Here is a 115,343-nt window from a genome sequence, read left to right on the forward strand (position 1 = left end):
CATCAGTGGCTAGGCAAGTTTTAATGAATTCCATCACCTCATCGGTTACCACATACCTCTGACGACCACTTATTCCTTGCCGTTCCCATGGGACCAGTGATCCCTCACAGTATTTCTTAACCGTATTGCGAGATATCCCAAGCAATTTTGCTATATCCCTCTGTGACTTGCCTTCATGCTCATGTAGATAGCGTATCTTTTTATAAACATCCACTTCTATTGACACCCTTTCACCCCTGTACGTCAGCTTCTTACTGATCTAAACTATACAGGTTTTTTATAAGAAGTGGCTCACTTTTTTCCTGGCGTTACTCTTATTTTTGGCTCACTTTTATTTTAGCGTTTATAGTGTGAGTGAACAAAGATTGTTTATTTGTGGAAGTAGGCATTTAAATGTTAATTAAACATGGGGAAGGTGATAGATAGTAATATTAGAAGAAATTATTGAAACCCAATACAAGCAGAAAATTTGATGTTTATAACCGTAAAGGAAAGATAAAGCACATGCAACTCTTCACTAAATAGATATTTAACGCATAGTTGAGTGCAAGTGTCCAAGATTAATATAATAGATAATTGCGAATAACCCTGGATAATCCAATTTGTTTAGTCATCATCACAATTTTATAATTTATAAATAGTTCTGAATCATATTATTGATACATATTAAACGCTTTGTATTAGCTCCTGTAGCCACAGTTTTCTTGGATTTGAGTATTTCTCTAGGCATCTATTTCTAAAGCCTTACAGAGGTCCCTAGAGGCTAGTTTTTCAGTCACATATATCGCGGACTCTGACAAAAGGTCAAATGGATAAGGATAGTCCCAAACAAGATGTTTAATTTACTTTAGTGAGTTATCAATTGAGTATATATAAATGCCCAATGTGAATACCATAATTTAAAAAATCACAGACAGCCTGAAAATCACTGATACGGATGAATTGCGTTTATAAATCCGTATCGAGTTTTTCAGGCTGTTATTAGTATTACCCCCCTGCGGTATTTTATACTTTACTTTACATAATATCTATTATCGGACCCAATTTCAAATCATATTCTATTAACTTCTCCTCTTCAAAACCTTGAATTGAAAAATTTAATCAGGAACACCTTCTTTATGGTTTTATTACACTAAGAATAATATTGAGTTCTCTGATGAGTGGTAACTATGTTTAATGGTTTAATGCAGTAATGCCTGGTAAGGACATGTCACTACCGCCTGGTACGGTTTACCAGACCTAGATACCTGTCCTTCTGAGGATTTCTGCATAGCCGGTTCCAGACCCCTTAGCGAGCCACGAAAACCCCTGTCAGCATAGTAGGATTCTGCTCCATTGTGGTATACGTTTACATTAATCATTATTGTTTTTTTAATTACAAAAGATTAACTAATGAGCGGACACAATTTTCAATCCTGTAATTCCTATTATTATAAATCAAATAAAATTTAACCTTATTGGGTCTATAGGTTCTTTGAACAATATTATTCCCAGAAATACAATAAGATTATTGCAACCACTACATTATTTAAGATTCTTATAGGTCCGAGTTTTCTGTTGAATATAGTAAGAAATTACTTCGTCACAAGTGCTGTTCACACGCTGAGACTGGGCTTATTTATGAAAGGTTTAATATAATGTGAACAAACGGAATCCAGAAGCAAGGGCATTTATTGTGTACATAACCCGCATAAGCTGTATGAAAATTACTTATTTAGCAAATAAATAAAATGCTTATGAAATCTGGAGGTATAGAAAGTATGGATAAAATCATAACATTACTATTCTACCCCGTATTCCTAGTCATAACATTTTGCTTAACGTTGATCTTTATTCCTAAAACTAAATATAAAGAATATTTAATCTATGGAATTCTTATCGGTGGATTAGGTGATATAATAGCTGTTGGTTTATTTCAAAATATTCTAGGTGTTATGTGGTTTAAGAACCTAAGCATCTTTTATGTTTTAAAAATGATGGCCCTATCCCCACTATGTTGGACGGTTACTATTATGATTTTTCTATATTTTTTACCCGCCAAAAAGTACTTCAGGTATCCCTATATCTTAACTTGGGCCAGTATAAGCCTTGGTTACGGATATATCGTACATAATGTTGGACTATACGATTTCGTTAACTGGTTCTACCCCATACCGGCTTATCTTATATTTCTTTGCTGGTGGGGATTTGCTACATGGTTGTTTAGAAGAACTAGTCCTTTGGCCAAAGAAGAGTAATATAAAGCAGTTTATTCAACAACTGACTCTCAAAATTAACTTCCGTTATCCCAATACTGTGAAAAGCATATTGCTTTCACCATCTTGCGCTACGACGAGCTGTTCCCGTAATATAAATAATCCACAGTCCAAGCTACGTGACAAATTGGAATTTGCTTTGATAATTCTTCCCTCAAATTACTTAAAGCATTTTGATAATTCATACGGCGTGATCTATATCTTCTGTGTGCTTGTATTCACTATCTGTTCTAACCTTTACTATTGGTTCAACGCATTTCCATAAACTTGAATATTTGTCCATCTATACTGATTATTTCATCAATGGGAATCGCTGTGCCATCGGTCATAACGACAACCCGTTCATATTCGTCTATCTTTTTAGCCGTACTGATAGCAGTAACATAGGAGCCACCATTCTTCTTCGCATCCGGCTGAAAGTAGGTAATTGCGATTTCGGGATACTCTTTAATTCGATCTGCTATGATTTGCAGCCTATCACTCAAAGCGTCTTTCATATATTCGTCCAATTTTACTCTCTCGTCAGTCAGTCTTGCGGTTTCTTTGATGGCGGCATCATAGCCGGTCAGTGCGGCGAAAGGGGAAAACTGAGCTGCCCGGTCAATAGCAGTCATATGAGGGCGTGTCGTAGAGACATGGTGAGGTAGATTAATGATGTCGTCATATGTCCTCGTCATGCCTTGTGCCCTCCAATCTGCCTGTTCCGGTCTACAGTGGTAGCGCCTTCCTCCAGATTCATACCCTTTAGAATGGCGTTCTTGCCGTATTTCTTTTTTATTTCAAGCATTGCTTGCTGCATCTTTTTTTCTCGTGCAAGCTCAGCTTCTTCATCTTCTTTTTTTGCCTGCGCAGCCGCGTAATCCGTAAAGAGATCAAGTTGTTCAAAGTTGCTCGTCTTTTGAACAGTTGCCTCATCAATAACATGATTCGCTGTGATGTTGACTCTTCTGATCAGAAGATTTTTGTCAACAATGCGTTCAAACAGATCTGTGACGGCATCCATGATTAGCTTTGTAGAGGAGGTCTGTCTGCCAAGATTTACTGAACCATGCGCGGATTTCGGAACTGCGCGTCCGTAGTGGTCAATGGTGATTGCGCCGTGATATGATTTCTTTATCTCTGGATTTGTTAGATTATCGATATCATATCCGACCGTCAAAACAAGCTGGTCGGTCACAAGCCTTTTATCTACCAGATCAAGTACCAGCAGATCAGTCATTTCCCGTACGATCAGCTTCGCTTTGTCAAAAGTATAGGCATAGTGCAGTACCTGCCCCGATCCAATACTGTTTGTACTTGGCTTATACGCTTTAATATCGGCAATTGTGCATGGCTCCCACCCCCACGCATGGTCGATCAGAAGCTCAGCGTTGATGCCGAACAGCTTATACAGTAAATCCTCGTTGTAGTAATCGGTAGGTTTACCGAGAGAGCATCTTGCAATATCCCCCATTGTAAAGAGGCCTTTTCCCTCCAACTTGTTGGCATATCCTTTTCCAACGCGCCAAAAGTCTGTTAGAGGCCGATGCGACCACAGGGAGCGACGGTAGCTGATTTCGTCCAGCTCGGCAATCCGCATACCGTTGTTATCAGCAGGTATGTGCTTTGCCTGAATATCCATAGCGATCTTGCTAAGATACAGGTTTGTGCCAATTCCCGCCGTTGCTGTAATGCCAGTTGTTTTGAGTACATCCAGAATCATTTTCGCGGCAAGCTTACGGGCTGAAAGATTGTAAGTGTTCAGATAATCGGTGGCGTCAAGGAATACCTCGTCAATGGAGTAAACATGAATATCTTCGGGCGCAATGTACTTCAAATAGATATTGTAAATCTGCGTGCTGTACTCTATATAATACGCCATCCTCGGTGGAGCAACAATGTAGTCCAACGAGAGACCCGGTGAGGATTTCAATTCAGTATCGTTGCAGGAAACGCCGGAAAAGGCTCGTCCTGGTGCTTTGCACAGCCGTGCTGCATTTGCTTCCTTGACCTTCTGTACGACTTCAAACAGCCTCGCCCTACCGGGAATGCCGTATCCTTTGAGGGAGGGAGAGACGGCGAGGCAGATGGTTTTTTTTGTGCGGCTTGCGTCAGCGACAACAAGGTTGGTGGTCAGCGGATCAAGCCCTCGTTCCACACATTCGACCGAAGCGTAGAAGGATTTCAAATCAATTGCGATATAGGTTCTGTTCTTCATGCTTATTCTCCGGTTGCCTACTTAAATACAAATTATCTGCTCGACAAATTTCTGTTTATCTGTGCGTTATATAATTATAAGAAATTCACTTTAATTGTTCATATACCTATTATTAACCTTATGATTCTCTTATTATAAAAAGGGATTTTCCGCATCGGCCACTTCTTGCAAAATCACAATCGGATCTGATATCAGGCCAAATTGCTCGTCATCCGGGTAAGTTACAGCTATTGTCGGTTTATTACCTGCATATGCAATCACACTAGCCATTGTATCCCATTTTGTACATAAAAAGAAATGTGCATATTCCCCTTGTTCAACTATCTTCAAATATGCCCCCATGTTTCCTTTTATTATCGTTGTATCTCTTATCCCTGTTTCATATTCATATTTTTCAAACGCATCCTTCATATGAATAGGTACAATACCATGCCATGTTCTTGATATCATCTTATTTTCATCGCCTTCTTTGTGTTAATTAATGTTCTCATTAATTAGCCTAATTATAACACACGCGGGCCTCTTCCAACTTCTGGTTATGAGCACTTGTTGTCTTCTGCAAATTAAGTCAATACTATTTGCAAGGAGATGATTAGCAAATGCAATCCACTAAAACTTGTCCACTAGTTGAACAGTACCTAGGGTATCTTGTCGTTATAAAAGGCAGATCAGAAAACACGGTTAAGGAATATCGAACCGATTTACTTATGTTTTTCAGCTTTGTAATGGCATCCCGAAAGCGGATGACAACCAAAGCTATTCAAAATGTTGTTAAAAAATATATTATTGCATCTGGCCTTGATCCTAAATCCATATCGACTCATAAGCTCCGGCATACAGCCGCAACACTTATGTACAAATATGGACGGGTTGACATACGATCACTTCAACAGATTCTTGGGCCTGAGAGCGTAGCTACTACTGAGATATATACCCATATTGATGAGCATCAATTGCAGTCTGCTGTAAATTCCAACCCTCTTGCAATGATGTTTAATTAAGTGTATTTCCCTCAACTGAGACTATAAGATTATTTCAGTTTTCTTGCTGATGCCGCCCTAAAACTTAGAGATTGGGCGGCATATACTTACGGGTTTAAGAATTAGCGGAAGCCTTGGTACCTAGGGTTTGCAAGAGCTGGGCCCTTTTTGTATCTACCAACCAATGTTATGGGGTATAATTGAGCAGAACACTGTGACGATATGTTACCACTAACCTCGAACATAAGGAGATAAGATGTCAAATATCATTGAGATAAGCGATTTTTCATCGTCCAATTTGGATGTCTTTGCTCGCCTGACGGAAACGCAGTTGCGCAACCGGTTGGAGCCGGAGATGGGCATCTTTATTGCGGAGAGTACCAAGGTAATTGGCCTTGCCCTCGACGCTGGATGCGAGCCTATTTCACTTTTGATGGAGCGCAAATACATTGCAGGGCAGGCGCACGGTATAATCACCCGCTGCGGAGATGTCCCCGTCTATACTGCCGATAGCAGCCTGCTAGCAGGGCTGACTGGCTTTCAGCTGACCCGCGGTGTGCTGTGTGCCATGCGGCGTCCTCATCTACCCAGCGTTGAGGAGGCGTGTGCCGGTGCAAGTCGAGTGGCTGTGCTTGAAGGTATTGCGGACTCTACCAACGTCGGTGCCATTTTTCGCTCGGCTGCGGCGCTAGGCATCGATACCGTGTTGCTTACCCCCTCATGCTGTGACCCACTGTGTCGGCGTGCGGTGAGGGTGAGCATGGGTACCATCTTCCAAGTGCCATGGGCCCGTATTGGCAGCGAGCCCTCGCAGTGGCCGCAGCAGGGCATGAAGAGTCTGCGCAAGCTGGGCTTTAAGACCGTTGCCATGGCTTTAAATGATAACGCTGTCAGCATAGACGATCCGCAGCTCATGGCAGAGGAAAAGCTTGCTATCGTATTGGGTTCAGAAGGTAATGGACTGGCGCCCTGCACGATTGCTGACTGCGATTACACCGCGTGCATCCCCATGTCCCATAACGTGGACTCTCTGAACGTTGCTGCAGCCAGCGCCGTGGCCTTTTGGCAACTCAGGGTCCGGTAAGCTTTTTATTCACATAATACGTCGTAAAATAAGAATAATGCGAAGTACGTTTAGTGATTCCCAGTTAAATTTAAACTTCCTCCTGTTCAACGTCACATAAAAATGGCACATACTTCTCAATAGGTGTTTTGAAATTACTCATATTTTCGACTTTACTAAAAAACTCCTCTATCGTATTGCAGTCATATGACCATGAATTTATTTTTAAATCTTGTAATTCCTTACTAGGTTTATAATATATAGTTAATCTTAATTGTTCCATATGGTCATATTCACCGTCTATTTGGAAAACAAACTGTCGAACAAATTCAAAATGAAATAAGTCTTCGCCTGTAAAGTTATATACTCCACACTGGAATAATAATGCATCATCAGCACAATCCACTTTAATATTAATAAATTCTTTGAAATTCTTCCAGGCTAATTTAGGGTTAGGTTTATTAAAATCAAAGTCCGATTCGTTTAACATTTTGATTAATACTTTATTGGCTTCGTTTGCCTGTATCATTTTTATCCTCCATTTACCTCGTTATTGATTCGCAATTTCCCACAAATTCCATCCAACGCTTAGTGATGGGGCGGCATTTTATGTTTATGGGTATAAGAATAATGCTAATTGCCTTTTGAGCAAAGATTTTTCTTACATTCCCTACTAGCTATTAACCATAAGCCTATCTATTCTTTTTAGTTTCTCAATTTCTGATTCATTCTCAGTAACAACATCACAGATACGCTCATGAGCTGTATTGATGAGCCACTCCTTATTCCCTTTCAAAAAACACAAATCATCTGGTAGGTTTGGCGCATGCCAATCGAATAGTGAATTAGTAATCTCTACAACTATCTCTTTACTCCTCTCTGAAGTATGAAAATAATATACGATTGCAGTTGGAATAGAAATTGTCCCAGGCCATTCGTTCTGTTCCTTACAACAAATCAAATCTGGCTCAAGTTTCTTTACTAACTTGTGAAATGATTGACTATATGACAGCTGACTATGTTTAATGAAAAGAAAGGTGTCACAAACATTAAAAGCAAATTGGATAAGTCTTCTGTAATTCTCACCTTCTGAACCTTCTTTATGAAATACTGATACCTTTTTTGCACTGGCGTTATTATCAACGCCTCAAGTTCCTTGTTGTTCATTTAATTCATCCTGCATCTATATTCTTTACATTGGTATTGGTATTATCCTACAACGCTGTCCAATACTTAATTAGGGGTGGGAAGGCTATACTTATGGGTATAAGAATAACTGGAAGTTCAATGAAGATGGTCAAATATGTCCTTATTGCGAGAACATAAAGAATGCTCTCGCAATAAGGACATATTTTTTATGGTATTTATGGCAGGGATTTCAAGAAAATTGTTGAAATCTTGTTAAGAGTAATTGAACTCATTTCTTATAACTTGACGCAGTTGTAGGAAAGTACGAATTAATCGAGAAACTATAATATTTAATGGAGGGATAGAATTGGAAAAGAGAATTAGTCTTTTATTTGGTATTCTTGGGGGATTATTTTTAGTGTTTTTGAGGCTTCCACATGTTAACTTATATATTGTACTAGGAGGCTTTCAAGGATTTGTTACGAGTTTCATAACAATTGTTTTTTCTCTAATTGGACTAATATTTGTTGTGTATTTTAGTGTTTTATTAATTATTGATACATTAAAGACAATACATAAAAGATAGGTCGTAACTTTCGTATGATGCGGCGTCGTATTGGCAGTAATGCCAACTTCCAGTTATCCTACTAACTATATCAAACCAAAGCTTATCTCAATTTGACAAAATAACTGCAAAAAAGCAGAAACATAAGAAAATACGCCACTTCGCTTATACAAATGTTAAGTTATACTAAAAATTCGAGTGATCAAATAAACTATAAGTTACGCTTTAAATATAACGGCACACAATATCTCATTCTAAAATAATCTGCGACTACATAATTTCTTAAATATTGATAATAATAACTGATAATTGGTAAAAATCAAACCATTTAAGTTTGTAAGTATGGTGGAAAATGCCACTGAATATATAGGAATCAACACTAAGGAGGTTCTAAGCTAGTTGCCTATTTACTATATGCATCTCATGAAATTAGCACTATTTTTTTTCGTACTTGTAGTATTTGTTCCAAGAACAGAAATTCGTCGTCTAGCTGTATATGGAATTATATTTGGTAGCACATACGATGTAATAGGACTCACGATTGGTCATCTAACAAACGCTTTTAGGTGGATTAACTTTGCTCCCTTTGGCTATAATTATCTGCCAATTGACTCACCAGTATCTTGGTGTTTGTTCTACATGATATACTTCTATCTTTTACCAAAGCATAAGCCCTTTATATATTTTTTTCCTGTGTCAGGAATAGTTATGAGCATGATATATTCAAGAGTATTAGTCAACTTAGGGATGTTTATTGAGCCTGTTTTCTTACTTAGATTGGCTAATTTCACTGTATGGTTCTCTTTTGCGACCTGGGGTTACTTAAAATTAAACGAATATGTTGAAGCAAAGCATAAAATTGTACATTCTAATCCTCGATAACAACATAGTCGCCCGGCTCCAATAATACTTTGCTAAGTAAATGTCCATTTAATAACTAGTGTTTTTCATGGGTACCTTTATAAAGTTCTAGAAACCGATTTGTTTGTTCGATTCTCTGTTCATCTAACACAATCTTTTTCTTCATAAATTTTAACACACTCACCAAAAAGTAAATTGCAAAGATAAATGTACTAAAATAAATAATCGGGATCAGTACCATTATTAATCTAAAGTCAAAGACAATAGGATTTCCTTCCATTTCAAAACTCCTCCCTCTTAAATCAGTTCTCTTTGAGCAGATACATTCTTTGCAGTGGCTCCTCCTAACTCTTGACCTACCTTAGCGGAAATAGTAATTTTATCTTAGCCGAAACCCTAGCGGACATTGGATTTTAGGAGGTTGAGCCTCATGGTTGTACGGAAAGAAGATATTCATAACCTAGTTGAGCGCCTTCCTGAAGATGATCAAAAAACTGTTTTTGATTTCATGCAATATCTTTTGTTTTCGTAATTTCACTTTGTGAAAAATTTAATATAATCCCCTCCATCTACTGTCTAAACAGCCCTAAATACTTATTGGAAATTCTTATTCGTACCGGCTTCAAAATACCTAAATACGATAATTAACAGCTCGCAAATAATTTTCCAGATAATCATCGTGACAATAAAAGATACTAAACCTCCGAGTATTCCTAAGGGAATATTATTCACTTCTTGTCCTGTCAACCAGATCTGTCCATTTTGATTAACTTGAATTGATTTAGAATATGTGTTTGTTTCGTATATATTTTTACCAAGCATGTATGATTGAGCAATCAAAGGTATAAATCCTACATAGAACAAAATTGAAATAGCTTTATAAGATACCATTTCTCCCAACTTAAAGAAGCTCATTTAATCTCCTCCGACTTTTGATATCTGACTAGTTGGACGATGAACGGGGCTCCTCAAACGTCCCGACGAACTTGTATCGTACCCAACGGTTTGCCTTTATACGGTTGTCAACAAATAGCAAATCATTGTACGCGACTTACAGGCTGCACTTTTTTATCGTGCAGCCTGATATAATAACAAATTATCTAACCTACGTTCAGTTCCTCAGACTTTTGTTCTATATGATGTTCCGGCTGTCTGGTCAGCTGTTTCACTAATTTTTCAAGGTCAATGCCCGATACATTTTTCAACATCTCTGGTGCAGTTGCCATAAGTGAAGTAACGTAATTGCTTACCCTTGCTGCTCCTTCCCCGTGGCCAGTATCAACGATCGTCAATTTATCTATGGATTTCAATGGTTCGGCAATCCTTCCGGCCAGTTCAGGCAGCATCTTAACGATGATGTCCAGTACAGCCGCCTGACCGAATTTTTCAAAGGCTTCGGCTAGTTTCTCTTTTGCCTCCGCTTCAGCTAAACCTTTGAGCCTTACCACCTCTGCTTCGGCAGTTCCTTTAGCCTTTTCGGCCTCCGCAATTGCCAGACCGTCTAGGCGTTTTTGTTCGGCATTCGCCTTGGCTTCAGCCTCAATCTTATATTTGAGGGCATCTGCTTCTTTCATTCTCTTGGCTTTATCAGCCTCGGCAGCTTGTTCTACTGCATACCTGTCAGCATCTGCTTTTTTCTTCACTTCAGCGTCATATTGTTTCTCACGGCGCAGTATTTCCTTTTCTTCTATTTCAATCTCTTTTTCTTTCTTGACGAGAGCAACCTTCATCTGTTCCTCGGTAACTTGTTGCTGTGAACGTGCTTCTTGAATATGATAGGCTTGGTCAGCCTCAGCTATAGCTGTATCCTGATCTTTCTTATATGAGGCCACTTTTAGTTCCTTTTCTTTGGTTGCTTCAGCGATGCTTGTATCTCTGAGCAACTCTGCTTTCTGACCTTCTTCGGAGGCTTTTGCCTTCTGGATCCGGGTATCACGAACAGCCTCCGCCTCCGCAACATCAGCGTCTCTTTTTACGGCAGCAATCCTCGGTTTACCTAAGGCTTCAAGATAACCGTTTTTATCTCGGATATCCTTGATCGTAAATGATACGATTTGCAAGCCCATTTTTCGCAGGTCTTTGGCAGCAGATCCCTGAACCTCCTGAGCAAATTTATCTCTATTGCGGTAAACTTCCTCAACTGTCATCATCCCCAAAATTGCCCGCAGGTGTCCCTCTAGGACTTCCTGGGCTTCCTGCCTCAAGGCTTCGGTAGGTTTGCTCAGAAATTGTTCTGCTGCTGTAGCCACATCTTCCACTGAACCGCCAATTTTAATGATCGCTACCCCATCAGCCATAACCGGTACACCTTGTTCCGTATATACCTCCGGCGTGGTTACGTCAAGCTTATGTGACAGCAGAGATACAAACTCAGCTTGCTGGAAAATAGGTAGGATAAAGGCTCCTCCCCCACGAATAATTTTGATCTTGCGGCCCGATTCGTCAGTATGAACATTTTTATTGCCCAGGTAGGAACCGGTAACGATCATGGCCTTATCCGGTCCTACTGTCTTGTACCTTGCCCAGAAAGCCATACCGAGGACAATAATCACTCCCAGCACGATCATGGGGATAACAAGTATATCAAGTCCAAATTCACCCAAAATTACATCTCCTCCTTATCTTCATAACGGAAAACAAAAAGAACGCCGTCCTTTATTTCCCCAACCACTACCCTCGTCCCGGCTGGTATTTCCAATCGGTCAAGATTGGCGGCAATTTGGTTGGTGTTGCCGGCTCCAACTTTAAGGACTACTTCTCCGTACCCTCCAACCGGAATTGGGACAATAACCTCACCGATTTTGCCGACGAGATCTTTCATCGAAAAACCTGTTGAATTTTCACTGTTTTTCATGGGCTTTACATAAGAAAAATAAACTAAAATTGAAACTGCAATAGCAATCATCAGGGAAACACTTGCGGTCAGAAAGGGGTCCAGAAGTGTGTACTGACTCAGCATAATCCCGGAGCCTCCGAAGATGGTGATTGCCCCGACCAGAACCATCGGCTGCAGAAAGTCAAGGTGATCCATAGAAAGTGAGTCGAAAATACCACCAAATATGTCGCCTAAAAGATCCCCAAATACGATGGTTACCATTGCAAAGAGTACTCCGCCAATTAAACATATCCAATAATACTCAAGCACAACTATCTCCCCTCCAAGTGGAATTACTTTGTGCCATCCGGCTCTTGTTCTTTTATTATCATAAGATTGTCCTTCAACTTTGCCAATTCCATCTCAATGTCATTTCCGATATCTAATAATTCCGACTCTTGGTCAAGGCTTTTTTCCTTCAAGTCTCCAGCTACATAGGCTTCTGCTTCCATACGGAGGACTTTATCCTCCATTCTGTCAAAATTCCGACGGGCGCTGTCCTTGCCCAACCCGCTAATAACTCCGTAGATCTCTTTTTGTGCTTTGGCAGACTGAACCCTTGCTACCAGAGTATCTCGTTTAACTCGTAATTTTTCGTACTCATTTTTCATATCTTTTAACTCAGACCTGAGCTGTTCAGCCATAGAATTGCAGTTTTCGTACTCAAGACGGTAGTCCCCAGCCTTAGCCTTATTTACCTTTTTGTCTTCAAGAGCTTTACGGGCCAAGTCTTCACGGTCCTTTTTCAGGGCCTCAATAGCCTGGACCTCACGTTTCTCTACCCTAGCCAAGGCATCATCCAATTGGGCTTTGAACTTCCAGGCCACAGCCAACTGTCTCGCCACAGCGCCCTCAGCATCTGCGATATCCTCCTCCATATCACGCAGATATTGGTCCAGCATTTTTTCCGGGTCCTCCGCCTTATCCAGCAGAGAGTTAAGATTTGCTCTGATGTTGTCACTTACCCTCTTAAATAAACCCATAAAACTTCTCTCCTTTCCGTATAGACTTAGAAATTCTGCTATATACCTCTCCTTCTTATTAGTTAGTTCCTAACCCATCAAACTACTTCGGTTATTCATATCCAAAGGGCATTCTGGAATCATTGCTAAATAAAGGTCATTTAGGCAATAAACTTAGACCAAAGATCACAAGTAAGGATAATCCAATAAATATCAACTCATCCCTATACTTATCAAAACTACTTCTGTTAAACATAATATTCGCCTCCTGTTTTTTGAGAATAATAGAACAGCTTAAAGGGGCACTGCATCTCATTTCCTAAATATTAGGAATGGATATTGAACTATATTCAGTTTCCAAGTGAAAAAGGAGATTACGACCCTATTTATATAGAGGGTTTGAGTTAGTCAAAAGGTTACAGAATTTCCTAACTTTATAAAATATTTTTTTTTGATATTACGAAATCATTTAATCAATTCCGACTCTCACCTCTTCAATTGGGTTTTCCTTATTCTAAGAGGTTCAGCTTTAGCTGAAGAGTCCACTGGGTATTGCCATTTAATTTAGTAGTTCTTCTAAAAAATTACGAGTTCACATGGCAAAGAGTTTAAATATACAGAAAAGGTGGCTCACAGCCTTAAATTGCTGGAGCCACCTCTCTATGCTTCTCGATTGTGGTATTATTATTTTAATTGTTTTCGTAATTCAATTTATCTTTAATACATATATAAACAACTGAAGCCAGTTTTCCCTAATAGAAAACTGGCTTCAGTTGCTTATATATCCCTCGAGAATTATGGGCTGATAAAAAGAGTTTTTCCGTTGAAAAGCCATAATCCTATAAATTGAACTCACTATTTAATGGCGCTACTAAAAAGTATACCTACAAAGGAAGTGAACTTGATTTCACTTTATATTTACTATGCTTATTATGGCGCTTAGCAGTTTCTGGAGCTTCGGTGTTTAATAAAACATCATCTATCTCTATCTCTGCGTAATCCCCCTCAGGAACATTAATACACTGGCAACAATTATCACATTGCTTCGTTGGATCAAGATCACAAAGATCGCACTCCCCACATTCAGTGCAAACACGATCTTCCAATAAACAGGGCTCTCCTAGGCTATTCAATTTCCAAACCTCCAATTAATCCATTATTAATTAATGATGCTAATAAGACTAAAATATTCCCGGACTCAAGATAAGCGATCTTGGGTCATCTGCCAGACCTTGCAGGGCAGCTTTTGAGCGCTGTTCAGCCCAAGCTTCATCAAGTAATTTGATAGTATCTCTATAACGCTCCTGGCTCCCTAACAGGACAAGTAACAAATCCCCGTCGGGTCTTGAGACATAAGAAACAAGACATTGTCCGGCTGCAGTCGTTGTCCCTGTTTTCAGACCTTGGTCTCCCGGATATATCTCGAGAAGACGATTAGTATTCTGCACGTAAGACTCACGAGATACCCCTTGTGCGTCTTTCCATTGAACATGAGCACTTGTTTGTTTAACGTATTCTTTGAGTGTATCATTATTAACAAATTCTCTTGAGATTTTACTAAGGTCATTGGCGCTAGTATATTGGTTGGGATCCGGCAATCCATGAGGGTTGGTAAAGTGTGTGTTTTGACATCCCAGACTAGCTGCATATTCGTTCATTTGCTGAGCAAAAGCTGGAATTGAACCACCTACTTTGACTGCTAAAGCTGCTGCCGCATCATTTGAACTGTTGACATATAAGGCAGTTAAAAGATCATGAACTGATATTTCATCACCCGGCCTCAGCCCAAGTCGTGAACCTTCAACATTCACTTCTGTACCGACTTTCACCATATCCGTCCCTTTTAAGTTCTTGACTGCAACAAGACCCGTAATAAGTTTTAAGGTACTTGCCGGGGCCCGTTGTACATCAGCATTATGCGCTTTTAAAATCTTATTGGTATTGGGATCAATAAGAACATAGCTTTCATCATCGGTTGATAGTTCAGCTGATGATGAACCTGCCATCATTGAATCAGAAGGTTGGGTCTGATCAATTGTTGATGTCATTAGAGAATTAGCGAGGGAATTGGCCCCAGCAGGACTAAAATAACGAAATCCAAAAATCGACATCACAATGAATGTGATAAGCAACATCATTTTCATCACTTTTCTGGACTTTCTTTTAGACTTTGATTTTGAAATACGATACTCCGGATGTTTCAATAAATTAACCCCTCTTTTGAAAAGACATGTCTCTTAATTTACTAAATTCCAATGTACTCTAAGCTTTTAAAACTTTTATACAAACAACGCTATTATAACTAATTTAAAGCATCGAGGCAAGCCAACTAGAGTATTGTTGTGAAATGAGACACCTAAGACTTCTCCTCTCTCTCCCACATATGCCACACTGCCAAAAAGGGATAGGGATTAGTCCATTCTCCATTCGGCAGTTCTATACCGAAATGAAGGTGGTCAGGTGTTGTTAAAGCATCTCCGGTATGTCCCATCCCTCCTATGAACTCCCCCGCCTCGATTCGTTCCCCCTTCACAAGTTTCGGAGAAATATACTGGAGATGAGCGTAATAATAATAATTTCCATCATCTCCGCGTACACCGACACGTTCGCCGCCTAGCCGATTCCACCCTAATTGTTCGATTTTCCCCCCACAACTACTGATGATAGACGTCCCTTCTTTTCCAAAGAGATCGGTTCCTTCATGTCTGCGTGCCCCACCTTCTCGATCTGCCCCATAACTATCTTCATACCAAGTGGTTCCTGCCACGGGAAAAGTATATTTATTAGGATGATAATATGAATATTCCCTTAGAATCTCACGATGTCTGCCAATTGCTTTTATCGTATCGGCGGGGAGCATACCCCAATTCAGGTCTGACATAGTGATATTATCCTGAAGTTGGTCAATAAGCATTTGAGCCTCATTTTTAGGGATTGTCGAATGGATTGCTAATAGATCCTCATAAGCGATATGCGGGGATTTCTGATTTTCTTGAACGCATTGTTTCACTAGCGAAGGAGATATGGTATTTAAATATGGATATACGTCTGGAGGAATGTTGGTTGGACTATGAAGTAACTGCCAAATGATTACTGCTAAAACAACTAAAAGACTTATCTGGGCCAATCCACTTATAAGTTTCAAGGGAATTCTCATAGATTTTATACCTGCTCTCTTTAAAAATTTCCAAACATAACGAACATTTGTTTGCACTTTGTTAGAATGAATGGTACAATATTCCTGAAAAGATGGGGGTGTTTTTTTTATGTACCCGGATTTATCTGCACGACAAACGAATATTTTGGAATTTATTAAACAGGAAATACGAAAAAAGGGATATCCGCCTGCCGTTAGGGAAATCGGCGAAGCTGTTGGGTTGTTATCAAGTTCTACTGTGCATGGCCACCTTCAGACCTTGGAGGACAAAGGCTACATCCGACGGGATCCCACCAAACCAAGAGCGATCGAAATTTTAGACAGTTCCAGTGAAGCTCTAGAAATGAAGAAAGTTGTCCAGGTCCCAATTGTCGGCCATGTAACTGCCGGCCAGCCTATTTTAGCTGTTGAAAACATCGAAGGAACCTTTCCCCTTTCTGCTGATTTTGTACGCCATGACAACATTTTCATGCTTCGCGTGCAAGGAGAAAGCATGATAGGAGCAGGAATATTAGATGGAGATTACATTATCGTTCGTCAACAAAGTGATGCCCGAAATGGCGAAATTGTTGTCGCCCTCATTGGAGATGAGGCGACGGTTAAACGGTTTTTTAAAGAAAGAACGCTTATTCGACTTCAACCTGAAAATCCATCAATGGAACCGATCTACTCTCAGGATGTTTCAATCTTAGGTAAGGTCGTCGGGGTTTTCCGTACTCTCTAATGATGTGAAGTCTCTTATTACAAAGATATGCACTATGAGAATGAGTTAACATTGATACTGTTAATTTAAACGAAAAATCTACACATAAGAATCTAGTTAGTCCGATCTTTTTGGGCATCCTTGTATGCAACGATTCCTGAACTTGACTTACATTAGATGACACGATAATTTCAGCTTAACTTGAGCATACATTAGAGGAGGTCTTTTCATGGCTATTAGTAATGAGGATTTATATAAGCTGGTTAGTAAACTTCCTGAAGAAACCAAGCAATCAGCCTATGATTTCTTAGAGTTCTTGACCGCAGGTTATACTCGGCCCGATTGGGACGAAATTGAAAATCGACAATCCTGGTGATGTCCGCAGAGGGCGAGAAGGAATCTTCCAGAAAGTAAATAACACTAAGTTAAGCTTCCTAACTAATATAAAAAGACCGGCTTTCAAATGAAAACCGGTCTTTTTGCTTGCATATCTTAACGAATATTTTATCTTGAGAGTATTTGATAGCAGATTAGGTTCGTGAGATTTTGCAGTTTTGTCTGTCCTGAAAACGCTCCAACCCTAAGGCGATCAAACGGTCAATCAATTCAGAATAAGGAATCCCTGTTGCTTCCCAAAGCTTAGGGTACATTGATATTTCCGTAAATCCAGGTAAGGTATTTATCTCATTAAGAAATATTTCATTTTGAGGAGTCACAAAAAAGTCAACTCGACCTAAGCCATTTGCTTCGACAGCACGGAAAGCTTCAATAGCCATACTCTGCAAGCTTTTAATGACTAAATCCTCCAGATTCGCCGGAATCAAAAGACTGGACCCAATATTAGAATACTTGGCTTCATAAGTATAGAACTCATGTGCAGGCAAGACTTCACCAGGAAGAGATGCTATTGGTGCGTCATTTCCTAAAACTGAGACTTCAATTTCCTGCCCAATGATCGTCTCTTCTACAACAATTTTTCGATCAAAGATGGCTGCTGTTTTTAAGGCATCCATCAACTCTTCGCGGTGATGAGCTTTCGAGATACCCACACTGGACCCTAGATTGGCAGGTTTCACAAAGCATGGATAGCCTATCTTCTCTTCAATCTTATTAAGACATAGTTCAGGTCCGTCAAGGAATTCTGATCTAAGGAGAGTAACATAGCGTGCCAAGGGCAGGTTTTTTTCCAGAAAGACTGCTTTCATCCGATCTTTGTCCATACCAAGGGAGGACCCTAATACCCCAGATCCTACATAAGGGACATTGGCCATCTCAAGTAATCCCTGGAGAGTTCCATCCTCGCCGTAGGGTCCATGAAGAACCGGAAAAATAAGATCAAATTTCCCCTGGTTTGGAAGTGGCCTGCCATCAATGGTCATAAAATGGGGATTGGTAGGATCAATGACCAAAGTCACTTGGATCCCCTCATTTATCTCAGGAAACCCATTCTTAATAATTTCTTCCGGTAAAACTCCCCAAAACCATTGCCCCTGTTTATTGATGCCAATTGTTTCTACACTGTAACGGTTTCTGTCTATCGCTTTGTAAATCGACTGAGCTGAGTTCAATGAAACCTCATGTTCACCTGAGCGACCGCCAAACAGAAGAACCACATTTTGTTTGTGATCATCCACAATGCCCCACCCTCTCTAATAAGTAATTAATAGTTAATTAAGTATGTGCTCACCAACCTATCTAGACCCCGATATTAAACAGGGAAAATCGGTTTAAGAAGCAACTATTAAAGTATATGCTTGAAAAAGAAAAAAGCTCCCGCCTAACGGGCAAGAGCTCCTATTTCATCTAAAGGCCAATAACGGAAAAGAGTTCTTCCTGTAATATTTTCAACAGGCAGGAATCCCCATTCTCTTGAATCAGCACTGTTGTTACGATTATCCCCCATAACAAATACAGAATCGTTGGGAACAACGATCGGACCAAAATCGTTGTTGGGTTTTTCTAAGAGATAAGGTTCGTTTAGACGTTGATCATTTAAGTAAGTGGTCTTGTTGCGTATTTCTACTTTATCCCCTGCTAAGCCAACAACTCTTTTAATATAGTCATCAGTGGCATGAGCACTCGGTGGCGGATGAAAAACTATAATATCTCCATGATTAATATGATCAAATCGTTTGAAGAAAAACTTGTCTACAATGACCCGGTCTTCCAGTTGAATCGTTGGGAGCATTGAACCTGTTGGGATTTTTCGTGCTTCAATCACATAGGTGCGCAATACCCAGGAAAGCGCGAAAGCAATGAGTACTATTTCTACCAGTTCTATAAAAAAACGAAAGGAACTTTTCGGCTTCTCCGAACTTTCCATAGTGCACCTCTTTCTACTCTACATATTATCATAGATTTTTCGATGTTTAAATGGAAGATTTATTAGCTCAGAAGTCCTTGTTGCCATAAATTCAGGGCTGCTAAGATGTTGCCCATCTGTATATAGGTGCAGGATATTCCCCCTTGTTGATAGACAACATAGGGCTCTCGCAGAGGTCCGTCTGCGGAGAATTCACTGGTTGAACCCTGAATAAAGGTTCCTCCAGCCATAATGATTTCATCTTCATAACCAGGCATTCCCGAAGGAATAGGCAATACATGAGAATCAATCGGCGACCCTTTCTGTAAGCCCTGACAAAAAGCGATCATCTTTTCCCGAGATCCAAGTTTGACGGCTTGAATAAGGTCCGTTCTCACCGTTTCTGGTTGAGGATGCACTTCAAATCCTAAAGCCCGCCAAAATGCCGCAGAAAAAACGGCACCTTTTATGGATTCAGAAACGGTTAAGGGGCTAAAGAACAATCCTTGAAAAAATAAGCGTTGCCATTCCAAGGTTGCCCCCATGTGCCCTCCCACTCCCGGAGCCGTCAAGCGTTGAGCGCTTAGTTCAACTAAATCTGAGCGTCCGGCCACATATCCACCAGTAGGGGCCAAACTCCCGCCCAGATTTTTAATCAGTGATCCTGCCATTAAATCCACCCCGATATCACCGGGTTCTTGAGTCTCTACTAATTCTCCATAGCAGTTATCTACAAAAATGATCAGCTGGGGAAAGTGTTTTCTGGCAAAGTCTACGAGTTCTTTCAACTGAGCTATCATCAGAGCATCTCTCCAAGTATATCCTCGTGAACGCTGAACCAAAAGCATTCGAGTCTTCGTTGTGATCTTCTCGCTAATTAGGGCATATTGTAATTTGCCATGGGAATCCAAGGGAACAGTATCATGAAATACCCCGAAATCCCTAAGACTCCCTTGTCCTTCTCCTCTAAGCCCAATTACTTCTTCTAATGTATCATAAGGGGTTCCGCTAACGGAAAGAACATGATCCCCAGGACGCAGCACACCAAATAAGGCCGAAGCAATGGCATGGGTTCCCGAAACAAACTGGCCTCGGACAAGTGCTGCTTCCGTACCTAAAATACGCGCAACTACACGATCAAGCACTTCTCGTCCCGAATCACCCAAGCCGTACCCCGTCGTTCCTTGTAAATGATAAGTTGCCACTCGTTCCTCTTGAAAAGCGTTTAAAACTTTTTCGTGATTCTTTTGGGCTATTTCTTGTAATGCAGGTAATTGACCAAAGAGTGCTTTTTCTGCCTCATCTACCGCATTGCTAATAATCTTTGGCCATTTAGGATTCGAATACAAACAACTTCCTCCTAATATTTGGTTGACGCCCACGAAGACACTGTCTTCGCACGTATTAGCATTCTTGCAGACACTGTCTTCCCACGGGTTAGCATAGCGGAGAAGCCTGCGAAGGCGGCCTTCTCAGTTGCCTTAGCTCAATAATGAGCTAAGGACCTTCCATACCGGCTTTAGAGAATCCCTGCGTATAAGGGATATCTTGATTGGATAAGGAAGATATTCAGCTAACTGATCCAGATCATCTTCAACCGTAACTTGGTCAACCTTATTTAACAAAGTAATCATAGGCTTATCCGCGCATTCCAGCTGATTTAGCACCTCTCGAACAGTTTCAGCGTGCTGAACCGCTTGCGGATGGCTTGCATCGACAACATGAATCAAAACATCTGCTTGCTTAACTTCTTCCAATGTCGCAATAAAGGCTCGTAGAAGTTGAGTCGGTAATTTCCGAATAAATCCAACCGTATCGCTCAAGAGAATTTCTAAAGAAGAGTCTATTTTAATACTGCGTACAATCGGGTCTAAGGTAGCAAATAGTTTGTTCTCTCCAACCGGTAAGTCTGACCGGCTGCCTGCTTGTTCCATGGCCATTTTCATGAACGTGGTTTTTCCGGTATTAGTGTACCCTACTAAAGCAACTATGGGCATACCGCTTTTTGTTCTTTGGCGACGTTGAACATCTCGGTGCTGCAACACTAGTTTTAATTCTTTGTCCAACTGGTTTATGCGATCTCGCATTCTTCTGCGATCTAACTCTAATTTAGTTTCACCAGGGCCCCGCGATCCTACTCCCGCACCTAAACGCGATAGAGCTTGTCCCTGTCCAGTCAAAAATGGCAAAAGATGTTTAAGTTGAGCCAATTCGACTTGAAGTTTACCCTCTCGAGATTGAGCTCTCTGAGCAAAGATGTCTAAAATCAATCCCGTTCGGTCTAACACTTTTAGCCCAGTCTCCATCTCCAAGGTTCGCGATTGTGTTGGAGACAGTTCATCATCACAGATCAAAACATTGGCTTCAGTTTCCTGTAAACGATGAATTAGTTCTTCAAGTTTACCACTTCCAAAATAACTGCGTGATTGACCGTAACGCCGCAGCTGGACCATTTGGCCTACCACATCTACTCCTGCAGTACGGGCTAGTTCTCGCAGTTCTTTCAAATCTTCATTGGTTTCTTGTTCACTGTCTTCCAGAGCGATTAAGAACGCAAGTTCTTTAACTTTTTGTGACGTTTCTATCTTAGTACTGCTTCCTGATCCAATCTTTGAAAGGTCATCAAGAGCATCATTATAGTCAAACTTATGCCAGTTTTGGGGAGTTAGGTTAACAATATAAGGGTCGTTCTCCTCTGTCCTAAAGGCGATTTGAATTCCAGTAAATTTCCCCTCAAGAACTCCGACGGAAGCCATGCTTTCAAGTCTAAGCGATTCCAAGGCACTATGATCTAAGGGACTCAGCTTAAAGTTCCCATTAGGATGTGTATGTATGCACCGCAGATGTTTTCCGATTGACCTGCCTTTAATAGGCGGGAGCGTTACTGTAGCATGACGACCTACCGCCGCGGCCAATAGGATACCGGCGCGTGAGAGATAGATGGCTATTTCTCGATTCCAAAGTTGAGTTAGGCGTATGAGCTCTTTAAGAATTTCAGGATGGATTAGTTCAGAACGTTCAGTCTTAATGTCCGCAAGTTTCTTAAGTTCTTGTAACTGACTTGCCCGAATACCTGACAAGTCTCCCGAAATATCCATATCCATCTTCATATTCACAGACTACCTCGTATTCTTAGTGTTAAAGTGCTTTTAAATTAGCACTCAATTGATCGCGTAGTTTTTTAGAAAACTTAACTATCCCCAAGGATGGCCGAATTTCCCTGATAAAAAACATCCTATAACTTTAGAAGATCTCAGAGATTTTCTAAGTTAATATCGACGGGTAAAATCTGGATGAGTTCTTCTCGGCTGGAACTTGGCTTTTGAAACAAGCGAACAGCCTGTTTTCGCACGGTTTTTTCTACGAGGTTTCGTACAAGCCGAGCATTTCCAGCATAGCGGTGAGAACTTAACAAGATTTGAAGATGGAAACGGAGGGTATCTTCAGCATCTGTTGTTAACTCATATTGCCGTGTTTTAAACATCAGTTTTCCGATAGCTAACAATTCATCGATAGTATAGTCCGGAAAATCAATATGTATGGGGAAGCGTGATCTGAGTCCTGGATTAGTTTGTAAAAACCAGTCCATTTCTTGACTATAGCCGGCTAAGATTAACACAAGATTATCTTTATTGTCCTCCATCGCCTTAACCAAAGCATCAATAGCTTCTTTTCCAAAGTCTTTTTCTCCCCCACGGGCTAAGGAATAAGCTTCATCTATAAATAGGACACCACCTAAGGCTTTCTTAAGTTGCTCTCGAGTCTTTTGAGCGGTATGTCCAATATATTCACCAACCAGATCCGCACGTTCACACTCGATTATATGTCCTTTTTGCAGAACTCCCATTTCTTTAAACAGTCGCCCGATCAAACGTGCCACTGTCGTCTTGCCCGTTCCGGGATTCCCTTTGAAGATCATATGGAGTACAAGGGGTTCAGCAATAAGTCTTTCATGAGTTCTTCGTTTTTGAATTTCTACAAAGGCTTGTAAATCTCGTATGAGACGTTTTACGATAATTAAGCCAATGTAGGACTCTAACTCATTCAGAATTTCGGCGACTTTATCTTTATCTTTATCCTTGTCTTTATCCCGGTCCTTTTCAATGGAAGAAGGATTACTTTTACGCACTCGTCCAATCCCCGCCATATCTGCTACGGGTGTATGTATTTGTTCGGTCTTGGGGGGCAAGGGAGTGTGAATAACCGGCGGCATTTGGTTGTCCGGACCAAACATTATTCTAATTGTCATAAGTACAGGCACCTCCCATCCTTACTACTATACGCAAGTAAAGATGAAAGGTGTCCAGTTAAACCTATTGTTATTATTTCCCTGTCAAGCTCTTTGCATAACGTACACGAGCCGTGTGATCTAAAAATTTCTTGCGAAGTCGGACGCTATTAGGGGTGATTTCAACCAACTCATCGTCGTTAATAAACTCTAAGGATTGCTCCAAGGATAATTCTCTGGGTTTATCAAGACGCAAAGCTTCGTCGGCTGAACTGGTACGCATATTTGTGAGTTGCTTTTTCTTACAGACATTTACTTCAATGTCTTGCTCACGTTTATTTTCCCCAACAATCATGCCTGCATATACATGCAGACCCGGGTCAACAAATAATGTGCCTCGTTCTTGAGCTGAATAAAGGCCGTAAGCGTTTGTTTCGCCCTCTTCAAAGGCAATCAGTGCTCCGCGATTACGTCCTGGAATATCCCCCTTATAGGGTTCATAACCCAGGAACATATGGCTCATCATTCCTTCTCCGCGTGTTTGAGATAAAAACTCTCCCCGGAAGCCAATCAGGCCTCGAGCCGGAATCTTAAATTCGACACGCATTTGGGTTTCCGAGAGGTTCGACATATTCGCCATTTCAGCCTTACGCTTCCCTAGGAGTTCCATAATAGCGCCTAAAGAACTTTCATGGAGGTCACAAATTAAAAACTCCATAGGTTCGCATTTGACGCCGTCAATCATCTTATAAATTACTTCAGGTTTTGACACTTGAAGTTCGTACCCTTCGCGACGCATGTTTTCAATCAAGATTGAGAGGTGAAGTTCTCCCCTGCCGGAAACCTGAAAACTATCGGCAGAGTCCGTCTCTTCAACTCGTAAGCTGACATTGGTCTCTACCTCTTTCCAGAGACGCTCACGTATCTTTCGTGAGGTTACAAAAGTTCCTTCTCGTCCAGCAAAAGGGCTGTTATTAACCATGAAATTCATGGACAAAGTAGGTTCGTCCACTTCAATAGTCGGTAATGCTTCCGGACTCAATGCACAGGCAACAGTTTCCCCAATATTGGCACTGGTCAAGCCGGTAAGGGCTACGATTTCTCCGGCCGAGGCCTCAGGAACGACTTCACGCTTTAAGCCGTCATAAATCATAACTTTACCAATTTTTGTACGTTCAAAACTTTCATCTCTTTTGATTAAGGTTACATTTTCATTTTGATGAATTGTCCCGCGAACGATGCGGCCAACAACAATTTTCCCTACATAATCGTCATAGTCCAGGGTGGTAACCAGCATTTGGAAGGGCGCTTCAAGATCTACAACCGGTGCAGGAATGTTCTCTAAGATGACATTAAACAGAGGGACTAAAGAGTCTGCCAAAGCATCATGTTCAAGTCCGGCTATTCCTGTCCGGGCGGAGGCATAGACGACTGGGAAATCTAATTGCTCATCATCTGCTCCCAGCTCAATAAAGAGATCTAAGACTTCGTCCACCACTTCGGCAGGTCGAGCATCAGGGCGGTCTATTTTATTAATAACTACAATCGGAACAAGCTTAAGTTCTAAAGCCTTTCGTAAAACAAAGCGTGTTTGAGGCATCGGCCCTTCAAAGGAATCAACAATGAGGAGTACCCCATTCACCATCTGTAATACCCGTTCAACTTCTCCACCGAAGTCCGCATGTCCCGGCGTGTCAATAATATTGATCTTTGTTCCTTGCCAGTGTACCGCAGTGTTTTTGGATAAAATAGTAATTCCACGTTCACGTTCTAAATCATTGGAATCCATAACGCGCTCAATTACTTGTTGATTTGCTCGGAAGGTTCCACTTTGTCTTAACATAGCATCAACAAGCGTGGTTTTCCCATGATCTACGTGAGCGATAATTGCAATGTTTCTTAAATTTCGAGTTTCCATAGTTGGGCTGAATTCCTTTCTTTCACTAAATAAAAACATATCACTTTAAGATATCATAGTTGAGTACTGAATTCAAGCATAAAGAACTAAGTTCGGCAAAAAACCGAACTTAGTCCTTCATGCTTTCAGGATTGTCCGTATTTAATAAGTATTACCTATTGATTCATTAAATTCCTTTAGCCGAACTTGATTCTCCTGCACTTGCTGCAGCTAAGTTAATCGGACGGATAGGCATTACGGTTGAAATAGCATGTTTATAAACCATTTGTTGTCTGCCTTCAAACTCGATGACAACGGTAAAGTTATCGAACCCTTTGATAAGTCCTTTAAGTTGAAACCCGTTAACCAAATAAATGGTCACAGGAAGGTTTTCCTTGCGTACCTGATTTAAAAAGGTATCTTGTAAATTGATGGGCGATTTATTCATTTATTTTCCTCCATCACCTTATTTTTCTACTTCTAATCTATTTTACACGAGATTGACAAGCTCTGCAAGCTTGAACCACGGACTCCAGTATTACGTTAAAATCAATTTCAAGATCATACCAACTGATTCTGGGATCTCGACGAAACCAAGTTAGCTGTCGTTTAGCAAAATGACGTGTGTCTCTCTGGAGTAAACGGAGCATTTCTGGTTGTGTCACAAGTCCTTTTAAGAACCAAATCGCGTGTCGATAACCAATACTTTGCAAAGGCTTTAAGGTTAGTGAATAACCTTCCCTCATAAGACCGAGAGTTTCTTCTATTAAACCTTGTGACAGCATTTCGACGCACCGTTGGTTAATACGTTCATAGATGAGATTGCGCGGTGCAGTTAATCCAATATATACAATAGATGGATCTAGGGTTTGATATTGATCATCTTTAAATTGACGTTGACTCGATATAGTTTTACCGGTTAATTCAAAGACTTCAAGTGCTCGAGTAATTCGCAAGACATCGTTAGGGTGAAGTTGCTCAGCTGTTTCAGGATCCCGTTTCTTTAGCTCTTCATGCAATAATAAGTTTCCATGTAATTCTGCAAACTCATTCCATTTGCAGCGAATTTCTTCACTGCCCTGTTGAGAAAAGTCATAGGGGTCCAGCAAGGAACGTATATAAAGCCCAGTTCCACCAACAACTATCGGAACATGTCCACGGCTCCTAATCTCGTCAATTAAAGAAGTGGCCATAACTTTAAACTGTGCCGCGGTAAAGGACTCTGCAGGATCAAGAAAATCAATAAGGTGATGTGGTACGAGTTCAAGTTCTGCCCTGGAAGGTTTAGCTGATCCAATGTCAAGTTTTTGATAAACTTGGACAGAATCCCCAGAAATAATTTCCCCACCGATCTTCTGGGCGAGTGCTAGACCAAGTGCTGACTTACCTATGCCAGTCGGGCCAATGATAATTACAAGTGGATACACCTAACCATCTCCATCAAATTATAATTACACCATAATCAACTGGGCTGTATTTTCCACCAAGGAGTATTTCAAATCCAAGACGTTGGAACTCTGAACTGTTTTTTCGTTCTTTTAAAACAACTCTGCGTCGCGCAATGCGGCATGCTTCTAAAATCGACTTATGTTCCAGCGGGCTATGGTTTGACCAGCTGTGTAAGGGTTGAATTGAGTCAGACTTTTTACAAGTATTGCGAAACATTGGATCAAAATAGACGACATCGACAGAGTTATCTGGAATACAACTTAAATAATCCCTGTGTTCCCCCCAGTATACTTTGATTCTTTGAGACGCTTGTGTTAAAGCGTACCATGTGTCTTGTTTATCCTTAGATATAGAGCCAGGGATGATCTTTGAGAAATGGCGCAGTCCATCTTGTACTATGGCGGCTAAAATCGGGGACTTTTCTATCGCTTGGACCTTCCCGCTTTTTCCGACAGCCCATGCCCCAATGAGGGTATCGGTTCCTAAACCCAGGGTAGCATCAATTAATGAGTCTCCGTCTTTTAACTGAGTTGCATCAAGATAACGGTCATATCCACCACGCAGAAGGTTCATCAGTCTAATGACAGCCATACTTGGATGAAAGGCTATTCGCTCCGACCCATTAAGCAAGAAAACTCCTCGTCTGGTAATCGTAAGCTCTGGCTGGTCCCCTTTTTCGCTCCGTGCTAAAGTCCAGTTGCACCCGGGTTGTCGAAGAAACCATTCCAGTCTTTCTTGAAGTTGGGAGTCAAGATGAGTTGTTCTTATAAGGATGGGGCTTTCACTAAGCATAGAGCCTCCAGTTTTTTTGCGTATTTAGTAGTATACCCTTAACACCAGACAGGCAAACTCCAGATAGTCTATCCGACAGGTAATCGCTGAAGATGACAAAGAATGCTAAACTTTAGACGGGTTAAAAACCTCGCCTGCCAAGCAGAGTGTTTTAGGTGCGATAAAAACGTTTTTCTAATTCCGAACGAGTCATTGTAACCATTGTAGGCCGTCCGTGTGGACAGGTATACGGATTTTCTGTGCGGCTGAGGCTTGCCATCAGTTGTTCCATTTCAGGCAAGCTAAGGGAGTCTTTCGCTTTAATCGATTCCTTACAGGCTAACATATAAATCCATTCTTCTAATATTTTATCAAACGTCGGCGGTGAATTTTTAAGTAGAACCTCTTCAATGAATTGTCGAAGCAAATCATCGGCTTGAAACGAACCTGTTTGAACGGGTACGCCACGCAGTAAATAAGTTCGAGAGCCAAATTGCTCTATAATGAATCCCATTTCATTTAAAATCCATAAGTTTTCTATAAGCACCTGCTCTTCTTGAAGAGAAAACTCCATGGGAAGGGGTATTAAAAGGGTCTGGCTGGCTTGTTCAGCTTGTCTGAACTCTCTCAGCAGTCGTTCATAGTTTACCCGCTCATGAGCCGCATGTTGATCGATCATTATAAGCACCTTACCATCTGTAGCCAGGATATAGGTGTTAAACAGTTGCGTCAACGGCCACATATGACTCAGAGATTCCGTAGATTCTGCATCAATCTGAGCGGTGGAACTTTCTTGAATGTCTAAATAATCCTTTACTGTCTCCGGTTCCCTTTGATATAAATTTATTTGATCATCCTTGTGTATTTCAGAGCTGGCCGGCATTTTTAAATCAGGCACAACAGTATCTGGAGATTTGTGAAGTATCTCGGTTTGATTAGTAAATTTGATTTTCGACTGTTCGTACGCATGAGGTTTATAGGACAGTTTAGAGTGAGTATCTGGCAAGCTTGGCGCTTCTGACTCACAAATGTCGATCTTTTTATAGGAGCTTGGTGACAGGGTTAAGGATTTAGAATTTTGAACCTCAGCTAAAGTTAAGGGAACCTGGGATTTAGGGGGGATTGAGGATTTAATTTGAATTGAAGGTAAAGGTTTACTCTTGATCAACCCCCGATAAACCGTTTCACGGATAAATTGGGTTAAGGCTTGCTCCTCCTTAAACCGCACATCCATTTTTGTAGGATGAACATTCACATCATAATCAGAAGGAGAAACAGTTAAATGCAATACCACGACAGGATGAAGCTTTACGGGTATGAGGGTATGATACCCTTCAGCCAGAGCACGACTTAAAATTGGCGAGCGAACTATCCGTCCATTGATCATAAAAAATTGCGCTTGTTTAGAAGACCGAACCAGGTTTGGGGGGCTGATAAAACCTGCCAGATGCCATTTTTCTTGTTGTTCGTTAATGGGAATGAGTTGGCGGGCAATATCATATCCCAGAACCGTACCTATGGCTTCCCGCAAATCTCCACGTCCTGTGGTTTGTAATACGACCTGTTGAGGGTGGGTCAAAGAAAAGGCGATATCTGGGTGGGCAAGGGCAATTCGTCCGATGGTATCACTTATTAGGCCAAATTCAGTTGGAGTGGATTTTAGGAATTTTAAGCGAGCGGGTGTGTTATAAAAAAGATCGCGTACGGTCACAGAAGTTCCTACAGGACATCCGATTTCTTTAAGCTCTGCTTCTTCCCCACCATGAAGGGTGAGACTTAATCCGGCAGCCTCATCGACTGGTCGGGAGGAAATTTCCAAGTGGGAAACAGAAGCAATACTCGGGAGTGCTTCCCCTCTAAAACCGAGAGTTTGCAAATGATTTAAGTCTTCGATCTGAGAAATTTTACTTGTCGCATGACGTATCACCGCCAAAGGCAAATCTGTAATTCCGATTCCGCTGCCATCATCCCGCACCCTAATTAAAGGTACTCCGTTTCCTTCGATAGTAATATCAATGTGTTTTGCACCTGAATCTATGGAATTTTCGACTAACTCCTTAACCACAGAGGCTGGACGTTCGACAACTTCACCGGCAGAGATTTGGTTTGCAGAATGAGCATCAAGAATATGAATAACCGGTGTCAAAACTCCATCAGTCCTTCTTTCCTATTCCAAAGGTATTGTTTATCATGCAATTGATTTTGTAACATTCCATTTGCAAAACCTTCATTTGGTTTTTGAAGATGATCCCATAGGTCGTAACCTGCTTGCTCACAAATTGGGCAGGCTTCGAAGGGAATTCGCACCAATATTGACGTTTCTGTATATCGTCTGCTTTCTATATAGACAGTTCCGGCGCAATTACTGCACTCTCGTACGTAATCATGTCGTGTTTCTTGGAAACCTTCTGTATCATAATAAACCGAATGGGGAATGGATATCCAATTCCCCTTAGGAAAATAGGGCTTGTTTTGAATTGTGAAACTTTGCTTGACTGTTTGCTGTTGCTTTTGAAGATCTTGAATATAAGGTTTCAAGGCAGCTAAAGTTAATGTAGTACGTTTCAGCTTCTGAGGTTCACGAACATGATGGTAGTCTTCTCCGGCAAGGGCAAGTAAGATGGCTAAGTTGACATATGGGAGTGCCCCTTCAATGGAATATCCCCCTTCGAGAACTGCTAAATCCGGTTGAAGGAGTTCAGTAATCCGTCCGTATCCCCTCGCAGTTAGATTCATTGAAGCCAGCGGATCGGTAAAATGGTTGTCTTGCCCAGCTGAATTAATAATGATTTCTGGAGCAAATGCCTGCAAGCGCGGCAACACCCAGTTTTCCAAAATGTAATGGTAGCCTTCGTCACCGGTGCCGGGCGGAAGTGGTATATTCAAAGTTTGATCCCAGGCATTAGGACCCCCTTTTTCATTAACGAACCCGCTTCCCGGATAGAGTGTGCGCCCATCTTGGTGGAGGGAAATAAAGAGAACATTAGGGTCATGGTAAAAGATATCTTGAGTTCCATCTCCGTGATGAACATCCGTATCCACAATAGCAATTCTTTTTTTACCAAAACGAGCTCTTAAATAGTTGACAAGAATAGCTTCATTATTTAGCGAACAAAAGCCGCGATTTCCCCATACCGTCGCTCCTGAATGATGACCCGGGGGGCGAGCCATAACAAAACCGTTGTCGATCTCGCCCTTCACTTGCGCTTCTCCCAGCAGAAGTGAACTTCCGGCGGAAATAAGATGGGGATCTAAGCTTTCAATGTGAGCTCCCGGACTAGGAAATAACGCCTGTGTTCTAAGCACATCTTTCATAGTGGCGACACGGGGAGAAAACTGCTTAATCTGTGGCAGGTCAAGAACTCCCTCTTCAAAAAGTTGCTCTTGAGTATAAAGGAGACGCTCCTCACGTTCCGGATGGGAGTCACCCAACGACCAATCAAAGGCAGGGAAAAATAAAATTCCTGTTCTTTTCATTCCTTTACCCTCCCAATCACTCCTGGCCGTAAATGGACGGCCCCACGGATAATTTGACCTACGGTTTGATAATTTTGAACAATAGGAAAGAAATCGAAGGGTTCCTTCTCCATATCTTGAATTTCAATTCCATAGTTTGCAGCTTGCTGTTGAACAAGAGTCTCCAGAAAACCCTCCACTTCGCGGTGAGGCCTAAGCGATCCTGTCCATTTCCCTTGTTCCCCGGTCTCTTCAACTCGATACTGTTTCATATAAGTGTCAAGATGAAGAGTACAATCAAAGGCAGGTCTGGCCAGAGCGGCTCCAAGGGCATTAGAGACTTCCGAGAAAGCTCCCAGTTGAACCGTTGTTTTTAGTCGTTTCCCCAAAGCCGTTGTGATTCCCCTGGCACCCCCGCCACTGACTATGGTATTAAACTCCTTGTTTTCATGAGGATGAAGGACCTCCCAAACTTTGTAGGCCGGCTCCTCTTTCCACTCTCGCTTAAGTGAATCGACTGCTTCCGCAATTCGGTCAACTACCCTGTCGATAATCTCAGCAGCCAGATCATGGAGGAGCTGTGGATTTCTCTGTTCAGGTGGCAATAGGGAGGCCAGCCCTTCTTCCGCCAGCTGTTCATCCCCATAATCAATAAGCTTAAGATAACGCATGGCATCCGTGGGAGTTGGTCTGTCACCACCCAGACAGCAGGCAGGACCAAGTCGATATTCTTCTATGACAAAGCCCTGATCTTTAGTACGGACAACAGAGTCCCCCCCCACTGGAATAGAGCGAACTGCAAGGGAACGTACAAGGGTTGAAAAACCACCTATTTGAGCTCCTTTTGAACTAATTAAGGGGGCTCCGGAAAGAGTAAGACCAATATCTGTCGTTGTACCTCCAATATCAACAATAATCGAAGAAGCATTCGGGCTGGTTTGGGTCAGCGCAGAAAGAACACTGGCCGCCGGTCCGGAATAAATGGAATCAATCGGCCGTATCTTGGCTAGCGGTAAACTTCCACCATCAGCTTTTAAGATGTAAATAGGAGCTTGAATGTTCCGAGCGCTTACGGCAGTTTGCAGTTGTTGAGCAAATTGGTGATATAAATCGGAAACGCCCAGATTAAGGTAAGTTGTTAGACTGCGACGATAAAAATTAGCCTGTCCCCACTCATGCCCTAGGGCCAAGGTTAATGAGGGATTGTGCTCTTTCAGGTAAGCAGCCAGTTGTTCCTCATGAAGACGGTTTCGGTGGGAGAACTTTCCTACAATAGCCGCGTGAGATATATTATCTCTTTGCAATTGGAGTTTATCCCATTCTTTCTCATCGGGGGCCTCAATTTCTCTGCCCCTAAAATCCATTTCTCCACTGAGTTCTGTGTAGCTTACTGGCCAAGGAAGGGCATCGATTTTCATCCCATTTCCCGAGAACAAAAGTAATTTAACCGGGGGAATTCGGTTTTGCAGAACCGCATTTGTTACCAGTGTGGTACTTACCGTGATTTGGTTAATCTCCTGTTCATCTGAGATCTTTAAGGTATCAAAAGCATTCATGAGGGTTTCTACTAAGTTATCAGACTGGGTGGGCACTTTAGCTGTCTGTTGGATTCGGCCATGGTGAAAATACACGGCATCAGTATAAGTACCTCCCACATCAATACCTACTCGATTAAACATAAGTTACCCCCTTAATCGATGTTCGTGGTTCGAAATTCGTTGTTCGATCTATAAGCACGAAAACTAATTTCGAACTACGACTGAAACTGAACTTGAAATATGGACTAGGTCCACTAACATGAAATCTCAACCCTGATTTCCTATTTAGGAATTCAAACTTCGATCTTCGAACCACGAACTACGAGTATCCTACATGGTTTCTGCAGATTGTATACGCTCACGTATGTCAAAGAGATATTGAAGAGCTTGGCGTGCAGTCATATCTTCCAAGGGAAGCTTCTCAATTTCTTGCAAGAGTGGATGTGTTTTGGGAACATCAAAAAGGGTAAATTGAGTGATAACCTTGGCCGGGGCATCTTCAGTATGAACGGGTTCGGAGGACTCTAATTCTAAAAGTAAGGATTTGGCACGCTGAATTAACTCTTGCGGAAGACCAGCCAGACGAGCTACTTGAATACCATAACTGCGGTCTGCACGGCCAGGCAATATTTTGTGTAAAAATATGATATCTTCCCCACGTTCCTTCACACCTACATGAAGGTTAAAAAGACCGGAAAAATCATCTTGAAGTTGAGTTAATTCATGATAATGAGTTGCAAAAAGGGTTTTAGGGTTAAACTCGGGATGTTGCACCAGGTGTTCAGTCACCGCCCATGCAATACTAAGCCCATCATATGTAGCAGTCCCTCGTCCGATTTCATCTAAAATGATCAAGCTGTTACGAGTGGCATATTTCAGAATGTGGGCTACTTCTTGCATCTCAACCATAAAGGTGCTTTGACCGGCTGTTAAATCATCGGATGCCCCAACCCGTGTGAAAATACGGTCAACCAGTGTAATACTGGCCTTTTTTGCGGGTACAAAAGAGCCAATATGAGCCATTAGAACAATTAACGCGACTTGACGCATGTAGGTGGATTTTCCAGCCATATTTGGACCTGTGATGAGAGCTAAATGCTGACTTCCGGACAAATGGGTATCGTTAGGAACAAAGCCACCCTGTTCAATCATTTCTTCGACAACCGGGTGTCGGCCTTCAGTAATAAGAATCTGTCCATCAGTTTTGATTTGGGGACGAACATAATGATTGCGAACTGCCACTTCTGCCAAACTAACGAAAACATCAATTTCCGCGAGTACTTGAGCCACCTGAATGATTTTTTTAGTATTGGCTCTGACCTCTTCTCGAAGAGCTAATAGAAGTTCATATTCAAGATCCTTCAGCTTTTCTTCAGCACCTATGATTTTCAGTTCATATTCTTTGAGTTCGGGCGTAATAAACCTTTCAGCATTGGACAGAGTCTGCTTGCGTTGATAGTCACTAGGAACAAGATGAGCATTAGCATGTGTAATTTCTATATAATAACCAAAGACTTTATTATACCCTATCTTTAATGAACGAATTCCCGTACGTTCTCGTTCGGCATTTTCTAACTGGGCTAACCATTCTTTACCACCCGTCGCAATCTTACGTAATTCGTCTACTTCTTTAGAATACCCTGTTTTAATAATATTCCCTTCTCGCAGGGAGAGTGGAGGATTTGGATTAATGGCATTCTGCAATTTAGTAACGAATAGATCAAGTCCTTTAAGATAAGGAACCTTGATTTTGAGAGTTTCAAAAGAACTTGACGTAAGAATCATGCAAATATCCGGAAGCAAAGCTAAAGTCTGGGTCAACGACAATAAGTCCTTTGCATTAGCAGTTCCATAGGACACTTTTCCCATTAAACGTTCGAGATCATACACTTCGGAAAGAAGTTTTTGTAAATCATTGCGAAAAAATGAGTCTGCTATTAATTCTTCAACTGATTTAAGTCGTTCTTCTATTTCAACTTGCTTAAGCAAGGGCTTGTCTATCCAATGCTTTAAGAGTCTTCCACCGAAGGCTGTTTTGGTTAGGTCCAGAACAGAAAGCAGTGTTCCTTTCTTACTGCCCCCTCGAAGGGATTCTGTGAGTTCCAAGTTGCGACGCGTCCATTGATCAAGAAACATCCAACGCTCGGAACGATATGTTTTGATTTCAACAATATGGGTAGGATCAACCCCTGGCATGGTCTCCAGTAAGTAGTTCCATAAACCGGCGGCAGCTTTGGCAGCTATGGGGAATTCCTGAAACAATGACTCTTGTCGTTGAAAATGATCGCGCATAGCCTGACCGCCAAAAGTCTTTTGTTCGCGGACGGTACAATAATAGCCTATCCAGAGTTTAGGCCTTTTCAGCAGTTCAGGTGGCAGAAGGAGTTCAGCAGGGTTAATCCTAGAAACTTCAGTAAGAAGTACATCTAGGTCAGCAGTTTGGAAAATAGCAAACTCACCTGTGGATAAATCCAGGAAGGCTAACCCCCATTGTTCATGGTAATATACACTGGCTAAATAATGATTTGAACGTTCGGAGACAGACTCTGTCAGAGTGCCGGGGGAGACAATACGAATAATATCACGTTTGACAATTCCTTTAGAATCTTTAGCGTCTTCAACTTGTTCGCAAATCGCAACTTTATTGCCGGCCTTAACTAGTTTTGATAAATAATTATCTAAAGCATGATAAGGGACCCCACACATGGGGATACGTTTCCCTTCTCCTGCATCTCTTCCGGTTAAGGCGATTTGTAAAATCGGTGCCGCGACTTCAGCGTCTTCCCCGAACATTTCATAAAAATCACCTAATCGAAAAAATAGAATTGCATCCGGCGCTTTATCTTTAATAATTCGGTATTGTTGCATCATTGGGGTAGTCATATTTGTCTTCTCCCCTTTTAGATTCAATTCTAAGCAGGCCCTGGTTTCCGGCCAGTATCAAAAAAGGGAAGAGCTTAGCATTAGCCCTTCCCTTTCCCAAGTATCGGTGGTTTAGCAGGGATTAGTTCCCGCAACCACAGCCTCCGCTTCCACAGCCTCCTGGATTACACCCGCCGGAATCACAGCTGTCATCTCCACAGGAACAACCGTCTGATGTCCCAGCAATAGCACCAGCTAGAATAGCATTAACACTATCTAACATTTCCGTGAATTTGTCTTGCGCTTGCATATAAGCAGCAATGGAAACATTTGCTTCTACTTTAGCTTCAATTTCATCCACTGCATTTTTATCAGCTTCAGAAGGCTCTTCACCACTTTGTTGTACTTCCATAAACCGCTCTTGAGCTTTCTGTAATTCTGCAATTAATTGTTGTGCTGAAGGGTCAGCAGCCATTGCATCTTCCATAGTGTGTAATTCAGAAAGCTCGGAACTTCGAGCAATGGCATCCGCCAAGAGTCGGGCATTTTCAATAATTTCATTTGTCATAGTGTATCAACACCTCCGAATATTACATTCTACATAGAACAGCATGATTCCTGCTTATAAATTGCATGCTTAAACAAATTCTACCCTTCTATTCCTCAATGTTCCCCACCAGGGTCCAAGTTCCTGCTTCAGTGATCCGAATATTAACCAAAGATCCGACAAATTCCGAGGGTCCCTTAAAAACAACAAGTTCATTTCCGCGGGTTCGCCCGACTAAGCGCTCTGGATTTGTTCTGCTGGGACCTTCAACAAGAATCTCGTAGGTTTTCCCGATCATCTCTTCACGCCATGCTAAACTTTTGACGTTCTGAACACTCATTAGTCTCTGCAAACGTCGCTTTTTAACATCTAGAGATATTTGATCCTCCATTTCGGCTGCAAGGGTGCCCGAACGTTTTGAATACATAAAGGTGAAGGCATGGCTATAATGAATCATGTTCATTATTTCTAAGGTTTGCTCAAAATCTATTTCGGATTCGCCTGGAAAACCAACAATTATATCTGTGGTCAAGCTTGCCTTGGGCAAAATTTCATGAATCTTATTAACTCGACTAAGGTAGTATTCCCTGGTGTATTTCCGATTCATGCGCTCTAAAATGAAATTACTGCCAGACTGTATGGGAAGATGAAAGTGTTCGCAAAGTTTATTCCCACCAGCCACAGTTTCAATCAGTTTATCCGATAAATCCTTAGGGTGTGAAGTAATAAAACGGATTCGCAAAAGGTTTGGTATTTGATCTACATCATGAAGTAAATCCGCAAAGTCATAGACCGGAGAAAATTCCTTGCCATAGGAATTAACATTCTGACCAAGTAACGTTACTTCTCGGCATCCACTGGAGACAAGGTCTGTGATCTCTTGAATAATCTCCTCTGGTTTACGGCTTCTTTCCCTGCCACGAACGTGAGGAACAATGCAATATGAACAAAAATTATTGCACCCATACATGATATTTACATTTGCTTGCAACTTGCCTTTCTCTGCTTGCGGGGTGGATTCCAACGGCATTTTTGGTTCTTGCCATACTTCCGCAACTTTCGCTCCCTGCTCAGCTTGATGCAGGAGAGCCGAGAAATCATGTAAATTATGGGTTCCCGCCCAAATATCAATATGGGGGGCTCGTTTCTGCAGTCGCTCTAGGGCCCCGGGTTGCTGAACCATACAGCCACTTATGGCTATCTTTAAGTTAGGATTTTTTTCCTTTAGCTTTTTTAGCTCCCCTATTTTTCCGAGTATTTTATTTTCAGCACTTTCTCTTACACAACAGGTATTTATAATCACTAAATCTGCATTGAGAAGATCATCAGAACTCGTATACCCTTCTTGTCTAGTGATCTGGGTCAATGTTTCAGCATCTCGTTCAGACATCTGACAGCCGTAGGCCAGTGTAACAACTTTTTTTCCTTTATCCTTATCCAAAGAATTTTTCAACTCCAAATCAACCTTTAATTCCTAATATCATTATAATAGTTTATTAAGACAAGAACAATTATTTATTAATTATGACAGCAAAAGTATTATGCACTTTCTCTATAGATTTTATAATTATATGACGTACAAAAAGTTATAGTTTATCAATTCCGAGACACCCACTTCAAGTGGGTGTTCCTTATTCTACTTTGGTGGGGGTAGACTCCCCCACCGAAGTCTTGATGTTCAGCTTTAGCTGAGGGAGTTCACTATGATTTTCTCTTCTTGAGCGCCTTACTTGCCTGCGCCAATAGCGAGTCTTATTCCTTTTATTATTTAAGGAAACGATTAAGAAAAACACGCCGGACAGAAGTATCGTTCCAACAATCCAAGTGGAAAAAGGGGAACCTAAGGTTTTCTTACCAGGGTCTGGTTGAACCGATCTTGAGGCTACTAGAGGAAAGGTATCTAAGTGAGTATCCCCATCAAGAATTTCTACTTGCGCAACTGCTTGTCCCTCTTCAACAGAGGTTAATTGGCTGTCAGATAAGGGAGATACCCGGAGATTAAGCATCTCCTGCTGTTCGTTTACTTTTTGGGTCATATAGATCGGTCGGTCAATAATTAGATCTACAGGCTGATCATTAACTGAAATTGAAGAAATAGCAGTTCCCGCAGGTTTAAACGTCTTTGTGTCAAACTGAGTAAAGCCATATTCAAACATCTTTTGCATATCAGTGTAGATCTCACTTCCCGGCGACTTTAAAATCACACCAATAAGATGTCGTCCGTCTTTTGTAGCAGAGGCAACAAGACAATTCTTAGCTGCTTCAGTATAACCTAGCTTGATTCCATCAATGGCAGCGTCTCGCCATAAGAGTTTATTTTGGTTTACCATTAAGACTGGAACATCCGGCTTTGATCTTGAGATAGGTTGTGTTTTCGTGCGAACAAACTCTGCAAAGATAGGATTTTGATAAGCGGCACGGGCAATAAGTGCCAAATCATGAGGGGTTGTAAGATGTCCGGTTTCAGTTAAACCCGTTGGATTAACAAAATGAGTCTGAGATGCTCCTATTTCAATGGCACGTTGATTCATCATTTCGACAAAGTGGGGCAAGTCCTTACCCACATGCTCTGCAAGAGCAACTGCTGCATCATTGGCTGAATTTAACAAGGTCGCGTAGAGAAGGTCTTTAAAAGCCAGTTTTTCCTCAGGCTCAAGGTATATTTGTGTACCATAAACCAGTTTATTGTTTAACATGGTATCGCTGGCAGTCACAATATCGTCAAAATTTCCGTTTTCAACTGCTAAAAGTCCGGTCATAATTTTAGTAGTGCTGGCCGGAGCCAACTGCTCATCTGGATTTTCCATAAAAATAGCTTGTCCAGACATTACATCAATCAAGTAGGCCCCTTCTCCGCGTACATCCGGCGGCAGAGAATTTTCGGCATAAGCAATGGGCGTAAAACTCAACATAATAGAAAACGAAAGTATTAAAGCACTAATAAATTTCACCGATGTCTGCCTCCTATAAAAAACAAAAATAATAGATTGGAATTGCATAGCCTACCTAATAACCAAACTTATAGAAGACTTGGTTGAAACCAAATCTTCTAGCAATGAAAAATATCGCGGAGAAAAAAGGGACACTCCCCTAAGTAATTATATTATTTCAGACAAGAATAGAAAAGAGCCAGCGTTCCGGGTCCAGTATGGCTGCCAACAACACAGCCGATTTCACTAATCCAGATATCTTTAACTTTAATGCGTTGGTGAATTTCCTCAATTAAAATTTGAGCTTCATCAAAACAAGCTGAATGTGATATTCCTATCACTTGCTCTTCAGAATTAACAATTTCTTGTTCCATTACATCAACTAATTTGCGTATAGCCGCACGTCGAGTACGAACTTTCGCAAAGGGCTCAATCTTTCCTTCTGGGGTAATATGCAAAACAGGTTTAACATCAAGTAATCCACCTATAAATCCTGCTGGTTTACTAACCCTTCCCCCTTTAACGAGATATTCAAGAGTATCTAAGGTAAAAACGTAGCGTATGTGTTTGCGATATTCGAGAATAGTATTTTCTGCCTCTTCCCATGACGCCCCAGATTTCAAGATGTTCTGAGTGAAAAGAGCCAACAACCCATAACCAAATGAAGCTCCTAAGCTATCAATTACGTGTATTCGTTCGGGAGCTGAGGTCATCTCACGCATCATTCGAGCTGTCGCAACTGTTGAACTTAAACCTGAAGAAAGATGAATTGCTGCCACATCGTGACCTTCAGACAAGATCTTTTCATATGCTTCCAATAGAGTATTGGGATTTGGCTGAGATGTCTTAGGCAATTCCTTAAAAGTTTCAAATTTGGCGTAAAAGTCTTTTGTTTGTAGGTCTACTCCTTCTAAGAAGGTCTTACCGTCAATATTTACGGGCATAGGAACCGTAATAATGCCTGCATCATTTGCTTTGTCTAAAGGGATATCAGCCGCACTGTCAACAAGTACTTTGAAGGACATGCTACACCTCCTACAAAACGATACATGTTAGTTTAACATAATATTATTCTGGATGAACTAGGATTATCCTGCTATTATCGAACAAAAAAATAATGCCCATCATTCCGATGAGCAAGATTTCATAATTATTAAAATTCTAAACACATGTTAAGAACGAAATTCACCTTTGTTCAAGATGCTAACTGTTGAATGATTGCATGTTGTCCAAGGATTGCCATTAGTTTTGAAAGTTCTTGCTTCTTTACTACCCGATAATTCACTTCTTCTCCTTCAATCCACGTAACAAGAAACATACAATCCCTCCTCTTCTCATCTTGTATTATGTATACATAATACCATGAGTTAAGTAGAAATACAATCATATATCATAGTACCATTATAAAGTTTTCTTATCTTGGAGTAGGAATAGAGGCTTCTTGTTTTTCAAATACAGGTTGTAAACTTTGCCATATTTCGTATTTACGGACATCTGCCAGATGACCTTCTTTGTTAAGAAAAACGTGAACGGTTTTTCCTTCTGTTAATAGCCTCTCATCACAATATATGAGATAAGTAAAGGTTATACTTCGGGAAGTCATAGTTTCAATTTTCGTAACTACAGTAAGTTCATCATCATAATGAGCGGGTTTACGATAACGGCAATTTGCCTCTACCACAGCCAGACTTAAACCTTGTTTCTCAAACTCTGTATACGGGAGGTTTAACACTCTGAATAATTCTGATCTTCCGACTTCAAACCAAATTAGATAATTAGAATGATAGACAACTCCCATTTGATCTGTTTCAGCATAACGAACACGCAGATTAGTTTTTGAAGATAATCCCATTTAATGACCCTCTTTCAAATAGTCTTAGTTTGAATAAGTAAATAGTTTAGCTACCATAGTAAAGAATTTGTAGATATTCTTACTGCTATGTTATAATGTGCAAAAAATCTTCTCTGCCAGCGATTAAAAAGGAGGATCTATCCTTGAGTACTTCACCCTTGCAAATATTTATCGAACGTATTAATGAGCTGTCTAAAAAACAGCGGTCTGTTGGTTTAGAAGAATGGGAACGGGCCGAACAAGAAGCATTGCGCCAAGAGTATTTATCATTTATTCGGGAACAAGTTAAAGATACCCTGAGCAAAGTTCAAGCTGAAGAGGACCCCCCTATTCAGTAACCACCATGGAGCAAGTATCGCCTTGCTCTTATTTTTATGTAATTCGACAATAAAGTATTTGATACCTTTAAGTAAATATTAATTCTCAGGATCTTCAAAATGTATTTGTTTTAACCAATAGGCAAATAATAAGTAGGATAGATAATCTATTTTAAGGAGGAGGATCATCTTTGCCGGAACGAATTATTAAGTACGGAGGAGTAAAATTTCGAAATCTTGTTCCCCCTGTGAAAATAAACCGTTTTGTTAATCGTTTACCCCGCAATAAAAGAGAATCACTCTTCGAGATTGCCAGTGAGTTACAGAATGAGGGGCTGATTAGAGTATTTAATGACAGGTCACAGAGTACAATTGATAAAGATACTATTGATAATCAAATGACGAATACAGGTAATTTTGATCACGATATCCCAGGGCTTAAAAGGAAGGTAAAGGATTCACTAACCCAGCCTAAGTAAAGCTATGAAATTAATTAATCGCCATGCGTGGCGCATCCGAATAAACGCGAATAGTCCATGGACTATTCGCGTTTATTCTTATTTTATCCCTTATTTAACACGAAACAAACTATACAATTTAGTTATAGGATGCTCACTGAACCCTCATACATCATGCCTGTTAAGGCATCGACTGTCAAAGTCTGCCCGTCTTCAACCTTGGAAAAGGCATCTGCAGCACCAACAATCGTCGGAATCCCATACTGTAATCCTGTGATAGCAGCGTGTGAAGTCAAACCGCCCTCTTCAACAACTAATGCTCCCGCACGCGAAATTAAGGGTACAAAACTTGCATCTGTTGACAATGCAATTAAAACTTCCCCATCGTTAAAAACTTCTTTCTCCGGGAATTGAACTTTGCGTGCTAATCCTGAATAGGATCTGCGTCCAATTCCAATCCCCTTAGACAAGATATTGCCCATTACTTGCACTTTTATCATATTTGTAGAGCCTACCTTGCCAATAGGGACACCGGCGGTAATAACAACGACATCGCCAGCGTGAATATAGTTTTGATTTAAAGATGTATTGACCGTGACTGACAACATTTCGTCTGTTCCAGAGCTTTCGGGAACTAGAATGGGTTGTACCCCCCATTGCAAAGATAGCTTTCTTGCGGTACTGGCAAATGGGGTTGCAGCAATAATCATGGCAATTGGTCGATACTTTGAAATCATACATGCCGTCAACCCAGAATGAGTAGGCGTCAGAATCGCAGTCGCCTGCAGGTCTTTTGCTATGGTGTAGCTGGCAAAACTGATCGCTTCGGCAACGTTAAGCTGAGTATAACGCGAGGATACATTATTTAGACAGGTCTTTTCAGTACGCTTTGCCAGCTTATCCATCATTTGTACTGCTTCAATAGGATATAGGCCCGCAGCAGTTTCACCCGATAACATAATAGCATCCGTTCCATCCAAAATTGCATTAGCAACATCACTTGCTTCTGCTCTTGTAGGCCTTGGTTGGCGTATCATGGAGTCTAACATTTGAGTGGCGACAATAACAGGTTTACCAAGTAAATTACACTTACGAATCATTTCCTTCTGTCTAATAGGGACTTCTTCCACCGGAATTTCAACTCCAAGATCTCCTCGGGCAACCATGAGGCCATCAGCTACTTCAAGAATGTCATCTAAGTTATTGATTCCTTCCTGGCTCTCGATCTTAGCAATAATATGGACATCTGCTCCCATTTCTTCAACAACCCTGCGGACGTCCAGAATGTTTAGTGCTTTACGTGTAAAAGAAGCCGCAATAAAGTCAATCCCTTGGGCGATGCCAAAACGAATATCTTCAATATCTCTTTCTGTGACAGCAGGCAGGTCTATGTGTGCATTTGGTGTATTAACTCCTTTTTGAGATTTAAGAATTCCGCCATTTCTAATGATAGTTCGAATAATTTCCTTGTCCACGGAGGTAACTTCTAAGTCAAGCTGGCCATCATCTATCAGAATATGGCTGCCGGGCTGAATTTTCCGCCATAGATCAGTATAGGTGATTCCAACCCTTTGCTGATTTCCAAGGCTAAGGTCTGTGTCTAAAATAAACTCTGATCCATTAATCAAAGTAATTCCTTCTTCAGGAACCTTTCCGGTACGTACTTCCGGCCCTTTAGTGTCCAGCAGTATCCCCAAATGTTTTCCGAATTTAGCCGCTTCCTTCCGTAGAGTCACAATTCTGCGGCTGTGTTCTTCGTGGGTTCCATGGGAAAAATTCAGTCGAGCAACATCCATCCCAGCTGCTAGAAGTGCTTGAACCTTTTCTTCAGACTCACTTGCCGGACCAATGGTACAGACAATTTTTGTCCTTCTCATACAACAACCTCCTTCTAGCTTACAAACCTTTTGTTACAATAAGCTTCACGAAATCTAAAATCCGATTTGAATAGCCCCATTCATTGTCATACCAAGCTAAAACTTTAGCCATTCGATCTCCCATCATCATGGTTGATAATCCATCTACAATAGAGCTGGCTGGGTTGCCATTGTAATCGTGAGAAACTAAAGGCAATTCGTTATATTCGAGGTAGCCTTTCATCTTCCCATTAGCAGCTTGCCGTAAGGCAGCGTTTATTTCATCTCTGGTTGTTGGTTTACTTAAATTAACGACAAAATCAACCAAAGAAACATTCGGAGTTGGCACTCGTACAGCAAGTCCATTTAATTTACCATTTAATTCAGGTATCACAAGGGTAACAGCTTTAGCTGCACCAGTGGTAGTTGGGATCATCGATTGATAGGCAGCTCTGGATCTGCGCCAGTCTTTATGCTCTAAGTCTAAAATTCGTTGGTCATTAGTAACAGAATGGGTGGTCGTCATCATCCCTTGTTCAATTCCAAAGGTATCCAACAGAACTTTAGCTACTGGAGCAAGACAATTGGTTGTACAAGAAGCATTAGAAACCACATGATGTTCTGCGGGATTATACAGATTTTCGTTAACCCCCATTACGATGGTAATATCTTCGTTTTTTGCCGGTGCAGAGATGACGACTTTTTTAGCCCCAGCAGTAAGATGCTGAGCAGCATCATCACGTTTTGTGAATCGTCCCGTTGATTCAATGACAATATCAACTCCAAGTTTACTCCAAGGCAAGTCTAAAGGATTTTTTTCGGCGAAGATGTCAATTCGTTTTCCATCAACGAGCATTGTGTGTCCATCTATATCTACTGAATTGGGAAGGACACCATGAACTGAATCATACTTAAATAAATGGGCTAATAAATCCGGACTTCCTAAATCGTTAATGGCAACGATTTCAAATGGAAGAGTTTGATTTAGCGATGCTCGAAGTGTAAGCCTACCAATACGCCCAAACCCATTTATTGCTACTTTAATACTCATATGTTTAACCTCCTCATAATAATCAAAGATATAATATGTTCATGGTAAAAATAGTTACTCTCTTTTAACTCTATTCTGTGGACACTAATAAATCCCTGCTCCCCATTTGTATTCCTTCACAGAATTTTCCACATCGCCTTTCATTATCAGAGTTTCTATAAGAGTTTCATCAATATTGATAGTTAGTTTACCATCTATACTTCCCTAAAAAGAAAAAAACTTGCAAAGCCAAGGGCTGCAAGTTTAAATTAATAACTTAACTTTACAGAAGAGCTATAATATAGATTTAGGTTGGCTTTTTACAACTGCAATTGCTTCATCTTCAACGTAAGATAGGATTTTTTCAAGTACTGACATCAGTTTATTCTCAACCCCCGAGAAGTTCATAGCCGGCACATAGTAGGTTTCCAGTAAGTCATGAGTGGCCTTCGCTTTCTCAGAATTCTTAAGTGCTCTTGTTATATGTTGGTTAACTCGAATCTGACAACCCCGAATTTCATCGCCACAGTTTTTAATGAGCTCAGTATTATTAAGGCTTTGCTCGAAATTCAAGGGGATAACTTTGCCCTTAAAATTAGGAGTGTAAGCGTAGGGCTCACAATCAATGACCAAAGCAGTTTTAAGATCCGGAAGAATAATAAGGTCCAGTTGCTCGGGGTCAAGAGTATTATGGTAATATTCGATACTTAATCCATAGATTGCAGCCCGCTCCGCGATTCTGGAGAGGAAGGTTGACTTACCTGTTCCAGGTTGCCCTTGTAATATGTAGAGCGTCTCAGTTTTATTTAGCAAAGTATCTATAAACTGGGTTTTTCCTTGTGGAGTATGACCCCAGGCAAATAAATGTCGCTCTGTACCATGATTACTTGATGAAGCTTTAAAAATTTCTTTTTGTATCTTTAAGGTCAGTTGATTGATCTGACTCCAATCCTGGTATGTTGATATATAGTACTTCCATTCAGCTAAGGCAATTTTTGCTTCCTTTAAAGCGAAATAAGCTCTTTGAAAATAGCTTGTGACTTTCAAATTACAGTCTATGATATTTTCTCTTGATTTCTTAATTATATCTTCCTTCCAGTATTCACCGAGATTAATTATTTCATCTACAGCACCTGGATTCTTCGGATCCACAATATGGGGCGCTGTTCCGTCCAGTAAGCCAATCTTAAGTTCAGGAATGACTAGCCCATCAATAGATCCGTTGTCTGACGAACAACAATGGTACTCAATATCATACCCCCGGTCTAACATGGATTGACCAATCTTTTTCATAAATGATGATTTACCTACGCCGGGTCCCCCTTTAAGGACAAAGATGTGGTTAGCGTTTTGTTCAATCATATAATGGTAAAATGAATAGAAACCTTGTGATGTTACTGCTCCAGGAAATACCTTCTTAATATGTGCATTCGACATATAGTATACTCCTCCTTTATTGCATCTGCATAACATTCCTATTCAGATAGGCAAGTTCATGTTCCGGATTTTAAAAATATCTAATCTTTTGAAAAGATCCGAATACAAAAAGACCGACTAATTAGTCGGTCTTTTTATATTGGACATTCTTACACTTTTAAAATAAACACTCAAATCTAATGAGTAAATTATAATGCTTTTTCTAAAATCTCAGCTACATCTAATGCCTTTAATTCTTCCCCAACTTCACGAGCAGCTATGCCGTCAGCGAACATGGTGAGACAGAATGGGCACGCAGTTCCGACATAGTCTGGTTTTACAGCAATGGCCTCATCGGTGCGCATTTCATTGATCCGTTGTCCTTCATGCTCTTCCAGCCACATTCGGCCTCCACCAGCACCGCAACAGAAACTCTTCTCGCCGGTGTGTGCCATTTCCTTGATATCCAGACCAACTGCTTTAAGCAATTCACGAGGTTGTTCGTAAATCTGATTGTAACGGCCCAGGTAACATGAATCGTGATAGGTGACGGTCTTTTTGTCCGCGTTAGACAGCTTGAGTTTTCCGGACTTAACTAGATCTAATAGGAATACGGTATGATGAATAACTTCAAAGTTACCGCCTAATTGTGGATATTCGTTCTTTAAGAAGTTATAGCAGTGAGGGCATTGAGTAATGATTTTTTTAACTCCGTAATTGTTCATAACTTCAATGTTCTCAGTGGCTAAAGAATAGAATAAATACTCGTTTCCTAATTTACGAGCTGAGTCACCACAGCATTTTTCTTCATTTCCCAAGATGGCAAAATGAACACCTGCAGCTTGGAGCAACTTAACAAGAGAAGCGGAAACTTTTTGATTGCGTGCATCAAATGCGCCTGAACATCCGGGCCAATATAAATACTCTGCCGTAGGATCTTCTTCGAAAGTTTTAACCCCAAGACCTGTAATAAAATCAGCACGTGTTGTCCAGCCAATACCCCATGGGTTTCCGTTATTCTCCATGTTTTTGAAAGCTAATTGTGCTTCAGCAGGGAATCTTGTCTCCATAAGGACGAGATTACGACGCATATCAATCGTTTTATCAACATGTTCTACGAACACAGGACATTGTTGCTCGCAAGAACGACATGTGGTACAAGCCCAAAGGTCATCTTCAGGTATCACTTCACCAATGAGTGCCCGACCAGTCCATTCTTCCGTCTCTTCAGACTCGCTTGCTGCGGCAGCTTCTTGGCCGGCAGCTTGAGCTAAGACTTTATTTTGAGCTTGAACAGCAGCACCCGTTTCTTCCATAAGAACTCGCATATCTTGGATAATGCGTTTCGGGTTAAGGTGTTTACCGCTCAAGTATGCGGGACAGTTATCTTGGCAACGTCCGCAACGTAAACAAACATCTGTATTAAACAATGCCTTCCAGGAAAACTCACGCAATTGGCTTTTGCCAAAGGTTTCCAGGCTTTCATCTTCAAAGTCAATCGGCTCAGGAATACCAATCGGGCCACGGTTGCGGAAGAACTGATTGAGTGGACCCAACAGTACATGGAAAAGCTTAGAGTATGGGAAATAAGCAATGAATGCCATCGCTAAGGCGAGATGTAACCACCAGAGGAAAACGTGTAAGGACAAAAGTTGAGCTTCATTAAGCATAGCTTTTAGCGGGATAGACATCCATTGTCCGACAAAAGCATACCCAGCCCAAGGATCCGGTACTACAGCGATGCGTGCCCCTTGGATGACAAAGCCTGTTAATAAAATGGTGAATAATAAGACAAGTGTTATTGCATCGTCAGGTTTATTATCTAAACGATCCGGCCTTTGGATATACCGACGGTATGCTGCAACAACGATTCCTATCAGAGCTGCAAGTCCAAACAAGTTTGCTGTTACTTTAATGAAAAGGTAAAGCCAACCGTGGAAAATGTTTAGGGCGAAATCTGCTTGAAGAGTGATAATGGCTGTTGCAAAAGCTAAAAACAAAAATCCATAGAAAATTCCAGCATGCATCAGACCCGGATAAGCATCTTTAAGAATTCGTTTGTGGGCAAAGGTGTAAACTATTACGTCTTTGATTCCTGGCCAAACGTCTTTCCATCGATTATCAGGTTGTCCTAATTTCCAAAGCTTAACTCGTTTATACACTCCATAAACGAAGATAGCAAGTGCAATGATAAAGAATAAATAAAGCCAATGATGTCCTTCAACGTTCCAATACACTTGACGTGTTGCCATTCTTTCCTCTCCTTACCCTATTTAAGGAAGCGCCTTGAGAGGCGCTTCGCTAAATGTTATTCCTTATTCATTAACTAATTTCTTAAACTCTTCAGTTAGTAAGGGAACGACTTCAAATAGGTCGCCAACAATACCGTAATCCGCAACATTAAAGATGTTAGCTTCAGGGTCTTTGTTAATGGCTACAATGAATTTTGAGGATCCCATACCAGCCAAGTGCTGGATTGCTCCGGAAATTCCGCAAGCGATATAAAGAGTCGGGGCAACAGTTTTACCTGTTTGTCCAACTTGGAATTTGTGTTCTTTCCAACCAGAGTCTACTGCAGCGCGTGAAGCTCCGACAGCTGCACCGACTACATCAGCCAAATCTTCTAGAATGTTATAATTCTCAGGACCTTTCATGCCGCGTCCACCAGAAACAATGATGTTTGCCTCAGTAAGCTCTGGACGCTTAGAAGCAGCAATTGCTACTTCCTTAAGAATAGCCACTAAGTCAGCAGCATCGATCTCTGCTGCTTCTTTAACTACCTCAGCTTGACGAGCAGCATCTGGAGCTGCTACTGGGAAGGTATTAGGACGAATCGTAGCCATAATCGGACGAACATTTGAGGTGAGATGAGCAAATGCTTTACCTGCATAAATGGGGCGTTTGAAGGTTAAGAAGCTATTAGAATCCGCTTCCATACCTGTGCAGTCTGAAGCCAAGCCAACTCCAAGACGTTGGGCCAAACGTGGAGCCAAATCTTTACCGACGGCAGTATTTCCAATTAAAACAGCCTGAGGCTCTTCTTTTCGGATGAGCTTATTGAGCACGGAGGTATAAGCTCCTGTGGTATATTCAGCCAACTTTGCATCATCAATCAGTATTACTTTGTCTGCTCCGCTAGCGGCAACAGTCGCAGCAAGTTCGTCAATACCTTGTCCGAGCACAACTGCTACTACTGGCTCCCCTGTTGCATCAGCAATTTTACGAGCTTGGCTGAGAAGTTCTAATGAAACTTTACGAATTTGCAAGTTGCGTTGTTCGACAATAATCATAATCCCTTTAGCCATGTTAATTCCTCCCTTTACAGAACCTTAGCTTCTTCACGCAAGAGTTTTGCTAATTCATTTGCAGCTTGTGCCGCATCACCGGCAAGTTTTCGTCCACCTTGGCGAGGAGTAGGTAAACTGTATTCATTAATAATCATCTTTGGCGACAAATCTCCAGCGCTTAATCCAAGATCAGCAAGGGTTAAAGTTTGTAACGGTTTCTTTTTAGCCTTCATAATGCCTGCAACAGATGGATAGCGAGGTTCGTTCAACCCTTTTTGGGCAGTTATTACAGCTGGGAAACTAACTTCAATCGTCTCAGTTCCGCCATCAATTTCACGAGTTGCAGTTGCTTGTGTTCCAGCAACTTCGAGCTTAAGAACGCTACTGACCGAAGGAATACTTAATGCCTCTGCTAAACGAACTGCGATTTGGCTTGCACCATCATCAATAGCAATACGTCCAACTAAAATGACATCATATGGAACTTGAGCAATCGCTTTTGCCAAGATCTGAGCTCGACCATACTCATCAGTATTGTCTACTTCAGGATCGTTAACCAATATACCTTTATCTATTCCCATCGCCAATGCAGTGCGGATGGCTTCTTGTGCACGAGGACCTCCCATACTTACGACGGTCACTTCGCCACCAAACTTTTCCTTAAGCCTAATTCCTTCTTCAATGGCAAACTCATCGTAAGGGTTGATAATTAAATTAACCCCATTGGCATCGATTTTACCGTTACCATCTAATACGATTTTAGCCTCAGTATCAAATGTTTGTTTGATGAAAACGACAATATTCACACTGTTTCCCCCTTACTGCAACAAAATTAATACTTTCAGAATATGACTCTTGATAACAATGCATTAAAACTCACTGATACCTGTGATAGACGAGGTGACGAGCCTCACTCAAGATTACTTCGTCTCTGACTGATAAAGTCCTCCTCCATTAGACAACAACAATGAAATCTTTCATAACACCCCCCATAAATGCGTGAGAAGGAATTTATTTTCCAACACAAGTATTGTAGACTCTGACTAGACACAGGCTAAGCAGAGTTACCAGCAAAATCCCTGGATATAACTCACGAATATGATTTGTTTCACATATGCAATTAATAGATTAACAACAATACAACCATGACTTGAAGTTTATAGTAACAAAATGCACAATCTATAATGCTACCTTCTTCTCACAAAATAAGACTAGCATTGTGTGCTCAATAAGTCAATATGACCATAATTAAGAAATCTTATAGCGAATTTATTCATAAAATGAATTTTCAAATAAACTCACTCTAAGTCCTTATTATATACCACATTTTAACAAGTGTTGTCAGGATTGGTGATAACAAATATATTTGTCTTTTCAGATTATTCGACCAATACACGCCAAATCCTTCTTTGTCGACAACTATATTTTAAATAGATACATTATCAAATGTTATCGAAGCGGTTAATGGTTTATATCTATAAGGAGGAGTAAGTTTTTATGCTTACTCCTCCTCTTGTAAAGTTTTAAGTGGTTTTATGGGGTAACGTTTTTTGAATATTACGTTCTTTATGTGTGTCAAACTCCTGATAATGAGGATCTCTAACTGTGACTGATGCTTTTGCACGTGATACTTTTTTATGAGCTCCCATTACAATCCACCCTTTCCACTTATCAAGCGAAACTTGAAACTAGTTTTCCCGAATCAAACAATGCTATTCTAATCCGAATATGTAAATAATGTAAGATGGTTCAAATTCTTTTATTACAGACTTCAAGGAAGCTTCTCAAAAACTCTCTGCTGTCATGCTATAATAGTAAAAACAAATTCTAAAATAATGATTATGCGTAAGGAACTCTCAATTATGGCGGAGGGATAAAATGATCAATGAACAACAACTGGGAGACTTATTAGCCAATAAACTTTTTTCCGGTAAAATGACCCCTGACTTTATTCATTTTTGCCTTACCCATGGGCGAATTCGTCGTTATGCTTCCAAACAATATCTTTATTTCTCAGGGGATGAAGGAAACACTGTCTATTTCCTCATATCAGGCAGAATTCGGCTCTACCTAATGGGTGAGTACACTGAGAAAATAATTCGTGTCCTTAATCCTCCAGTTTTTTTTCCGGAGATAATACTTGACGGAAAACCCTATCCCCATGCTGCACTTTGCATAGAGGAGACAGAAGTATTAGCTATAGACCGGCAAACATTTATGCGATTTATGGAAAAAAATCCATCCTTACTCTGGATTTTTTACTGTGAACTTGCTCTGGATTTACGTCGTTCCTACAGACAAATTAGAAATCTGTCCCTGGGAGATGCGCGTTTACGCTTAGGTGCCAAACTTTTTGCTCTGGCTCATGTGCATGGTCAGCAAGCTAAGAATGGTGTAATAATTACTATTCCTCTTTCTGCGACAGAACTTGCGGGGATGTGCAGCCTTGCTCGAGAATCTGTTAGCCGTATTCTAGCAGAGTTGAAAGAAGCCACAATTATTGAGATTAAGAAAAAGAATATAACGGTTTTGGATATGGAAAATTTACGAATATGGATTCACGAGCGAGCTGCCCGATCTCGCTCTCTAGACTAAATCCGTTCTATTTTCAAGAAAATGGGTTAACCTCTCTTGAGCCAGTCCATTTTTAATATAATTTTGGATTGTTTCGAGGACCCAGGCAATTACTTCCTCATTAGTTGAGACTTGTCCGGCGAAGGATGCAAATCGAGGGTGTCGCCCTACTCTCCCGCCAATACGCAAATTCCAACCACTCTCACCTTTAGTTAATGTCCCTGAAGGGCAAAGGCTTTGACAATTCCCACAGGAAAGGCACCGATTATTATCTATGACGATTCCATTTTGTTCTAAGGTTATAGCACCTTCTAAGCAAGAACGAACACACGCGTTACATTCAGTACAGGGTGCCTCAGTAATTTGAGGAGTTACATATCCAGAAATTCCGAAGTCTTTTATATCAGGTTGAGAACAACCATTGGGACAACCTGCAATGCAAATTTTTGGAATATGGTGATGAAGTACTTGCCCAAATTTCCTTTCAAGTGTTTCCTGAATGTTTAACTCAGCTAGGTTCGTTCTCAAAGCTTCGAAAAGAGTATTCCAATTGCGAGCTAATTTCGGACAATTCGGACGACAGTGTTCTAGCTGAAATCCAGACTGTTTCATTTTTATTCCTCCCGAAATAATCTAAGGCTTGCCTTTATCTTTCTGAGGTAGTTTAGCAAATATACAATCATTTTGGTGTGGTTTTAATCACACAGTATTTTTTTGGTAAATATAAGAAAGATATCACTGTGGTAACCCGAAGATTTACCCTAGTGATATCTTTCTTATATTCTAACGTCATATATTAAATCGTTTTCAGTTAGTGTTAACTTTATTCGTTTAAATCCATTCTCTTCCCATTACAAATATAGACGATCTCTTCAGCGATATTTGTACAGTAATCTCCAAGTCGCTCTAAAAAACGACTGGCAAAGAGAAGGTAATTAGCTTGTGTCACCTTGTTAGGGTCTTCCATCATAATGGTCCTTAGTTCACCAAAAACTCCAGAGTAGATTTTATCAATTTCATCATCCATTAACGCCATTTCTGCTGCGGCACCACAATCTTCGTTGATATAGGCCTTCAATCCAATGTTAATCATCTCTTGCACCAAAGCACTCATGCGAGGGATGTCAACCAAGGGCTTTATCAATTCATCCTGACCTATTCTTATAGTTACCTTTGCAAGATCAACAGACAGATCACCCATTCGTTCAAGGTATATAGAAATTTTAAACCCAGCCACAAGCTTGCGTAAATCACGAGCAAAGGGTTGCTGTGTAGCTATAAGAAGAATACATTTTTCTTCAATTATTGCTTGCAAATCATTAAGGTCCAAATCCTTTACTACAATTGAGTTTGCTAATTCTAGATTTTGATTAATCAAAGAACTGACCGCAAGAGCTATTTGTTGGTTAACCAAGTTTCCCATTTCTAGAATATTGGCGCGCAATTCCTCTAATTCATGATCGAATTTCTGACGAGTCGGCATTTAGTATTCCTCCTCTCTTATTAAGTTCTTTATATTATACAACTGCTTCTAATTTAATTGGAACCCCTTACCCAAACCGCCCGGAAATATAATCTTCCGTTTTTTTCTTAGCTGGCCGGGTAAATAGGACACTCGTTACATCTTCTTCAATTAAATCACCGCTCAAGAAAAATGCAGTTCGATCTGAAACACGAGAGGCTTGATGCATATTATGTGTAACAATGATAATTGTATATTTGTCTTTTAACTCAGAAATAAGCTCTTCAATCTTCATGGTAGAGATGGGATCAAGCGCCGACGTCGGTTCATCCATTAACAAAATTTCAGGACCCACAGCCAATAGGCGTGCAATACAAAGCCGTTGTTGCTGACCGCCAGACAGACCCAGTGCAGATTCATGCAAGCGATCTTTAACTTCATTCCATAAGGCTGCATCCTTTAAACTTGTCTCAACTATTTCACTCAATTTTTTCTTGTCAGTTTCCCCATGAATACGCGGACCATAAGCAACATTTTCAAAAACTGACTTAGGAAAGGGATTAGGATTTTGAAAGACCATTCCTACCTTTTTTCTTAGTAAGACAACATCTGTACCGGTAGCATAAATATCCTGCCCATCAATCTTTACTTGACCCGTAATCTTCACACTGGGGATTAGATCCTGCATCCGATTGAGCGTGCGCAAAAAAGTGGATTTGCCACAGCCGGAGGGACCTATTAGAGCTGTCACACTTCTTTCCTTCATTGCTATGCCTATGTTATTTAAGGCCTGCTGATCGCCGTAAAAAAGGTCGAGTTTATTGACCACGATCTTATCCATATCAACTTCTCCTTATATCCATGTATAAAATGCTACATCTTGTTTTTTCCTAGCTGGCGGCGTTGTAACCAACGACTAGGCAGTGTCAAGCAAATATTAAAAACTATGACCATAATAATGAGCAGTGCGGCTGTCCCATCAGCAATTTGGTCAGCATTCGTTCCCGGCAATGGATTTGACTTAACGGCAAATAAGTGCACAGCTAATGTCTCTCCGGCTGCAAGAGGATTAACATCAAATGGTATTCGAGACACATTCATACCCGCTGTGAAGATCAATATTGCTGTTTCACCTAACGCCCTGCCGGCGACTAGGGTTATTCCTGTAATAAGTCCAGGCAGAGCAGTCGGCAGAATTACCTTACGTAAAGTCTGCCACATAGTAGCCCCTAAGGCTAAACTGGCTTCTCTGTAACTCCTGGGTACCGCGCGTAAAGATTCTTCAGTGACGCGCACTAAGATGGGTAAATTTAGTAGGGCCAGAGTTGCAGACCCTCCTAAGATGGTGAATCCTAAACCAAACATGTTTACAAATACGATCATGCCGAAAAGACCAAAGACTATAGATGGAACACTCGCTAAACTCTCTGTACTCAAACGAATCAGGTCTGTAAATTTGTTTTTCGGAGCATATTCAGCCATGTATATTCCGGCACCTAGCCCAACAGGCAGCGAGAGAACTAAGGAAAGAAACAAAATATAGAATGAATTAAACAGCTGACCCCTCACCCCATCTGGGCCATTAAAGAACTCACTCGTCAGATGAGGCAGACCTCGTCCTAAAATGAGAGTTAAAAAAGCAATCAGTATAGCTACAATAGATAATGCTCCTATCCAGAGCATAATAGTGGCAAAACGATCGGCTTGATGAGCTTTCAACGAGCTGCCCCCTTTCGTGAGGCTGTTCTGACAAGAATAATCATAATAAGGGCAATGACCAACAGAATAAATGCCATCATAAATAAACCATTATTCCACGTTGAACCGAAGGGGGTATTGCCCATTTCCATAACAATATTACTAGTTAACGTTGAGGTAGGACTGCCTAAAGAATCAGGGAATCGTGGAGAATTTCCAATAACCATTTGAACCGCCATCGTTTCTCCGATGGCCCGGGCCATCGCTAAAATAATCGCTGTTAATATTCCCGGGGATGCTGCTGGCACAAGAACTCTGCGTATAGTTTGCCAACGTGTTGCCCCTAAGGCTAACGAAGCTTCTTTATAAGTTCTCGGTAAAGAGCGTAAAGCATCTTCGGAAAGACTTATCACCGTTGGCAGAATCATGATAGCTAATACAATCCCAGCAGCCAACATACCGTAGCCGGTTGGGGAGTTGGTGAGTCTTCCAGTCAAACCTACGATGACGGTAATACCAACGTATCCATACACTACAGACGGAATCCCGGCAAACAGATCTGTGGCGGGACGCATGAAGGCGCGCACCCAAGGCGGAGCAATTTCAGCTAAAAATACAGCTCCAGCCAGCCCCAATGGACCTCCAAGCAGTATTGCAATTAATGTCGTTCCAATCGATCCAGCAATAAATGTCAGTGCTCCAAACTTTCCAGAGTCTGGACTCCATTTGCTGCTAGTGAAGAATTCAATGATGCTGACCTCACGAAATGTTGATAGGCCCTGCATACCTACAAACCAAATAATGCATAAGATGATTAATGACACCAAAACTGCACTGCTAATAAATAAATAACGTGATAAACGGTCATTATAATATACCCAGGACTTACGTTGAGGCAACCTGTTACACCTCCAATTTTTCATTTCTAGAAATTTAAACCTCGCTAATATTTGATCATATGTAATCAATTTAATTAGCTTATAATAAGTTTAACTTATGCGTGTAAATTATAAATTAAGAGAATGTAAAGTTCAGGTTAACATTTTTAAGATGAGCATACAGAATTGGGAGCAAGAGATATCTTGCTCCCAATTCATAGCGATGTTATTTCATCGAGTTGTATCTTATTTTTTCATCTTACTAACGGGGATAAATCCTGTCTTCTCAACATTCTTATCTTGGAATTCAGCACTCATAACATAGTCTAAGAAGGCTTTTACAGTTCCAGTAGGCTCTCCTTTTGTGTACATATGTTCATAGGAGTAGATAGGATACTGTCCACTAATTACAGTCTCTGGGCTATACGCAACTCCATCAAACTTTAGCGCCTTGACAGTGTCTTTCAAGTAAGCTGCATCAATATAGCCAATAGCTCCCGCAGTTTGGGCGACACCAGTGAGTAGATTACCTGTTGAATCTTGAGCCGCGGCAGCGTCAGTCATCTTTTTACCGTCCATTACAATCTTCTCAACATTTAAGCGGGTTCCAGAAGATGCAGCCCGGCCAATAATGGATATTTTGAGGTCTTGACCGCCAACATCTTTCCAGTTAGTTATTTTTCCGGTAAATATATCTGCTGCTTGAGCTTTAGTTAAGTTATCAACTTTGACATCTTTATTAACAATTAGTAAGAAAGGAGCTACGCATACTTGGTGATCAACTAATCCTGCACTTTTTAGTTCTTCTGGGCTGACGACGTCAGAGTTACCAATCTCAATAGAGCCGCTGGCAACATTATTTAGGCCTGTCATAGAACCACCACCGCTCAGGTTCACTTGCACACCAGAATTTTTAGCCATGAACTCATCGGCAGCTAATTTGACAAGGGGTTGCAATGCAGTTGATCCTGCAGCAGAAATAGTTTTCTTGTCAATGGATGTGGCGCTTGGCGCAGGTGTTGTAGTTGTTGGAGCTGCAGTTTGACCACATCCGACCAGTGCCAGTAAAGCGATTAAAGCGGTACTTACGAGAGCAATTCGCGATTTAGATTTAAACAATTTTGTTTCCTCCTTAAATTTTCTTAAGTACAGATTGATTATACTGGACGATTGTAAAGTATTAATGAAATCAATGTAAAGTTTGAGTTAAATTTCAGTTCTTAGGTCGATGTGTAAAAGTATAACCGACTCCTCGTACGGAATCGAGAACCGGGCCTAAGGGCTTCAATTTATTTCGCAAATGACTAATATGAACATCAAGTGCTCTGGTGCCTGTGCTGGAAAGATTGCCCCAGACCTTTTGGATCAGATATTCTCGACTGAATACTTGGTAAGGATTTGTTACGAATAGAACTAGCAATTCAAATTCCTTCACTGTTAAGTTTAGGGGTTGTTCTGCTAAGAAAACACTGTAGCTTTCTTTGGTTATCTTCAACTCTCCCCATTTCAGCGGACTGTCATTGGTATTAGTTATACGATGAACTTCTCTGAGTCTAGCCTTTATTCTCGCAGACAATTCTCTAGGATTAAAAGGCTTAGATAAATAGTCATCGGCGCCTAGCTCAAGTCCGATTATTTTGTCTGTCACGTCGTCGCTGGCGCTTAGAATTATTATCGGAATAGTATTGGTATCCTTCTGTGAGCGCAATCTTTTAGTTACATCAAATCCATTAAGCAGTGGTAACGTTAAATCAATGATAATAAGATCAGGTTTATCCTTCCTGGCAAGTTCTAACCCTTGTTCCCCATCCGATGCTTTAATAACTAAAAAGCCATCTTTTTCCAAGCTAGTCCGCAGGATTTCTTGTATCTGGTGTTCGTCCTCAATAACTAGAATACTCGCCATAATAAAACTCCCCTCAATAAGGCCCCCCCTTTACTTTTATGAATTACGTTTTTTAAGCACCTTCATTTTAATTTACTAATGTAAAGTCTTAATGAACTGAAAGTAAATTTACTGTTAAATTTTAGTATCCTTGTACAATCAAACTTTTTTCAACAAATTATCAGGTCCTTTTTAGCTTCTAATAATATTTCAAAGATAGCCTCTGCAGTTCTTTCGGCAGACTGCCCTTTTAAAGATGAAGCTGCTTTTTCTCGCATTTCAGCAATTTCCTTAGGATTTGTTAAATAACCTTTTAAAAGACGATATAGATCTTGTTCAGTATTTGCTACGTTTCCAGCGCCTAAACGAAGAAGAAAATCAGCATTTGCTTCCTCCTGACCTGGAATAGCTTTGTAGATTACAAGCGGCAAGTGTTTGGTTAGAGCCTCGGAAACTGTTAACCCTCCGGCTTTTGTAATGATCAAAGTTGAAATCGACATGAGTTCTTCTATATTATGAACGTACCCTAGCCGTATCATGGGATTAGGGGACTGTTCAATCACCTCTCCTAACGAATCATATAGCTTGTCATTTTTCCCACAAACAATAATCGACTGAACAGGAACGAGAGAATTTGCTAGTCTATGGCAAATTCTTTTTGTACTTTTAAGACTCTCATACGCTCCTCCCATGACTAAAAAAATGGGAACATGGGGATTTAATCCCAGCTCAGAAATAATGTACTCTCGATCCATTTGCGATTCAAATTTCGGGCTGACCGGGATCCCCGTTACAAGTATAGACCTCTCTCTGATTCCCAAGGAAACTAAACTCTCCTTTACCTCCTCACAAGCCACCATATATCGATCAACACCCGGATGGACCCAGTGACTGTGAACAGTATAATCGGTAATCACTGTGATTACCGGAACCTGAAGGATTTGTTCCAGTCTCAACTGGGCCAGAATCGAAGACACAGTTGGATAGGTACAAACAATCAGATCTGGAGCAAAGGCCTGAATGTAGTTAACAAAATCCTTTCGTCCCAATTGCTTAAGAAATCGTTGAATCATCGAATCAGGATGAAACTTAGCAGTCTTATCATAAAATTTCCCCCAGAGTTTAGGGGTATGTTTAATCATTTCCATGTAAACGTTTTTAGCCATGGTGTTAAACCGCTTACTAAGAAAATCGCCAAAATCTAAATGGATTATCTTTGCTGAAGGTGCCTTGATCTGAATACCTTCAATCACAGCTTCAGCTGCTCGAAAATGTCCGTTTCCAAATCCTGCAGAAAATACGAGAACCCTTATCTGCCTCAATTCTATTCCTCCCTCCTAACAGCCTTTTTACTGCAATAATTATAGGAAGTCACAAAAAGCTCGAATAAATCTAATTTGCTGGAATGTTAAGTGTAAATTCTTTGACTAACAAAATCCAAAAAACCTGCAGAAGTGGCAATTGTCAAAGGAATTAAAGTTTCCGACGCTTTTATATAGCTCTCTTCAGAGCATCCTTCCTTTATTGATACCAGAGAGTATAAAGGTCCGGAAACATGAGCATTATGATCAATCCATTGAGCTGGATGTTGAAACGGTAGATACGTACCCTTTATAACAGGAAATTTATCCCAGTTTTCGGTGGCCCATGTTTCAAATTCTTTATGACCGTCGAACAAAATCCCCAACGAATGATGAGGTACACACATATCTTGTATTAGGTGTAACGCTGCTCCCAAGAAAAACATCCCTTTATCAAGGTTCTTGGGAAAAAGGCTAAAAGCCTTGTTGAAATAGTATTGGCACTCAGCGGTTGCGCCCGGCCAGCCGATGATTCCCTGCTTGTCAGGATGGCTGTAAAAATGATTAACGTTTTTCCAACCGCGATCAGCCCAGTATAAGCCCTTGGTGAGCGCGGAGTGATAAGTATTGAATAATGTGGCTGCATCCTCTTTCCCATCCTGCTTCAATACAATATAGGCCTGTTTTAGACAATGAACATGGGTTACACCTGGAGTGTCAAGAAAATATTGCAAGGGACCTGCCGAAGCAAGAAGTATCTTCGTCATCTTACTGAGTGTTTGACCAATAATCCTTTCATACATAATCAAGTCACACCTCTCCTTTGTTCTTATAGATAATTTTAAGGCATAACTGTAAAGAATGTATTATTTCTATGTTAAATAAAGACTAATTTCTGTTAAGTTTAAGTTATTTTAAATTATTTCTTACTAGAATTACTTATTATAGATAAATACAAGAAGATTAAGCTCCTGTAACTGAAATAAAGTAAATAATTTCGCCTACAGAAGGCAAATTTAACAATAAATTAATATTCAATTCATCAAAACTTTACACTAAGACATTATTATTTAATAAGGATCTTTAATGGGAAGAGTCGACTAGAGGCGATGTTTGATCTGAAAAGGAGTTTTCAAATGTTTAAGTCGCTAGATATAAGCCAACGAAAATTATACCGTCTACTAAGGGATGACAAAACAGTCTGGGTTTTATATCTTGACATTGTTAAATTTCAGGAGGTGGAATTTCGGTACGGCTACAAAATTTGCAGACAAATCCTAGAAGAAATTGAAAATGAAATAAGTTATACGATTAAGCAGCAACGTAATCTCTACCTGTTTTCTCATTTTGAAAGCAGAGGTGGGGACGACTTCGTTGTTTATTTCGTACCCGGAAAAAAAATACATTGGAATATAACGGAAGCCATCGAAAAATGGGTTATTCCTCTGGAAGAAAGGTTTAACCACAGAATAAGGAAACTGGTTAGCGAGAAAATCAATCTTCGTTCGGGAATCGCCCAGTGTATCAACGAAGCCGGCCGAAGCCCGGATTATTTACTGTATGCGGCTGTGAAAGAGGCTTTCCTTCTAAATAAATCGGAACCTGATCCAAATTTTTTTGCTCGTCGCCAAGAGATTACCTATTTAATTGAAGAACCCGAAAAATACTTGAAGGCCGCTTTTCAACCAATCATTGAAGCTCGAAGCGGAGAAGTGTTTGGGTTTGAAGCATTGGCTCGTATTCCAAGTTCTACTTGTTTTAACAATATTGCTGATCTCTTCCCATTTGCCGAAAAGATTGGGCAGCTCTATCCAATCGAAACACTTTGCCGGCGTCAAGCCATTACTTCCTACCCTTCAATATCCCATAATAAAGAAAGACTTTTCCTTAACATTAACCCTCTTGTCCTAATTGACCCTGAGTTTGCCTCTGGTCATACCAGAAAACTCCTCAGTGAACAAGGGTTAACTCCTTCAGATGTTGTACTGGAAATTACCGAACGAAGTGCTATAGAAGATTTTTCCACATTCCGAGATGCCTTAGATCATTATCGTAAGCAGGGGTACTTAATCGCTTTAGATGATGTTGGGGCTGGCTACTCTTCCCTGCAGTCCGTTGCTGAATTGCATCCTGATTTTCTTAAAGTTGACCGATCTTTAATAAAAGGAGTTAATGCTGATCCTATCAAATGGGCCTTACTAGAAACGTTTGTTACCTTTTCTAAGCGTATAGGATGCCGCATCATTGCCGAAGGGGTTGAAACTGCAGAAGAAATGCGCACGGTAGTCCAATTGGGGGTGGATTACATACAGGGATTCTTTATTGCCAGACCCTCCTTTGAACGAAAGTGCATTAATCCGGCAGTTAAAGAGCTTTTAGATGTCAAACACCGGCTCAAATCTGCAGAACAAAACTCGATTCTTTCTATGGTAGAACCCTTACCCCTCTTCAATACTCATACTCTGGTTAATGCTGTAGAAACTTATTTCCGTGATCATCCACATCAATGGTTAGTAGGCATAACTGAGGACTCCCGTTTAGTCGGTGTAATGCAACGAGACAGACTATTTTCAGCCCTAGGTACTCGTTATGGTGTCACACTTTATTCTGAACGCACTATTCCAATTCTAATGGACACAAATCCACTCATAGTTGAAGACACCACTCCTTTGGAAGTGGTGTCTAGTTTAGCTATGCAACGTTCTGGTTCTCAGCTCTATGATGGTATTATTATCGCAAATCAACGCAAGCCCATCGGGTTGGTCTCAGTGGCAAATTTAATTAAAACCATGGCTGAGAGACAGATCCAAATTGCCCGAGGTGCTAACCCACTAACCGGGTTGCCTGGCAACCTCCTCATTGACCAAGAAATTCGACAGCATTTAGAACGCAGATCGACCTTTGGTCTAATATATGTTGATCTTAACAAATTCAAATATTATAACGACTTATTCGGTTTCCAACAAGGAGATGTAGCTATTAAGATGTTAAGCGAGGTTTTACTGAATGCATCCAACAATTCTGCTCAGGAAACTTTTGTTGGTCACATTGGCGGCGACGATTTTATAATCATCTCCTCATCTTTAGAACTGGAAAAATTAGCAGTTAATATACTCTTCCAATTCGAACAATCATGTAAGCAGTTAACCGGAACAGAAAGCTTAAGCGTTGCTCTGGCAGGCCTCATCATAAACACCGCAGAGCAGAATTGGACACCTTTGCTCGTTTCCGAGCGGGCTGCCCAGATCAAGAAAGAAGTTAAGGCAATTGGAGGCAACTCTTATTTAGTTAGATAGGGGGAGTAAATGTAATGAAGTGGTTCAATAACTGGAAAACATTTTATAAAATCAATGCTTTAGTCCTTGTCATGGTAGTATTCATGCTTGGTTTAAGTTTTATGGGGTATTACTATTATCGACAAGCCAAAGTGGCTATGAACGATATCTATTCAAATTCCCTGATTTCAGTGAAATTGATCAATGAGGCTAATGCTAATGTCCGAATGATCCGCAGTGTCAACGCAGAACTCCTTTTGGCCCCTCTTGACTCTTCTCAGAAACAAAACTTGCTTATTCAGACAACTGTATTGCAAGGCTTGATCAATGAGTCCCTGGACAACTATACTTCCCATGCCATTGAGCCCTTTGAAGTTGCAAAACTGACAAAAGTAAGAGAAGAACTGCAAAAATACAGTAATGAATGGCAGCAGGTAGTTCTTCTTATAGATAGCAATGACAAGGACGCAGCCTACGCCTATTTTTCTGTTAACGTTACCAAAATTCTAGAGGAAATAAACACCCTGCTTCCCGAACTTGTAGATTTCAGCGCCCAGAAAGCCCAAAGTACCATCGCCCGCGAAAATCTTAATTTTATCCGTGCCGAGAAAGTTTTATTTACCTTCCCTCTTGCCGCCGCAGTACTGGCTGTAACCATCGGGGCCCTGGTAGCTCGTGCCATTTCCAAACCTTTGCAAATAATGCTGGCAAATGTTCGTGAGCTGGCTGCAGGAAATCTAACAGTAACCCGGATCAATACTGAATCCAAGGACGAAGCCGGACAATTAGCACAGGCTTTTAATCAGATGACAATAAATCTGTCAACTTTGGTAAGAAGAGTTTCGAAGTCCTCCGAACAAGTAACCTCCTCTGCCAACCAGCTCTTGACTATTACAGAACAGGGGTCGAAGGCCTCCGGCCAAATCTCCCTGTCCGTCTCAGAGGTGGCATGTGGCACGGAAAGACAAGCTGGCGCAGTCAGCGAGACTGTGGCAGCTCTAGAACAAATAAACGCTAACATTCAAATAGTAGCAGAGGCAGGTCAGCGCGTCACAGCTCTGACAACAAAAACGGCTATTGCTACGAAAGATGGGCAAATGGCTCTCACCCAGGCCGTTAAACAAATGGACAACGTCAGTGAAGGAACTCAAGTTGTTAAAAATGCTATTACTTTACTGGCTGATAGCTCTGAACAAATAGCAAACATTGCTCACTTAATAACCAGTATCACCGAACAAACCAACCTTCTAGCCTTAAACGCCGCCATTGAAGCTGCCCGGGCTGGTGAACACGGACGCGGTTTTTCCGTAGTAGCTGAAGAGGTTCGAAAGTTGGCTGAAAAGGCTAAAGCAGCAACTGGACAAATCTCAGATTTGGTTGTTGTTAACCGGGAAAACATCTCCCATGCTACTGTTGCAATGAATGCTGAAGAGATTTACGTCAATGATGGTATTGAAGCGGTAAATAAAGTAGGTTACGGCCTCAATGATATCTTGAAAATGGTTGATGAAGTGTCTGAACAAATTGGCGGAGTCTCCTCTTCCATACAGCAAATGGCGGCAGGAAGTCAACAGATCGTTTCAGGGGTTCAAGATATCGGCGCAGTTAGTCAGAGTACAGCTGGACAGGCGGCAAATGTATCTTCAGCAATTGACGAATTCACTGCTTCTATCGATGAGATAAACCTTTCTTGTCATAGTCTGTCAAACTTTGCTCAGGACTTACAAAATGGGGTTAGCAAATTTAGGATTTAAAGCGTGTTTTACAATCGTCTCAGCCTGCAATAAAGATGGCTCCCGCATCAAGCAGGAGCCATCTTTTCACAAAACTAATTAGGCATATTGGTAGTGATAACCTTCCTTAATCAACATTTTTTTAACTTTAGTCAACTCCGTTGGGTCAAAGAAATGTACCTCTTTACCGTTGCGACTAGTCCAAATCTGCGGAGATAAATGCCCTTCCTTAATAAGCTTTTTAAATTTAAAACTTGAAACCTCCAGATAGTATGTAGCTTCTTTGGAATTTAATAAGGAATATTTATATTGCTGGGTCATTGATCTAGCCTCCTTTTTAATACAGACAGGCGTTAAAACCTCAAGAAATAAATCTTATAGGAGCCGACGCAAAGTATTAATAGGATTCCGTCGCAAAAACGTTAGGATGAGATTTCTTCGATACTTTTGTTAGGGTATTGATAATACAAGGCTTGCTGTTAATTAACCTATTTTATAGGTACCTCCTCTTTTCTATATATATTAACACTATTAAATATATACTTTCATTGTAAAGTTTTGCTTAACGAACTTTTAGGTTTAGGTTAAAAATATAAACTCGCGATAGAATTTTAGCAACAAAGTTAAAATTCTATCGCGAGTCAGACCCATGTCCATATGATATTATCGCTCAATAGTCTGATCAAAACTCATAGCTGACCTGATAGTGTTTTTTGAATTACGCTGATACCGCTGCCAGAGGAACACAATTATCAATACCGAAATACCCACCGTATCTGTTATCAATCCCGGCTTAATCAATCCAAGGGCTGCTGCAAACAAGAATAGTCTTTGGATAACATTCGTTGTTCTTAGCATATATCCCTGTACCGCACAGGCTAGCGTAATAATCCCAATACTTGCCGTTACAGCCGCCAACAGAATCTCACCCAGACTTCCCTGGGCAATTAAGGCGGGGGAATAAATCCATATAAAGGGGATTAGAAATCCAGCGGATGCCAGACGAGCTGCTGCCCACCCCGTTCGACTTGGACTGGCTCCGGCAATCCCGGCTCCTGTAAAGGCAGCCAAGGCTACAGGGGGGGTAACATTTGAGATGTTGCCAAAGTAGAATACGAACAGGTGAGCAGCCAACGGAGCGATCCCCAATTTCAGGAGAGCCGGGGCAGCTATAGTCGCTCCCACAATGTAAACCGCAGTGGTCGGCATTCCCATGCCCAGGATGATGGCGGTAATCATCGTCAAGACTAAGGTTGCAAACAAGTTCCCGTGAGCAAAGGCAATCATATTGTCTCCCAGGGTTATGCCCAGGCTCGTCAGTGAGGATACTCCGACGATAAACCCGACGACCGCTGTGGCTATTGCTACACCCACACTCCCTTTTGCCCCCATTTCCAAGGCCATTAGAAGTCCTCGCCAACTCATTCGTGTCGTTTTCCGCAAGAAGCTGGCCCCAATGGCTGTCAAAATCCCGTAAAAGGCTGCAAAGGTTGGGGTTACCCCTTTCATCAGCAGGTAAACAATCGCTATCAGGGGCAATATGAGATGACCCCGCTCTTTCATGACCACTCCCATAATGGGTAATTTGTCACGGGACACGCCCACTAATCCCGTCTTAACGGCTTCTAGATGCACCATGGTAAAGACCGCTAAGTAATAGAGAAACGCCGGTATTAACGCTGCCAGCATTATGTCCTTATAAGGGATATTTAAGAATTCTGCCATGATAAACGCCGCTGCTCCCATGACTGGAGGCATTAACTGACCGCCGGTGGAAGCGACGGCTTCCACCGCCCCCGCAAAGTGAGGCTTATAGCCAATGTTTTTCATCAAGGGGATGGTAAAGGCACCGGTTGTCGCTACGTTAGCCACCGCGCTGCCACTGATGGTTCCCATAATTCCACTTGCAAATACGGCAACCTTGGCTGGCCCGCCCGGTGAGGTTCCCGCCATGGCCATTGACGCATCATTAATCAATTTGGCCATGCCCGTTTCCCCAAGGAAAGCACCAAATAATACAAAGAGAAAAATAAACGTGGCTGAAACACCGAGTGCGACACCGAAGATCCCTTCTGAACCCAGATACATATGGGCAATAATCCGATTCAGGCTGAAACCACTGTGCCCAAAGGTCCCCGGGATGTATTCTCCGAAGTAGGCATAGAGGAGAAACAGTACGCCAAGGATCGGCAACTCTTTGCCAAGGGCCCGGCGTCCCGCCTCTAAGACTACCACGATGCCTAACGCACCCATGATGTAATCCCGGGTTATCGGCAGACCTCCACGCATGGCTAATGACTCATTGGCGAAGACCATGTAGAGACCCGTTACCATACTAAGCGCGACCATTGCCCAGTCCATAATGCCCGGTTTGTTGCGCATCCCTTTCCTGTGGGCAGGATACAGCAGAAAGATCAGCACCATGACAAAGGTTAGGTGAACAGAGCGCAACTTAATGGCCTCCAGCGCCCCAAAACCCGCTACCCACAAATGAAATAGAGAAAATGAAACAGCGATTGCTGAGACTAATAACGCAAGCTTTGTCCGGGGCATAAACTTCCGGAATTGAGATTCCTTATCGTACTTTTCCAAGAATTCTTGGACGACTTCCTCTGAGGCAATTCCATCCGCTGATAATCTCTCAACTTGGTTATCGTCACTTGTTCCTTGCCGGTCCTTCATGTCTGGTTCACCACCTCCTTACTTCATGACCCCAACTTCTTTGAAGTATTTAATGGAACCAGGATGCAAGGGCAGAGGACCCATCCCTTTATTGGAATCTTCTTTCTTAATGTTCTTAGTGATGGAGTGGGCATTCAACAGATCCGGCAGGTTTTCATAAATCCCTTTCGTAAGGTCATAGATTAATTCTTCGCTCAGATCAGCTCGAGTCAGTAATAAATTAGCTAAAGCCACCGTGTGTACCTCTTCATCCTGTCCCTTGTAGGTTCCCTTGGGAATGACCACCTCATAGTAGAAGGGATATTGGGTGACAATCTCTTTTATCATCTCCGGTTCAAGGGAAATCAGCTTAATGTCAATCGAGTTAGAGACATCCATAATCGCCGCTAAGGGCATGGCACCGGAGAAGTTAGCCGCATCGACTTGCTTATTTTTTAACAATTCGCTCGCCTCAGTAAATCCAACGTAATCTGCTTTCACATTGCTCTTATCAGTCTCCCAAAAATTGAGCCCATAGGCCCCCAAGACTTCTTTAGAGTTGGTTACCGTTCCGCTTCCCGTTGCCCCTGGAGCAAATCTCTTGCCTTCGAGATCCTTGAGCGAGTTGATTCCGGAATCCTTACGTACGACAATTTGAGTCACATTAGGATATAAGAAGGTCATACCGCGCAGATCCTTGTTGGCCCGTCCCTTGAATGTATCCTGACCTTCATAAGCGTACACAGCCACATTGGCCATGGTAAAAGCTACTTCGGCTTCCTTTTGTTGCAAGAAATTCATATTAGCAGCGCTTGCCTCAGTTGACTGAGCTGAAGCTTTAACGCCCGGAACCTTGTCCGACCAAATTTTAGCCATGGCATTTCCTATTGGGTAATAAGCACCCGAAGTCGTCCCCGTAGCAATGTTCACTTTTTGAATCTTCTCGGTCGTCTGACCATCGCCGGTGGAACTGGTGCTTCCACACCCCGTCAGAGCCAGAGTTATAATAATAACCATTATTAACGCCAATTTTTTGTGCATTTTAGATTCGCCCTCCTCCTATAATTTTTCCCTCTTAAACTTTGGATAAGTAAACCTAGCTTTTATCAACCCCTTTATTGTTATTTATTTTCTGATTACACCGAAATACGGTATTATTCATTGACACAATTGCAATGTGCGTTCCGATTATTGGTACCATGTTCCTAAGTAAAATTATAACATAATATCCTTTTCAAGGTCTACCTATTTAACATAACTTTCAAAATATTCATTATATTGAAGACGAACCTCGCCCTCACCTTTATGTTGTTGAAGGTTTGTTCAAGATTTATGCAGCGTCAAGAAATTCACATCGATATAGTGAAACCTTTTCATAAAACTTTTCTATAAAATCGAAAATCCTACCATCTAGGTAGGAAGATCTAAATCTAAATCTTATTTTTATTTCTGTTTATTTATCAAACTCCTCACCCTTTACTCCATGGTGAGGATAACCCAGTTTCACAGAGATCTCACGGGCCGCTTTCTTTACCAGTAACGAGATTTGCTCTGCCCTTTCCTCTAAAAACCCAAAAGATCTTCCTGAAACAGAAATACTTGCAAAAACGTTTCCATTATCATCATAAATGGGGGCAGCCACCCCATATGCTCCAAAATCTACGTCTCCTGCCGTCACAGCAACACCTTCCTGGCGAATGCGGATGAGTTCTTCCTTTAGTACATTCGCATCAATTCTGCCCTTATCACTTACCCTAATTAGATTCTCGTTTTGAAGATATGTATCAATAAACTCCTGCGTTTGGAAAGCTAACAATACCTTTTTCGATGCACCGCAATGCAGAGGAAGACCGATTCCGAAAGCAGCACGAATCGCAATTGAGTATGGCCCTTCAACAATTTCTATTCCCAAACCCATTTTGCCTTGTTTCTTTGTTAAGAGTACAGATTCCCCTGTGAGTTTGCCCATCTCCTGCATTATCGGCAGTGCAATTTTACGCAAGCCCAGCTGATTAGTTGCCACTTTTCCTAATTCAATCACCTTCATACCAAGACGGTATTTTTCAGTATAGACATCCTTTTCTACAAATCCATTACGGTGCAACGTAACCAATATCCTATGTATTACACTCTTAGAGAGTTCTAATTTCTTGCTAAGCTCCGTGACTCCCCATATGTCGTCTTCGTTGGTAAAACAATTTAGGATTGCCAAAGCCCTTTCGACGGTTTGTACACCCTCACTTTGCATTGCACCACCTCCTCTCTTTACCTGCATACTGAAAACATCATACTTATGTTTGTTATAATATTGTATATCTCCTAACATTTAAATGCAATTCATATAGATTATTTTATAGGGGCCGTAACGAAACTTGAGATTTTTTCAAGCTGATGGTGCGTTATCCCAAAAAAAAGGACTGTACACCTTTGAAGTGTAAAGTGGACCCTAATATATAAGGGGATGAAATAAACCGGAAAACAAGTTTCGTTACATCCCCTTGCTTAAGTCAGGATTTGAAGTTCTCTTTTTTACATTTTATAATTATAAATCTCACAGAAGGTTTATCTTTCATATTCTTAGCTGACTCATCAATTTCTGAAAACTCTATTAATCCATATTCTTCAAATTCACGTTTTACTGAATCAGCATCATAAAAGAATATTTTCACTCCCTTCATTGTCTCGAATCGATCTTTACTCAGTTGTTTACCCTTTCCAAACATTGGAGCTTTCTTTGAAACAGCTGTAAAAATCATATATCCGTTTGGTTTTAGTTGACTATAGCAATCATTAATAAATTTTTTTCTTTCACGATTGTTCAATAAATGAATAAGTGCATAGCAATATATACCGTCATAAAGTTTGTCATCAAAAGGCATGTCCGTTACTGAACCATGATAGATTCTAATATTAACTCCGTTTTGTCTTGCCAAATCAATTGCTGTTTTTGAAATCTCGATACCTGTTACATTAATTCCGTTCTCATAAAAAATCTTAGCATTTCTCCCATATCCAATACCCGGGATCAATATGTCCTTAACTTTCTCCTCAAGGAAAAAGTCCTTTGTCAAGATTGTGGAGTCTGAGGGTTCAAACCCCCACATCATTTGTTTTTCTATAAAACTCGATTCCCAGAATTCTGTCATATCTCTATCTCCTTTAGAGTTTTCGGGCTAAGTAGCTCGTTACGGTTTTTACATCTGTATTGTTCACTGAATCGTTTATTTCTTGATCCAACTTCGGATCATTAGCGAACGACCCATCTGCTTTTTGAAAATAGACGGTAGCTACAGAAGCATTCCCTTGTCCAGCATCATCATCAACAATAATGATTATATCTTTTAGCCCGTCTTTACTCACATCTTCAAAAGAAACAGCTTTAACATCTACCCTATAGGGGAGAGTTGCATAAAAATCATAAAGGATATCCCCGTCTTTATTGGTTAAATAAAATACTACAGGTATATGGTTACCTCCTGTCAATTTTCCTGATACGAATTTAACATTGCCCCACGATTTTAAATCTACCATGAAAGATTGATTCTCAATAGGACTAAAGCCCTTTAAATCTTTAAGATTATACGGTGCGAACTGGAAAGTTCCCACCGGCGGTTGCGCTGCAGTATCCTCTGATTTATCCGTAAGGTTAATGGTTGCTTCCATCTTATCGTTTGGTTTAAAGACCAATTTGATACTTCCCTTATTTTCTCTCGAATCAGTGAACTCGAATTCAGCCGTATCCTTATTAATAATTCCGTTTAAATTGGCTACATCATTAGGATAAGATGGAGCAGGACCGACCACAGTAAGTTCTCCCGTAATTTTTCCATTTTTAATTTTAGAAATAGAAAAAGACACTCCGTTTTCGAAGCTATTATTAGTATCTTTTTCCTTAATCCATGTCTTTCTAACGTATTGATTATAGTCAATTGCATCACTTGTATGAGTTGTTATTGAAGAATTTGGAGTTGCAACTGAGGGCAATTCTTCCCTGAGTTGTTCTGTTGTATTAGTTGGAGCCGTTTTCCCGCATCCCGCTAAAAGCAGAGAAACTGTGATAGTTGCTATAAGTATTTTTCTATTCATTTTTACCTCCGTTTTTAACGCAGTTTTCAGTCATTATTTAGTGGTTCCCTCGAACACATATCTGCAATTGATGTATTAACTTTAAATAACAACGAAATCATAACACAGCTTATAATAAACATTCAATCATCCAGCCTATACAACACTATTTACAGCAGGGATGGGGCAAGTTTAATGTGCTATGATTTAGATTAGAACAATAATAAAAAAACTAAAACCTCTGACTTTTTAAGTTTCAGAGGTTATTTAAAGAATCTCTTTTCGCAATTGAACTTGTCTTAATAAATACCCAAGTAATGATGGACCACCAAACTAAAAAAGTGAAATATGCCATAACTGGGTAAAACCAAGGTTTAAAATCAAATAATCCAACATTATGAACTAAATAACCATACATAACGCTGAATGCAGCAAACCCAAGGACATAAAAGTATTGAAACATTTTTTGTGGGGGTAAAAGTCGAAGAAAAATCATAACTGTAAGAATCCAACTAGGTGGAGAAAGTATGTTTTGCCCCAATACGTTGAATATACCAGCATTTTCAAACCAAATAATATGAAGTAGATTTTGAAATAAACCTACTACAACTACATCACCTAATCCTCCAAGAAGCATTGCATATATAAAATATTCCTTAAAATCTTTCTTAGGGATGGTTATAAGTACGACAATAAACATTAGAAATATGAACGACGGATAAAAAAGTATAGATACCATAAACTCTCCTTTTCCTTCAAGTTTCTTAATCAATTCCGAGACTCCCTCTTCTTCAAGTGGGTGTTCCATATTCTCACTCAAATTTCTTATGGTTATAGCTTTAACAAAAGTTCAGAATGTATTCACAAGTATTAACTCAACTCTCATCATCGGACCTGAATCAATTATCGCGGGGGGCTATTCAATAAGTTTTATAGTACCAAAGTGACGTTCTCTCGTTCTGTGCTTCAATTAAGAATGCTGCATAGTAGTTAACCCGAAATGCCTTAATAGTAGCCAAGTTAGATGTTATGTGATCTGATCTACTTAATTAGATTCTACAGGCCTTCCTTTCACCTGTTGGGGGGATAGAAAGGAAGGCCTCAAACTGTCCAAATAGCAAAAAATAAGCATCTCGAAAACTCGAAATGCTTACTAAACATAACATTTTTGGTGCGCCACCCAGGATTCGAACCAGGGACCTGCCGATTAAGAGTCGGATGCTCTACCAGCTGAGCTAGTGGCGCACAAGCAACAATTAAGAGTATACTTTTAAAATGTTTAATTGTCAATAACTTTATGATTATGATTTATTAATACATTCTGATTATGTTTTATTACTATCATGCAATCTGCTAATTTCTAGTTTATTGATTCTATATGTCGGCTGCTAAGTTAAGAATAGCTTGAGCATATACTTTGGTTGTTAAAAGGAGATTGTTGATAGGAATGTATTCGTCTGGACAATGAATCACTTCCGGTTCACCTGGAAAAGTGGGGCCAAAGGCAACTCCTTGGGGCAGAGCTTTAGCATAAGTTCCTCCGCCAATGGCAAAAGCAAAGGGCTCGAGGCCGGTTACATCAGAATAGGCTTTCAACAAAGACTGAACTAAATGGCTCTCTTTTGGGACGTGATGTGCCTCTTGATGATTTAATATCTTGATTTTAAATTGCTCATTTAAAGCAATCTTTTCAATTTGCAGAAAAACATCGTCACGTTGGTACGTAACAGGATATCGGATATCAATTACTAAGCGAGTATTATCTGAAGTCAATTCTAAAATACCAAGGTTGAGGGAAAGTTTACCCGAAGGTTCATCACTTAAGGCCACTCCAAAACCTTCTCCATAAAAGCCTGTGCCAGGATTGGTTAAAATGAAATCTAAAATTTGTTGTTCCTCGGAGCTCAGTGGTAACGTTCTCAGGAATCTTAAGGCGTAGAGAACTGCATTTTTACCATTTTGGGGGAGGCTTCCATGGGCACCTACTCCTTTAAACATAAGCCTGATCTCTTGTTCCGATTTCTGGCTCACCAGAGTACCGCTAACCCCTTCCGGGAAAGAGAAGTTGTTTAATTGCTCAGCCAGATCATCGTAAGAGATCCCCTTTAAAGAAACATCACAGCGATCGGGAACAACGTTAGCTCGTTCTCCGCCGCGGACGCTTACTAGATGCGGAAAAGAGGTTGCGTGTGATTTAGCTAATTCCAGATGGAGAATTCCTTTCTCAGCATGAATTACAGGGAATTCAGCATCCGGTGCAAATCCAATTTGAGGAGTTTCTTCTTTTTTTAGATAATAATCCATATCTTCCCAACCAGATTCCTCATCAGTGCCTAAAATTAGCCGAACTCTCATCTTTAAAGGTATGTTGGCGTCTTTAATGGCTTTCATGGCGAAGAGCGCTGCTAAAGTTGGCCCTTTATCATCTAAAGCTCCTCTGCCCAGAATCTTGCCCTCAACAATAGTTGCACAATATGGAGGCACAGACCATCCATCCCCTTCTGGAACAACATCAATGTGTCCCAGAATACCTAATAGTTCACCCGTGCCCATTTCAATATGTCCTGCATAACCATCAACATTTTTGACCGTAAAACCAAACCTTTTTCCAAGTGCCAAAGTCCATTCTAAAGCATCTTTAATCCCTGGACCGAAAGGTGCACCCTCTGAAGCATGTTCAATATCTTTGACACTCTTAATTTGGATACAGGCCTGTACTGCGGATATTATGTCCTCTTTCATTAAGTCAATCTGTTGGTCAAGACGCATATTCTAATCATTCCTTCATTAATTTTATGTTCGCTGAGTCATCCTAGCATACCCGGATTAAGAAATGAAGTTGCATGAAATCTCAGCAAATCATCTCAAATTCTGAATTAAGGTGTTAATGGAGAAAACTTAACTTCTACGGTTGTACCTCTGGTTACAATTTTTCCCGCTTGGGGTGATTGTTGATTCACCAATCCGCTGCCTGTGAAGTCAAAGTGTAATTCTGACTTTGCCAGCGTTTCTCCCGCCTGTCGCATAGTCATTCCTGTTAAGTCTGGAATAACTATTTCCCCTCCAACGGGTGTGCGCTCAGGGATAACCGGTTGAGGCAATGGTCTGATGGCAGTGTCACTAGGGGAAATGACAACTGTGCTCTGCGTATCGTTGGATACAGGAAGTCCATAATATTGCAATGCACCTTCTATTATCGCTTTAGCCCTCGGTCCCGCTAATGTCCCACCCTGATGTCCATCTTCGGTTTTGGGCGTATCGATTATTACAAGTACTGCAATTTTAGGATCTTCTGCCGGTGCGTAAGCTGCAAATGAGGCGATGAAGTCTGTTGTCGAATATCCCCCTGTTTTGGGGTCTACTTTTTGAGCAGTCCCCGTTTTTCCCGCAACCCTTATACCAGGAATACTAGCTGTATTTCCTGTTCCATTAGAAACCACTTGTTCAAGAATATTTGTCATTTGGTTTGCCGTGGATTGTGAAACAACCTGCCGTACAGAAGTGGGTTGTTTCTGTTCAACGATTTGACCATCAAAGGTCGAAATCTTATCCACTATATAGGGTCGATAGAGTGTTCCTCCATTGGCGATTGCGGAAATTGCCGTTAATAATTGGATTGGAGTAACAGAATTGGCTTGGCCAAACGACATAGTTGCAATATCAAGTTCTCGAATTTTTTCATCAGGAAGGAGTAATCCACTTTCCTCCCCAGAAATGTCGATTCCAGTTTTAGACCCAAAACCAAAAGCCTTCAAATATGTGTCAAAGATCGCTTTACCCATCTTCAATCCAACCTGTGCTAGTACGACGTTAGAAGACAATTTCATTCCTTCGGTAAAAGTAGGAAAGCCATGAGGCTTTTGATCAGAATCCCAGTTTGTAATATAAAGAGGTGATATCCGTAAGAAGCCAGGATCTTCAAACGTATCGTCCGGTTGAATTATTCCTTCTTCAAGTGCCGCTGCACCAGTGATAATTTTGAAGGTCGAACCTGGTTCATAGGACATACTGATAGCTAAATTTCGCCGAACTTCGGGTGTAGCATTATTATAGTCTGTAGGATCAAACGAGGGACGGGATCCCATGCCCAAAACACGTCCTGTCATCGGATCCATAGCCAGAATCGTGACACTATTAGCGTTGGTAGCTTTCATTGCCTGATCTAATTGTTGCTCAATATAATATTGAATTGTGGCATCTAAGGTTAAGGTTATCGAGTTTCCAGGCCTTGAGGGGTCTCCTTGGTTGAGAGCATCCAATATAGAACGTGCTTTTGTGTCTTGCTCTTCGGATTGGAACCCTGGCTTACCAAATAACTCCTTATCATAATAGTATTCAACGCCTTCTACACCATGACCGTCTTGCTTCACGATTCCCAGTGCAGAGGCCGCAAACATTCCCATTGGATATACCCGTTTCTCTTCTTCACTGTAGCCTACTCCTGGAATTTTCAAAGCCTTAATTTCATCTGCTTTTTGTATATCCACTTGATGGGCCAGGCTTATCCAAGCCAGATCTTTATTGAGCTTATCCAGTATAGCTTGCGGATCAATTTCTAAGATACTTCCCAGTTCTGTTGCTACATCCTCTTTGCTTCGTTCAAATTTCTTGTTCTCAATCTGTTTACTCAACATTCTGGGGTCAGCATAGACTTCTTTGACAGGGATACTTTGAGCTAAGACGTTGCCTTGGGCATCAAAGATTGCGCCTCGATCAGGTCTAAGGCTTTGATCAATCGTTCGCCTTTCAATACCTTTTGCCTTGAGGTTTGAAGCCTGAACAACTTGAAGAACGACTAGTCTTCCACACACAAGAAGAATTATCACAAGCAATATTAATTGTATCCAACGATCGCGTGAAAAATAGTTGGTTTTTATTCTGTCTTTTTTCAAAGTGTCCCTCCTCTCTTCTTACATTATAACATTTAAGTGAGTACTTCCTAGTTCATAATAGCAATTTTAAGTTTTTATATCTTTTCTATGAGAAGAAAGTTAATTAGAAAGGTTATCTTCAAATTCTGGATATGTAAGAAGGGATGAAGGTACTTAGGTAAGCTTAGGGCTGAAAAAGAACTTACGCTTTCCTAACTAACGATGACTCTTTGAAAAGCCACCTTGCTAAGAAACCGCAAGCTCTTGATTCTATTTTGTCCCTTGAAGGCTCAAAAATACACTACAGAATAGAGGTATTTTTATGAAAATATGGAACAACTTAGACCTTTTTTAAGTATTTAATCTTGATTGATTGGACAAGAGAACAGTGGTTATTATACCCATAAGCAGACCTCCAAGATGAGCGAAATTATCAATTCCCGGCTGAGTAAGTCCAAACCCAAAATTGATAAGTATGACAATAACCAGATTCATACCGAAGCCGGATTTCCAAAGCAATGGCCGTTTTAAGCTATAGTACAAGAGTGATCCTAAAAGTCCAAAAATAGCACCTGAAGCTCCCGCGGATAAGGCTGAGGAAAAGAAAAAACTGGCGATTGATCCCCCAAGCCCACTCATAATATAGATCACAAAAAAACGTCCATGTCCAAACCTTTCCTCACTAAATGGACCTAACGACCATAATGCATAAAGGTTAAAGACGAGGTGTAAATAACCTATATGAATAAAAGTGCTTGTAAGTAAACGCCATATTTCACCTGCTCGAATCAGGGTGTTTACCTTCGCTCCAAAAGCAATAAGGACTCGCTGTTCTGTCGATCCTCCTGCTAAGGTCATTAATATAAAGACGATAAGGTTTATCCCTAAAAAAATGTACGTTAAAAATGGAATGAACTTTTTTTCTGCCCTCTTGTTTATCCCCACGTCATTTCCGTTGGCTAGTTGTTTTAACCATTTAGGTATCACTGGATCATTTGTTGGAGGAAAGGGGAACAGGTTACCTTGTTGAGTATCCCAGTACCAAAGCTGTATCCCAGGAAAATGGTTATTCTTCAAATCAGAAGAATCAATTCCATTAGGGCAAAAAACAATTACATCCCATTGCGAAAGATTGCCGTAGCTTTGTATCAAGGGTCTAAAGTCTTGGGGAAGATTGCTTATATTCCCAAATAAAAGCCCGCGTTCCATTGACTCGTGCGTCGCAGACATCCAGTTACCTTCTAAAGTAACGAGCTTCCATCCAGATTGTTGAAGGGTATTAAATATTTGTTCAAACATATCTTACCTCTATTCAAATATCTCCTAATACTGCTCGCAACAAACTCGGTATGCCGTAATCGTTTTTTCCAGATCCATATCCGACATTGAGCAAAGCCATCTCCGGAAAAGTTGATTGCTCAGCTAAAGCACGAATAAGAGCAGCTCCCGTCGGGGTGATAAGTTCGCCGGTGATTCCTGAATCACGGAATTTAAATCCCTTCAACAGCATTAGTGATGCAGGTGCAGGTAAAGGTAAAGTTCCATGGGCACATTTCACAAAACCATGTGACCAAGGCAGCGTCGAAACCTTGATGGAATCAATATCAAGCTGATCTAATGCGATACACGTTCCAACAATATCAACTAGGGAATCAACTGCGCCAACTTCATGAAAATGAACCTCATCAATCGTTGTTCCATGAATATTAGCCTCTGCCTCGGCTAAAACATTAAAGACCTTAAGGGCATTTTTTCTGGCCCGTTCTGATAAATCCCCACTAATAATCATCTTTTGAATATCCGGGAGACGGCGGTTATGGTTATGATCGTGGCCATGTTTAAGTTCGTGATCGTGTTCATGTCCATGTTCATGTTCATGCTCATGCTCATGTTTATGGTGATCGTGATCTTCGTGATTGTCATACTCTGAGTTTTGTCCAGGAATTACGACATTGATGTCTGTAGCTTTAATCCCATGGACTTGTCGTTCCCGTACATCAAGCACAAATTCGGTCAATCCCATCGAGTGAAGCTGATTTACAATAATTTCAGGATCTGCTCCTAAGGCAATCAAGGACCCCAGAGCCATATCGCCGCTTATGCCAGCAAATGTATCCCAGTATAAAATTTTCAAAGTCAATGCTCCTTCCTACTGATGTCTCGTTATGCGGCGCACTATTGCAGAGGCTAAAGAGGCTGCCCCAAAACCGTTGTCAATATTCACGACCCCAATTCCTGAGGCACAGCTGTTTAACATACTGAGTAAGGCTGCTAGGCCTTGAAAATGAGCACCATACCCTACGCTGGTCGGCACTGCGATAACCGGTTGATCTACCAGCCCGCCAACAACGCTTGCTAATGCCCCCTCCATTCCAGCAACAACAATTATCACTTCAGCTCGATCCATAAGTTCTCTCTGTCCCAGAAGTCGATGTATCCCAGCCACCCCGACGTCAAAAAGTGTATCAACGTCATGGCCCATATAACGAGCAGTCAGCCAAGCTTCTTGGGCTACCGCCAGATCCGCAGTTCCGGCAGTCATGATTAGGATTTTGCCAGGAATTGTGGGTTCTGACAAGGGACGCAAGAGGAGACAACGAGCTAGTCGATCATAGATAGCGTCTGGAAAATGAGCTAAGATCAGTTCTGCAGTTTGGGGGTCAAGTCTGGTACCCAAAACATTTTGGTCTTTTTCGCCTAAGTGTTTAAGTATCGAAATTATATGATCGGGTTGTTTCCCTTGACAAAAAATCACTTCTGCTTGTCCAGTTCTGAGGGCACGATGATGATCTAAGCGTGCAAAGTCTAAGTTTTCATAGGGAAGATCTTTTAATTGGTGAAACGCTTTATCTGGGGAACAAGAACCTTGATGAACAGATTCAAGAAGGGCTCTTATAGTCTCTTCATTCATTAATAAGCCTCCTGTTAAATGGGATTGAGACTTCCCGAACGGAGTCCCATTAAGTCTAAGGTAACAAATCGAAAACCCAATTCTAACAAAGGGGCTGTGATTTCAGCATGTTCCTGGATACATCTCGAAAAACTGTTAATCGGAATCTCAATGCGGGCAATTTCTCCGTGAGCACGCACCCGACATTCTAAGTATCCCTTTTGCTGAAGTATGGCTTCAGCTCGTGCAATACGCTTCAGTAATTCGGCATCAATTGCATCTCCATAAGGGACCCTGGAGGCTAAACAAGCCATCGAGGGTTTGTTCCAAGTTGGTAAATTACGAAGTTTTGATAAAATTCGTATTTCAGCTTTAGTAAGACCTGTTTCCAGAAGCGGACTAATAATACCTAACTCTTCAAGAGCTACCCGCCCCGGACGATAATCTTGGGCATCTGATGCATTTGTTCCGTCAATAACTGCAGCATTATCCTTGCTTTTGCTCAATTCAAGAAATGTCTCGAAGAGTTTCTTCTTACAAAAATAACAACGATTTGGCGGATTATTTCGGAACTCCTGAAGGCCCAAAACATCAAAGTCAATCACTTGTACCGGAAAATTATATTTTGTGACTAAAGCGAGGGCCTCCTGTTCTTCTTGAGTCGAAATCATCAGCCCGCGCGCAAAAACCGCTTGGCAATTTTGACCTAAGGATTCTTGAGCGACAGCTAAAAGATAGGTTGAATCTACTCCGCCAGAAAAGGCAACCAGGACCTTATTTAAGGATTTTAATCGTTTAATAAGTTGAACTTCTTTCTCGCAGGCCACTTCTTGCAGATTGATATCCATTGAGGATTGATCCCTTCCTTCGTCTATATTCTACCCATTGTAGAAATGCCTGTCAAAGATCTTTATACAAATAAAAGAGCAAAGATGGGTGTCAGCCCTCCCTGCTCAGTATTAAAGTTTACTATTTAGTAAGAGTACTTATCTTTCGTTCTTACAATAAGATAAGTACCTTACGCGAAAACTTAACTCTTACGGCTATTCCAGATTACCCATTTTTCCAGGAAACTCCGAATCCACCTCTAGGGTACTTCCAGTCAATATTCCCAAAGGGACACCCGATAAGGCAGGTGCCACACTCAAGGCATCCTTCATAACCAACTGCAATACGTTTTTCTTCTTCGTCCCAATCATAAACATGAGCCGGGCAAAAACGAGTACAAGGTTTATCTTGACACTGCTGCAAGCATACATTGGGGTTAGCTATCTTAATGTGGCTTAATTTATCAGTGTTAAAACGAACCAAATATAGTTTATCATCTAATTTCATAAGAGCGCCCTCCATGCTCCATAAATATCTTTAATCAAACCGCCTTTCGAACGGTTTTCGAAGGCCATCTTGATGATTTCCTTTTGACGTTGTTTTTTAGGCGTCCCATCAGCTGTTAAATACATCTTAGCAGCTTTAGATAATAACTTTGGATATACTTTTAAAAGATGTGGATTTTCCTCAAAGAATTTGCCCATATGGCGATAATGGTGAAGGTCTTTTAGAACAAAGGAATCTCGCAGGCGGGTTTCGTAAACAGTCATGGCATGGTCACTGACATCTCCAGCCTTGATGGCCTGAGCAGCAACTTCTCCTGCTATTTTACCCGAAATCATGGCAAGATTTGAACCTTCTCTATTCAACGAGTTCATAAGCATTGCCGTATCTCCAACGACAAGGACCCCTTGTCGATGCAGTTTAGGTACTTGAGTATATCCGCCTTCAGGTATTAGGTGAGACAAGTATTCCTTAGTTTCACCGCCCTGAAGAAGTCGTTTTACATAAGGTTTTGATTTTAAATTCTCGAGAAGATCATTAGGTGTCCAATTATTGCGAATTAAAGGTTGAAGAATTGCACCAACGCCGATTGAAATCGATTCTTTATTGGTATAGATAAACCCTACACCCATCATCCCTGCGGTGGAATCCCCATATAATTCAATGGTCGCCCCTTGCCCTTCCTCAAGACAGAAACGATCTTCTATCTTTTCCTTAGGTAAGGCGATGACTTCTTTTACGGTAACTGCAACTGATTCTGGCTTTAAGGGTTTAGCTAATCCTGCTTTAACAGCTATGAAGTTGTTTACCCCTTCCGCAAGGATTACAACCTTGGCTCCTAAGTCACCTTCAGCTCGTCCTGTACGAACTCCGACAACCTGGTCTCCCTTATATAGCAGATTTTCCACCAGCGTTTCAGTAATAATCATAACACCAGCTTTTTCAGCTTGCTCCGCAAGCCAACGGTCGAACTTCACTCGGAAAATCGAATGTGCATTATACGGCTCTTTACCCCAAGCAGGATCTCGGTAACCTGCCATGATAGACTCATCGCCACTCAACATAGCGATACGTTGTTCAATGATTGGACGTTCTAAGGGTGCTTCTTTCCAAAACTCTGGTACAACCATATCAGTAGCTTTTGTATAAAGTATGCCACCCATTACGTTCTTAGTTCCTGGATAGTCTCCACGCTCGATGACGACAGTTTTCATGCCAGCTCGTGCAGCACTGAGCGCGGCAGACAGGCCAGCAGGACCACCGCCGATGACGATTACATCAAAGTTTTCCATGTTTGCCCCTCCTTAATTTGCCACGCCATGCTGAAGGCGTTTCTTAAACTCTGCAGTCATTGCAGGAACTATTTGAAAAAGGTCTCCAACAATGCCGAAATTAGCAACTTTTAATATTGAAGCTTCCGGGTCATTGTTAATCGCAATAATGAAGTCAGATGTTTCCATACCCACCAAATGTTGTATGGCTCCTGAAATTCCGATGGCGATATAAACTTTAGGCCGAACTGTTACCCCGGATTGCCCCACTTGTTGATCGTGAGTCAGCCAACCAGCTTCCACTGCTCCGCGCGTACCAGCTATAGTTCCTCCTAGGACATCCGCTAATTCTTCAGCAATTGCCAAGTTCTTCTTTGCCGCAAGACCTAAGCCAACCGCCACAATTATTTCTGCCTTATCCAAGAAGGCGCTCTTAGCATCGCTCCCGATAAACTCGAGAATTTTAGTGTGGAAATCACTTTCGTCAAAGGTAAATTCCTCTCGAATCAATTCACCTTCTCGACCATCTATGCGTTCTGGCATTGCCATAACTCTTGGGCGTACCGTTGACATTTGTGGACGACTAGTGCGACAAAGAATGGTCGCCATAATATTTCCACCAAAGGCAGGGCGGGTTTGTTGTAAGAGCTTTGTCTCTGGATCAATGCCAAGCACCGTACAATCAGCAGTTAATCCAGTTTGTAATTTGGTAGCGATAGCTGGAAAAACATCTCTTCCCATAGAAGTTGCGCCCATTAAAATAATTTCCGGTTGATATTTTCTAACCAAACTGGTAATTGCTTCGGCATAAGGTTCAGTTCGGTAATCTTTAAGAATAGGGTGATCAACCACATAGACTTTCTCAGCCCCATAAGCAAAAGCTTCCGGAATAACACTGTCGATCTCATTGCCAGTGATCACTCCGCTGAGTCCGCACCCTATAGCATCGGCTAGTTTTCGCCCTTCGCCCAGTAATTCCCAAGAGACAGGAGCTACTTTCCCATTAGTGTATTCAATAATAACCCAAACCCCACTCCATACATCTCCGCCGGCAACCGGCGTAACTTGAGCAGGAATTGTCTTTTTATCATTATCTTGAGCATAGTCTTTAACCGCTTCGGGCAGAGGATCTTTTAAGTTGAATTTAGAACCAGCCTCTGGATCAAGCTCTTCTTTAGGCTTTGAAGGTTGATTGGGTATGGCAAGTGCATTCGTAGGGCATACAAGGACACATTTACCGTGGTCTTCACATTTTTTCGGATCCACCACTGCTATCCCATCGATCAGGTCCATAGCTTCCACTGGGCATTCTACGACACAAGCTCCGCACCCAATACATTTTGTCTTGTCAACTGCGACAGTCATTAGTGCTTTCCTCCCTTCGCTAGGGGATTAACCATGATAACATTCGACTGAAATAGTTTTTGTACTACAGTTGCGGCTATCGAGGCTGGATCCTTTGAAGCATCTATTATTTCCCCGCCACTGCGACCAGGTGGTGCAAAAATTCTGGAGACACTGGTAGGTGACCCTTTAAGGCCCATTTGTTTGACATCAAACGGAAGGGTCTTGGCATCCCACGTTTCCGGTTCATAGGCGGCGGCTTTCATCATATTCGGAAGGGATGCGTAACGCAAATCGTTAAGTTCTTTCTCTACGGTAAGTAATGCAGGCAACTGAGCTTGAACAACTTGACGTCCGCTTTCAGTCTTGCGTTCAACGGTTATAGAAGTTTCAGTAAGCTCTCTAACCTTTATGGCATATGTCAATTGAGGGAATCCCAGGCGTTGAGCAATCCCAGGACCCGTTTGGGCGGTATCTCCATCAATGGCTTCTTTTCCTGCGAATACGAGATCGATAGGTTCCGTTTCATGCAACTTTTGTAGGGCCATCGAAAGAATATAAGCTGTAGCTAAGGAATCTGAACCACCAAAAGCACGATCACTCAGGAGGATTGCTCGATCAGCACCATAAGACATAGCTTTCTTCAATGCTTCTTTGGCTTGCGGAGGCCCCATACATACAATGGTAACCTTCCCCCCGACTTTTTCTTTAAGGCGAATTGCTTCTTCCAAACCATGTGCATCATAGGGATTAATAATTGATGGCACGCCCTCTCGCATGAGGGTATTAGTCACTGGGTCGATACGTACTTCAGATGTATCTGGAACTTGCTTAAGGCAGACCACGAAGTTCACAATAAATCCCTCCTTTATATTAATCTCAAGATTAAAAAACCTGCCTGAAAAAGTTATTGTTTTTATACTAGTATAAAAACAACCTTATTTCAAGATTTAAACATTGTATTTTGATAATTTTAATAGGAATTCTCATAATTAGTATTATTTATGTCTACTCGGAATCTGCTAAATACTTTTCAACCTCAACCCCAGCCAAAGCACCATCTCCAACTGCAGTAGCTACTTGACGCAGCGGTGTGTTGCGAATGTCTCCTGCAGCATATACTCCTTTGATATTGGTTTGTAAAAGAGCATCAGTCAGAATATAACCACGGTCATCTGTTTCAATTTCCTCATCAATAAATTGGGCATTTGGATCTGTCCCAACATAAATAAACACTCCATCTGCTGGGATATTTCGTGTTTCATTACTGAGTACATTGCGGACACGTACCCCTTCAACGTGGTTTGAACCGAGTATTTCCTCGACGACAGCATTAAGTTCAAAACGAATTTTCGGATTATCTTTAGCGCGATTTAAGACGATCTGAGAAGCACGGAAACCTGCTCTTCTGTGTACTATCGTCACTTCTTCTGCAAATTTAGTAAGGTATGCCCCTTCTTCGATGGCAGCATCTCCTCCACCAACAACCACAACCTTCTTACCTTTAAAGAAAGCACCATCACAGGTTGCACAGTAGGAAACTCCGCTTCCTCGGAAATTGTCTTCCCCAGGGACACCTAATAACCTAGGCTTGGAACCTGCAGTGATAATAATAGAACGCGCTTCAAGAACTTGACCGGTTGTATGTATCTTCTTTACAGGTTCCTTTAGCTCTAATTTCTGAACTTCCTCAAAGATAAACTCAACACCAAACGCCAAAGCTTGCTTATGAAACAGATTCATAAGTTCATACCCATTAATTCCGTCTGGAAATCCAGGATAATTCTCGATGTTTTCCGTTGATGCGGCTTGACCGCCAGGCATTGCTAATTCTACTACCGCTGTTTTAAGTCCTCCCCGTGCGGTATATATTCCAGCTGTTAGACCTGCAGGACCAGCACCCACAATAATGACGTCATACATGACTTTCAACTCCTCTTTACTATTTACCTACATACCCCTTAAGGGTATTAAATACGTAGATAGTATATCATAGTTTATCCAGAATTAAAAAAGAATTTGACCCGAATGAAACATGTTAATGAAGGGATTTTAATTAATTGGGAAGAATATATTAATACGGGTTTAGTATTACACAACTGTTGCAGTTATATTTAAGAAAGATCGGAAGTTTCGAAGGAGGAATTTGTTCTGAAACGTTTTATTAAAATCCTAATTGGCTTCATAATATTAGTCTCATTCTTAACCGCCTCAAGTGGGTTATACGAAGATTGGTTGTGGTTTACTAACCTTGGTTATTCTCAACTCTTCTGGACTCCATTTTTAAGCAAAGTGCTCTTTCAGGCAGTAAATGGAACCATTCTCTTCCTCTTTATTGCCGGAACCTTGCTATCTATTCGACATGCCATTGTGACCTTTGTTAATGAACGTTTACGCCTCCGGTTGCGTTTGGTACAAGATATGAACCGTCCTGTTTTCAACCTGAGTCAACGTAAAGTTACTGTATGGTTACTTGTGATTTCGGCAATCGTTAGTTTTGGCATAAGTTTCGTAGCTGGGTTTACAGGATGGTTAGATGTCTTATCTTTTACCCATGCCACACAATTTAATCAGGTCGATCCGATTTTTGGTAAGGATTTAGCTTTTTACTTTTTTAAACTTCCCTTTTTAAGGACAATATTTGATGCATTTTTCGGTCCCCTCTTTTTACTCACCTTGTTTACCATTATTTTTTATATCGTTACAGGAGTCATTCGTTTCCACTCAAGAAAGCTTTGGCAAAGTGGTGCTGTCTCAATGGGACCCAGCTGCCGGAAGCACTTAGCATTTTTAATCGGAATTCTCTTTGCTTTAAAAGCTTACGGTTATTACTTAGATATTTTCAAGTTGCTCTATTCTACACACGGACACGTGGTAGGTGCCGGATTTACTGATTTAAATTTCACACTTCCAGCCCTTAAAATTCTAATTTTTATAAGTATTTTAGGATCTATCCTTGCTTTCATCTCACTGACTTTTAAAGATTCCCGGCTATTGACAGTCCCAATTGTAGGAAGTTTTGTCTTTGGAATCCTAATCTACAGTGTCTTGCCCGCTCTTATCCAATCGTTTGTTGTTCTTCCAAATGAGCTGAGTAAGGAGCAACCGTATATTAATCATGAGATAGAGTTAACCCGCTTTGGATACAGCTTGGACAATATTAAAGAAATTGATTATCCGGGTAATACACAAGTTACAGCAGAAACCTTAAAAACAGAACTAGGAACACTTAACAATATCCGACTTAATGATGCTCGTCCTATGTTACAGACCTATAATCAAAAACAGGGTATTCGACTGTATTATAAATTTAATGACATTGATATCGACCGTTATACGATTAATGGAGAGTCTCGCCAAGTAATGATAGGACCTCGAGAAATCTCTACTCCTGATCTAACTTCTAATGCAAAAACATTTGTAAACATGCGCTTAAAGTACACCCACGGTTTCGGAGCATCTGCTTCCTTTGCCAATGCAGTCACTTCTGAAGGACTTCCTTCTTATGCAATTAAAGATGTCCCACCTGTAAGTGAATTCCCTGAATTTAAGATGACCGAGCCAAGGATCTATTTTGGCGAATTGACTAACGACTGGGTCGTCGCCAATACCACGGCCAAAGAATTTGATTATCCTCTGGGAAACTCTAATGCAGAAAATTCTTATAATGGCAAAACCGGGATCCCGTTAACTCCACTCAATAAATTTATGCTTTCTCTTCGCCATGGAACCCCGCGCTTCTACCTTGCCAATGAAGTAACTTCAGCCAGTAAAATGCTCGTATACCGCAATATAAGTGAGCGGGTTGAAAAGCTAGCTCCGTTTTTAACTTATGATATGGACCCATATGTGATTATTAATGCTGGTCGCATGAAATGGATTATTGATGCCTATACAACGTCTGATTCCCTGCCCTATTCCAATATGTATCCTAATCAAGATTTTAACTATATTCGGAACTCAGTAAAAGTAATTATTGATGCCTATGACGGCACCGTTGATTTTTATGCAGCTGATTCCAGCGATCCTATTCTGAAAACCTATATGAAGATATTCCCAGGCGTATTTAAAGACCTAGACAGTATGCCACCTAACATTAAAAACCATCTGCGATACCCAGAATCCCTTTTTAGTGTTCAAAGCAATATGCTTAAAAACTTTCATATGACTAATTCATCTGTCTTTTACAATAAGGAAGATTCTTGGGATGTTGCAAAAGAACTTTTCGACGAAACAACCCCACAAAGTGTAGATCCCTACTACACGATCATGAAGATTCCAGGAGAAGCTAAACCTGAGTTCGTGCTCATGCTTCCGTTTACACCAGCTTCTAGTGCCACGAATACACGCAACAATATGGTTGCCTGGATGGCTGCTCGAATGGATGGAGAGCATTATGGCGAATTATTACTATATAAGTTGCCAAAAAATATTGAAATTGATGGTCCATTACAGATTGAATCTCGAATCGATCAAGACCCTAAGATTTCTGAACAGCTTTCTCTGTGGGATCAAAAAGGTTCAAGCGTAATTCGAGGAAATCTTTTGGCTCTTCCAATCGGCGGCAACTTCCTCTATGTTGAACCGATTTATCTGCAATCAGATAAAGGCGGCAGTATTCCTGAGATGAAAAGAGTCGTACTCGCTTATCAAAACCAGTTAGTAATGACAGAAACTTTAGGAAAAGCCTTAATAGAACTTTTTGGTGAGGGCGCACCTCAACCAACAACACTTGGACAAAGTGGCACACTCCCAGTCCCTTCTGAGCAAGACGAAACAGAGGTTGATCTTAATTCTCTGGACATGACGTCTGTCATTGAACAAATGAATCAAATCCGTGCGCTACTCGACAATCTTGAAACTCAACTTAAAGGATTGCCAACTTCCTCTGGGGAAACTTTACCCGCTGACGAAACTCCCGCCTCAAGTGATACTCCCTCCTCTGACGATACTCCTTCCTCTATCAAACCTCCCAATGACAGTTTTCGCTAAAACCAAATAAGACTTCATGCTAAGAAAAAAAGAACACCCTAAAGTGTTCTTTTTTCTTGCCTAACTTCGCTTAAGCTAATTATTATCCAAATATATATTTGACTAGTCTTTAAGGGGTTTTAACTCTACAATCGTTGATGTTCCTGATTTTTTCAGTTGAATGAGCTCAGCACCATCATCAGAGATATAATTCTCGTCTCCAAGCAATGGGATCTCTTCAAGTTTTCCGGCAGTGATTACATTGGCTGTTTGTTGACTATATATAACTATCTGCCCTTCGGAGCCGATAAGCGTACTCACGTTATTAAAAGGAATTGAACCTTCCCATTCTGTTTGGAAAGAAGGATTATCCTTGATTTCGGAGCGATCCTCAGTTGATTTAATTTTAACCAAAACATTATTTTGGACTTCGCCGATATACACCTTGCCATCTAGAACTCCTATGACCCTGTCATTAGCATTTTTAGAAATGGTATGACGATTCCCAACTCCTAAAGAGATGACTTGCTTGGTCCCTCCAACTTTGCTGGTAATGAAAAGTGTGCCATATCGATCAGAGGCTGCCATGCTATCAATAGTCTCTCCCGTTTTATTTAGTGTCCGTACGTTTTTCATGACGTCAATTTCCATGAGTCGTTCTGTAGATCCGTTTTTAATTGTGAGGTATATAAGATTGGTAGAAGTTGAGACGACAAATTCATCGATTTTCCCGCCAGCTGGGAATTCATTAATTGTTTGATTAAAGCGGTCATCTGGAGCAGTGTCTTCATCACTATTTGGCAGTTCAAGTGTGTACAGTTCTGTAATTTGTGGATTACCATACTTCGGTACAGTTTTAGTTTGGACTTTTGGCTTGACTTCTTCTTCCACTTGCTTATCAGGTTTTTGATTAGGATCTTCGGGATTAAGTGGTACTGTTGATTTGGGAGGCGTCGTTACAGGCGGTACAACAGGGTCAACAGGTACAGTTACATAAGTTACCGGATTGGGATTTTTTTTACCATAAAAATAGACTAGGGTATCACGATCCGGAAGCCATTGATAGTTGAGAACTCCCATTGTGTTATCATTCCCAGGGGCTTTCTTTTCGAAGACCATTTTTTCTTTTTTAAGGTTAAAGATTTTGAGTGTGCCATTTTCTGTATAAGCTAAATAATCTTTTGCATAAGAAACTTGAACATTTTCAAAATCAGTACCGGGGATCGTTGCCTCAAGTCGCTCTGTTATTGGACCAGCTTCAGCAACAGGGCCCAGAACTTTAGCAACTTTGTTTTCTAAAAAAGAATAAGCTCCAAATTGTAGGAAGAGTGAAACTAAAACCCAAGCAAATATCGTGCGCAGTTTCTTTTTCATGCGTTATTTTCTCCTTTTATAACAGTGCTTAATAGTTCTTACTTAGTAACTACAAAAGCAGTAGGAATATATCGTTCGCCAAAAATATTCCAAAGTTTATTCATAACCTTACCATTATAGACGAGCTCTGATGATGATCCTCCATCTAAGTTGACAGCATTGACAGCATTATAATCTTCAAAGACGTTCATGAGGTCACGCAGGGTTGCCCCTATACTCCAAGTAGGTTGGCGTCCGTCAATAACAACAAATATCACCGTTCCGTCAGCCATTTGCCCGATTCCTGTCCGAGGGGCAATACCCCAACCGCCATCACCCGTAATTGCCGGTTTACCATCGACAATTAAATTAGGTTCGAAGGTAACCACTTCACGCATGTTTTTTTCTTCCAGTTGCTTTGCATTCATTTTACCGAGGACAAGTTTTCCTTTGTCATTAAATCCAACAATGTTAACCGCTTTGTCCCCCACATTGTTATGAATCAACTTCCCGTCATGCATTGTTAAACCGTCCGGAAAAGCTCCATTTCCTTTACCATTAGGGTCATAAAACCCTCCAGCATTAATTCCAGCAATGGCCCCCATATCCTTGACAAAATCTGTTACTCTTTCTCCTGTTACACCAATTTCTTTAGTAACGGCTAATTTTACTCGTGTCGGGTCTTTAATTAACATTACTTTTCCTTTAAAGCTTTGCCCTTTGATATCTTCAATTGTAATACCCGAAGTCTTATCAGTCATGACTTCTGTGCTTACTAAATCATTCCCTCTGCCAGATCCTTGATGGTTATTAGAATTCATAATACGGCTAATCTCTTCTTGAGAAAGAAAAGCCTCTACTACCTGTGGATGTCGAGATGTTGCCACTGCGCCAACTGCTACAATTTTGAGAGATTCAAAGGGGCCCCAAAACAATATAAATGGAACTAGTATTGCAGCAAAAATAATATTAAAGACTAGATACCCAAAAATTTTTTTTATCCTAATCCTACCCTTTTTTTTCATTTAAGCTCTTTCTCCTTTTAAAGTATTACTTGCTAAAAAACTCACTAATCGCCTAGTAAACAGACCTATCCACACTTATACCCCGGCCATACTGCCATTGGATGGCAAAATAAATTGACAGTACAAAAAAACAAGCCGCAGTTTTCAGGATGTGCGGCTGCGACTATTTAGAATGTCTTTTTCTTAACTCTATTGATAGTTTCCACAGAGAGTAGACAACAATAGCCGTCAAAAGAAAGATACTGATCTGAACTGATTCCCATTTAGAAATTCCAAGCTTTAAATCAATTATCTGAATAGCTAAGTTGGCTAGCATTCCAACAATAATGGTAACCCACATTTGAATAACAACATCGTGTTGCTTACGTCGAGTAATAAAATAAATATAAAGACCGATGGCAATAAAAAAAATGCTTCTTAGAAAACCAAGAACTATTATCATTATGTGTTTATCCTTTAATTAAATTTCATTTATAACGTACTTAGTATAACAAAAGATGTATATTGTATCAAGGATTGTCTGCAAAGTAACACTGAAAACCAGTTAATAATGTCATATAATGGAAAATATTATATAAAATTAATAAAATGAGCCGTCATAAAAACGGCTCAAATCTTACGTCTAAGGGTTAATTTCAATTCGGTATGTGAGATCGGCTGCTTTATCAATCATATTAGCGACACTGCAATATTTTTCCATAGAGAGTTGCACGGCACGATCAAGCTTATCTTTGGGTAGAGACTCCCCCCAGAATTTATAGACAACTTCGATATCTTTAAAGACCCGAGGATGATCACTGGCACGTTCCCCCTCTACGGTCGTTTCAAAACGATGGACTTTTACCTTCATCTTGTCAAGAATCGTAACAATATCCATTCCACTGCATCCGGCAATTGTCATCAACAAGAGTTCCATAGGACTGGTTCCATGTCCCGTTCCTCCAGCTGTTACACTGGCATCCATATTAGTCAAGACTTTAGAACTTCCTTCACCTTGGAAATGCAGACCCTTTATGTGTTTAACTGATACTTTCATTGACGCAACTCCTTTCAGTAAAACATTAAAGCTTTTGGCGATCCAAATTTTGATCAGTGTTATTTTGCGACAGCGTCTAGTTGCTTTTCTTCCTTACTATACTCCGAATTCTGTAAAATAACCGATTGTGCAGGCAAAGGTGTTTCTAACCTGAGAGGGAATATAAGGATCATCAATGATAACCCACCTATAGCAAGCGAAAGATATTGCAACGATAAAATGGAAAAGATAACTGATGCCAGTTTAGCAGAGGTACCAATCGCATAGCTGAACGGCTGAATAAGTTTCAAATTAGCATTCTGTCGTTGATCAAAGGATGCCTCAGAACCAGTACCGTTAAAATTGTGAATCCACACTGGTTTCCCTTCCAAATCAACGGAATTAACCAGTTCTTTTCCCATCTTATAAAAGGGATCCAATGACGAAAGATAAATAAAACCTTTGGTCGTATATATCTTAAATAATTCAACGGTTGAACTAGTCATCCCTGCTTTTTTAGATGTTCTTTCAATTCTTAAAATATCATCCTTACCAATATTCACCGGACCATTATCTGTTATAACTGAATATAAGCCACGATCGATTAATTCGATATTTGTCACTTTAACATTTAAAAACCTAACCCCGACCAACGTCATTAGAATAACAAACAGACTAATAAATATGATAACTCCCGATATACGTTCACGATCTATCTGTCCTCGTTTAAAAAGCACTATTACACGTCCTTTACTTTTGCTGTACGTATGTACTAGTTTTCAATTGCTCGATTATAGTTTACCCACAAAACTCATTGTACTATAAATAATTTAGTGAAACAAATTAATTTATTCTAAATAACCGTTAAGGAAAGGCATTTTGCCTCCCCTTAGACGATGATTATACTATTATCTTGGTTTTTAGACATTCTCTTTTACTACTTTAATCTGAGCCGAAGTGCTTTCCGAATCTAGTCAATAATTTCAGAAGATCATTGGGTGTAAAGGTAAGCGGCGTATTACCATTAGTCAATGTATTCGCTTTTACCAGAGGCTTTGCACCTGTTGTTTCCGGTGGAACGACGGCTCTTACAAATATGGTAGCTAACAATCCAATGATCAGAAGCGGAAGCGCGCCCCGAACGCCGGGAAAGGTCAGTATTGGAATTGTTAAGAGAACATAGGGTGTGTATAACTTATCCGAATAATTTGCCAGCACATATATGGCAAGGATAAGGGGTGCCTCTGGGCTTTCGGGAGTCAGAAAGCCCCGTTCTCCTACTTCGTCGATAAGCCCTCCGTCCAAATTAACAAGTCTATTTCTTCCATCAGCAGTTGTGTTTAAGCCTGGAGAGGAACCCGATCCGTTGGCCATCCACTTCAAGAATTCTTGAAGCTCAGAAATGGGTATTTGTACGGTTCGTTCATTTTTTAAGTCAAGGATAGGTATACTTTTAACGTTGAAAAAGCGATGTGCAATAAATATGATAAATTCCGCTCCAATAATAACTGCGGACGATGCGCAAACCTTCCCAGCTAAGAGAGGTTGTGTAATAAAAAGTGAGGAGCTCCCTGCCACTGAACTGATGGGAGCAAAAAGTTCGATCCCTAAACTGATTGGATCCCCACAACGGCTTTCTGGCTGACTACCGTACATTACTACCCCCCCTCAATTCAATATATGGAAAGGAAAGGCTTCATGTACCTTTTAGATAACTTCTGGAAAAGCTGAATATTGCCCTAGATAATCGCAGTACGGTCTTTACGGCGAGAAGCTAAATAATCCAGAACGCGCTCAGTTGAAGTATTAAGAATTTGTTCTTCAGAAATTCCAACTTCCCTCACTAAAGCTAGAGCTTGACCAAATTCTCCTACTCGATCCATAAAGTGTGCATCACTTCCTAAAATGACAGGCCCTTTGTATTGAACCACATATCGGGCAAAGCGACGACAGTTTCCCCATGCATCCTTCTTTTCACATGACAGTGAACTGTTATTGATTTCGACAGGGATGTTTAATTGCGCAGACATATAAGCGATTCGTTCAAGATCCAGCTCAAATTCCGGTCGCCCAGGATGAACCATTATATCCGTAAAAGGATTTTTCATAGCTTTAATGTAGGCCTCAGTATTTTGTTCAGACGTCCCTCCAGGGTAACAAATAACATGTAATCCGACCAGAATAAGTTTCATTCGAGCCAGATATTTAATGGGAACATCTAATTCACCGTCATGATTTGTTATATTTGCCTCAACGCCAGGTAGGATTTTGACTCCATGCAACTCTTCTGGGATAATCGCTAAGTTCCCAAAATGATAGAGGTTTGGTGCGCCAGGCATTGATGGTCCATGGTCGGTCATACCAAGTAACTTGATACCTTTACGCGAGGCTGCAAGAGCATTTTCGGGAAGGGTACTATAGGCGTGTCCACTTGCAACAGTATGCGTATGTAAATCAACTCTTAATTCCATTTTATCCACCTCACTTAAGGTTATTATATCCCTAAATGAAGTAAAAACAAAAATAAGTGCTTTGACAGCACTTATTTTTTATGGGAACTTACTGTTTTTTTACTGTCGATGGAACCTTTACTGTTGTATCTACATTGAAGCGAAAACTTGCTTCTGTTGCTTGTTCTACTCCCCCTTCAGGATTAGGATTAACTCTCAATGTAATCAAATGCTGTCCATCTGTGGCACTTTTACCCAATGCATCGCCCAAAACATTAATTTGTCGAAATGCAATACGAGCAGTAGCACCTGGTTCTAATGTTTCTAAACTTCCGGGTGAAGTAACTTTTTTGCTGTCATTTCCAATTAAACTCACTTGTAATTCCACGGGTACATTCGTCATTTTTTTAGCAGTCATGTTCTGTACCGTAACAATTAGGTCAAAAGTTTTAGTTGAAATCACCTGTGCGCCTTTTAAAGTTACGCTTCCGTAAGTGAGATCCTTGATGATTGAAGCCGGCTCGACAGTAACTCCAATCATTTTAATTTCAGGCGTAGCCATGTTCTTTGCTACATCTTCGTTCTTATTTTCCCAAAGGGAAAATCCGGCAAACCCAATAAGACAGATAACAAAAACACTGGCGACCATGGCAATGTATTTACGGTTAATTGTAATGATTTTAGCCATAGCAGAAAACCTCCTATTAATTTTTATTCACTCTTTTAAAAAACCTATGCACGTCCGGGTGAGGACATGCATAGGTTTAGAAAAATATTTTAAAATTTTTGGAGTCAGATTATATTTACCTGAAGTTTATTTCTTCTATATTAAAAAGGTTTGACTAATTTTTACCTTTCCCGTTCCTGATAAATCTGAAGACGAATATCCTTTTCCACCGTTAATCGAAAAATTCGCGAAGACTGAATTATGCGTGATGTAGTGCGTATACCAATATAATCTTCCATTTCATCTAGAGAAAGATTAGACGTAATAACTGTTGGAAGTTGCTCATTTAGGCGATAATTAATAATTGAGTAGAGTCTGTTTCTTGTCCAATCTGTATAATTATGCGCTCCTAAATCATCAAGGATTAAGATTGGCACAGATCGGGCTGTATCTAATAAATCAAGTTCGTTGAGATCCGATTTGTAGGTTGCTCTCAATTCATCCAAGAGATCGGGAACAACAAGAAAAAGTACCTTTAAATGAGAATCCATAAGTTCATTAGCTATGGAAGCAGCTAGATACGTTTTTCCTGAACCAACGGGCCCAGTAAACAATAGTCCGAGACCATAAGGAGTGCGCAGACAATCATTAACGAAGCTTTTAGCTGCCTTTAAGGCCCTGATTGCTCCGTCACGATGTATATCTGTCATGTTATCGGAATAAAAATCAAATCGAAATTTTTCCAATCTGCAGTTCATCAACTCTCTAGAGATACGGGCATGGCGAAATTGATTTTCGATTTTCCTCGATTGCATACAACTGCAGGGATAGGCAATATCTCCTTCAAGAACAATCCCTCGATCATCGCAAATAGAGCACGCAACCTTATCGGTGGAATTGGGATAATCAATAACAGGCTTGGGGTTATTAATATTTGTTTTTGTTTTTAAGACATTACTTTTCAAAATATCATTTACACTTTTCATTTTGGATAACCTCCTCTAAAATCCAGACGTATCCAAACAATTTAAAGATAAAAATTTTCATATTTATTGGATGTTGTTTTTGACCCTTTATTCTTTGGTTTTGTGGTCTTCTTTTCTTGACGAGATTGAAAATTAGCGTCTTCTGCTTCAATTTCTGCTCTTGTACGCAGTCCCTTTTTTTCCCATTCCCTAAGTATTGAATCTAAATAACGGAAATTTCGGATACCTGCACTAACCCCTCTTCTTAATGCCTCTATTATAATTTCTTCAGTAAAATGAGAAGATAACCATCGATCTAGATTTTCACACTCCAGACGCGTGAGCAACCGACCTAGTTCTTGCTCAAAAGTCTGAACTAAATTCTCCATTGCCGGATTTGTTGAATTGGGTAAAGGTGTGATATTTGGAGAGACTTGATTTTGTTTAAGGACTCGTTCTTCTTCCAATTGTTGAGAACGTTCAATGGCCCAAAGCTCGGCTAGTTCATCGATCAGCCCAACAAAACTATAACTATTTCCCCACTTAAGTTCAACTGGATTCCAATACCTTTCGATGGTCAGGAGTTTTCGCTCTACCAAACCACCCAAATCTTCTTCTATATTCGAAGATGAAGCATTCATACGCCCCGCTAAAGTGGCAATTGAAGGATATGGATTTGATTCAGATTCGCATAGAATTTGAATTATCACCATCATCTCATGATCACTGAGTCCAATTTTAGTATAGTGTGTCAACAGGTATTTTGGAATTGAAACAACACCGGAAAAGAAAAGAGCTTGTGTAAAGCTCCCATAAACATTTACTTTATTCATTGACATTCATCTCCCCATGTACCGGTCACAGAATTATCTATAAAAATCATTCTCCTATTTCAGACATTATCCTCACCAAAACTTGCAGAGAAAGGATATTTTTTCCATTACATACAAATTAGAACAAAATGCTTTTATTACATTTACCACATTATGGAAGGAGTATGGAGCTCTTTTGGCGTATATATATTATGAAATGAAAAGGAGGATAAAGAAATATGGATTTTAGAAAAGAACTTATTCAAATAGTCGAGAAATCAGGCTCTCTCTCAGCCTGGGGGGTTAAGCATTGCTTCAGGGTCTATCACTTGTCAAAAGAACTTTCCACTCATCTTAGCTTAGATGATGAGGTTCTTTATACAGCTGCAATGTTACATGACACAGGTAAATATCCTGTCTATGCCCTTAAAAACATTGATCATGCCCTACGCTCAAAAGGGGTATCGGCAAACCTTCTGCAACAAATGATGTTCTCTTCCGTTAAACTGCCCATTGTTTTAGACGCTGTTGAAAATCACATGTTTTACTCAGAACCAGGCCGGAGTGATGAAGCGGTTTATTTAAGAGAAGCAGATATTCTGGATAATATGGGCAATATCGGCTTAATGCGTCTATTTAGTCTCGTAGGCCAGGATGAACTAATACAGACTCCTGAAGACGCTATCGACCGCGCACGCCTTTTTGCAGATGCTCTTCCCGACAAAGTAGTCACTAAAGCAGGAAAACGTTTAGCAATTAAGCGACGTGAAGAAAGCCTTCGCTTCCTTGCAGGTATAAAACGTCAAACCTTAGAATATGCGTGGCTGTAATTATTGAAGTTTAATGCCTAGTTCTTCGTTCCTGTTCTTCAAGCCATCGTGTTATGCTGTCCAGCAGGTTAACGACCCGTTCAAAATCACGGGTTCTTTGTCCCTCGTCGATAAGCCTTTTAAGGTGATGTCGTAATCGTATATATGCTCTATTAACTTGTGAACGTGATATTTTGGATGCCGATGTCTTAGATCGCTTATAAGAAGGTGCAGCAGGAATTGGAATATTCCTAAGAACCTTCTCTGTGGAAACCTCATTGCCATCCTCAACCTTAATCGCTTTAGACAACCAAACTTTTTCAGGAGCATGCTGTAGAACTTGTTCTTGAGTAAATTCTAAAGTTTCTCCAAGCTGGGGTATAAGAGGCGTTTTTGCGAACACTTCTAAAACTTTATCAGAAAAACTTGTCTGAGATTCTAACTCTCCGTGAACAAGAATAATTTGTTCTGCTTTTTTCCCCAGAAGAGAGAGCCAATGAATAAGTTCAGCCTGATCTGCATGAGCGGAAAACCCGTCCATGTGACTAATCTGTGCATTAACTGCGACTTTCTCCCCGTGTATGGTTACAGTCTCAACACCATCTGAGAGAATTCGGCCCAGTGTTCCTTGGGCCTGATATCCTACAAATAGAATTGTAGCATTTCTTCGCCATAGATTATGTTTCAGATGATGTTTAATTCGACCAGCATCAGCCATGCCGCTGGCAGCAATAATTATCGCTCCACCTTCAATTGAATTAAGAGCCATAGAATCTTGAGCAGTTTGACTAAAATGAACATTAGACATATTTAGAGGATTATTTCCAGTTCTTATCAGTTCCTTAGTGATAGAATCAAAATTATCTGTGTTTTCTTGGAAAATCTTCGTAGCTGCAATAGCCAAAGGGCTGTCAATATAAATAGGCAATATTGGTATACGATGTTCATTCTGTAGTTTTTGAAGGTAAAAAAGAAGGTCTTGAGTTCGTTCAATGGCAAAAGCAGGGATAACCAAATTTCCGCCAGCTTCGTATGTGTCAGTAATAATTTTAGCGAGTTGTTCATAACGGTCAATTTTGTTGCCATCACTGCTTTCGGAATGGAGACGATTTCCATAAGTCGTTTCCATAACCACGATATCTGCCACACTTAATAAGCTTGGATCTTGAATGTAGGGTTGGTTAACATTTCCTATATCACCTGAAAATACAATCGTTTTTTGATAGTCAGGTTCTTTAACGTGAAGAACTGCATGGGCTGAACCAAGTATATGACCGGCATCGAAGAATTCAAAGGAAATAGTCGGCACAAGGTCTACAATATCCTTGTAGGATACGGCACGAAAGTATTGAATGGTATCGAGTGCATCCTGAACTGTATATATTGGAACCAAGGGTTCGAACCCTGCTCTATTTCGCTTTCTATTTTTACGTTCCACTTCCATTTCTTGTATATGCCCACTGTCAGGAAGCATTATTGAACATAATTTAATTGTCTCAGGTGTAGCCCAGATTGGACCCTTAAAACCAGCTTTAATAAGTTTAGGTAACATTCCAGAGTGGTCGGTATGAGCATGTGTCAAAATAACAGCGTCAAGACTTGCTGGATTATAGGGGAATTCTCCATAATTTAACTCTTTGAGTGCCTTTGAACCCTGAAACATTCCACAATCAATTAAAATGCGTGACTTCCCTGATTCGACTAGAAAAGAAGATCCTGTGACAACCTGTGCTGCCCCCAAAAAGCTAATTTTCATCAATCAATCCTCCAAAAATAGCGCCTCATTGCTTTTCCTTTCAGAATATTATTCTGTGAAGAATAGCATTTTGGACGCTTTACTTTAACAATGCTATTTATAGTTTTCCAGCATATACATCTAACTTACATATCTCTACTTATTCTACCTGTTTATTCTAGGTTTAGCAATGACCATAATAAACTGTTGCTTTTTATTCAAGCTGAAAGAAATTCAGTTTAACAGCCTTTAGGGCAGCTTGCGTCCGGTCTTCAACAGCTAGTTTACGATAAATGCTTGATAAATGATTCTTTACTGTTTTTTCACTAATAAATAAAGAGGTCCCAATCTCGCGATTGGAAGACCCTTTCACAACATAATGGAGAATTTCCATCTCCCGATCACTTAGACCGCATGTATCTTTCAAAGGGCTCGGTTGGCTCAACTGATCAAGCAGTTTTCCCGTTACTGATGGAGATAAGATTGGTTCTCCGGAATAAACCTTGCGAATTGATTCAATCAGGGTTTTAGAATCTACATCTTTAAGTAAATAACCTGCTACACCAATTTGCAGAACCTGGAAAACCTTTTCATCGGAATCATCAACAGTTAGCACTAAGATACCGACGTTTGGACATTCACGACGAATTACCCGACCTGCTTCCAGTCCATTAACCCCAGGCATGTTTAAATCCATTAATAGAATATCAAATTTCATTGTCCGCGCTACATTGATGGCACCTTGACCATCTCCCACTTCTGCAACGACTTCAATCCCATCTTCAAATTCTAAAATGCGACGAAGCCCTTCTCTTAATAAGGGATGATCATCTGCAATTACAATTCTTATCAAGTTGTCGTTCCTCCCTCTTGGTTCGATGGAATTGACAGTTCAATCGTTGTCCCTTTTCCCATAGTTGATTGTATCGAGAAATACCCTGAAAACATTTCAACGCGTTCACGCATTCCCACAAGTCCAAAATGTTCCCCAGGAGAATTCATAGCAGTGTTTACTTCAAAGCCTTTACCATAATCACGTATAGTGGCGATGGTCCATTCATCTTTATAAGTTAAACAAATCTCTACTTTAGCAGTCTGTGCATGTTTAGCGACATTCGTCATTCCCTCTTGAACTAATCTAAAGAGAGCAACCTCCATGGCCGGAAGAAGTCGCCTTTCTCTACCTTCGATATGCAAATCACAGTTAATTCCATAGTTATCTTGAAAATTATCCAGGTATTTTGAGATTGCAGGGACAATTCCTAAATCATCCAATGCCATTGGCCGAAGATCGAAAATTATCCTGCGAATGTCTTGCAAGTTAGCTCGAACTAAATTCTTAAGGTCTTGAAGTTCGGACTTGGCCCGACTAGGATCTAATTCCAGTAATTTTTCGGCAATTTCTAAGCGTAAGACAATATTAGCAAGCGTTTGGGCAGGACCATCATGGATTTCCCTCGCTACACGGCGACGTTCCTCCTCTTGAGCTTTAATAACACGCAGACCCATCTCTAGCCGTTGCTCATGATTCTGAGTTTGAAGGGCCTCAACAACGCCACCTTGCAATAAGCTGATTGCCATGCTGACCTGAGTCATAAGGTTTTGGGCACGTTCAATTGTTACTTCCATTTGAGTAAGAGATCTTTCAAGATCGTCGCGCCGCTTACGCAACTGAATTTCTTTTTGTTGCAAAAGTTGCAATTTAACTTGGGCATCTTTTGCTTCCGCATACGTCTTCATCATTTCTTCTTGAGTATGTTCTTGATACGCTCGATTTACCTCCATTAGATTTTGGCGCATGCGTCGTTCCACTTTTTCTTGAAAATCGACTTGTAAAATAATTTCCTGAATATCTGATTTAAGTTGAGAGAGTTCATTAACAAGCCGATGAGTCTCAGTTCGAGATGTTTCAGCTATAAAAAATATTTCTTCTTTTCCTGATTCGATGGCCTTCAAAGTATTTTTTAATATTTCTCCCAACTGATCAGACAAAATTATTCCTCATTTCAATAATATTAAACATTAACTTGCTCTTCTATATTGTTTTATTCGACACAGAAACAGTATTTCCTACTTCTAAGCAAGAAAAATTAGATAACTTATCCCCCATTAGGACTTTCGTCCTAAACGTAAAATGGTTCTAACTTCTCTCTCTAATCTTCTCGGATAAGAAAGATCATCCTCACGCAGGACCAAAATCCTCCAACCGTCTTTTACATATTTATTAGTCTCACTAGGACGGGCTGAATCATAGCAGCTGATTAGCACATCCTCTACTTGAGCTAAAAATTCCTGATTCAGTAATGAAACATTCCATAAGACAGGTGCTTTGGGGAAAATATAGCTTAGAACATCATTAAGGCGTTCCGCCCTATAAGGGATCTGGGCAGTTTGAACTAACTCACTAGCTTTTGCTGATATTGAAACAATTTTACGTGAATCTTTATTAGAAGTATCTGATTTAATATCTGATTTAATATCTGATTCAATACACTCTTGCAACTTATCCATGCTGTTTATTACTTCAAAATTCCCAGATGCGGTGTCAGTTTTTTCATCTTTTTCTTCGATCAATACTTCGCTCTCATCACCCTCTTTAATTAAGACTTGGTTTTGGCAGATCGAAGCTGATGCAGGAATTGATTCAGGCATTTCTATTATTTTAGACTCTTCAGGGATATCGCCCATCGCTTTTAACATACCTTCATTGAGCATTCTATTCATTGTTTCAATAAATGTAGAAAAGTTACTAATAACACGTGGGTCAGGAAGTTGTTGTTCAATAATTTGTTTAAGTCCATCCGCTAGATACTCGGAAGGAAATGTAGAAAATCCCTGTAACAAAGATGAAAGCTTTCCTACAGTTTTACATCCCTTTTGATATTCTGTCTCTGAATCTTTCCCACTTAATAAACATGTCGTAAATATTGTTTCAATGATTTGCTCTACCCATTCTTGAATTCTCGGATCGTTATGATAATAAGCCTCCATAATTATCCCCTTCCAAATTCTATATCTTTAATAGCTATGCTTGTATCCTTGACCGTATGAACATTCATGTTAATAAAAAGAAGCTGTAACAAACTTTATAATTAAAGTTTGTTACAGCTTCTTTTTGCGAAATAGACGTATGATAGAGTGAAAAAGAACATCCACTTACAAGAAGTGGATGTTTCTAACCTTGCTAAAATTTTAGCGAGCGCGGAAAACTTTAAGATAAGAATCAGCGTAGACGCTTCTATTAAGAAGGATCTGACAAGTAGCAGCAACGTCAACAAGGTCATCATCATTGGCATCCATAATAGCTGCATCAAGTCCACTCGCAATTGCCATTGCCATATATGTCCGATTAATCAAGTTGCGATCCGGAGATTTCTGAGATACGTTTGATAGTCCTAGAACCGTGCGAGGTGCTGGGTTTGCCAACATTTTCACTTGTCTTAAGGACTCTAGAACTTCTGGTGCATGCTCCTGAGCAACGTTTACAGGAAGAATCAATGGATCAATGAATAGGTCTTCCATCGGTACTCCGTACTCATCTGCCGCAGCCACTAATTCCATAGCAAAAGCCACACGATTTTCGGCATCTTTTGGAATACCTTTCTTATCCATGGTCAACCCGATAATTCCAGCATTATATTGAATAGCCATTGGGAAAACACGTTCTATTTTTACTTGTTCTGCAGGGCAAGAGTTAATAATTGCTGGACGCTTACAAACCTTTAAGCCTGCTTCAATAGCATCATAGTTTGTTGAGTCTAAGACAAGAGGCAATTCGGAAACTTCCTGAATAACATTAACCATCCACTCATAGGCTTCAACTCTTTCATGAGTTGGAATAGCAGGGCCGGAGTTAACGTCAAGGTAGTGTGCTCCTCCTTCTTGTTGCTTTACAGCCCAATATTGAATGGGCTTCGGATCTTTATTGCGAAGTGCATCTCCAATATCAGTAAACATTCCGTTAATCCGTTCGCCAAAAATAAGCATTCGGTCACGTCCTTTCATTTTAATAAATTAAATAGCTAAATGAAGGTAATTTTACAGATAGAAGTGTGAACCTATAATAGGGATTATTTCCCCATCATATCGGCAATGTTCTTTTTGACAACACTTACTGCAGCAGGGTTACGCATTACAAGAATACTAGCTCCGACTTGAAGTACGCCAGAAGCTGTTACAGCCTCCCAAAGAACGCTGCGATCTGCGAGATCTCCCCATCCGGGAAACTCTTCATTAGATGCATAAGCTTCTTTACAGCGGTTAGCTTCGTATCCAACTGTACAAATGATAGGCATTGAAAGCATTTTATCATTTGCTAAGGCTCCGAGACGTGCGCGCTCCATGATTGAATAAACATACTCAATTCCAAATCCCAGACCGGCAACCGTAGGATCAATGACGATTTTGTTTAGAGGCAGTCCCATCTCATTGATCAAGATATTGAGCTGTTTGCAGATATTAATGTCAAGTGGTGAACGGGCAATCAGAGTATGTTTGTGTACCATCGCGGCAGCAGCAATGGACTTATAGTTATCTTGCTCGGCGATACCGATCAGGAGGTTTTCCCCTGTTGCAGCTTCAGCAATAACAGCCATAATCTCATTATTTTTTTCAGAGTCGTCGCACCCTTCCACAATGAGGGGGACCCCCACAGCTGCTAAGACGTCTTTTACAATGCGTGCACAATCTTCTGGGGAACGGTTTTCTGCTTCGGGATCAGCGCCGTTCAGTTTTAGATAGATGAGATCTGCGCCAAAATCATCAACGCATTTTTTAGCCCAAGCGGCTGGATCATTGATGACATCCCCAATTTGATTCATAATCATCTCATTCCAAGCAGGTACTACGTCTGTGACCTCCATTGCAATCACCGGACGGTTCTTAGTTTCTCCTTCAAAGTGGAGAAACGGTAAGGCACTGTCCCCTCCAACCGTAATCGTGGTGGTTCTTGTTCCTCCCTGTTCAGCAGTTGCGCCGAGTACTACCTCTCCAACTTTACTGGAATATTTTTCTTTTACTAACGTTACGGACATGAACTTCTCTCCTTTCTAGTTAAAGATTCCGGCACGGTTCAGTATGCTATCCACTGCCTGGACCGAGACGGCATCATCAGGCAAATCAAATAGTGGTTTGCCCGCCAAGTCATATTCCACAACTAAAGGATCTAAAGGAATGTCTCCAATCACAGTAAGACCAGTACGGTCAATCTCTTCTCTCAATGATTCCATACTTCCCTCTGTAGTCTTGGTTACAATCAAAAATATGGTTTGTACAGCAGATTTTAGCCCCCGAATAAGATCGTGAACTCTTCCCGCTGAACGAATCCCTCGAGCCGAAGAATCACTAATTACAAACATGACTTCAATGCGGGGAATCGTACGTCGACTTATATGTTCCAAGCCTGCTTCAGAATCCACAGCCACAAAGTCATAGTTTTCCCCGATGTTCTCTAGATGTTTACGTAAGATGTCATTGGGATAGCAGTAACACCCGGCCCCTTGAGGCCCTCCCATGACAAGCAGATCGATTTCTTTCGACTCAACTAACGATTGTTGTAGCTTGTACTCGATAAAGATGTTTTTTGGCATACCCTCAGGAATTGCTTTAGGATCTTTACTTTGTTCAAGCAACTCCGATATTGTCGATGTAACATTCAAGCCCAACGCTTCGCCTAGATTTGCATTGGGGTCTGCATCGACTGCGAGTATTGAAGTCCCTTTTTTTCGGTGAACCATTTGCCTTAATAATAAAGCGGTGAATGTGGTTTTTCCTACTCCACCTTTACCTGCAACAGCTATATATTTAGACATAATTGACCTCCATTATAACGTTTATTGAAAAGATGGAAATAGGGACATATCCGTGTGGGGTAAAAACAAGGCGGCCATATATTCGTCCATATATGTCACTCCAACTGAAAGCTCAACATAGGTCATTTTTCGTCCTAATTCTTCTGCTTCCCGCCAGGCATTCTGAGAAAGTAAGGCGAGGCGTGCACCTTTGACGGATGCATTTCCAATAAATTCAAACCGTTCCGGTTCAAGATCTGGGAGCAGTCCAATTTGAACAGAATCATGAATATTAAGGTAATTGCCGAAACCGCCTGCTATGACAATCCGGCTAATCATTTCAATATCCACTGCAACCATATTCAGCAATGATCGGATTCCAGCGTAGATCGCACCTTTGGCACGAATGACATTCTTGACATCATTCTCTGTAATGACCACATCTTTTTCTCCACCGGCTTGATAAGCCCAAGCTAGGACAAACTCCTTATCATCCGTCGTAGCTCTTAATCGCTGCGAGCCCGATTTATGTCCTAGCTGGAAATTCCCAGCGCGGTCGATAATACCTGCACTGAGCAGTTTGGCTATACAATCCACAAGCCCCGATCCGCATATTCCTACAGGAGTTTGGTTATTAATCACCTTAAGGGACACATCCAAGGTTTCCGGATCAATGATGATCCGTTCTATCGCCCCGGGCATAGCTCGCATACCAAAAGTAATACCGCCACCTTCAAAGCTTGGACCTGCAGAACAAGCGCAAGCAACAAGCCAATCCTGGTTTCCGAGTACAATTTCTCCATTCGTTCCGATATCAATAAAGAGAATAATATCTTCCCCGTTGGCCAAATCCGTCACCAGTGTTCCTGCTACAATGTCCCCTCCGACATAACTTGCTACTGAGGGGTAACAATGCACCATTGCCTCAGGCAACATATGGAGTCCAATCTCTCGAGCAGGGAATGAGGGAACGTTTGTCATAGTGGGAATATAGGGTTCCAAGCGAATGTACCGCGGATCTACGCCTAAGAACAATTGGGTCATTGTTGTGTTTCCTGCCACCATTGCGCTAGCAATATTCATATTACTTAATGATTGACGAGCAAGAATCTTGTCAAGAAGTCCATTGACGGTTTCTACAACAGCATCTCTGATCTCTATTAAGTTCTGTTCGTTTTCAACTGCATACACTATCCGAGTTATTACGTCATCCCCATATTTCGCTTGTTTGTTATAAGTACCTTGTTGATCGACAATCTCTCCAGTTAAAAGATTAATGAGATAGACAACAACTGTCGTCGTACCTATATCAATAGCGAGCCCATAAGGGGGGACATCATTTCCCTGCTCAATATGCGTAATGGTTAACCCAGCTTCTGTATCTGTCATGGTAATGGATACATCCCAATTTGCTTTGCGGAGTGATTCAGGCAGATGTTTAAGAATGGATAGAGGTATATGAATGGGTTTGTCTCCGGTTTTTAGGACGCGACGGAGTTCAATACTAAGACGTGCCCAATCACTGGAATTTTCAGTCAAGGTCGGTGTAGAAAGTGAAATCCTCTGTTTTATAGCTAAAGGGTGACGCCCGAATTTATCGAGTAAATCATGTTCGCTTTCCTGTAGGAGTCCTTTTTGAACATCTCCCATCAAAACTTGGTGTTCTTGTAACCTGGACTCAGGAGGCACCTCAATTGTCATATCCCCCTGGACCAAGGTTTTGCAGGCAAGCCGAATTCCTTTAGCAAGTTGCTCAGGTGTTAAATTACCCGTCCCATTTACTAAGGGTTCTCCACTTAAAACGTCAACTTTACAAGCTCCGCATGTTCCCTTACCACCGCACCCAGATTTGACCATAATTCCGGCTTTAGCGGCTACGTTAAGCAGAGATGTACCTTGATCAGCTTCAATAACACGGTTCTCTGGCATGAACTTAATTCTAAATTGGGACATCGCTTTCACTTCCTTACTCTACCAAGAAATCCCATTAGTGTGATGAATTTTTAGAAAAACATTGCTCGTCTCTCAACATAGCATAATTTGCTTTAGTGTACCCTGCTCAGTCTTAAGTCAAAGATTTTGAGAAAGATACAATCCCGCTGGACTCACGTGGTCCAACAATGGTTTTCCAACCGGACAGTTCAGAAAGTTTTCCTGAAATTACTGCAACATAACCTGGAATGATGATATTACGGTGTTTTACCTTATCGGCAATTCCACATGCATTCATTGCTTCGACGATTTTCTCAGGCTCGAATTTACCAGCAGCGTAGGCTGTGAGGACGGATGTTCCGTCGGTATCAATTGGTAAGATATAGCTAGGAATTTTAGATGTTTCTACTTCCCCTTCGACGCTATAGTACGTTAAGGAGAAGTTAGTGGTAATATAGAATGGCGAATTTTCATCAACATTGCCAACAGAGTGGAGTTTTGGTTCAACTTGAATTGGTTTTTGAGGATCTGTATAAATGTTCTGCTTCAAGGTCATTAACGGTAAAAGGTGAGCCTTTTTGCTGGTTTTCAAGACGACAGCACTGGCATATTTAGCCACATATACTGAGGCTTCCATGATTTCTTCCATTGGTTCAGTTTTGCTTGTATAGGCAATGACAGGGAAACCAAGCGGCCTGAATTTTTTCTTAATGGCTAAACGGCGAATATGGGTAAGATTTGCTAAAGTATCGACCGGAGTTCTGGTACCAGGATCCAAAACGAATTCTTTATAGCCCAAAGCTTGTGCCTTAACTACAAGTTCTTCGAGAGCATCCAGTCCATCTGCTTTAATGATGACAGGAACTGAGTTTTCTTTAGCTAGGTTGACCATAGCTTCATAGTTATCAGCAGTTGCCGCTCCAATAAGGGGTTTACGGGATGCCAAAGGTGCGAGAGCAGCTTTCATAGCCTCGGGATCACTGCTTAATAGAAGTAATGATTTATCTGTGGCTTCTGCCACAACAGCAGCTACTTTAGCAAAGCGGGCAGCATCTCCGGATTCTTGAACTACAGCTACACCATCTATAGAGTATTGAAGACCGACACGCTCAAATTCTAAGCCCTTGATCTCCTCAATTTTGGCATTCAATTCATCATCACTTAAGGTATCTGACACAGAAATAAGTAAAGTCGTGGGATGATAAAAGGTTTTGTCATGACGGAAAAGAACTGTTTCATCTCCGAGAACAGAATCCTTACCGAATTTTATTGCTTTAATCGGAGGAGCAGCAGCAGAATCCAAGTTCTCTCGGGCAGCTTCAGTTACATAAGGGCAAGAGTCTAGAGCTGCTTTTCCTGAGGCCAATGCCATGGCAAAGGCTAGGCAAGTCGGAACGCCACATTCTCCGCAGTTTTTCTTGGGCATTTGTTTATAGATTTCTAAACCTGTAAGAGCCATTTTAAATCCCCTTTCTAATCGATCTAGGATGAAGCAGACCCGCAAGGTCCCGTTCTGGGACCTTGTCGTCTGCGGGAATATTACATTAGCGGTTCAAGGTTAAAGCATGGATGTCCATTTTCTTCAAGGAAAGGAATTATTTCTTCTACAGTGGTGCCAACGGACTCATCCGCAATCTTGTCTATGAAGTCTGCTCCTAAACCTTCATCGATGGAGCGTTGAATAAAGTCCTCACGCAAGAATTCTTTTAGTTCTTTTGGCATCCAGACAATACGGGCAAGTCCACCATCAGCAGGGATGAACTTTTTGCTGAGCAGGTAAGTTCTTCCGATTCCCATGAACCCTGGGGTTTGCATTCCACCGCCGCATGTTCCAGCCAGTGATGAGAATGTCATACCGCAAGGGGTCATTCCAGAATGTTCGCGAGTCGTCAGCATGAGACCGTTCGCTTCAGGAACAATTGCCATGATAGCCTCAAAGCAACCGCAAGAGGTCATCGGTTTATCCATTAAAGTATAGAGGTTAACTTCTTCTAGGGTGTTGTTCGAAGCTTTATACAGATATTCATTACACGATTGCCACATACCTTTCAAATCATCAATCGCGGGACCTTTAGGAATAGGTTGGTTTGGTCCGTTGGGTGCAATCTCATAGGATGCTTTGGCATCTAGCCAGCTCACTGCACCGCACAAGCCAACCCTTTCAGGTGTGACAATACAAACATGGTTTGGTGCAAAAGACTGACAAAGTAAACAGGAATAGAAATCTTCGACAGACTCATCTGTTAAACTCCTCATCCGATCGTCACGAGCACGATATCGTTCACGTGCCTTGACGAGGCCTTCCTCAACTGCGGCCTGATCAGTAATAAGAGTTACTTGAACACGGTCAACGATAGCGGGGAATTCCTGTTTTAATTTCGCCAACAGGAGTTCTCCCAGATGCTTAATTAAGAAGCCTTTCGCTCTGGCATCTTTGGAAATCCGTACCCAGCATAAATCACGCTGAGCAACATGCCAGACACCCTCTCCGTAGTTTGCAAAGTAATGGATTCGACGCTCCAAAACCCCTTCAAAGTCATCCTGCATCTTACGTCCGAAAATGTCAATCTTAATACCCAATGGAAGTCTGGATCCTTCCGGGACAGTATCAATTTCAGGCCCGATGACTGTGACCTGACCGTCAACAACTTCATCAGGTCCTACTGATTGGACAAGCTCAAAGGCTGTAGAACGACCGCCACCAAATTCCACATAGGTTTCAGCTTTGCGGATAGATTCTCCTTCAAAAGCAGGTCCAAAGTTTACAGGAATCGGTATTTCGATATTAGTTAGTTTAATGCCCCGAACTTCCATGGCTAATGGAACGATTTTCTCATAATCAGGTTCAGATACGTACCAATCAGGGATTTGCATGTCTTCCGGAAGCACTTGATCTGAAATAGTTGGGAAGCCCATGAAAATTGCGCCCATTGAAGCTGCTAACTTGACATCATCTGTCTCGCCAAGGCTAAGGACAAATGCCCGAATCCGACGACGTTGATAATCGCGATGGTTTTCACGTTCTCCAGCTGGAATTCCACCGAAAGCAAGACCTGCGCGGAAGGCATAGTTTACAGCGTGAATAATCTGTGTAAAGTTTCCTAGAGGAAAAGCAATGTAGTCTTCCCCAATTTTGACGTTTACTTCGAGTAACTGCTCAATGACCTCATCACACAGAAAGATCATGAATCCTTTACCCATCAGATTATCAACGATTTTCTTGGCTGCTTGAGAATCTTTTGCTCGCCCAAGAATTACTGCAACTCCTGGAATGGTCCAGTCAACCATCTTGATTCCGTGTTTCCGTACTATCGGGTCACCTAAGAATCCAGTCCAAGGTTTAACTTTAGGTTCTTCTCCACGCAGATAATTGATTGTCTCAATGACTTCAGCCGCGTATAGGGTAGATTCACCCCAAAGCCTGGCATTTTCAAAGGTAAGTTCTGTACGAATTTGACTGCGCATACGGTTCAGAATAGGAACCAATTCACCTAATTTGGTCACCTTTTCTCCAGAAAGACAGGTGATAACTGGGAGGTGGTAGGCAGTATCTGGATAACCAACTTCTTGCTCAGTACCAAAATCCTTAATTGCCCGATTCAATAAGATTTCCGCATAAGTCATCGCAATGGTTGTACCATCATACGTTCTTCGTAAGAGTTTTTTGGGTTGATTATTAGGATCTTTAATTGCGTCTGCGTAAATTTCCTCCATAGACATAAACATTCCTCCTTTCTTACCAACCTTGCGCTATTGCGGTGTCGTTTTTCTCCGCAGTTTGCCTGTGAATGCCTAATTTCCAAGTTCTATACTCTAAAGCATCTAAGAGTTTTGATGCTCCAATAACGGGATCGACTTCAAAAATAAAGTTTCCACCAAAAACGTCATGAGCAATTTGAGTAGTAATTCCATAAACAAGGTCACTGCCTTCAACAGGAGGCAAGGACCCAACATGGGTAGGCAGTCCCATGGTAACGCACCAAGAACCAATCGCTACCGCTTTTTCGTGCATTGCTTCCGGAGCAGAAGCAACAAACGGTACTTTAGGGATATCGACTCCAAGTTCATTAGCCATTGCGACGGCCAAATCTACAGCACGACTGTTATCAACACACGAGCCTACATGGAAAACCAGGGGAAGACCGGTGGCCAATTGAGGATTTGCCGCTTCAAGGGTTTGAATGAATGACTTAAGCCCTTCTCCAGCATAAGTATCCACTGCTAAGGGGGACATAAGACCAAATTTCGCAAATGCTCCTGATGAACAGCCTGTGGAAATAACGAAAACATCATTTTTAACGAGTTCTTTCAAGACAGCTATATGGGATTCATCTTGAGCCCGTTTAAGATTGTTACATCCGGCCATGAGACAAACTCCTTTGAGCTGTCCACTCTGAATAGCATCTGTAAGCACAGATATCGGACGTTCGGGGTTGATCTTTGAGAATATTTCGGTAAGCGCTTCTACACTGAAACCAGCTACAAGCTTATGCTTTTCGTTAGGAATGGAGATTTTCTTAGGATCCCGATGCTTATAAGCTTCGATAGCAATCTTAATAAGCTTCTTGGCATCTTCCATTGCTGTGGTGGTATTGAAAGCGATGTGTTGAGCACTTGGGATTTTCATAATAGCTTCTGTAGTAATAACTTTTGTATGATAGCATTCCGCTATGGTTTGCACAGCTGGGTAGATACACTGAATATCCACGACCATCGCATCTAAAGCACCCGTTAAGATGGCCATTTCTTGAGAGGCGGAAGATGTTGCTAAGTATACACCTTCTCGCATGAGCAACTCATTACCGGTACAGCAGATTCCTACGATATTGACCCCTTCAGCTCCGACTTTTACTGCCTCTTCTTTCATCGCGCGTGCAGCTGCAACAACCATTTCGCTCAGAACTGGGTTATGCCCGTGAACGGCAATATTCACCATTTTGGGGTTGATTACACCTAAGTTTGCTTCCGATACAATAGGTTCGGGAATTCCAAACAAAACATCGCTTAGATTTGTGCCGATATATTCTCCGCCTAAGTCAGCAAGTGCACTTTTAAGTCCTCCGAAGATGATATTTACTGGATCACTGTCAACGCCCATGGCAGTTTGGGCAATAAGCTCAGTTATCGATCCGTCAATATTTCTCGGCATAATATTAGTGTGCTGGAATTTCTTGCGGCGTCCTTCAGTCATAAATGAATCAAGAAACGCTAAAGGACGATCTTGATAACGTCCAAAATCTGCATATCCAATCTCAACAACGTCTCTGAGGATGTCCTTATCCCCACGGTCAAGAGTGGCTACTCCAAGTTTTTCAGCCAATTTATGAAGCTTTGCAGGAGATTTGATTTCGTAATCGTCGGCATGTCCATCGACTAATGCATGAGCTGTATGCAAAACATGGCGTGCATGCTCAGAGTGAGATGCGGCTCCTCCAGCAATCATGCGGACAATGTTACGTGAAACAATGGTATAAGCTGAGGCTCCGCAGATTCCACGACTTCCAGGACCGTCCTCTTTTTTGACACGACAAGGGCCGGCGATACAGATACGACAACATATTCCTTTGTATCCAAACGCACATTGAGGTTGTTGAGCAACTACCCGATCATAAACCGTCTCAATATTTTTATCCTTAATCATTTCCAACATTTGAAGGGCACCGGGGTCAGTTGTACGAATGGGATTCTTAGGATCTACGACTCGCGGTGCGTCGGATGGTCGGGCGGTATGGGTTAAATCCCGATATCTAGGCATATTACACCCTCCTCTTTATTAAGATCTTGTCTCTTACAAATATACATCTCTACTACGGAACCTCTGTCATCTCCCTTCGTCTAGTATTTTTTGGTAAATTGTATTGAGCTCAACTCCCAGAGACCCACCAGGCAACTCGATATTACCTGTATTTAAGGACATTTCCAACAGCTCGTCACTGTAAGGGATGATGCCAATAAGCTGTTCTTTAGGAAAGTGGTCTCTAAGAAAATTTTCATCTTTAGAATTGCGAACTTTGTTGCCAACTACAAGTACTCGAGGAATACCCAGTTCTAAAGCAAGCTGTTGTATTACCTTTACGGTTTGAATGCTGACCTTACTCGGTTCTGTGACAATGACTAAAACATCGACTCCTAAAGCTGTACCCCTGGTTAGTTGTTCAATTCCTGCACCCATATCTAAGATGACTGTATCCTTTTCCCCAAGGATTAGCGAATTAACTAAGGCTTGAAGAAAGCTGTTTTCTTTACAGTAACAAGAAGTGCCGCCTCCCTTTATGTTACCCATGCGAAAGAACCTAAGAGCTCCCAGCGAGATGCTGTAGTCATCAAGTATATCATCCACGTTGGGATTAAGTGGATAATAAGTTCCACTCCCCCCCATGCGCTCTTCGATTAATTGTTTCATATCAACAATCGGCTTTAGATTCGCAAGAACATCATCAGAGATTCCTAAGATCGTCCCTAGACTGGCATCTGGGTCAGCATCAACCGCTAAAACAGATATCTCTTTATTTGAGAGCCATTGGGCAAAATTTGCAGCAAAGGTAGTTTTACCAACGCCACCTTTACCAGAAATTGCTATTTTCAACGAGACCCAACTCCTTCTCTGCATTTAATCATAAGCCTATTAACCTAATGCTGCGCTTTTATTAATTATATATTCTTTTTTTGTTTCACAAATCCTGCAAACTTTCTGAATATATTTTTTATTTTAAGCAACTTTTTTAAATCACTTAAAACTTAGTTTCATTGTTTAATATTTCTGTATATTCAGACAAATATCATAATCCTTTAATGTAACTAACAAATTAAACGATTTCACCTTTAAAATTATAGTATGCAACTTAATTTCTTTTTAGTTTTAAGATACAAAATTAAATTTAGGCTAAATTATGTCTCCGTTATGTATATTTGAATTCTAAGAGAATTAATTTCATGAGTTGCTCATTTAGAGGCATTAAATATTGCTCATATACACCGATTATGTAAGCTTTCAATTGACCTGTTCTAAAGGGCTCTAATAAATAGTACATTATTAAATCCAACCCTTCTGAAAACTAATATAAAATTTCAGACAGTTCTTAATTAGAAGGCCAAGGGTGAAATGTAAGCCCAAAAGCACCTGCTCCAACGTGAGTTGCTATGACTGGTCCGGCTTCAAATAAACGAACTTCATGCTCCGGATAGCGAACCTGAAGTTCGTTAAGCAATACTCTTCCCTCTTCAGGTATATTGACGTGCATAACACAAATTCGATAACGTTTGCCGGTAGATAAAGCCCGGTCTAATTGGTCAAGAACAGTCTGCCAAGCCCGTGAACGTGAACGTACTTTATCAAAAACATCTATATGGGCGCTTTTATTAAAATAAAGAATTGGTTTAATTTGAAGCAATGTCCCCACCAGAGCAGCTGCTCCACCAATTCTCCCGCCTTTTCGCAGATTTTCTAAGGTATCCACTATGAAATATAGTTCCGTTTCTTGGATTAGAATTTTTAACTTGTCCATAATTTCCAAAGCACTTAAGCCCTGTTGGGCCCACTCAGCTGATGCCCATGCCAAAACACCAAGACCTAATGCAGAAGATCTTGAATCAAAAATATGAATATTTGGGTTTGAAGCCAGCTCTTTGGCCATTTCCGCGGAATGTAATGTGCCGCTTATTGCTAATGAGAGATGAATACTCACGATTTCCTCGATACCTTCAGAAAACATAGCTTCGTAAGTCTCTAAAAATTTGCCAACGGAAGGTTGAGATGTTGTAGAAAGACCGGAGATATTACTTAACTTTTTAAAATAAATCTGATTGGTCAATTCTGTTTCGGAATACGTTTCGTCTCCGATATTTACATTAAGAGGCACCACGCGAATTTGAAATTGCTCAAGGATATCCTTTGATAAATATCCTGTAGAATCCATAACAATCCCTATTTTCCTCAAATCTATTTCTCTCCCTCATGTATAAACGCCTTGAAATTTCTTAATCTATTACTTGTATAAAGTATATCTTAAATCAATAGTGGTAGCAATCAAAAGACCCAGCAATTGGATTAACATACCGCCTTTTTATACCTATATTTTAACATTTTTAGTAATTGTGGTAACAAATCGGTATAGGAGTATTCTATTATAAAAAGTAGAATTTATCAATGAATCATCATTCATTTTTTGAATATTTTATAATTTTATGTATGATTTTAAATAAAAGACATTGGTTATGCCTAAATAGGTTGACAGAATTAATATGATTTGTTAATATGATAGACGTTCTTAAAATACGGGGCGTGGCGCAGTTTGGTAGCGTGCTTGGTTCGGGACCAAGAGGCCGTGGGTTCGAATCCCGTCGCCCCGACCACTTTGAACTTCCTACAAGGGAAACAGTGGTCTGAAATGAATAGTGATCAAGCAACTGCAGGTTAACGATATTTGACTTAAGGTCAACGATTTCTTGCTATACTGAACCACTTTGTTCTTGCATATTTTAGAGAACAAAGTGGTTTTTATCATTCTACCACCAACTGCCAGCAGGTACTGTCTGCTGTAAGACACCTTGTTTTTCTTAATGATAAATATGTCTTCTTTAAATATATCATCTATGTCAATCACTTGATAAATTTAAGATCAAACTATTAATTTAGAGGCCTCTAATTTCAATGTTTTCAATGTTTTCAGTGTATTAACTTAATGCAAACTAATTAATACCCGCTTAATACAAAATTCTTATAATTCACAGAAAGAATATTTATTATAGAAATCCTTCTTTAAAAATAATTCTTTTTTTGACGACTAATACTCCCTTAGTTGCTCTTAATCTGAAAATAGTGATAAAATAATACTAAAAACCTAACCTAGTTTAAAGTGCAACGCTCTGAATAATTGGTTTAATTTAATAAAGGAGTCTTTTGTAATGCTGCAAGGTCTGAAAACATTCCTTCGGACAGTTGAGGAAAATGATATTGACACAATATACCAATGGTATAATGATCAAGAGGTTAATTTTTGGTCTTCTGGCGCTTGGCCTCTAAATACTCTACAGAGCAAAGATCAGATTGCTGTTAAATTTCTTGACGGGTCACCAGATATTTACCGCTATTCTATACTCGATGAAAATGATCACCTCATCGGAACTATTGGTTTTAAAGAACTCAATATACCTGGTCGATCAGCGACAATTTATATTGTTATTGGGGATAAAGCTTATTGGGGAAAAGGGTATGGAACAGATGCCTTAATTGTATTTGCGCGTTTTCTCTTCACACAGTGGAATTTCCACCGACTCTCGCTAGATACTTGGGATGAGAATATCCGAGCTATAAAAGCGTATGAAAAAGTCGGGTTCAAAGTTGAAGGCCGTCAACGTGAAGCTCGTTACGTGTTAGGAAACTATCATGATGCCATTCTCATGGGTTTGTTAAGCAGTGAGTTTCTGGCCCTACATGGAAAATAATCCAATCTAAACTAGAATCTTGGTAATAGGGTTGCTAAAATCAACAGCCTGGAGTAAACTATAATAAATTAAATAATCGTATACTCCTCTGGGGTTGGGTGAGATTCCCTACCGGCGGTAAAGCCCGCGAGCCTTTTTTGGCAGATCTGGTGAAATTCCAGGGCCGACAGTACAGTCTGGATGAGAAGAGGAAC

At 40.8% G+C, this 115,343-nt stretch carries 103 protein-coding genes, 2 tRNA genes and 1 riboswitch (1 of these 106 running past the window's edge); of the genes, 15 read left to right on the plus strand and 90 right to left on the minus strand.

Going from position 1 to position 115,343, the window contains the following annotated elements:
- Window positions 1-226, minus strand: a 226-nt coding sequence (locus tag BUB11_RS06970; protein ID WP_143187572.1) for a helix-turn-helix domain-containing protein, incomplete at its 3' end; no start/stop codon positions are given.
- A gap of 955 nt (window positions 227-1,181) precedes the next feature.
- Window positions 1,182-1,361: a DUF4256 domain-containing protein gene (locus BUB11_RS29050; RefSeq protein ID WP_427846302.1), complete on the minus strand. Its 180-nt coding sequence runs from the start codon at window positions 1,359-1,361 to the stop codon at window positions 1,182-1,184.
- 399 nt (window positions 1,362-1,760) lie between these two features.
- On the opposite strand from BUB11_RS29050, the gene BUB11_RS06975 reads away from it, so the two are divergent.
- Entirely contained in the window at window positions 1,761-2,237 is a 477-nt protein-coding gene (locus tag BUB11_RS06975) for a hypothetical protein (RefSeq protein WP_143187573.1), read from the plus strand.
- Window positions 2,238-2,503: 266 nt separating this feature from the next.
- Here BUB11_RS06975 and BUB11_RS06980 read toward each other — a convergent pair whose 3' ends face one another.
- From BUB11_RS06980 to BUB11_RS06990, 3 genes are all read right to left on the minus strand, one after another.
- Window positions 2,504-2,932, minus strand: coding sequence for a hypothetical protein (locus tag BUB11_RS06980; protein ID WP_073028911.1), 429 nt, complete (start codon window positions 2,930-2,932; stop codon window positions 2,504-2,506).
- Complete coding sequence (locus BUB11_RS06985) at window positions 2,929-4,452, minus strand: Y-family DNA polymerase (protein ID WP_073028913.1); 1,524 nt, start codon at window positions 4,450-4,452, stop codon at window positions 2,929-2,931. The genes BUB11_RS06980 and BUB11_RS06985 overlap by 4 nt, the downstream gene beginning before the upstream one ends.
- A 132-nt stretch (window positions 4,453-4,584) precedes the next feature.
- Window positions 4,585-4,902, minus strand: a complete 318-nt coding sequence (locus BUB11_RS06990) for a hypothetical protein (RefSeq protein ID WP_073028914.1) — start codon at window positions 4,900-4,902, stop codon at window positions 4,585-4,587.
- A 149-nt stretch (window positions 4,903-5,051) separates the two neighbouring features.
- Between BUB11_RS06990 and BUB11_RS06995 the strand changes: the two genes are divergently transcribed.
- On the plus strand, window positions 5,052-5,453 hold the full coding sequence (locus BUB11_RS06995; RefSeq protein ID WP_073028916.1) for a tyrosine-type recombinase/integrase: 402 nt from the start codon (window positions 5,052-5,054) through the stop codon (window positions 5,451-5,453).
- A 235-nt stretch (window positions 5,454-5,688) separates the two neighbouring features.
- Entirely contained in the window at window positions 5,689-6,516 is an 828-nt protein-coding gene (locus tag BUB11_RS07000; protein ID WP_073028918.1) for a TrmH family RNA methyltransferase, read from the plus strand.
- A gap of 70 nt (window positions 6,517-6,586) precedes the next feature.
- Here the strand turns inward: BUB11_RS07000 and BUB11_RS07005 are convergent, their stop codons facing one another.
- Window positions 6,587-7,024 carry a hypothetical protein gene (locus tag BUB11_RS07005; RefSeq protein WP_073028920.1) on the minus strand — a complete coding sequence of 146 codons (438 nt, stop codon included), beginning with the start codon at window positions 7,022-7,024 and terminating at the stop codon, window positions 6,587-6,589.
- Between the two features lie 1,587 nt (window positions 7,025-8,611).
- On the opposite strand from BUB11_RS07005, the gene BUB11_RS07025 reads away from it, so the two are divergent.
- On the plus strand, window positions 8,612-9,070 hold the full coding sequence (locus tag BUB11_RS07025) for a hypothetical protein (protein WP_242947483.1): 459 nt from the start codon (window positions 8,612-8,614) through the stop codon (window positions 9,068-9,070).
- A 55-nt stretch (window positions 9,071-9,125) separates the two neighbouring features.
- Here BUB11_RS07025 and BUB11_RS07030 read toward each other — a convergent pair whose 3' ends face one another.
- The 8 genes from BUB11_RS07030 to BUB11_RS07065 all read right to left on the minus strand — a co-directional run bounded on the left by BUB11_RS07030 (window position 9,126) and on the right by BUB11_RS07065 (window position 16,043).
- Window positions 9,126-9,329, minus strand: coding sequence for an immunity protein (locus tag BUB11_RS07030; RefSeq protein ID WP_073028928.1), 204 nt, complete (start codon window positions 9,327-9,329; stop codon window positions 9,126-9,128).
- A 314-nt stretch (window positions 9,330-9,643) separates the two neighbouring features.
- Window positions 9,644-9,964 carry a DUF4282 domain-containing protein gene (locus BUB11_RS07035; protein ID WP_073028929.1) on the minus strand — a complete coding sequence of 107 codons (321 nt, stop codon included), beginning with the start codon at window positions 9,962-9,964 and terminating at the stop codon, window positions 9,644-9,646.
- Between the two features lie 185 nt (window positions 9,965-10,149).
- Window positions 10,150-11,616 (minus strand): flotillin lipid rafts scaffold protein FloT, encoded by a 1,467-nt coding sequence (gene floT, locus BUB11_RS07040; RefSeq protein ID WP_073029395.1) that lies wholly within the window; start codon window positions 11,614-11,616, stop codon window positions 10,150-10,152.
- 38 nt (window positions 11,617-11,654) lie between these two features.
- Window positions 11,655-12,194, minus strand: coding sequence for an NfeD family membrane protein (locus BUB11_RS07045; RefSeq protein ID WP_073028930.1), 540 nt, complete (start codon window positions 12,192-12,194; stop codon window positions 11,655-11,657).
- Between the two features lie 23 nt (window positions 12,195-12,217).
- Window positions 12,218-12,907 carry a PspA/IM30 family protein gene (locus BUB11_RS07050; protein WP_073028931.1) on the minus strand — a complete coding sequence of 230 codons (690 nt, stop codon included), beginning with the start codon at window positions 12,905-12,907 and terminating at the stop codon, window positions 12,218-12,220.
- Between the two features lie 863 nt (window positions 12,908-13,770).
- The gene (locus BUB11_RS07055; RefSeq protein WP_073028932.1) at window positions 13,771-14,019 is read right to left on the minus strand and encodes a hypothetical protein; all 249 of its coding nucleotides are present in this window, start codon (window positions 14,017-14,019) and stop codon (window positions 13,771-13,773) included.
- Between the two features lie 48 nt (window positions 14,020-14,067).
- Complete coding sequence (locus BUB11_RS07060) at window positions 14,068-15,090, minus strand: D-alanyl-D-alanine carboxypeptidase family protein (RefSeq protein ID WP_242947484.1); 1,023 nt, start codon at window positions 15,088-15,090, stop codon at window positions 14,068-14,070.
- Between the two features lie 152 nt (window positions 15,091-15,242).
- Window positions 15,243-16,043 (minus strand): M23 family metallopeptidase, encoded by an 801-nt coding sequence (locus BUB11_RS07065; protein WP_073028933.1) that lies wholly within the window; start codon window positions 16,041-16,043, stop codon window positions 15,243-15,245.
- A 109-nt stretch (window positions 16,044-16,152) separates the two neighbouring features.
- Here BUB11_RS07065 and lexA point away from each other — a divergent pair, with 109 nt between their 5' ends.
- The gene (lexA, locus tag BUB11_RS07070; protein WP_073028935.1) at window positions 16,153-16,767 is read left to right on the plus strand and encodes a transcriptional repressor LexA; all 615 of its coding nucleotides are present in this window, start codon (window positions 16,153-16,155) and stop codon (window positions 16,765-16,767) included.
- Window positions 16,768-16,975: 208 nt separating this feature from the next.
- Window positions 16,976-17,122 (plus strand): DUF2281 domain-containing protein, encoded by a 147-nt coding sequence (locus BUB11_RS26940; protein ID WP_159436908.1) that lies wholly within the window; start codon window positions 16,976-16,978, stop codon window positions 17,120-17,122.
- 154 nt (window positions 17,123-17,276) lie between these two features.
- Here the strand turns inward: BUB11_RS26940 and BUB11_RS07075 are convergent, their stop codons facing one another.
- The 19 genes from BUB11_RS07075 to BUB11_RS07160 all read right to left on the minus strand — a co-directional run bounded on the left by BUB11_RS07075 (window position 17,277) and on the right by BUB11_RS07160 (window position 40,578).
- A complete protein-coding gene (locus BUB11_RS07075) occupies window positions 17,277-18,380 on the minus strand; it encodes a D-alanine--D-alanine ligase family protein (RefSeq protein ID WP_073028937.1) in 1,104 nt (367 codons plus the stop codon).
- Between the two features lie 143 nt (window positions 18,381-18,523).
- Window positions 18,524-19,069 carry a signal peptidase I gene (lepB, locus tag BUB11_RS07080; RefSeq protein WP_073028939.1) on the minus strand — a complete coding sequence of 182 codons (546 nt, stop codon included), beginning with the start codon at window positions 19,067-19,069 and terminating at the stop codon, window positions 18,524-18,526.
- A gap of 62 nt (window positions 19,070-19,131) precedes the next feature.
- Window positions 19,132-20,397 (minus strand): methionine gamma-lyase family protein, encoded by a 1,266-nt coding sequence (locus tag BUB11_RS07085; protein WP_073028940.1) that lies wholly within the window; start codon window positions 20,395-20,397, stop codon window positions 19,132-19,134.
- 132 nt (window positions 20,398-20,529) lie between these two features.
- Window positions 20,530-22,146 carry a GTPase HflX gene (gene hflX / locus BUB11_RS07090; protein WP_073029397.1) on the minus strand — a complete coding sequence of 539 codons (1,617 nt, stop codon included), beginning with the start codon at window positions 22,144-22,146 and terminating at the stop codon, window positions 20,530-20,532.
- Window positions 22,147-22,301: 155 nt separating this feature from the next.
- Window positions 22,302-23,297 (minus strand): AAA family ATPase, encoded by a 996-nt coding sequence (locus BUB11_RS07095; protein ID WP_073028942.1) that lies wholly within the window; start codon window positions 23,295-23,297, stop codon window positions 22,302-22,304.
- A 73-nt stretch (window positions 23,298-23,370) separates the two neighbouring features.
- Window positions 23,371-25,194: a translational GTPase TypA gene (gene typA, locus BUB11_RS07100; RefSeq protein WP_073028944.1), complete on the minus strand. Its 1,824-nt coding sequence runs from the start codon at window positions 25,192-25,194 to the stop codon at window positions 23,371-23,373.
- Between the two features lie 166 nt (window positions 25,195-25,360).
- On the minus strand, window positions 25,361-25,621 hold the full coding sequence (gene hfq, locus BUB11_RS07105) for an RNA chaperone Hfq (protein WP_073028946.1): 261 nt from the start codon (window positions 25,619-25,621) through the stop codon (window positions 25,361-25,363).
- Window positions 25,622-25,658: 37 nt separating this feature from the next.
- Window positions 25,659-26,600 carry a tRNA (adenosine(37)-N6)-dimethylallyltransferase MiaA gene (gene miaA / locus BUB11_RS07110; protein ID WP_073028948.1) on the minus strand — a complete coding sequence of 314 codons (942 nt, stop codon included), beginning with the start codon at window positions 26,598-26,600 and terminating at the stop codon, window positions 25,659-25,661.
- Between the two features lie 13 nt (window positions 26,601-26,613).
- A complete protein-coding gene (locus tag BUB11_RS07115) occupies window positions 26,614-27,414 on the minus strand; it encodes a class I SAM-dependent methyltransferase (protein WP_073028950.1) in 801 nt (266 codons plus the stop codon).
- A 151-nt stretch (window positions 27,415-27,565) separates the two neighbouring features.
- Window positions 27,566-29,539, minus strand: a complete 1,974-nt coding sequence (mutL, locus tag BUB11_RS07120) for a DNA mismatch repair endonuclease MutL (RefSeq protein WP_073028951.1) — start codon at window positions 29,537-29,539, stop codon at window positions 27,566-27,568.
- The gene (locus tag BUB11_RS07125; protein ID WP_073028953.1) at window positions 29,536-30,870 is read right to left on the minus strand and encodes a histone deacetylase family protein; all 1,335 of its coding nucleotides are present in this window, start codon (window positions 30,868-30,870) and stop codon (window positions 29,536-29,538) included. Before BUB11_RS07125 ends, mutL begins: the two co-directional genes overlap by 4 nt.
- A complete protein-coding gene (locus tag BUB11_RS07130; protein WP_073028955.1) occupies window positions 30,867-32,528 on the minus strand; it encodes a hydantoinase/oxoprolinase family protein in 1,662 nt (553 codons plus the stop codon). The genes BUB11_RS07125 and BUB11_RS07130 overlap by 4 nt, the downstream gene beginning before the upstream one ends.
- Window positions 32,529-32,717: 189 nt before the next feature.
- The gene (gene mutS, locus BUB11_RS07135) at window positions 32,718-35,270 is read right to left on the minus strand and encodes a DNA mismatch repair protein MutS (RefSeq protein WP_073028956.1); all 2,553 of its coding nucleotides are present in this window, start codon (window positions 35,268-35,270) and stop codon (window positions 32,718-32,720) included.
- A gap of 121 nt (window positions 35,271-35,391) precedes the next feature.
- On the minus strand, window positions 35,392-35,817 hold the full coding sequence (locus BUB11_RS07140; RefSeq protein ID WP_073028958.1) for a YlbF/YmcA family competence regulator: 426 nt from the start codon (window positions 35,815-35,817) through the stop codon (window positions 35,392-35,394).
- A gap of 88 nt (window positions 35,818-35,905) precedes the next feature.
- Complete coding sequence (miaB, locus tag BUB11_RS07145) at window positions 35,906-37,237, minus strand: tRNA (N6-isopentenyl adenosine(37)-C2)-methylthiotransferase MiaB (protein WP_282433984.1); 1,332 nt, start codon at window positions 37,235-37,237, stop codon at window positions 35,906-35,908.
- A 190-nt stretch (window positions 37,238-37,427) separates the two neighbouring features.
- Window positions 37,428-38,747 (minus strand): D-alanyl-D-alanine carboxypeptidase family protein, encoded by a 1,320-nt coding sequence (locus BUB11_RS07150; RefSeq protein WP_084110199.1) that lies wholly within the window; start codon window positions 38,745-38,747, stop codon window positions 37,428-37,430.
- A 152-nt stretch (window positions 38,748-38,899) separates the two neighbouring features.
- Entirely contained in the window at window positions 38,900-39,751 is an 852-nt protein-coding gene (locus tag BUB11_RS07155; protein WP_073028959.1) for a DegV family protein, read from the minus strand.
- Window positions 39,752-39,921: 170 nt separating this feature from the next.
- Window positions 39,922-40,044, minus strand: coding sequence for a hypothetical protein (locus BUB11_RS28710; protein ID WP_282433985.1), 123 nt, complete (start codon window positions 40,042-40,044; stop codon window positions 39,922-39,924).
- Between the two features lie 96 nt (window positions 40,045-40,140).
- Window positions 40,141-40,578, minus strand: coding sequence for an acyl-CoA thioesterase (locus tag BUB11_RS07160; RefSeq protein WP_073028961.1), 438 nt, complete (start codon window positions 40,576-40,578; stop codon window positions 40,141-40,143).
- Between the two features lie 143 nt (window positions 40,579-40,721).
- Between BUB11_RS07160 and BUB11_RS07165 the strand changes: the two genes are divergently transcribed.
- Together BUB11_RS07165 and BUB11_RS07170 are read left to right on the plus strand one after the other, a co-directional pair.
- The gene (locus BUB11_RS07165; RefSeq protein WP_073028962.1) at window positions 40,722-40,916 is read left to right on the plus strand and encodes a DUF896 domain-containing protein; all 195 of its coding nucleotides are present in this window, start codon (window positions 40,722-40,724) and stop codon (window positions 40,914-40,916) included.
- Between the two features lie 170 nt (window positions 40,917-41,086).
- A complete protein-coding gene (locus tag BUB11_RS07170; RefSeq protein WP_073028964.1) occupies window positions 41,087-41,374 on the plus strand; it encodes a hypothetical protein in 288 nt (95 codons plus the stop codon).
- Window positions 41,375-41,496: 122 nt separating this feature from the next.
- Here BUB11_RS07170 and pyk read toward each other — a convergent pair whose 3' ends face one another.
- From pyk to BUB11_RS07200, 6 genes are all read right to left on the minus strand, one after another.
- The gene (gene pyk, locus BUB11_RS07175; protein ID WP_073028966.1) at window positions 41,497-43,230 is read right to left on the minus strand and encodes a pyruvate kinase; all 1,734 of its coding nucleotides are present in this window, start codon (window positions 43,228-43,230) and stop codon (window positions 41,497-41,499) included.
- A gap of 19 nt (window positions 43,231-43,249) precedes the next feature.
- Entirely contained in the window at window positions 43,250-44,260 is a 1,011-nt protein-coding gene (gene gap, locus BUB11_RS07180; RefSeq protein ID WP_073028968.1) for a type I glyceraldehyde-3-phosphate dehydrogenase, read from the minus strand.
- Between the two features lie 273 nt (window positions 44,261-44,533).
- Window positions 44,534-45,676: a PRK06851 family protein gene (locus tag BUB11_RS07185; protein WP_073028970.1), complete on the minus strand. Its 1,143-nt coding sequence runs from the start codon at window positions 45,674-45,676 to the stop codon at window positions 44,534-44,536.
- A gap of 188 nt (window positions 45,677-45,864) precedes the next feature.
- Complete coding sequence (locus BUB11_RS07190) at window positions 45,865-47,907, minus strand: heterodisulfide reductase-related iron-sulfur binding cluster (RefSeq protein ID WP_073028972.1); 2,043 nt, start codon at window positions 47,905-47,907, stop codon at window positions 45,865-45,867.
- A gap of 63 nt (window positions 47,908-47,970) precedes the next feature.
- Entirely contained in the window at window positions 47,971-48,960 is a 990-nt protein-coding gene (locus BUB11_RS07195) for an electron transfer flavoprotein subunit alpha/FixB family protein (protein ID WP_073028973.1), read from the minus strand.
- 14 nt (window positions 48,961-48,974) lie between these two features.
- Window positions 48,975-49,748 carry an electron transfer flavoprotein subunit beta/FixA family protein gene (locus BUB11_RS07200; protein WP_073028975.1) on the minus strand — a complete coding sequence of 258 codons (774 nt, stop codon included), beginning with the start codon at window positions 49,746-49,748 and terminating at the stop codon, window positions 48,975-48,977.
- 1,072 nt (window positions 49,749-50,820) lie between these two features.
- On the opposite strand from BUB11_RS07200, the gene BUB11_RS07205 reads away from it, so the two are divergent.
- A complete protein-coding gene (locus tag BUB11_RS07205; RefSeq protein WP_084110201.1) occupies window positions 50,821-51,537 on the plus strand; it encodes a Crp/Fnr family transcriptional regulator in 717 nt (238 codons plus the stop codon).
- On the opposite strand, the gene BUB11_RS07210 is transcribed toward BUB11_RS07205, so the two are convergent.
- The 9 genes from BUB11_RS07210 to BUB11_RS07250 all read right to left on the minus strand — a co-directional run bounded on the left by BUB11_RS07210 (window position 51,529) and on the right by BUB11_RS07250 (window position 59,543).
- Entirely contained in the window at window positions 51,529-52,128 is a 600-nt protein-coding gene (locus BUB11_RS07210; protein WP_073028976.1) for a 4Fe-4S dicluster domain-containing protein, read from the minus strand. The two genes, BUB11_RS07205 and BUB11_RS07210, sit on opposite strands and share 9 nt — an antisense overlap.
- Before the next feature lie 211 nt (window positions 52,129-52,339).
- Entirely contained in the window at window positions 52,340-52,999 is a 660-nt protein-coding gene (phoU, locus tag BUB11_RS07215; RefSeq protein ID WP_073028978.1) for a phosphate signaling complex protein PhoU, read from the minus strand.
- Between the two features lie 67 nt (window positions 53,000-53,066).
- Entirely contained in the window at window positions 53,067-53,819 is a 753-nt protein-coding gene (gene pstB, locus BUB11_RS07220) for a phosphate ABC transporter ATP-binding protein PstB (protein ID WP_073028980.1), read from the minus strand.
- Window positions 53,820-53,851: 32 nt separating this feature from the next.
- Window positions 53,852-54,697, minus strand: a complete 846-nt coding sequence (gene pstA / locus BUB11_RS07225; RefSeq protein ID WP_200797884.1) for a phosphate ABC transporter permease PstA — start codon at window positions 54,695-54,697, stop codon at window positions 53,852-53,854.
- Window positions 54,694-55,575, minus strand: a complete 882-nt coding sequence (pstC, locus tag BUB11_RS07230; RefSeq protein ID WP_143187574.1) for a phosphate ABC transporter permease subunit PstC — start codon at window positions 55,573-55,575, stop codon at window positions 54,694-54,696. Before pstC ends, pstA begins: the two co-directional genes overlap by 4 nt.
- Before the next feature lie 225 nt (window positions 55,576-55,800).
- Complete coding sequence (locus BUB11_RS07235; RefSeq protein WP_073028983.1) at window positions 55,801-56,673, minus strand: phosphate ABC transporter substrate-binding protein; 873 nt, start codon at window positions 56,671-56,673, stop codon at window positions 55,801-55,803.
- A gap of 94 nt (window positions 56,674-56,767) precedes the next feature.
- The gene (locus BUB11_RS07240; RefSeq protein ID WP_073028985.1) at window positions 56,768-57,460 is read right to left on the minus strand and encodes a response regulator transcription factor; all 693 of its coding nucleotides are present in this window, start codon (window positions 57,458-57,460) and stop codon (window positions 56,768-56,770) included.
- Between the two features lie 149 nt (window positions 57,461-57,609).
- On the minus strand, window positions 57,610-58,761 hold the full coding sequence (locus BUB11_RS07245; RefSeq protein WP_073028987.1) for an MGDG synthase family glycosyltransferase: 1,152 nt from the start codon (window positions 58,759-58,761) through the stop codon (window positions 57,610-57,612).
- 86 nt (window positions 58,762-58,847) lie between these two features.
- A complete protein-coding gene (locus BUB11_RS07250) occupies window positions 58,848-59,543 on the minus strand; it encodes a zinc dependent phospholipase C family protein (protein ID WP_073029401.1) in 696 nt (231 codons plus the stop codon).
- 333 nt (window positions 59,544-59,876) lie between these two features.
- On the opposite strand from BUB11_RS07250, the gene BUB11_RS07255 reads away from it, so the two are divergent.
- Window positions 59,877-62,036, plus strand: a complete 2,160-nt coding sequence (locus BUB11_RS07255; RefSeq protein WP_073028988.1) for a GGDEF domain-containing protein — start codon at window positions 59,877-59,879, stop codon at window positions 62,034-62,036.
- A gap of 14 nt (window positions 62,037-62,050) precedes the next feature.
- Window positions 62,051-63,769: a methyl-accepting chemotaxis protein gene (locus BUB11_RS07260; RefSeq protein WP_073028990.1), complete on the plus strand. Its 1,719-nt coding sequence runs from the start codon at window positions 62,051-62,053 to the stop codon at window positions 63,767-63,769.
- A 78-nt stretch (window positions 63,770-63,847) separates the two neighbouring features.
- Here BUB11_RS07260 and BUB11_RS07265 read toward each other — a convergent pair whose 3' ends face one another.
- From BUB11_RS07265 to trxB, 19 genes are all read right to left on the minus strand, one after another.
- Window positions 63,848-64,069, minus strand: coding sequence for a hypothetical protein (locus BUB11_RS07265; protein WP_073028992.1), 222 nt, complete (start codon window positions 64,067-64,069; stop codon window positions 63,848-63,850).
- 342 nt (window positions 64,070-64,411) lie between these two features.
- Window positions 64,412-66,430 carry a TRAP transporter permease gene (locus BUB11_RS07270; protein WP_073028993.1) on the minus strand — a complete coding sequence of 673 codons (2,019 nt, stop codon included), beginning with the start codon at window positions 66,428-66,430 and terminating at the stop codon, window positions 64,412-64,414.
- Window positions 66,431-66,448: 18 nt separating this feature from the next.
- A complete protein-coding gene (locus tag BUB11_RS07275) occupies window positions 66,449-67,450 on the minus strand; it encodes a TAXI family TRAP transporter solute-binding subunit (protein ID WP_073028995.1) in 1,002 nt (333 codons plus the stop codon).
- A gap of 412 nt (window positions 67,451-67,862) precedes the next feature.
- Complete coding sequence (locus BUB11_RS07280) at window positions 67,863-68,657, minus strand: IclR family transcriptional regulator (RefSeq protein WP_073028996.1); 795 nt, start codon at window positions 68,655-68,657, stop codon at window positions 67,863-67,865.
- Window positions 68,658-68,916: 259 nt separating this feature from the next.
- Window positions 68,917-69,555 (minus strand): class I SAM-dependent methyltransferase, encoded by a 639-nt coding sequence (locus tag BUB11_RS07285; protein ID WP_073028998.1) that lies wholly within the window; start codon window positions 69,553-69,555, stop codon window positions 68,917-68,919.
- A 13-nt stretch (window positions 69,556-69,568) separates the two neighbouring features.
- Window positions 69,569-70,495 carry a hypothetical protein gene (locus BUB11_RS07290; protein ID WP_073029000.1) on the minus strand — a complete coding sequence of 309 codons (927 nt, stop codon included), beginning with the start codon at window positions 70,493-70,495 and terminating at the stop codon, window positions 69,569-69,571.
- Between the two features lie 235 nt (window positions 70,496-70,730).
- Window positions 70,731-71,246 (minus strand): hypothetical protein, encoded by a 516-nt coding sequence (locus tag BUB11_RS07295; RefSeq protein ID WP_242947485.1) that lies wholly within the window; start codon window positions 71,244-71,246, stop codon window positions 70,731-70,733.
- Window positions 71,247-71,643: 397 nt separating this feature from the next.
- Window positions 71,644-71,719: transfer RNA gene (locus tag BUB11_RS07300), tRNA-Lys, on the minus strand.
- Between the two features lie 129 nt (window positions 71,720-71,848).
- The gene (gene pepV, locus BUB11_RS07305) at window positions 71,849-73,243 is read right to left on the minus strand and encodes a dipeptidase PepV (RefSeq protein WP_073029002.1); all 1,395 of its coding nucleotides are present in this window, start codon (window positions 73,241-73,243) and stop codon (window positions 71,849-71,851) included.
- Window positions 73,244-73,350: 107 nt separating this feature from the next.
- Window positions 73,351-75,351 carry a penicillin-binding protein gene (locus tag BUB11_RS07310; RefSeq protein ID WP_073029403.1) on the minus strand — a complete coding sequence of 667 codons (2,001 nt, stop codon included), beginning with the start codon at window positions 75,349-75,351 and terminating at the stop codon, window positions 73,351-73,353.
- A 345-nt stretch (window positions 75,352-75,696) separates the two neighbouring features.
- Window positions 75,697-76,644 carry a rhomboid family intramembrane serine protease gene (locus BUB11_RS07315; protein ID WP_084110203.1) on the minus strand — a complete coding sequence of 316 codons (948 nt, stop codon included), beginning with the start codon at window positions 76,642-76,644 and terminating at the stop codon, window positions 75,697-75,699.
- Window positions 76,645-76,657: 13 nt separating this feature from the next.
- Window positions 76,658-77,479, minus strand: a complete 822-nt coding sequence (gene larC, locus BUB11_RS07320) for a nickel pincer cofactor biosynthesis protein LarC (RefSeq protein WP_073029003.1) — start codon at window positions 77,477-77,479, stop codon at window positions 76,658-76,660.
- A gap of 15 nt (window positions 77,480-77,494) precedes the next feature.
- On the minus strand, window positions 77,495-78,256 hold the full coding sequence (larB, locus tag BUB11_RS07325; RefSeq protein WP_073029005.1) for a nickel pincer cofactor biosynthesis protein LarB: 762 nt from the start codon (window positions 78,254-78,256) through the stop codon (window positions 77,495-77,497).
- A 14-nt stretch (window positions 78,257-78,270) separates the two neighbouring features.
- Window positions 78,271-79,083 (minus strand): ATP-dependent sacrificial sulfur transferase LarE, encoded by an 813-nt coding sequence (larE, locus tag BUB11_RS07330; protein WP_073029007.1) that lies wholly within the window; start codon window positions 79,081-79,083, stop codon window positions 78,271-78,273.
- Window positions 79,084-79,288: 205 nt separating this feature from the next.
- Window positions 79,289-79,570 carry a ferredoxin family protein gene (locus BUB11_RS07335; protein WP_073029009.1) on the minus strand — a complete coding sequence of 94 codons (282 nt, stop codon included), beginning with the start codon at window positions 79,568-79,570 and terminating at the stop codon, window positions 79,289-79,291.
- Window positions 79,567-80,859, minus strand: a complete 1,293-nt coding sequence (locus BUB11_RS07340) for an FAD-dependent oxidoreductase (protein ID WP_073029011.1) — start codon at window positions 80,857-80,859, stop codon at window positions 79,567-79,569. The genes BUB11_RS07335 and BUB11_RS07340 overlap by 4 nt, the downstream gene beginning before the upstream one ends.
- Before the next feature lie 12 nt (window positions 80,860-80,871).
- Window positions 80,872-82,203: an FAD-binding protein gene (locus tag BUB11_RS07345; RefSeq protein WP_073029013.1), complete on the minus strand. Its 1,332-nt coding sequence runs from the start codon at window positions 82,201-82,203 to the stop codon at window positions 80,872-80,874.
- On the minus strand, window positions 82,203-83,036 hold the full coding sequence (locus BUB11_RS07350) for an electron transfer flavoprotein subunit beta/FixA family protein (protein ID WP_073029015.1): 834 nt from the start codon (window positions 83,034-83,036) through the stop codon (window positions 82,203-82,205). The genes BUB11_RS07345 and BUB11_RS07350 overlap by 1 nt, the downstream gene beginning before the upstream one ends.
- A 154-nt stretch (window positions 83,037-83,190) precedes the next feature.
- Window positions 83,191-84,105 carry a thioredoxin-disulfide reductase gene (gene trxB / locus BUB11_RS07355; RefSeq protein ID WP_073029016.1) on the minus strand — a complete coding sequence of 305 codons (915 nt, stop codon included), beginning with the start codon at window positions 84,103-84,105 and terminating at the stop codon, window positions 83,191-83,193.
- A gap of 228 nt (window positions 84,106-84,333) precedes the next feature.
- On the opposite strand from trxB, the gene BUB11_RS07360 reads away from it, so the two are divergent.
- The gene (locus tag BUB11_RS07360) at window positions 84,334-87,174 is read left to right on the plus strand and encodes a UPF0182 family membrane protein (RefSeq protein WP_073029018.1); all 2,841 of its coding nucleotides are present in this window, start codon (window positions 84,334-84,336) and stop codon (window positions 87,172-87,174) included.
- Between the two features lie 102 nt (window positions 87,175-87,276).
- Here BUB11_RS07360 and BUB11_RS07365 read toward each other — a convergent pair whose 3' ends face one another.
- From BUB11_RS07365 to BUB11_RS07410, 10 genes are all read right to left on the minus strand, one after another.
- Entirely contained in the window at window positions 87,277-88,527 is a 1,251-nt protein-coding gene (locus BUB11_RS07365) for a hypothetical protein (protein ID WP_073029020.1), read from the minus strand.
- Window positions 88,528-88,565: 38 nt separating this feature from the next.
- Entirely contained in the window at window positions 88,566-89,531 is a 966-nt protein-coding gene (locus BUB11_RS07370; RefSeq protein ID WP_073029022.1) for a phosphodiester glycosidase family protein, read from the minus strand.
- A 163-nt stretch (window positions 89,532-89,694) separates the two neighbouring features.
- Window positions 89,695-89,973, minus strand: coding sequence for a hypothetical protein (locus BUB11_RS07375; RefSeq protein ID WP_073029024.1), 279 nt, complete (start codon window positions 89,971-89,973; stop codon window positions 89,695-89,697).
- A gap of 180 nt (window positions 89,974-90,153) precedes the next feature.
- Complete coding sequence (locus BUB11_RS07380) at window positions 90,154-90,567, minus strand: OsmC family protein (protein WP_073029025.1); 414 nt, start codon at window positions 90,565-90,567, stop codon at window positions 90,154-90,156.
- Between the two features lie 59 nt (window positions 90,568-90,626).
- Window positions 90,627-91,283: a hypothetical protein gene (locus BUB11_RS07385; RefSeq protein WP_073029027.1), complete on the minus strand. Its 657-nt coding sequence runs from the start codon at window positions 91,281-91,283 to the stop codon at window positions 90,627-90,629.
- A gap of 205 nt (window positions 91,284-91,488) precedes the next feature.
- On the minus strand, window positions 91,489-92,202 hold the full coding sequence (locus tag BUB11_RS07390) for a hypothetical protein (protein ID WP_073029028.1): 714 nt from the start codon (window positions 92,200-92,202) through the stop codon (window positions 91,489-91,491).
- Between the two features lie 83 nt (window positions 92,203-92,285).
- Window positions 92,286-93,017, minus strand: coding sequence for a phosphatase (locus BUB11_RS07395; protein WP_073029030.1), 732 nt, complete (start codon window positions 93,015-93,017; stop codon window positions 92,286-92,288).
- A gap of 88 nt (window positions 93,018-93,105) precedes the next feature.
- A complete protein-coding gene (locus BUB11_RS07400; RefSeq protein ID WP_073029032.1) occupies window positions 93,106-93,684 on the minus strand; it encodes a hypothetical protein in 579 nt (192 codons plus the stop codon).
- A 161-nt stretch (window positions 93,685-93,845) separates the two neighbouring features.
- On the minus strand, window positions 93,846-94,649 hold the full coding sequence (locus BUB11_RS07405) for an ATP-binding protein (RefSeq protein ID WP_073029033.1): 804 nt from the start codon (window positions 94,647-94,649) through the stop codon (window positions 93,846-93,848).
- A gap of 41 nt (window positions 94,650-94,690) precedes the next feature.
- Entirely contained in the window at window positions 94,691-95,461 is a 771-nt protein-coding gene (locus tag BUB11_RS07410) for a DnaD domain-containing protein (RefSeq protein ID WP_073029035.1), read from the minus strand.
- A 218-nt stretch (window positions 95,462-95,679) separates the two neighbouring features.
- On the opposite strand from BUB11_RS07410, the gene BUB11_RS07415 reads away from it, so the two are divergent.
- The gene (locus tag BUB11_RS07415) at window positions 95,680-96,270 is read left to right on the plus strand and encodes an HD domain-containing protein (protein WP_073029036.1); all 591 of its coding nucleotides are present in this window, start codon (window positions 95,680-95,682) and stop codon (window positions 96,268-96,270) included.
- 10 nt (window positions 96,271-96,280) lie between these two features.
- Here the strand turns inward: BUB11_RS07415 and BUB11_RS07420 are convergent, their stop codons facing one another.
- The 13 genes from BUB11_RS07420 to BUB11_RS07480 form a co-directional block, all read right to left on the minus strand.
- A complete protein-coding gene (locus tag BUB11_RS07420; RefSeq protein ID WP_073029038.1) occupies window positions 96,281-98,005 on the minus strand; it encodes an MBL fold metallo-hydrolase in 1,725 nt (574 codons plus the stop codon).
- A gap of 193 nt (window positions 98,006-98,198) precedes the next feature.
- Complete coding sequence (locus tag BUB11_RS07425; RefSeq protein ID WP_073029040.1) at window positions 98,199-98,837, minus strand: response regulator; 639 nt, start codon at window positions 98,835-98,837, stop codon at window positions 98,199-98,201.
- Window positions 98,834-99,976, minus strand: a complete 1,143-nt coding sequence (locus BUB11_RS07430; protein WP_073029041.1) for a sensor histidine kinase — start codon at window positions 99,974-99,976, stop codon at window positions 98,834-98,836. Before BUB11_RS07430 ends, BUB11_RS07425 begins: the two co-directional genes overlap by 4 nt.
- A gap of 117 nt (window positions 99,977-100,093) precedes the next feature.
- A complete protein-coding gene (locus tag BUB11_RS07435) occupies window positions 100,094-100,975 on the minus strand; it encodes a hypothetical protein (RefSeq protein WP_073029043.1) in 882 nt (293 codons plus the stop codon).
- A gap of 201 nt (window positions 100,976-101,176) precedes the next feature.
- Entirely contained in the window at window positions 101,177-101,971 is a 795-nt protein-coding gene (locus BUB11_RS07440) for a methyltetrahydrofolate cobalamin methyltransferase (RefSeq protein ID WP_073029045.1), read from the minus strand.
- Window positions 101,972-102,054: 83 nt separating this feature from the next.
- Window positions 102,055-103,017, minus strand: a complete 963-nt coding sequence (locus tag BUB11_RS07445) for an acetyl-CoA decarbonylase/synthase complex subunit delta (RefSeq protein WP_073029047.1) — start codon at window positions 103,015-103,017, stop codon at window positions 102,055-102,057.
- Window positions 103,018-103,032: 15 nt separating this feature from the next.
- Window positions 103,033-103,794 (minus strand): ATP-binding protein, encoded by a 762-nt coding sequence (locus BUB11_RS07450; RefSeq protein WP_073029049.1) that lies wholly within the window; start codon window positions 103,792-103,794, stop codon window positions 103,033-103,035.
- A gap of 21 nt (window positions 103,795-103,815) precedes the next feature.
- Entirely contained in the window at window positions 103,816-105,726 is a 1,911-nt protein-coding gene (locus tag BUB11_RS07455) for an ASKHA domain-containing protein (RefSeq protein ID WP_073029050.1), read from the minus strand.
- A gap of 112 nt (window positions 105,727-105,838) precedes the next feature.
- Window positions 105,839-107,164, minus strand: a complete 1,326-nt coding sequence (gene acsC, locus BUB11_RS07460; RefSeq protein ID WP_073029052.1) for an acetyl-CoA decarbonylase/synthase complex subunit gamma — start codon at window positions 107,162-107,164, stop codon at window positions 105,839-105,841.
- Window positions 107,165-107,244: 80 nt separating this feature from the next.
- On the minus strand, window positions 107,245-109,425 hold the full coding sequence (gene acsB, locus BUB11_RS07465; RefSeq protein WP_073029054.1) for an acetyl-CoA decarbonylase/synthase complex subunit alpha/beta: 2,181 nt from the start codon (window positions 109,423-109,425) through the stop codon (window positions 107,245-107,247).
- 16 nt (window positions 109,426-109,441) lie between these two features.
- The gene (gene cooS / locus BUB11_RS07470) at window positions 109,442-111,460 is read right to left on the minus strand and encodes an anaerobic carbon-monoxide dehydrogenase catalytic subunit (protein WP_073029056.1); all 2,019 of its coding nucleotides are present in this window, start codon (window positions 111,458-111,460) and stop codon (window positions 109,442-109,444) included.
- A gap of 66 nt (window positions 111,461-111,526) precedes the next feature.
- The gene (locus tag BUB11_RS07475; protein WP_073029058.1) at window positions 111,527-112,291 is read right to left on the minus strand and encodes an ATP-binding protein; all 765 of its coding nucleotides are present in this window, start codon (window positions 112,289-112,291) and stop codon (window positions 111,527-111,529) included.
- A gap of 493 nt (window positions 112,292-112,784) precedes the next feature.
- Entirely contained in the window at window positions 112,785-113,642 is an 858-nt protein-coding gene (locus tag BUB11_RS07480) for a DegV family protein (protein ID WP_073029060.1), read from the minus strand.
- Window positions 113,643-113,980: 338 nt separating this feature from the next.
- On the opposite strand from BUB11_RS07480, the gene BUB11_RS07485 reads away from it, so the two are divergent.
- Both BUB11_RS07485 and BUB11_RS07490 read left to right on the plus strand, forming a co-directional pair.
- Window positions 113,981-114,057 (plus strand) — tRNA-Pro (locus tag BUB11_RS07485).
- Window positions 114,058-114,609: 552 nt separating this feature from the next.
- The gene (locus tag BUB11_RS07490) at window positions 114,610-115,149 is read left to right on the plus strand and encodes a GNAT family N-acetyltransferase (RefSeq protein ID WP_073029061.1); all 540 of its coding nucleotides are present in this window, start codon (window positions 114,610-114,612) and stop codon (window positions 115,147-115,149) included.
- An 80-nt stretch (window positions 115,150-115,229) separates the two neighbouring features.
- A riboswitch (FMN riboswitch) is annotated at window positions 115,230-115,343 on the plus strand (it continues 2 nt past the right edge of the window).

It is taken from the genome of Desulfosporosinus lacus DSM 15449 (assembly GCF_900129935.1).
Classification (GTDB): domain Bacteria; phylum Bacillota; class Desulfitobacteriia; order Desulfitobacteriales; family Desulfitobacteriaceae; genus Desulfosporosinus; species Desulfosporosinus lacus.

What these genes read in the sequence shown, in the direction of transcription:
- BUB11_RS07420 (WP_073029038.1), bottom strand. Translation starts at nt 98,005, where the DNA reads ATGAAAATTAGCTTTTTGGGGGCAGCACAGGTTGTCACAGGATCTTCT.
- BUB11_RS07275 (WP_073028995.1), bottom strand. Translation starts at nt 67,450, where the DNA reads ATGCACAAAAAATTGGCGTTAATAATGGTTATTATTATAACTCTGGCT.
- BUB11_RS07270 (WP_073028993.1), bottom strand. Translation starts at nt 66,430, where the DNA reads ATGAAGGACCGGCAAGGAACAAGTGACGATAACCAAGTTGAGAGATTA.
- BUB11_RS07375 (WP_073029024.1), bottom strand. Translation starts at nt 89,973, where the DNA reads ATGATAATAGTTCTTGGTTTTCTAAGAAGCATTTTTTTTATTGCCATC.
- typA (WP_073028944.1), bottom strand. Translation starts at nt 25,194, where the DNA reads ATGGAAACTCGAAATTTAAGAAACATTGCAATTATCGCTCACGTAGAT.
- BUB11_RS29050 (WP_427846302.1), bottom strand. Translation starts at nt 1,361, where the DNA reads ATGATTAATGTAAACGTATACCACAATGGAGCAGAATCCTACTATGCT.
- BUB11_RS07415 (WP_073029036.1), top strand. Translation starts at nt 95,680, where the DNA reads ATGGATTTTAGAAAAGAACTTATTCAAATAGTCGAGAAATCAGGCTCT.
- BUB11_RS07440 (WP_073029045.1), bottom strand. Translation starts at nt 101,971, where the DNA reads ATGCTTATTTTTGGCGAACGGATTAACGGAATGTTTACTGATATTGGA.
- trxB (WP_073029016.1), bottom strand. Translation starts at nt 84,105, where the DNA reads ATGTATGACGTCATTATTGTGGGTGCTGGTCCTGCAGGTCTAACAGCT.
- BUB11_RS07035 (WP_073028929.1), bottom strand. Translation starts at nt 9,964, where the DNA reads ATGAGCTTCTTTAAGTTGGGAGAAATGGTATCTTATAAAGCTATTTCA.
- BUB11_RS07395 (WP_073029030.1), bottom strand. Translation starts at nt 93,017, where the DNA reads ATGGAATTAAGAGTTGATTTACATACGCATACTGTTGCAAGTGGACAC.
- BUB11_RS07030 (WP_073028928.1), bottom strand. Translation starts at nt 9,329, where the DNA reads ATGGAAGGAAATCCTATTGTCTTTGACTTTAGATTAATAATGGTACTG.
- pstB (WP_073028980.1), bottom strand. Translation starts at nt 53,819, where the DNA reads ATGGATAAGATCGTGGTCAATAAACTCGACCTTTTTTACGGCGATCAG.
- cooS (WP_073029056.1), bottom strand. Translation starts at nt 111,460, where the DNA reads ATGCCTAGATATCGGGATTTAACCCATACCGCCCGACCATCCGACGCA.
- BUB11_RS07380 (WP_073029025.1), bottom strand. Translation starts at nt 90,567, where the DNA reads ATGAAAGTATCAGTTAAACACATAAAGGGTCTGCATTTCCAAGGTGAA.
- BUB11_RS07255 (WP_073028988.1), top strand. Translation starts at nt 59,877, where the DNA reads ATGTTTAAGTCGCTAGATATAAGCCAACGAAAATTATACCGTCTACTA.
- BUB11_RS06985 (WP_073028913.1), bottom strand. Translation starts at nt 4,452, where the DNA reads ATGAAGAACAGAACCTATATCGCAATTGATTTGAAATCCTTCTACGCT.
- BUB11_RS07250 (WP_073029401.1), bottom strand. Translation starts at nt 59,543, where the DNA reads ATGTATGAAAGGATTATTGGTCAAACACTCAGTAAGATGACGAAGATA.
- BUB11_RS07005 (WP_073028920.1), bottom strand. Translation starts at nt 7,024, where the DNA reads ATGATACAGGCAAACGAAGCCAATAAAGTATTAATCAAAATGTTAAAC.
- BUB11_RS07365 (WP_073029020.1), bottom strand. Translation starts at nt 88,527, where the DNA reads ATGAAAAAGAAACTGCGCACGATATTTGCTTGGGTTTTAGTTTCACTC.
- BUB11_RS07370 (WP_073029022.1), bottom strand. Translation starts at nt 89,531, where the DNA reads ATGAAAAAAAAGGGTAGGATTAGGATAAAAAAAATTTTTGGGTATCTA.
- BUB11_RS07155 (WP_073028959.1), bottom strand. Translation starts at nt 39,751, where the DNA reads ATGTCCTTCAAAGTACTTGTTGACAGTGCGGCTGATATCCCTTTAGAC.
- BUB11_RS07195 (WP_073028973.1), bottom strand. Translation starts at nt 48,960, where the DNA reads ATGGCTAAAGGGATTATGATTATTGTCGAACAACGCAACTTGCAAATT.
- hflX (WP_073029397.1), bottom strand. Translation starts at nt 22,146, where the DNA reads ATGGATATTTCGGGAGACTTGTCAGGTATTCGGGCAAGTCAGTTACAA.
- BUB11_RS07345 (WP_073029013.1), bottom strand. Translation starts at nt 82,203, where the DNA reads ATGACTGTCGCAGTTGACAAGACAAAATGTATTGGGTGCGGAGCTTGT.
- BUB11_RS07410 (WP_073029035.1), bottom strand. Translation starts at nt 95,461, where the DNA reads ATGAATAAAGTAAATGTTTATGGGAGCTTTACACAAGCTCTTTTCTTT.
- BUB11_RS07315 (WP_084110203.1), bottom strand. Translation starts at nt 76,644, where the DNA reads ATGTTTGAACAAATATTTAATACCCTTCAACAATCTGGATGGAAGCTC.
- BUB11_RS07130 (WP_073028955.1), bottom strand. Translation starts at nt 32,528, where the DNA reads ATGTTTAATCGAGTAGGTATTGATGTGGGAGGTACTTATACTGATGCC.
- BUB11_RS07095 (WP_073028942.1), bottom strand. Translation starts at nt 23,297, where the DNA reads ATGACAATTAGAATAATGTTTGGTCCGGACAACCAAATGCCGCCGGTT.
- BUB11_RS07400 (WP_073029032.1), bottom strand. Translation starts at nt 93,684, where the DNA reads ATGGCTAAAATCATTACAATTAACCGTAAATACATTGCCATGGTCGCC.
- BUB11_RS07115 (WP_073028950.1), bottom strand. Translation starts at nt 27,414, where the DNA reads ATGCTTAGTGAAAGCCCCATCCTTATAAGAACAACTCATCTTGACTCC.
- pyk (WP_073028966.1), bottom strand. Translation starts at nt 43,230, where the DNA reads ATGAGAAGGACAAAAATTGTCTGTACCATTGGTCCGGCAAGTGAGTCT.
- lexA (WP_073028935.1), top strand. Translation starts at nt 16,153, where the DNA reads ATGTACCCGGATTTATCTGCACGACAAACGAATATTTTGGAATTTATT.
- BUB11_RS07290 (WP_073029000.1), bottom strand. Translation starts at nt 70,495, where the DNA reads ATGAATAGAAAAATACTTATAGCAACTATCACAGTTTCTCTGCTTTTA.
- larE (WP_073029007.1), bottom strand. Translation starts at nt 79,083, where the DNA reads ATGGATATCAATCTGCAAGAAGTGGCCTGCGAGAAAGAAGTTCAACTT.
- BUB11_RS07065 (WP_073028933.1), bottom strand. Translation starts at nt 16,043, where the DNA reads ATGAGAATTCCCTTGAAACTTATAAGTGGATTGGCCCAGATAAGTCTT.
- BUB11_RS07285 (WP_073028998.1), bottom strand. Translation starts at nt 69,555, where the DNA reads ATGACAGAATTCTGGGAATCGAGTTTTATAGAAAAACAAATGATGTGG.
- BUB11_RS07210 (WP_073028976.1), bottom strand. Translation starts at nt 52,128, where the DNA reads ATGAAACAGTCTGGATTTCAGCTAGAACACTGTCGTCCGAATTGTCCG.
- gap (WP_073028968.1), bottom strand. Translation starts at nt 44,260, where the DNA reads ATGAGTATTAAAGTAGCAATAAATGGGTTTGGGCGTATTGGTAGGCTT.
- BUB11_RS07205 (WP_084110201.1), top strand. Translation starts at nt 50,821, where the DNA reads ATGATCAATGAACAACAACTGGGAGACTTATTAGCCAATAAACTTTTT.
- BUB11_RS06980 (WP_073028911.1), bottom strand. Translation starts at nt 2,932, where the DNA reads ATGACGAGGACATATGACGACATCATTAATCTACCTCACCATGTCTCT.
- BUB11_RS07335 (WP_073029009.1), bottom strand. Translation starts at nt 79,570, where the DNA reads ATGAAATTAGATGATAAACTATATTTGGTTCGTTTTAACACTGATAAA.
- BUB11_RS07445 (WP_073029047.1), bottom strand. Translation starts at nt 103,017, where the DNA reads ATGTCCGTAACGTTAGTAAAAGAAAAATATTCCAGTAAAGTTGGAGAG.
- floT (WP_073029395.1), bottom strand. Translation starts at nt 11,616, where the DNA reads ATGATCGTGCTGGGAGTGATTATTGTCCTCGGTATGGCTTTCTGGGCA.
- pepV (WP_073029002.1), bottom strand. Translation starts at nt 73,243, where the DNA reads ATGCGTCTTGACCAACAGATTGACTTAATGAAAGAGGACATAATATCC.
- BUB11_RS07450 (WP_073029049.1), bottom strand. Translation starts at nt 103,794, where the DNA reads ATGTCTAAATATATAGCTGTTGCAGGTAAAGGTGGAGTAGGAAAAACC.
- BUB11_RS07490 (WP_073029061.1), top strand. Translation starts at nt 114,610, where the DNA reads ATGCTGCAAGGTCTGAAAACATTCCTTCGGACAGTTGAGGAAAATGAT.
- BUB11_RS07000 (WP_073028918.1), top strand. Translation starts at nt 5,689, where the DNA reads ATGTCAAATATCATTGAGATAAGCGATTTTTCATCGTCCAATTTGGAT.
- mutS (WP_073028956.1), bottom strand. Translation starts at nt 35,270, where the DNA reads ATGACTACCCCAATGATGCAACAATACCGAATTATTAAAGATAAAGCG.
- BUB11_RS07190 (WP_073028972.1), bottom strand. Translation starts at nt 47,907, where the DNA reads ATGGCAACACGTCAAGTGTATTGGAACGTTGAAGGACATCATTGGCTT.
- BUB11_RS07260 (WP_073028990.1), top strand. Translation starts at nt 62,051, where the DNA reads ATGAAGTGGTTCAATAACTGGAAAACATTTTATAAAATCAATGCTTTA.
- BUB11_RS07435 (WP_073029043.1), bottom strand. Translation starts at nt 100,975, where the DNA reads ATGGAGGCTTATTATCATAACGATCCGAGAATTCAAGAATGGGTAGAG.
- BUB11_RS07160 (WP_073028961.1), bottom strand. Translation starts at nt 40,578, where the DNA reads ATGGGATTATCTTCAAAAACTAATCTGCGTGTTCGTTATGCTGAAACA.
- BUB11_RS07140 (WP_073028958.1), bottom strand. Translation starts at nt 35,817, where the DNA reads ATGACAAATGAAATTATTGAAAATGCCCGACTCTTGGCGGATGCCATT.
- lepB (WP_073028939.1), bottom strand. Translation starts at nt 19,069, where the DNA reads ATGGAAAGTTCGGAGAAGCCGAAAAGTTCCTTTCGTTTTTTTATAGAA.
- BUB11_RS28710 (WP_282433985.1), bottom strand. Translation starts at nt 40,044, where the DNA reads ATGTTTCTTGTTACGTGGATTGAAGGAGAAGAAGTGAATTATCGGGTA.
- BUB11_RS07390 (WP_073029028.1), bottom strand. Translation starts at nt 92,202, where the DNA reads ATGTACGGTAGTCAGCCAGAAAGCCGTTGTGGGGATCCAATCAGTTTA.
- phoU (WP_073028978.1), bottom strand. Translation starts at nt 52,999, where the DNA reads ATGCCGACTCGTCAGAAATTCGATCATGAATTAGAGGAATTGCGCGCC.
- hfq (WP_073028946.1), bottom strand. Translation starts at nt 25,621, where the DNA reads ATGAATAAATCGCCCATCAATTTACAAGATACCTTTTTAAATCAGGTA.
- BUB11_RS07280 (WP_073028996.1), bottom strand. Translation starts at nt 68,657, where the DNA reads ATGCAAAGTGAGGGTGTACAAACCGTCGAAAGGGCTTTGGCAATCCTA.
- BUB11_RS07240 (WP_073028985.1), bottom strand. Translation starts at nt 57,460, where the DNA reads ATGGCGAGTATTCTAGTTATTGAGGACGAACACCAGATACAAGAAATC.
- BUB11_RS06995 (WP_073028916.1), top strand. Translation starts at nt 5,052, where the DNA reads ATGCAATCCACTAAAACTTGTCCACTAGTTGAACAGTACCTAGGGTAT.
- acsC (WP_073029052.1), bottom strand. Translation starts at nt 107,164, where the DNA reads ATGGCTCTTACAGGTTTAGAAATCTATAAACAAATGCCCAAGAAAAAC.
- acsB (WP_073029054.1), bottom strand. Translation starts at nt 109,425, where the DNA reads ATGTCTATGGAGGAAATTTACGCAGACGCAATTAAAGATCCTAATAAT.
- BUB11_RS07340 (WP_073029011.1), bottom strand. Translation starts at nt 80,859, where the DNA reads ATGGAAAACTTTGATGTAATCGTCATCGGCGGTGGTCCTGCTGGCCTG.
- BUB11_RS07265 (WP_073028992.1), bottom strand. Translation starts at nt 64,069, where the DNA reads ATGACCCAGCAATATAAATATTCCTTATTAAATTCCAAAGAAGCTACA.
- BUB11_RS06975 (WP_143187573.1), top strand. Translation starts at nt 1,761, where the DNA reads ATGGATAAAATCATAACATTACTATTCTACCCCGTATTCCTAGTCATA.
- BUB11_RS07025 (WP_242947483.1), top strand. Translation starts at nt 8,612, where the DNA reads ATGAAATTAGCACTATTTTTTTTCGTACTTGTAGTATTTGTTCCAAGA.
- BUB11_RS07185 (WP_073028970.1), bottom strand. Translation starts at nt 45,676, where the DNA reads ATGTCGAATGCACATATTAAGAAGGTATTTCCTGGAGCAGTAACATCA.
- larB (WP_073029005.1), bottom strand. Translation starts at nt 78,256, where the DNA reads ATGAATGAAGAGACTATAAGAGCCCTTCTTGAATCTGTTCATCAAGGT.
- BUB11_RS07050 (WP_073028931.1), bottom strand. Translation starts at nt 12,907, where the DNA reads ATGGGTTTATTTAAGAGGGTAAGTGACAACATCAGAGCAAATCTTAAC.
- BUB11_RS07405 (WP_073029033.1), bottom strand. Translation starts at nt 94,649, where the DNA reads ATGAAAAGTGTAAATGATATTTTGAAAAGTAATGTCTTAAAAACAAAA.
- BUB11_RS07455 (WP_073029050.1), bottom strand. Translation starts at nt 105,726, where the DNA reads ATGTCCCAATTTAGAATTAAGTTCATGCCAGAGAACCGTGTTATTGAA.
- BUB11_RS26940 (WP_159436908.1), top strand. Translation starts at nt 16,976, where the DNA reads ATGGCTATTAGTAATGAGGATTTATATAAGCTGGTTAGTAAACTTCCT.
- BUB11_RS06990 (WP_073028914.1), bottom strand. Translation starts at nt 4,902, where the DNA reads ATGATATCAAGAACATGGCATGGTATTGTACCTATTCATATGAAGGAT.
- BUB11_RS07125 (WP_073028953.1), bottom strand. Translation starts at nt 30,870, where the DNA reads ATGAAAAGAACAGGAATTTTATTTTTCCCTGCCTTTGATTGGTCGTTG.